Annotated in this window: 83 protein-coding genes; 58 read left to right on the forward strand and 25 right to left on the reverse strand. The window is 49.3% G+C overall.

Annotation, left to right across the window (positions count from 1 at the left end):
* The coding region (locus tag KB559_RS20975; RefSeq protein ID WP_211020181.1) for an IS3 family transposase at positions 1 to 84 on the forward strand (84 nt) is incomplete at its 5' end.
* A gap of 85 nt (positions 85 to 169) precedes the next feature.
* Here the strand turns inward: KB559_RS20975 and KB559_RS20980 are convergent.
* Positions 170 to 1,114 carry a copper amine oxidase N-terminal domain-containing protein gene (locus KB559_RS20980; protein ID WP_211024760.1) on the reverse strand — a complete coding sequence of 315 codons (945 nt, stop codon included), beginning with the start codon at positions 1,112 to 1,114 and terminating at the stop codon, positions 170 to 172.
* Between the two features lie 142 nt (positions 1,115 to 1,256).
* Here KB559_RS20980 and KB559_RS20985 point away from each other — a divergent pair, with 142 nt between their 5' ends.
* The 7 genes from KB559_RS20985 (at position 1,257) to KB559_RS21015 (ending at position 7,069) form a co-directional block, all read left to right on the forward strand.
* Positions 1,257 to 2,018: a spermidine synthase gene (locus tag KB559_RS20985; RefSeq protein ID WP_211024762.1), complete on the forward strand. Its 762-nt coding sequence runs from the start codon at positions 1,257 to 1,259 to the stop codon at positions 2,016 to 2,018.
* A 70-nt stretch (positions 2,019 to 2,088) separates the two neighbouring features.
* Positions 2,089 to 2,745: a deoxynucleoside kinase gene (locus tag KB559_RS20990; protein WP_247682009.1), complete on the forward strand. Its 657-nt coding sequence runs from the start codon at positions 2,089 to 2,091 to the stop codon at positions 2,743 to 2,745.
* A gap of 115 nt (positions 2,746 to 2,860) precedes the next feature.
* Entirely contained in the window at positions 2,861 to 3,538 is a 678-nt protein-coding gene (gene pnuC, locus KB559_RS20995) for a nicotinamide riboside transporter PnuC (protein ID WP_211024764.1), read from the forward strand.
* Positions 3,535 to 4,545, forward strand: coding sequence for an AAA family ATPase (locus tag KB559_RS21000; RefSeq protein ID WP_211024766.1), 1,011 nt, complete (start codon positions 3,535 to 3,537; stop codon positions 4,543 to 4,545). The genes pnuC and KB559_RS21000 overlap by 4 nt, the downstream gene beginning before the upstream one ends.
* A gap of 214 nt (positions 4,546 to 4,759) precedes the next feature.
* On the forward strand, positions 4,760 to 5,653 hold the full coding sequence (locus KB559_RS21005; RefSeq protein ID WP_211024768.1) for an NUDIX hydrolase: 894 nt from the start codon (positions 4,760 to 4,762) through the stop codon (positions 5,651 to 5,653).
* The gene (locus KB559_RS21010; RefSeq protein WP_211024770.1) at positions 5,650 to 6,201 is read left to right on the forward strand and encodes an NADAR family protein; all 552 of its coding nucleotides are present in this window, start codon (positions 5,650 to 5,652) and stop codon (positions 6,199 to 6,201) included. The genes KB559_RS21005 and KB559_RS21010 overlap by 4 nt, the downstream gene beginning before the upstream one ends.
* A gap of 40 nt (positions 6,202 to 6,241) precedes the next feature.
* Complete coding sequence (locus KB559_RS21015) at positions 6,242 to 7,069, forward strand: TIGR02452 family protein (RefSeq protein WP_211024772.1); 828 nt, start codon at positions 6,242 to 6,244, stop codon at positions 7,067 to 7,069.
* An 84-nt stretch (positions 7,070 to 7,153) separates the two neighbouring features.
* On the opposite strand, the gene KB559_RS21020 is transcribed toward KB559_RS21015, so the two are convergent.
* On the reverse strand, positions 7,154 to 8,014 hold the full coding sequence (locus KB559_RS21020) for a hypothetical protein (RefSeq protein ID WP_211024774.1): 861 nt from the start codon (positions 8,012 to 8,014) through the stop codon (positions 7,154 to 7,156).
* 209 nt (positions 8,015 to 8,223) lie between these two features.
* Between KB559_RS21020 and KB559_RS21025 the strand changes: the two genes are divergently transcribed.
* The 6 genes from KB559_RS21025 (at position 8,224) to KB559_RS21050 (ending at position 18,362) form a co-directional block, all read left to right on the forward strand.
* The gene (locus KB559_RS21025; protein WP_211024776.1) at positions 8,224 to 11,130 is read left to right on the forward strand and encodes a glycoside hydrolase family 3 protein; all 2,907 of its coding nucleotides are present in this window, start codon (positions 8,224 to 8,226) and stop codon (positions 11,128 to 11,130) included.
* A gap of 183 nt (positions 11,131 to 11,313) precedes the next feature.
* Positions 11,314 to 12,858, forward strand: coding sequence for a DUF5050 domain-containing protein (locus tag KB559_RS21030; protein ID WP_211024778.1), 1,545 nt, complete (start codon positions 11,314 to 11,316; stop codon positions 12,856 to 12,858).
* Positions 12,859 to 12,988: 130 nt separating this feature from the next.
* Positions 12,989 to 13,642: a hypothetical protein gene (locus KB559_RS21035; RefSeq protein ID WP_211024780.1), complete on the forward strand. Its 654-nt coding sequence runs from the start codon at positions 12,989 to 12,991 to the stop codon at positions 13,640 to 13,642.
* A gap of 199 nt (positions 13,643 to 13,841) precedes the next feature.
* Complete coding sequence (mqo, locus tag KB559_RS21040) at positions 13,842 to 15,359, forward strand: malate dehydrogenase (quinone) (protein WP_282103192.1); 1,518 nt, start codon at positions 13,842 to 13,844, stop codon at positions 15,357 to 15,359.
* 15 nt (positions 15,360 to 15,374) lie between these two features.
* Complete coding sequence (locus tag KB559_RS21045; protein ID WP_211024784.1) at positions 15,375 to 15,851, forward strand: nucleoside deaminase; 477 nt, start codon at positions 15,375 to 15,377, stop codon at positions 15,849 to 15,851.
* 1,071 nt (positions 15,852 to 16,922) lie between these two features.
* Positions 16,923 to 18,362 carry a S1 family peptidase gene (locus KB559_RS21050; protein WP_211024786.1) on the forward strand — a complete coding sequence of 480 codons (1,440 nt, stop codon included), beginning with the start codon at positions 16,923 to 16,925 and terminating at the stop codon, positions 18,360 to 18,362.
* 74 nt (positions 18,363 to 18,436) lie between these two features.
* Here KB559_RS21050 and KB559_RS21055 read toward each other — a convergent pair whose 3' ends face one another.
* A complete protein-coding gene (locus tag KB559_RS21055; protein ID WP_211024788.1) occupies positions 18,437 to 18,823 on the reverse strand; it encodes a DUF3221 domain-containing protein in 387 nt (128 codons plus the stop codon).
* Between the two features lie 86 nt (positions 18,824 to 18,909).
* Positions 18,910 to 19,263, reverse strand: coding sequence for a helix-turn-helix domain-containing protein (locus KB559_RS21060; RefSeq protein ID WP_211024790.1), 354 nt, complete (start codon positions 19,261 to 19,263; stop codon positions 18,910 to 18,912).
* 185 nt (positions 19,264 to 19,448) lie between these two features.
* Between KB559_RS21060 and KB559_RS21065 the strand changes: the two genes are divergently transcribed.
* The 6 genes from KB559_RS21065 (at position 19,449) to KB559_RS21090 (ending at position 26,214) form a co-directional block, all read left to right on the forward strand.
* Positions 19,449 to 20,453, forward strand: coding sequence for an asparaginase (locus KB559_RS21065; protein ID WP_211024792.1), 1,005 nt, complete (start codon positions 19,449 to 19,451; stop codon positions 20,451 to 20,453).
* A gap of 2 nt (positions 20,454 to 20,455) precedes the next feature.
* A complete protein-coding gene (aspA, locus tag KB559_RS21070; protein ID WP_247682010.1) occupies positions 20,456 to 21,874 on the forward strand; it encodes an aspartate ammonia-lyase in 1,419 nt (472 codons plus the stop codon).
* A 231-nt stretch (positions 21,875 to 22,105) separates the two neighbouring features.
* On the forward strand, positions 22,106 to 22,672 hold the full coding sequence (locus tag KB559_RS21075) for a TetR/AcrR family transcriptional regulator (protein ID WP_211024794.1): 567 nt from the start codon (positions 22,106 to 22,108) through the stop codon (positions 22,670 to 22,672).
* A 124-nt stretch (positions 22,673 to 22,796) separates the two neighbouring features.
* Positions 22,797 to 23,918, forward strand: coding sequence for an ABC transporter permease (locus KB559_RS21080; RefSeq protein ID WP_211024796.1), 1,122 nt, complete (start codon positions 22,797 to 22,799; stop codon positions 23,916 to 23,918).
* Positions 23,918 to 24,634, forward strand: coding sequence for an ABC transporter ATP-binding protein (locus tag KB559_RS21085; protein WP_211024798.1), 717 nt, complete (start codon positions 23,918 to 23,920; stop codon positions 24,632 to 24,634). Before KB559_RS21080 ends, KB559_RS21085 begins: the two co-directional genes overlap by 1 nt.
* A gap of 176 nt (positions 24,635 to 24,810) precedes the next feature.
* Positions 24,811 to 26,214 carry an enhanced serine sensitivity protein SseB gene (locus tag KB559_RS21090; RefSeq protein WP_211024800.1) on the forward strand — a complete coding sequence of 468 codons (1,404 nt, stop codon included), beginning with the start codon at positions 24,811 to 24,813 and terminating at the stop codon, positions 26,212 to 26,214.
* A gap of 15 nt (positions 26,215 to 26,229) precedes the next feature.
* On the opposite strand, the gene KB559_RS21095 is transcribed toward KB559_RS21090, so the two are convergent.
* Positions 26,230 to 26,445, reverse strand: a complete 216-nt coding sequence (locus tag KB559_RS21095) for a hypothetical protein (RefSeq protein WP_211024802.1) — start codon at positions 26,443 to 26,445, stop codon at positions 26,230 to 26,232.
* Positions 26,446 to 26,618: 173 nt separating this feature from the next.
* Here KB559_RS21095 and KB559_RS21100 point away from each other — a divergent pair, with 173 nt between their 5' ends.
* Positions 26,619 to 27,518, forward strand: a complete 900-nt coding sequence (locus tag KB559_RS21100) for a 3-hydroxyacyl-CoA dehydrogenase (protein ID WP_211024804.1) — start codon at positions 26,619 to 26,621, stop codon at positions 27,516 to 27,518.
* Positions 27,519 to 27,609: 91 nt separating this feature from the next.
* Here the strand turns inward: KB559_RS21100 and nspC are convergent, their stop codons facing one another.
* Together nspC and KB559_RS21110 are read right to left on the reverse strand one after the other, a co-directional pair.
* On the reverse strand, positions 27,610 to 28,737 hold the full coding sequence (gene nspC, locus KB559_RS21105) for a carboxynorspermidine decarboxylase (protein ID WP_211024806.1): 1,128 nt from the start codon (positions 28,735 to 28,737) through the stop codon (positions 27,610 to 27,612).
* Between the two features lies 1 nt (position 28,738).
* Positions 28,739 to 29,977, reverse strand: a complete 1,239-nt coding sequence (locus KB559_RS21110) for a saccharopine dehydrogenase family protein (protein WP_211024808.1) — start codon at positions 29,975 to 29,977, stop codon at positions 28,739 to 28,741.
* 655 nt (positions 29,978 to 30,632) lie between these two features.
* Here KB559_RS21110 and KB559_RS21115 point away from each other — a divergent pair.
* The 3 genes from KB559_RS21115 (at position 30,633) to KB559_RS21125 (ending at position 33,001) form a co-directional block, all read left to right on the forward strand.
* Positions 30,633 to 31,400, forward strand: a complete 768-nt coding sequence (locus KB559_RS21115) for an SDR family oxidoreductase (protein ID WP_211024810.1) — start codon at positions 30,633 to 30,635, stop codon at positions 31,398 to 31,400.
* 161 nt (positions 31,401 to 31,561) lie between these two features.
* Positions 31,562 to 32,326, forward strand: a complete 765-nt coding sequence (locus tag KB559_RS21120; protein WP_211024812.1) for an SMI1/KNR4 family protein — start codon at positions 31,562 to 31,564, stop codon at positions 32,324 to 32,326.
* 63 nt (positions 32,327 to 32,389) lie between these two features.
* A complete protein-coding gene (locus KB559_RS21125) occupies positions 32,390 to 33,001 on the forward strand; it encodes a hypothetical protein (protein WP_247682011.1) in 612 nt (203 codons plus the stop codon).
* 70 nt (positions 33,002 to 33,071) lie between these two features.
* Here the strand turns inward: KB559_RS21125 and KB559_RS21130 are convergent, their stop codons facing one another.
* Complete coding sequence (locus KB559_RS21130; RefSeq protein ID WP_211024816.1) at positions 33,072 to 33,446, reverse strand: hypothetical protein; 375 nt, start codon at positions 33,444 to 33,446, stop codon at positions 33,072 to 33,074.
* 226 nt (positions 33,447 to 33,672) lie between these two features.
* On the opposite strand from KB559_RS21130, the gene KB559_RS21135 reads away from it, so the two are divergent.
* The 4 genes from KB559_RS21135 (at position 33,673) to KB559_RS21150 (ending at position 37,735) form a co-directional block, all read left to right on the forward strand.
* Positions 33,673 to 34,554 (forward strand): MerR family transcriptional regulator, encoded by an 882-nt coding sequence (locus tag KB559_RS21135; RefSeq protein WP_211024818.1) that lies wholly within the window; start codon positions 33,673 to 33,675, stop codon positions 34,552 to 34,554.
* 145 nt (positions 34,555 to 34,699) lie between these two features.
* On the forward strand, positions 34,700 to 35,803 hold the full coding sequence (locus tag KB559_RS21140) for an amidohydrolase family protein (RefSeq protein ID WP_211024820.1): 1,104 nt from the start codon (positions 34,700 to 34,702) through the stop codon (positions 35,801 to 35,803).
* 343 nt (positions 35,804 to 36,146) lie between these two features.
* Positions 36,147 to 37,151, forward strand: a complete 1,005-nt coding sequence (locus KB559_RS21145; RefSeq protein ID WP_211024822.1) for a DUF262 domain-containing protein — start codon at positions 36,147 to 36,149, stop codon at positions 37,149 to 37,151.
* Positions 37,148 to 37,735: a HEPN domain-containing protein gene (locus tag KB559_RS21150; RefSeq protein ID WP_211024824.1), complete on the forward strand. Its 588-nt coding sequence runs from the start codon at positions 37,148 to 37,150 to the stop codon at positions 37,733 to 37,735. The genes KB559_RS21145 and KB559_RS21150 overlap by 4 nt, the downstream gene beginning before the upstream one ends.
* Before the next feature lie 418 nt (positions 37,736 to 38,153).
* Here the strand turns inward: KB559_RS21150 and KB559_RS21155 are convergent, their stop codons facing one another.
* The 4 genes from KB559_RS21155 to KB559_RS21170 all read right to left on the reverse strand — a co-directional run bounded on the left by KB559_RS21155 (position 38,154) and on the right by KB559_RS21170 (position 42,704).
* Positions 38,154 to 39,005 (reverse strand): hypothetical protein, encoded by an 852-nt coding sequence (locus KB559_RS21155; protein ID WP_211024826.1) that lies wholly within the window; start codon positions 39,003 to 39,005, stop codon positions 38,154 to 38,156.
* 423 nt (positions 39,006 to 39,428) lie between these two features.
* The gene (locus KB559_RS21160) at positions 39,429 to 40,025 is read right to left on the reverse strand and encodes a hypothetical protein (protein WP_211024828.1); all 597 of its coding nucleotides are present in this window, start codon (positions 40,023 to 40,025) and stop codon (positions 39,429 to 39,431) included.
* 389 nt (positions 40,026 to 40,414) lie between these two features.
* The gene (locus tag KB559_RS21165) at positions 40,415 to 41,173 is read right to left on the reverse strand and encodes a carbohydrate deacetylase (RefSeq protein ID WP_211024831.1); all 759 of its coding nucleotides are present in this window, start codon (positions 41,171 to 41,173) and stop codon (positions 40,415 to 40,417) included.
* Between the two features lie 142 nt (positions 41,174 to 41,315).
* Positions 41,316 to 42,704 (reverse strand): glycine--tRNA ligase, encoded by a 1,389-nt coding sequence (locus KB559_RS21170; RefSeq protein WP_247682012.1) that lies wholly within the window; start codon positions 42,702 to 42,704, stop codon positions 41,316 to 41,318.
* 448 nt (positions 42,705 to 43,152) lie between these two features.
* Between KB559_RS21170 and KB559_RS25300 the strand changes: the two genes are divergently transcribed.
* The 10 genes from KB559_RS25300 to KB559_RS21220 all read left to right on the forward strand — a co-directional run bounded on the left by KB559_RS25300 (position 43,153) and on the right by KB559_RS21220 (position 50,589).
* A complete protein-coding gene (locus tag KB559_RS25300) occupies positions 43,153 to 43,638 on the forward strand; it encodes a hypothetical protein (protein WP_247682013.1) in 486 nt (161 codons plus the stop codon).
* Between the two features lie 109 nt (positions 43,639 to 43,747).
* Entirely contained in the window at positions 43,748 to 44,170 is a 423-nt protein-coding gene (locus KB559_RS21180; RefSeq protein WP_211024833.1) for a YugN family protein, read from the forward strand.
* Between the two features lie 128 nt (positions 44,171 to 44,298).
* Positions 44,299 to 45,429 (forward strand): SGNH/GDSL hydrolase family protein, encoded by a 1,131-nt coding sequence (locus tag KB559_RS21185; RefSeq protein ID WP_211024835.1) that lies wholly within the window; start codon positions 44,299 to 44,301, stop codon positions 45,427 to 45,429.
* Positions 45,430 to 45,534: 105 nt separating this feature from the next.
* Positions 45,535 to 46,302, forward strand: coding sequence for an AAC(3) family N-acetyltransferase (locus tag KB559_RS21190; protein ID WP_211024837.1), 768 nt, complete (start codon positions 45,535 to 45,537; stop codon positions 46,300 to 46,302).
* A 198-nt stretch (positions 46,303 to 46,500) separates the two neighbouring features.
* The gene (locus tag KB559_RS21195) at positions 46,501 to 46,929 is read left to right on the forward strand and encodes a MarR family winged helix-turn-helix transcriptional regulator (protein ID WP_211024839.1); all 429 of its coding nucleotides are present in this window, start codon (positions 46,501 to 46,503) and stop codon (positions 46,927 to 46,929) included.
* Positions 46,930 to 47,003: 74 nt separating this feature from the next.
* The gene (locus tag KB559_RS21200; RefSeq protein ID WP_211024841.1) at positions 47,004 to 48,035 is read left to right on the forward strand and encodes an NADH:flavin oxidoreductase/NADH oxidase; all 1,032 of its coding nucleotides are present in this window, start codon (positions 47,004 to 47,006) and stop codon (positions 48,033 to 48,035) included.
* Positions 48,036 to 48,215: 180 nt separating this feature from the next.
* Positions 48,216 to 48,782 (forward strand): matrixin family metalloprotease, encoded by a 567-nt coding sequence (locus tag KB559_RS21205; RefSeq protein WP_211024843.1) that lies wholly within the window; start codon positions 48,216 to 48,218, stop codon positions 48,780 to 48,782.
* A gap of 11 nt (positions 48,783 to 48,793) precedes the next feature.
* On the forward strand, positions 48,794 to 49,426 hold the full coding sequence (locus KB559_RS21210) for a hypothetical protein (RefSeq protein ID WP_211024845.1): 633 nt from the start codon (positions 48,794 to 48,796) through the stop codon (positions 49,424 to 49,426).
* Positions 49,427 to 49,618: 192 nt separating this feature from the next.
* Positions 49,619 to 50,014 carry a tetratricopeptide repeat protein gene (locus KB559_RS21215; protein ID WP_211024847.1) on the forward strand — a complete coding sequence of 132 codons (396 nt, stop codon included), beginning with the start codon at positions 49,619 to 49,621 and terminating at the stop codon, positions 50,012 to 50,014.
* A gap of 89 nt (positions 50,015 to 50,103) precedes the next feature.
* Entirely contained in the window at positions 50,104 to 50,589 is a 486-nt protein-coding gene (locus KB559_RS21220) for a pyridoxamine 5'-phosphate oxidase family protein (protein WP_211024849.1), read from the forward strand.
* Between the two features lie 363 nt (positions 50,590 to 50,952).
* Here the strand turns inward: KB559_RS21220 and KB559_RS21225 are convergent, their stop codons facing one another.
* Positions 50,953 to 52,818 carry a sialate O-acetylesterase gene (locus KB559_RS21225; protein ID WP_211024851.1) on the reverse strand — a complete coding sequence of 622 codons (1,866 nt, stop codon included), beginning with the start codon at positions 52,816 to 52,818 and terminating at the stop codon, positions 50,953 to 50,955.
* 105 nt (positions 52,819 to 52,923) lie between these two features.
* The gene (locus tag KB559_RS21230; protein WP_211024853.1) at positions 52,924 to 53,838 is read right to left on the reverse strand and encodes a phosphatidate cytidylyltransferase; all 915 of its coding nucleotides are present in this window, start codon (positions 53,836 to 53,838) and stop codon (positions 52,924 to 52,926) included.
* Between the two features lie 99 nt (positions 53,839 to 53,937).
* Here KB559_RS21230 and KB559_RS21235 point away from each other — a divergent pair, with 99 nt between their 5' ends.
* The 4 genes from KB559_RS21235 to KB559_RS21250 all read left to right on the forward strand — a co-directional run bounded on the left by KB559_RS21235 (position 53,938) and on the right by KB559_RS21250 (position 56,826).
* Positions 53,938 to 54,495: a hypothetical protein gene (locus KB559_RS21235; protein WP_211024854.1), complete on the forward strand. Its 558-nt coding sequence runs from the start codon at positions 53,938 to 53,940 to the stop codon at positions 54,493 to 54,495.
* A 329-nt stretch (positions 54,496 to 54,824) separates the two neighbouring features.
* Complete coding sequence (locus tag KB559_RS21240) at positions 54,825 to 55,601, forward strand: TerC family protein (RefSeq protein ID WP_211024856.1); 777 nt, start codon at positions 54,825 to 54,827, stop codon at positions 55,599 to 55,601.
* Between the two features lie 159 nt (positions 55,602 to 55,760).
* Positions 55,761 to 56,273 (forward strand): hypothetical protein, encoded by a 513-nt coding sequence (locus KB559_RS21245; protein ID WP_211024858.1) that lies wholly within the window; start codon positions 55,761 to 55,763, stop codon positions 56,271 to 56,273.
* Positions 56,254 to 56,826: a hypothetical protein gene (locus tag KB559_RS21250; RefSeq protein WP_211024860.1), complete on the forward strand. Its 573-nt coding sequence runs from the start codon at positions 56,254 to 56,256 to the stop codon at positions 56,824 to 56,826. Before KB559_RS21245 ends, KB559_RS21250 begins: the two co-directional genes overlap by 20 nt.
* Positions 56,827 to 56,912: 86 nt before the next feature.
* Here KB559_RS21250 and infC read toward each other — a convergent pair whose 3' ends face one another.
* From infC to KB559_RS21270, 4 genes are all read right to left on the reverse strand, one after another.
* Positions 56,913 to 57,428: a translation initiation factor IF-3 gene (gene infC / locus KB559_RS21255; RefSeq protein WP_211024862.1), complete on the reverse strand. Its 516-nt coding sequence runs from the start codon at positions 57,426 to 57,428 to the stop codon at positions 56,913 to 56,915.
* Positions 57,429 to 57,479: 51 nt separating this feature from the next.
* Positions 57,480 to 59,993 carry an S-layer homology domain-containing protein gene (locus tag KB559_RS21260; RefSeq protein WP_211024864.1) on the reverse strand — a complete coding sequence of 838 codons (2,514 nt, stop codon included), beginning with the start codon at positions 59,991 to 59,993 and terminating at the stop codon, positions 57,480 to 57,482.
* Positions 59,994 to 60,126: 133 nt separating this feature from the next.
* Positions 60,127 to 61,464 carry a sensor histidine kinase gene (locus KB559_RS21265; protein ID WP_211024866.1) on the reverse strand — a complete coding sequence of 446 codons (1,338 nt, stop codon included), beginning with the start codon at positions 61,462 to 61,464 and terminating at the stop codon, positions 60,127 to 60,129.
* The gene (locus KB559_RS21270; RefSeq protein WP_211024868.1) at positions 61,464 to 62,141 is read right to left on the reverse strand and encodes a response regulator transcription factor; all 678 of its coding nucleotides are present in this window, start codon (positions 62,139 to 62,141) and stop codon (positions 61,464 to 61,466) included. The genes KB559_RS21265 and KB559_RS21270 overlap by 1 nt, the downstream gene beginning before the upstream one ends.
* A gap of 296 nt (positions 62,142 to 62,437) precedes the next feature.
* On the opposite strand from KB559_RS21270, the gene KB559_RS21275 reads away from it, so the two are divergent.
* The 10 genes from KB559_RS21275 to KB559_RS21320 all read left to right on the forward strand — a co-directional run bounded on the left by KB559_RS21275 (position 62,438) and on the right by KB559_RS21320 (position 73,699).
* A complete protein-coding gene (locus tag KB559_RS21275) occupies positions 62,438 to 63,187 on the forward strand; it encodes a polyphosphate polymerase domain-containing protein (protein ID WP_211024870.1) in 750 nt (249 codons plus the stop codon).
* Positions 63,184 to 63,867: a DUF4956 domain-containing protein gene (locus KB559_RS21280; RefSeq protein ID WP_211024872.1), complete on the forward strand. Its 684-nt coding sequence runs from the start codon at positions 63,184 to 63,186 to the stop codon at positions 63,865 to 63,867. The genes KB559_RS21275 and KB559_RS21280 overlap by 4 nt, the downstream gene beginning before the upstream one ends.
* Positions 63,868 to 63,892: 25 nt before the next feature.
* Entirely contained in the window at positions 63,893 to 65,941 is a 2,049-nt protein-coding gene (locus KB559_RS21285) for a carbohydrate-binding domain-containing protein (protein ID WP_211024874.1), read from the forward strand.
* Between the two features lie 146 nt (positions 65,942 to 66,087).
* Positions 66,088 to 67,551, forward strand: a complete 1,464-nt coding sequence (locus KB559_RS21290) for a protein adenylyltransferase SelO (protein WP_211024876.1) — start codon at positions 66,088 to 66,090, stop codon at positions 67,549 to 67,551.
* Positions 67,552 to 67,722: 171 nt separating this feature from the next.
* Positions 67,723 to 70,107: a GH36-type glycosyl hydrolase domain-containing protein gene (locus KB559_RS21295; protein WP_211024878.1), complete on the forward strand. Its 2,385-nt coding sequence runs from the start codon at positions 67,723 to 67,725 to the stop codon at positions 70,105 to 70,107.
* A 74-nt stretch (positions 70,108 to 70,181) separates the two neighbouring features.
* Positions 70,182 to 70,913 carry a hypothetical protein gene (locus tag KB559_RS21300; protein ID WP_211024880.1) on the forward strand — a complete coding sequence of 244 codons (732 nt, stop codon included), beginning with the start codon at positions 70,182 to 70,184 and terminating at the stop codon, positions 70,911 to 70,913.
* 125 nt (positions 70,914 to 71,038) lie between these two features.
* Positions 71,039 to 71,467: a YciI family protein gene (locus tag KB559_RS21305; RefSeq protein ID WP_211024882.1), complete on the forward strand. Its 429-nt coding sequence runs from the start codon at positions 71,039 to 71,041 to the stop codon at positions 71,465 to 71,467.
* Positions 71,468 to 71,469: 2 nt separating this feature from the next.
* Positions 71,470 to 72,762, forward strand: coding sequence for an RNA polymerase sigma factor (locus tag KB559_RS21310; RefSeq protein ID WP_247682014.1), 1,293 nt, complete (start codon positions 71,470 to 71,472; stop codon positions 72,760 to 72,762).
* Positions 72,763 to 72,911: 149 nt separating this feature from the next.
* Positions 72,912 to 73,310, forward strand: coding sequence for a VOC family protein (locus tag KB559_RS21315; protein ID WP_211024887.1), 399 nt, complete (start codon positions 72,912 to 72,914; stop codon positions 73,308 to 73,310).
* Between the two features lie 47 nt (positions 73,311 to 73,357).
* Positions 73,358 to 73,699, forward strand: coding sequence for a DUF1801 domain-containing protein (locus KB559_RS21320; protein ID WP_211024889.1), 342 nt, complete (start codon positions 73,358 to 73,360; stop codon positions 73,697 to 73,699).
* Positions 73,700 to 73,753: 54 nt separating this feature from the next.
* Here the strand turns inward: KB559_RS21320 and KB559_RS21325 are convergent, their stop codons facing one another.
* The gene (locus tag KB559_RS21325; protein WP_211024891.1) at positions 73,754 to 77,701 is read right to left on the reverse strand and encodes a glycosyl hydrolase family 18 protein; all 3,948 of its coding nucleotides are present in this window, start codon (positions 77,699 to 77,701) and stop codon (positions 73,754 to 73,756) included.
* Between the two features lie 552 nt (positions 77,702 to 78,253).
* Here KB559_RS21325 and KB559_RS21330 point away from each other — a divergent pair.
* Positions 78,254 to 79,270: an SDR family oxidoreductase gene (locus KB559_RS21330; RefSeq protein WP_211024893.1), complete on the forward strand. Its 1,017-nt coding sequence runs from the start codon at positions 78,254 to 78,256 to the stop codon at positions 79,268 to 79,270.
* A 63-nt stretch (positions 79,271 to 79,333) separates the two neighbouring features.
* Here KB559_RS21330 and KB559_RS21335 read toward each other — a convergent pair whose 3' ends face one another.
* Positions 79,334 to 80,251 (reverse strand): aldo/keto reductase, encoded by a 918-nt coding sequence (locus KB559_RS21335; RefSeq protein ID WP_211024895.1) that lies wholly within the window; start codon positions 80,249 to 80,251, stop codon positions 79,334 to 79,336.
* A 196-nt stretch (positions 80,252 to 80,447) separates the two neighbouring features.
* On the opposite strand from KB559_RS21335, the gene KB559_RS21340 reads away from it, so the two are divergent.
* Both KB559_RS21340 and KB559_RS21345 read left to right on the forward strand, forming a co-directional pair.
* Positions 80,448 to 81,743, forward strand: coding sequence for a GntP family permease (locus KB559_RS21340; RefSeq protein ID WP_211024897.1), 1,296 nt, complete (start codon positions 80,448 to 80,450; stop codon positions 81,741 to 81,743).
* A gap of 39 nt (positions 81,744 to 81,782) precedes the next feature.
* Entirely contained in the window at positions 81,783 to 82,925 is a 1,143-nt protein-coding gene (locus tag KB559_RS21345) for a glycerate kinase (RefSeq protein ID WP_211024900.1), read from the forward strand.
* Positions 82,926 to 83,001: 76 nt separating this feature from the next.
* Here the strand turns inward: KB559_RS21345 and KB559_RS21350 are convergent, their stop codons facing one another.
* Positions 83,002 to 84,030 carry a CdaR family transcriptional regulator gene (locus KB559_RS21350; RefSeq protein ID WP_211024902.1) on the reverse strand — a complete coding sequence of 343 codons (1,029 nt, stop codon included), beginning with the start codon at positions 84,028 to 84,030 and terminating at the stop codon, positions 83,002 to 83,004.
* A gap of 119 nt (positions 84,031 to 84,149) precedes the next feature.
* Between KB559_RS21350 and KB559_RS21355 the strand changes: the two genes are divergently transcribed.
* Both KB559_RS21355 and KB559_RS21360 read left to right on the forward strand, forming a co-directional pair.
* On the forward strand, positions 84,150 to 84,326 hold the full coding sequence (locus KB559_RS21355; RefSeq protein ID WP_211024903.1) for a hypothetical protein: 177 nt from the start codon (positions 84,150 to 84,152) through the stop codon (positions 84,324 to 84,326).
* 373 nt (positions 84,327 to 84,699) lie between these two features.
* Positions 84,700 to 85,761, forward strand: coding sequence for an LLM class flavin-dependent oxidoreductase (locus tag KB559_RS21360; RefSeq protein WP_211024905.1), 1,062 nt, complete (start codon positions 84,700 to 84,702; stop codon positions 85,759 to 85,761).
* Between the two features lie 91 nt (positions 85,762 to 85,852).
* Here the strand turns inward: KB559_RS21360 and KB559_RS21365 are convergent, their stop codons facing one another.
* Positions 85,853 to 86,695: an aldo/keto reductase gene (locus tag KB559_RS21365; protein ID WP_211024907.1), complete on the reverse strand. Its 843-nt coding sequence runs from the start codon at positions 86,693 to 86,695 to the stop codon at positions 85,853 to 85,855.
* Between the two features lie 63 nt (positions 86,696 to 86,758).
* Positions 86,759 to 87,991, reverse strand: a complete 1,233-nt coding sequence (locus KB559_RS21370) for an MFS transporter (protein ID WP_211024909.1) — start codon at positions 87,989 to 87,991, stop codon at positions 86,759 to 86,761.
* A gap of 137 nt (positions 87,992 to 88,128) precedes the next feature.
* Here KB559_RS21370 and KB559_RS21375 point away from each other — a divergent pair, with 137 nt between their 5' ends.
* Positions 88,129 to 88,503: a winged helix-turn-helix transcriptional regulator gene (locus KB559_RS21375; protein WP_211024911.1), complete on the forward strand. Its 375-nt coding sequence runs from the start codon at positions 88,129 to 88,131 to the stop codon at positions 88,501 to 88,503.
* A gap of 109 nt (positions 88,504 to 88,612) precedes the next feature.
* On the opposite strand, the gene KB559_RS21380 is transcribed toward KB559_RS21375, so the two are convergent.
* Both KB559_RS21380 and KB559_RS21385 read right to left on the reverse strand, forming a co-directional pair.
* Positions 88,613 to 89,758: an acyltransferase domain-containing protein gene (locus tag KB559_RS21380; RefSeq protein WP_211024913.1), complete on the reverse strand. Its 1,146-nt coding sequence runs from the start codon at positions 89,756 to 89,758 to the stop codon at positions 88,613 to 88,615.
* Positions 89,759 to 89,966: 208 nt separating this feature from the next.
* Positions 89,967 to 90,050: IS3 family transposase (locus KB559_RS21385; RefSeq protein WP_211020181.1), on the reverse strand; the 84-nt coding region annotated here is incomplete at its 5' end.

Genomic DNA, 90,050 nt, shown 5'->3' on the forward strand with positions numbered 1-90,050 from the left:
TATTACAACCATCACAGGTATCAATGGGGATTAAAAAAGATGACCCCTGTTCAGTACAGGAATCATCTATTGTCTGTTGCCTAAGCCTTCTCTTTTTTAAGTGTCCTTGACAAGGGTACCAGTTTAGGAAACGCCGGCTCCTTTTTTTTAATTGTACGGACTAATTTAGTCAGATCGCATCTAAAGCGACTTTGACTTTGGATTCAACGGATGCATTCACGTACTTCATGCTCAGGGCGTATCCGCTGTCAGTAGGTTTTAATAAGATGATGATCTTAGTGTCTCCCATTTTCCAAGTACTTGATAAGGAACCCTCGTTGGCAAGAAGCTTAAGGTATTGATCAAGTTTTACCGCATCGATATCCTTGTCGATAACAAAGGAGCCTGCGACCGGCTTGCCGTAATCCCGAAGCGTACTATGGAACATGCCGGAATAAACGCCCAATATATAGGCTTCGTTTTGGTCGGAAATGTCCGGGAAGTAGGCCGATGCGGCCAGTTGGTCTTTGTAAAAGATATATAATTCTTCAAAGTCTTCCGGCGATTCTTGGTACAAAAGGAGGTAAATATCGCCCGTTCCGCCTTCATCGAGAAGCGACTTTTCTCCGGAAACCGACTTCATTTGGTCCGTGGTAATTCCCCATGGCGGAATAAAGGCGGTTGACGCCGGTTTTTCCCCGATCCAGGCGATTCCCATAGAAGCATCCGCCCCGATGGCTTTGCCGGTCAATTGCTTGACGGCCGATAAAGGAATGTAGGTAGTTCCGTTCAACGCCTTGGCGGGTACGGAAAGAAGAACTGCAGATCCGTTGATTTTTGCTTTTTTGCTTCCTGTGGTTACGATGATGTAAGAGCCTGCTGAATTTTTTGCCGTAATCGCCTTACTCTTGCTATCTACGGTCGTGGTATACTTTAGATCGGTTAGAACCGCCTTCATCGGAATTAACGTGGTACCTTTTTCTACGATAGTTGGCAATTTTGATGATGAAATGTTGCCGTCGACATAAAGAGTGTAAGATGCGGAAGCTGCAGCGGAAGCCGAGGGAGCGTAAGAGAATAGACCTGCGAAGATAGTCAGGCACCCTACGAGCGTCAAGTAAACTATTTTTTTCATAATGTCTCCTTTGCCATGTTTATGGCTTCGAAATAATAGGACTAATTTCTTAAATATAACATAGCCGGCGTTAAATACTATCCAATATTTCCCTGATAAACAACATTATTTTGATATAAAACACGGAGAGGAAGTAGGGCGGATGCAGGTGCTGTACGAGGAGGAAGATGAGGATTGGGGCAAGCTGATGGTTTATGAAACAGCCCAGTTGGATGGGGAGCCCGGAAGATACCGCGTTCTGGCATTTTCGGACGGAGCGGCTCAAGGGGTGTTGGATTTAGACGATCCGGAGCGCATCGTATTCGAATATCCCCGGGCCATTCTTCATCTTATGGATACCTATCTCCCGGACTACAGTGAAGCTTATGTCATCGGTCTTGGCATCGGAACAATACCTTCGAGACTTCAGGATAAACGGGTGAAGGTGGCGGAGATCGATCCCCGGGTGAAGGAGGTCAGCCGTCGTTACTTCGGGTATTCAACGACTAATATAGAGGTTGGCGACGGACGAAACATGCTGGAAAAAGAGCCGAATCTCGCCTATGATTATGTAGTTCTTGATGCTTTTACGGAGAAGGATACGCCGCTTCATTTGCTGTCGGAGCCCTTCTTCATGCTGTGCAGGGACAAGCTGAACGAGCGGGGCGCGCTCATCATGAATCTGTTTGGACGCGGGTCATCCGATAACCTGATCCGTGCCGTGCACACCACGTTAGAGTCTGTATTTTCTTATACCTGTTGCTTTGAACTGCCGCAGACGGGCGCGGCCGATAAAAGAAATATACTTCTTATGGGAGCGCAGCAGCCGATACGTTATCGCGAAAAGGAGATGGCCGGCTTTGTAGCCTTCAAACCGGAGGAGGGGTATATCATCCAGGATCGGATGGATGAATACCGATTGTGAAAATCGTGCAAGAACGATATAATTCAACACTTATGAGAGATATAAGGTAAGGGTAAAGGAGCCTAAAATAATGAACTACGGAATACCGGATAATGCAATGATAACCGTGGCGGGCACGGTCGGGGTGGGCAAATCGACATTGACTACCGCGCTGGCGAATCGGCTGGGGTTCAAGACCTCGCTGGAGAAGGTGGATCATAACCCTTATTTGGAGAAGTTTTATGCCGACTTCGAGCGTTGGAGCTTTCATTTGCAGATCTATTTTTTGGCTGAACGATTTAAGGAACAGAAAGTTATTTTTGCCGCGGGCGGAGGGGTTGTCCAGGACCGTTCCATTTACGAAGACACCGGAATCTTCGCAAAAATGCATGCCGATCAAGGCACGATGTCAGCGACGGACTACCAGACGTATACCAGTCTCTTCGAGGCCATGGTGATGACACCTTATTTTCCGCACCCGGATGTGCTGATTTACTTGGAGGGCAGTCTGCCGGCCATCTTGTCCCGCATTCAGGATCGCGGCCGCGAAATGGAGATTCGGACGGAAGTATCGTATTGGGAGCATATGCATACCCGGTATGCCGAATGGATTGAAGGGTTTACCGCATGCCCGGTGCTGCGGCTGAATATCGAGGAATACGACGTGAACGACCCGGCATCGCTGGATGATATAGTTCACCGGATTAGCGATACGATTCAGATGAAACAGATGGCCCAGTTGGGATAGTAAATTTGAGCCTGCGACGGAGAGGAAAAATATTCTTGCCATTCGCAGGCTATTCTGTTATTTTTGATAGTAACAAATTGTTATTATCATAAAGTTACGAAGTGAGGGGTGCATGATGAAGAAGATGGCGGGTAGTTGGAACCTGTTCGAAATAACCTGGTTGGTGTTGTTTACCTCAATCGCTGTCGGGTTTACCTTCATTTCCAAGGATTCGTTATTCGGGTTTACGGTGTTTATCACCGGGGTGCTGTGCGTAGTGCTTGCGGCGAAGGGCAATCTGATGAGTTATGTGTTCGGCATGTACAATACCTTCGGTTATGCCTACTTGGCTTATATTAACGGTCTTTTTGGAGAGGTCATGTTGAACCTGCTATTCTTTGTTCCTATGAACGTAATTGGCTTCTACATGTGGAAAAATAACCGCCAAGACGGCAAACTCGCTATGCGCCAGATGGAGCTTAAAGGTCTGCTGCTCGTTGGGGCGGTATGCGTATCGGGCTGTCTGCTGCTGGGATTCGGGCTTTCGTTCATCCCCGGGCAGAACTCGCCTTACATCGATGCCATTACGACGGTGTTGTCGGTGGTGGCTACCTTTTTAATGGTGCGGAGATTTAAGGAACAATGGCTGGTCTATATCGTGCTGAATTTGTTCACGGTGCTGCTGTGGGTGATTCGGATGGTGGAGGGCAGCGGTGAAGGCTTGTTGATGATCGTCATGTGGAGCGCCTATCTGGTGAACGCGGGATACGGCTACTACAATTGGAACAAAGGGGCCAAGGAGGCGACAGTATGAAGACGCTGGGATTAACGCTGGGAAAGTTCGCCCCGCTGCATAAAGGGCATCAGTTCATGATCGAAACGGCGCTGCAAGAGGTCGACGAATTGATCGTGGTGATTTACGAGACGACGGTCACCCCGATCCCGCTTCACATCCGGGCGAACTGGATTCGGGAGCTCTATCCGGCGGTTCGCGTGATTGAAGCTTGGGACGGACCGGACGGGTATTCGAACGACCGGGAGCATGAGATTCGGGAAGAACAGTATATTTTGGGCTTGCTGAATGGTGAGCAAGTAACACACTTCTACTCCAGCGAGTTTTACGGCGAGCATATGAGCCTAGCTTTGGGTGCGGTGGACCGGCGGGTGGATGAAGCCCGCGAAGTGGTTCCGGTTTCGGCGACGATGGTCCGTTCCGATCCATATAAGTACAGAGAGTTCGTAAGCGATGTCGTATATCGGGATTTAATCACGAAGGTGGTCTTTGTGGGAGCGATGTCGACGGGCAAGTCGACCCTTACCGAAGCGCTGGCGCAGCGGTATCAAACGACCTTTGCGAGCGAATACGGGCGCGATTATTGGACCGAGCATCAGGTGGACCGCAGAATCGGCCTCGAGGCATTCGATGAAATCGCGGTGGGACATATCGAACGCGAGGAGCAGGCATTGCTTGCGGCAAACCGGGTTCTATTCGTCGATACGAATGCGATTACGACGTACATGTTCGCCCTGGATTACCACGGCCGGGCGCCGGAGCTCTTGACCCGAATCGCTCTGGAGAACGCACGGCGGTACGATCTGTTCTTTTTATGCGATGACGACATTCCTTACGACGATACGTGGGACCGCAGCGGGGATCAGAAGCGGCATGTTTTTCATAAACAGATTATCGCGGACTTGAAAGCTCGGCGGATTCCCTACATTACTCTGCGGGGAAGCCTGGAGGAACGCATGCGCAAGGTAGACGAGGTGCTGGCGAAGTTCGAGCCCTACCGGAACTACTTCGGGGAGCTGCACGGTTAGAATAAGTGGACTAAAGAATATGATGCAGGCAAGGGAGTAAAATGATTCTGAAGAAGCGGAGCGTTCGCCTTTGTGATCGGATTTCTACCTCATTAGATCTTATATAATCATGAAATCCGGGAACAACAGCGATCGTAAGAACATTTTACGTACTTGCCCCACATCCATTTCAATAATTCAACTTATATAGAATCAAAACAAGGAGGCGAACCCGATGGATATGCTGGATCGCGATGGACTCACAGAATGCGAATTTTTGGAGCAGTACCGGGCAGGGGATTTCGAGCGGCCTTCGGTGGCGGCGGATATGGTCATTTTCACCGTTACGGATTCGGAGGCGGACAGCTATCGCAAACTGCCGGAAAAAGAGCTGCGCATTTTGCTCATTCGTCGGGGGGGTCACCCCTTTCTGGGCAAATGGGCGCTGCCCGGCGGCTTCGTCCGTCCGAATGAGACGACGGAACAGGCCGCGGCAAGGGAATTGAGAGAAGAAACTGGCGTAGACAACGTTTATTTGGAGCAGTTATATACGTTCAGCGATATCGGGCGGGACCCGCGAACTTGGGTGATGAGCTGCAGCTATATGGCCCTGATCAACAGCGACCAATTGGAGCTTAAGGCCGGAGACGACGCGGCCGAAGCTGCCTGGTTTAAGTTATCCTACCGGCTGTTGCGGGAGCGGAAGGAACTGGTCGAAGACGGATACGTCAAGACGCTGGAATATGAGCTCAAGCTCAGCAGTGAAGGAGAAGAGCTCTCAGCGGTCGTGGCGAGGACGGTAACAGCAAGGGCTACATCGACGGGAACGGATTATTCGATCGTATCGAATGACGGACTGGCTTTTGATCATGCCAAGATCATAGCGTGCGCGATCGAGCGGCTGCGGGGCAAAGTGAATTATACCGATATTGCGCTGCACTTGATGCCAAAGCTGTTTACTTTGACGGAATTACAGCAGGTTTACGAGGTCATTATGGACAAAGAGCTGCTGAAGGCGGCCTTCCGGCGCAAGGTGGCGGACCTCGTGACGGAGACCGATCATTACACCGAAAACGCGGGGCACCGCCCATCCCGCTTGTATCGGAGAAATTTGGAGGATTCACGATGATATACAATCTCGAAGAGTTAAGAAAAGCATATAACGCGGGAAAAACATTCAAGTATGTGTTCTTTTGGGGCCATACGCCGCCTAAAGACGGAGGCGTCGACAAAAGCTGCTTCAGTCAATGGTGGATGTGCCCGTTCACGGTAGAGGGGACGGAGTATTCCTGCGCGGAGCAGTTTATGATGGCCGAGAAGGCAAGGCTGTTCGGTGATGAGGAAATGCTGGAGTCGATCCTGAAGGCCAAGCATCCCAAGGAGATGAAAGCCTACGGGCGCGCGGTCCGAAACTTCGACAAGGAGATTTGGGACAAGGAATGCTACGGCATCGTCAAAAGAGCGAGCTTGGCCAAATTTTCGCAGAATCCGAAGCTTGGCGAATATCTCAAATCAACGAAAAACCGCATTCTCGTCGAGGCCAGTCCGCGGGACCGCATCTGGGGAATCGGCATGGGCCAGTCCAATCCGGACGCGGAGAATCCCGTGAAATGGCGGGGCAGAAACCTGCTCGGCTTCGCGCTGACCGAGGCGCGGGACGAGTTGCTGCGGAGTTAGTTTTTGCAGAAACAGTTGATGAAGAAAGAAGGGAAGATAAATGAATCGAAAAGAAATTGCCGAGGAAACTTTGGTAATCCAACGGCAAGGCTTTTATGAAGCTGATGGACGCCGAATAGACTTCGCCTCGGCGCAGAAGCATTCGGAGGACCGCAGCGAGTTGATCTCGCCGGAGCGGGGGGAAGAGCTGGTACGTGAAAGTGCCGGGCTGCCCCGGCTGTCGCAGGCCGCCGTTTGTTCCGTCGCCAATGAGGCAACGGTAAAGGCCATTCTAGATTTTGCGGAGGCTGGGAAAGAAAATGTGGGCGTGCTGAACTTTGCCAGCGCCAAAAATCCGGGCGGCGGATTTCTGAACGGAGCGATGGCTCAGGAAGAAAGCCTCGCGGCATCCAGCGGGCTGTACGAAACGCAGCTGCGAAATGAAGGCTACTATAAAGCGAATCGGGCTTGTAAATCAATGATGTACACCGATCATGCCATCTATTCGCCGGACGTGGTGTTCTTCCGAGACCCGCGATTTGGACTTCTGGAAGAGCCGGTGACCGCTTCGGTATTGACGCTTCCCGCCGTGAACTACGGGCAGGTTCTGCTTAAGGGTGAGGATCCGCTTGAGGCGGAACGCGTCATGAAAGACCGAATGCGCTTAGCGTTAGCGATCTTCGCCCACAAAGGCGATAAGCAGCTTATCCTGGGAGCCTACGGTTGCGGCGTATTCCGGAACGACCCGGTGAAGGTGGCGAGATGGTGGCGCGAGCTTTTGGAGGAGGAAGGCATCGGATCCCTGTTTAAGGAAATCCGGTTTGCGGTCTTGGACACTTCGAAAGACGGCAAGTGCATGAAGGCTTTTGAAGAGGAGTTCGGTAGCTGACCGGAATATAGTGTGTGCCTGATAAATTAAAAGAAACCTGGCCGGGTCAATTTCACCCACGACCAGGTTTCTTTTTTTGCGCATCTACTTTGCTCCTAATCTTCGAAGAAAAGCCCCTAAACTGTCCTCAAGAAACTCCTTATTTCGAAGTCCTTCATTGGCTATGATATCCTTGATCCCTTTGGCAAACTCAGTCAAGCCGGCCGTGGAAGCATTGCCGAACCTGCTTTCGCCGATGCCTTGCTTCATCTCCTCAAGCAATTTGGCCGACCCCTCTCTGTACTCCTTCACCCAATCCTCACGCCCCGCCACTTTTTTGGCGAAAGACTGGAGGATATCGTTCCAATCTTCTTTTCCGTTCGCAATCGCTTCCTGCAGCTTGCTCAACGTTTCCGGTTCGAACTTCCGCATCATATCGGTCAAGTCTATGTAATCGTCAGGTGCCCCAACGGGTCTTTGCGGGGGTGTTATGTAATGAACTTCATTCGTTTCAGGATCAACGCTTCTCGTTTTGGAGATCGCTCCGATTAACGTCATCGTATCCATAAATTCAGCGGCTTCGTCCTCATTCATGTAACTTTTCGCAATATACTCCGCTTGAGTGAGTCCCAGTTCCAACAAAGCAGTTCTTGTCTCTTCCCCGGTTATGTCATTAATGAAATTGGATTGAATGATGCCGTACACGGCTTCCTTCACTTCGGACGGCTGATTTTGCAGCACGCGATTCAAAGAATCATTGATCTGAGCGGTTCCAAAATATTTTAACGGATGATCCACGATATCGGACTCGGCTAACTGCCGGGCTGCCGGACTGATTTCCAAGGTATCGGTGTCATGGGACAGCCCCTGAATATAGCCTTCGACCAAGGCCGCCGGTTGATCGGAGCGCTGTTTCAAATGTTCATATAAATTTAAGCCGTAATGCGTCGAGCTATTAATTTTCATAGAATCCTCCACCTTTTCGTTTCTAGCGAATTTGGATTACTTCCTATACCTGATGTATCGGAATATTATTCCAATTCCTTAATGCTCGTCAATTTTGAATGTCCCCCATCCCTAAATGTCTATGAAAACGCCTCTAATTTGTCGGGTAGCCTGAGGGGTCAATCTTAGGTAGAATGACGCGTAAGGGACTGACACTAAGGAGGTTCAATATGTCTACAACTAACAATTATCCATTTCAGAACACTTCCCTTCCGCTGGAGGAACGGGTAAACGACCTGGTTTCCCGCTTCACGCTGGAAGAAAAAGTGGGGCTCATGATTCAATATCAAACCGCTGTAGAACGCCTTGGCGTGAAAGCGTATAAGCATGGCACGGAAGCGGCTCATGGCATGGCCTGGCTTGGCGAAGCCACGGGATATCCGCAGCCGATCGGCCTTGGATGTACCTGGGACACCGATTTGATGCAGCGAATTGGCAGCGCGATCGGTGATGAGGCCAGAGGTTTTTATAAAAGAAATCCGGAGATTAACGGCCTGACACTTTGGGCGCCAACCGTGGATATGGAACGCGACCCACGCTGGGGCCGGACCGAAGAAGCTTACGGCGAAGATCCGGTGCTGGCGGGCAAGCTGGCAGCAGCGCTCGTTAAGGGAATTCAGGGCGATCATCCGAAATATTTGAAAGCGGTTGCTACGCTGAAGCATTTCATTGCGAACAATAACGAGGTGGGCCGCGGCGACCAATCGGTCAGCATCGACCCACGGAATATGCGCGAGTATTATTTAAAAGCGTTCGAAATTCCGTTCAAGGAAGGCGGCGCCCAGTCCATGATGACGGCGTACAATGCCGTGAATGGCGTGCCTGCTAACCTGTTGCCTGAAGTGGGCGAGATCGTTAAGAAAGAATGGGGCATGGACGGCTTTGTCGTCAGCGACGCTTTCGACGTATCCGGTACGGTGCGTGACCACGGTTACCTGGAGACGCACAAGGAGGCGGTTGCCCGTTCGGTGAAGGAAGGCGGCATCGACAGCATCACTGACGATGGCGAACTGATCAAGCAGGCGTTGCGCGAAGCGCTGGAGGAAGGGCTGCTTGCGGAGAGCGACTTGGATGTTGCGCTGCGCAACACGTTCCGCGTCCGTTTCCGCCTCGGCGAGTTCGATCCGGAGGAAGACAATCCGTATGCGGCGATTGACGAGTCGGCGATTCTGCAGCCGGAGCATGCGAAGCTGGCGCGCGAAGCGGCGGGCAAGGCGGCCGTGCTCCTGAAGAATGAAGGCGGCATGCTGCCGCTGCAGGCCGACAAGCTGAAGAAGGTCGCAGTGATCGGGCCGCTTGGCGGAACGGTATACCGCGATTGGTACAGTGGTTCACTTCCTTACGCAATCACGCCGCTGCAAGGCATTCAGGAGAAGCTGGATTCGCATGGCGGCAAAACGGCCTTCTCCGGCGGCACGGATCGCGTCAAACTGAAGGCAAAACGCAATGGACGTTACGTGCAGGTGCAGGACGGCGAGGCGGCTGGTCTGGCTGCAACCGGCGAGGCTTCCGAACAGGCGGCGGTCTTTGAAGTGACCGATTGGGGCTGGAACAGCCATACGATCATCGCAGAATCGAACAGCCGTTACCTGACAACGGATGACCGGATCGTGAAGGCTTCAGCCGATCAAATCTGGGAGTGGTTCACGAAAGAGGTATTCCTCGTTCGTTCTGCGCAAGAGGGAGCAGGCAATGTAACCTTCTCGACCTGGAACGATACGCCGGTAACGGTGAAGGGCGACAGCGGCGAACTGCTCGTCGGAAGCGGCAGCGCGGAGGAAACGGCAAACGAGATCAACGTGGCGGGCGCTGCGTCCGTGGCAGGCGGGGAAGAAGAACGGATTACCGCCGATGTCTTTGAAGTGGAGACGGTGACGGACAAATTCCAGGCCGCGAAGGATGTTGCGGCCGATGCGGATCTGGCCGTCGTATTCGTCGGCAACCATCCGCTGATTAACGGTAAGGAAACGGTCGACCGTCCGGATATTACATTGCCGGCATCCCAAGAACAACTGATCAAAGAGGTTCTCTCCGTGAACCCGAACACGGTTGTGGTCGTGGTGGGCAGTTACCCGTATGCTTTGAACTGGGCGGATGAGCATGTACCGGCCATCGTATATACCACGCATGCCGGCCAGGAGCTGGGACATGCCGTAGCCGACGTCCTCTTTGGGGACGTGAACCCGGCTGGACGCCTGAATATGACCTGGTACAAATCGGTCGATCAGTTGCCGGAGTTTATGGACTACGACGTCATTAAGGGCGGAAGAACCTACCGGTATTTTGAAGGCGAAGCGCTGTATCCGTTCGGATACGGGCTGTCCTATAGCTCTTTCCGCTATGACGGTCTAAGCCTGGATAAGAAGAAGGTTTCCGCAGAGCAAGATCGCGAAATCGGCCTTACGATTACCGTGACCAATACCGGAGACCGTCCGGGCGAAGAAGTGGTTCAGCTCTACGGGCATGCGGAGCAGTCCCGCGTGAAGCGTCCGCTGAAGCAGCTGCTTGCGTTCCGCCGGGTGCTACTGCAACCGGGAGAGTCGGCAGACGTGAGCTTTACTTTGCCGCTGTCCGAGATAGCTATGTGGGACGTTACCCGCGAACGCTTCTGTATCGAGAACGGCACGTATACCTTCATGGCAGGGGCCTCGTCGGCGAACTTGCCGGTGAGTGCGGATCTTGAGGTGCAAGGAGAGACCATCCCGCCGCGTGACCTGACGCAGCCGGTGAAGGCGATCAACTATGACGCCTACGAAGGCGTCCTGATCGGCGAATGCCGGGAAGGCGGCAGCGCCGCCGAGGTGTCGGGGCAATCCGGCTGGATTGCCTTTGAAGACGCCGAGTTTGGCGCAGGCGCGAACACGGTGAAGCTGCGCGCTGCCAGTCAGACGGCGGGCTCCATTGAGATTCGGCTGCAGAGTCCGGACGGTCCGCTTGCGGGCCGGGCCGAGCTGAAAGCCGGCGGAGCGCAGGAATGGCGGGATTACACCGCTGAAGTGAGCGGTGTAAACGGACGCCAGGACGTATACCTCGTTCTGAATGGCAAAGCATCGCTAAGCACAGTTCAATTTTCATAGACAATATTCGAAAAAGAGTCCCTTTAAGGGGCTCTTTTTTTGTTTTGGGCCAAGAAGAGGATGGAATCGTATTACAAGCTGTTGTATCCTAAAGTTTGGAAGTAATAACAAGACTGGGAAGGGGATTGGATAATGTTTCAGAGAGGAAAGAAATATAGGATGTTCAAAAAAGTGTTAATTACAGTGAGTTTACTGGTTGGCGTCATGGGGAACAGTCTCGTTGCCGCACAGGAATCTACCGTCACGAACAGCCCGTCAGTGGAACATTCAGACGCCGGTTCCGAGACAGCTTTGAATCAAGCTATTCTTTTGTACGTCGACAGTTCCAAAGCCTATGTTAAGGGAAAGTTGACCAAGATCGACATGGCTAATCCGGAGATAACGCCCTTTGTTGATCAAGGCAATACTTTTGTACCTCTGCGTTTTTTATCGGACAAGCTGGGTGCACAGTTGTCTTTTAATTCGAAAACGGGGGAAATCACGATTACGGTAAATGGCCGGACCGGTAAAACGCGGGTTGGCGATACAGCTCTCTACATAAATAATCAAAAGATCGTAATGAGCACTACAGCCAAAGTAGTGAACGGCACGACGTACCTGCCTTTGCGGAACGTGGTCGAGGATCTGTTTCAAAAGAAGCTGACATTTAACAACGGAATGATCATTATCAGCGATGGGGATCATCAAATCACGGAAGAGAAGCTGGCTTCACTGGAACAAGAGTTGAGGCCAAAAATTATCTACGCCTCCGATCTTTCTTTTATGTATTTGTATGGTGACGGGAGCTTTCACAAGTTTGAGGTTGGAGATCAGTCTGCACTGCGTCTCGTCAATACGGATGGACGTTTCTATTACATAGGACATATTTATGGGTCAACGAATGAATATTATCGAACCACCGTTCAGGGCGAGGTTGAGAAATTTGAAATTTCGGATTCAGAGAGGTACTATTTGGCGATAGGTCATGAAGGAGATATGTATTTTAATAGTGTGGACGGTAAAATCGCTAAAATCAATTACGGTGAGAGTTCGCAGCGTGTGATTGGCAAGGGCAACTTATTTAAGGAAGCAGCTTATATCGATAATGACGTCATCTGGTTCACCGATTATTCCAATGAAGGCAATTATGCTATTTTCAAGCTTCAGAATGGGAAGAAAACGAAACTGTCACAGGCGGATTGCTTCTTGAAGTATGTTCATAACAATTGGATTTACTACAATTATTATGAAAACAACCGCTGGACACTGTACCGGATGAAGATGGACGGAAGCGGCAAAAAGAAGCTGACCGGTGATGCCGATGTAGTGGACTCTAGGATTTCCGACAACAAAATTTACTACATGGATGCTAAAACCAAGACGATGAGAGAGATGAATTTGGACGGTTCAGGAAAAAGGGCGGTTGGCAAGATGAGTGAATCCGCAGTAGAGATTTTTGATATTAGCGGAGGAACAATTTATTACACGGAAGATAATCAATCGAAAAAGTGGACGCAATCCTTGTGGAAGATGGACATCGCAACTGGAGTGAAAAAACGTCTGGTCTTCACGGACCTCAATTTTTACAACCACTGGGAGCGAATCGAAAACGTAAGTGCCTTGGGGGACTATGTGTATTACTGGTTGGAAGGCCGCGTCTATGCGGTCAAAAAAGATGGAACCGGGCGAAAAGAAATTGAATATTTCTCAAATGTGGGCGGAGCCCCTGTCATTTATAAGGATAAATAGAAGACATGTTGCCCATTTCGGCACCGGCTTATCGCCGGTGCCTTTCTGCATTACGACCGGAGACTCTTTTGCAACGAATAAGCTTCTAACTATTTAATTGGGGTTATTATCCACGTAAGGAGGGATCGTTTTGGATACGTTCATCTATGGAATAGTAACGGTGTTGTACATTCTATTGTTCGGGTATGGGGTTGTCCTATGCAGACAAGACGCCAAGCGTGGGCCTCGTTATTTATTATTTTTAGTGACGGCGGCGCTGGTATGGGATAATGGCGTAATGGCCGCCGGTAATTGGATTGGTGAGGGAGAACTGCTTAAGGGGTTGAATCTGGCGCGTTTTTGGCTGCATGCCTTTTGCACACCGTTACTCGTAGTCGTTGCGTTCGATTTGATACGAAGGGCTGGAAGCCCGTGGGCGAGGAGTACGGTTGTCCAATGGGGAGCCTGGATTGTGACGGCAGCACTTATCATTATGCAATTGGTGACAGAGACCATCGGACTAAAAATGAAACCGGTACAGGAATTCGGTGCCTTGCGTTATGTTCCGGCCGGTGAGCACTCGGGGCCCCCTATTATGATCATCATTATTACGGTCTTTTTATTTGTGGCAGGCATTATATTGTGGAAGCGCAAGATCACGTCCGTTTTGTTCTGGGGAACTTTGCTGATGGTAGCCGGAACGGCCATCCCAATTCCGATTGACAGTAAAGCGACGACGAATGTATTCGAGCTTGTGCTCATTGCCTCTTTGTGGATTTCAATGCGAAGATTGTTGCCTCGCTAAGAATAAACCATTTCTGAAAGCTCTTGCACGATGGCAAGAAGACGGGGGTTCCCTTTTGGGAGACCCCTTTTCCGCTTTAAGCTTCCAATCCCTCTCAATTTTCTCCGATAAGCTTCTAACTATTAAAATTTATGCTATAATTTTTTATAAAATCGTTAGGCGGCAATAACAAGTAGTGGTGCAAATTTTAAATAGAAGGATGTTAAAAATGAGCCACATGGAAAGTAAAAGGGAAAGTGATGTTATTCTAATTGGTGCCGGCATCATGAGCGCGACTTTGGGTACGATTCTGAAGGAATTGGCGCCGGATTGGAAAATGACCGTGTTTGAGAAGCTCGACAAAGCAGGCGAGGAAAGCTCGAACGAGTGGAACAATGCAGGAACCGGACATGCAGCTCTGTGCGAGTTGAATTACACCGTAGAAAAGCCGGATGGCTCAGTAGATATTAGCAAAGCGGTGCAAATTAATGAACAGTTTCAGGTGTCCAGACAGTTTTGGTCTTATCTTGTAAGCCAAGATTTGATCCGCAATCCGCAGGATTTTATTATGCCTTTACCCCACATGAGCTTAGTGCAAGGGGAGAATAATGTATCCTTTTTAAGAAGAAGATTTGAAGCGCTTACGAAGAGTCCTTTGTTTCAGGGCATGGAATTTTCGGACGATTCAAATAAGCTGAAGGAATGGATTCCGCTCATTATGCAGGACCGTGCAGCGAATGTACCGATTGCGGCCACGAAGATCGACTCCGGCACGGACGTCAACTTTGGCGCTTTAACGCGTATGCTATTTGACCACTTGAACAATAAAAATGTCGACATTAGATACAAACATATGGTGAGTGATATTAAGCGGACCAAAGACGGCTTATGGAGACTGAAAGTGCGTAATGATCAAGGTCAGCTTGAATACCATACTGCAAAATTCGTCTTTATCGGCGGCGGCGGGGGAAGTCTGTCGTTGCTGCAAAAAACGGGCATTCCCGAAAGCAAGAATATCGGGGGCTTCCCGGTAAGCGGTCTTTTCCTTGTATGCAACAATCCGGAGGTCGTAGCGCAGCATCATGCCAAAGTATACGGCAAAGCGGCGGTCGGTGCCCCGCCTATGTCTGTTCCGCATCTGGATACCCGATATATCGATAACAAAAAATCGTTACTGTTCGGGCCTTTTGCCGGATTTTCGCCAAAATTTCTGAAAACGGGATCCAATTTGGACTTGGTTAGTTCCGTGAAATTGAATAATGTTCTTACGATGTTAGCGGCAGGCGTAAAAAGTGTTGCGCTAACCAGATACTTGATTCAACAAGTGATGTTATCGAAGGAAAAGCGGATCGCAGAGTTAAGGGAGTTCGTTCCGAACGCCAAGAGCGAGGATTGGGATATCGTGGTTGCGGGCCAACGCGTGCAGGTTATCAAAGATACGATTACCGGAGGCAAAGGGACGCTTCAATTCGGTACGGAGGTGGTCAGTGCCGCGGACGGCTCGGTTGCTGCATTGCTCGGCGCTTCTCCGGGTGCGTCCACTGCCGTTCACGTCATGCTGGAAGTCATCCGGAAATGCTTCCCGCAGCATCTCAAAGCCTGGGAGCCGAAGATCAAGGAAATGATCCCTTCGTATGGCGTATCCCTGGCGGAAAACCCGAAACTGTTCCACGAGCTTCAAGCTTCTACGGCACTTACGCTTGGTTTGGCGGATAAGAGCCGCGTCAACGTTAATTAATCGGGAGGGTTATCCATGATCAATGAGATCGATATGAAATATCTGCGCCGGTGCGTAGAACTTGCCAAGACTGCACTGGAGGCAGGGGATGAGCCCTTCGGTTCGATCCTGGTCTCTGCGGACGGAGATGTCCTGATGGAAGATCACAACCATGTAGCCGGTGGCGATCATACTCAGCATCCGGAATTTGCATTGGCCCGTTGGGCGGCCAACAACATGACGGTGGAAGAGCGGGCACAGGCGACGGTATATACCTCGGGAGAGCATTGTCCGATGTGCGCGGCGGCCCACGGCTGGGTTGGTTTAGGACGGATTGTTTATGCAAGCTCGTCCGAACAGCTGGCGCAATGGTTGAGTGAAATGGGGGTTCCCGCGTCGCGCGTTCGGAATCTTCCGATTCAGGATGTCATTCGCGATGCTGACCTTGCCGGCCCGGTTCCCGAACTGGCAGAGCAGGTACGGGAGCTTCACCGTCAGTTACATGCAAAGTAACGGCGAAACCGCCGCTCTTTTTTATGGCCTGAAATGAGGAGGGGAGGTTGGGGAATACTTAGAAACATAGCGGTGATTACCCCGGGCAGGCTTTGGTAGTCTTCCGAAACAGTACTATTCGGATGGCCTGCATTAACCAAACCGTTCAGCAAGTGGCAGGGGTGATCGGGATCGTGGTTATATTCTCCATATTTTCAACAAAACAGGGCAGCAAACTTAGCCGTTTTGCAAACGAGTCAACACAAGCAGTAGCTTTGGGATCTACTTTAGTTTTAAAATCGGATTAGTGTTGTCTGTTGCTAACTTAATCTTGTCCTTATTCATCAAAAAGCCGAGTCACCAATAAATGCTGGTTTGAATAAAGCGTTCGGAACTATCACGTTCTGAGCGCTTGTTTTGTTTTCAATTTATTCGGAAGTGCAAAACTCTATCCGGTGAAAGTCCAATCTTAGGAAAAAGCAAGTCCCATACATGAAAACTATATCGTGTATCCGACTAGCCAATACCTGTCTAAGCCAACATTTTGTAAGTGATTACTTTATAGGCCAAAGAGATAAAGTGAGCGTTCTGCAGGAAGGGAGTTATGACTTCATCTATGTATGTACTACTTACGGTGATTAACCAGGGGATCTATTTTGCTTATAAATACAAAAATACTTCTAAATGACTGTTTCTTGCTTGGTGAACAAGGTTAATTCCATTTTAAGGAACTTTTAAATAATACTGGTTATCTTGGGCGGGCTTTTTATAGACATAGAGTTACACACTTGTACCAATTGACTTGCCATATTTTCATTAAGTTATAAGTTTTCCCGTGCTTCTAACCTCTACTTAAGTTATCTACCACCTTTTGCTCTGAGCGGTGGCTTTGAAGGAACGTTTCCTAGTCCATCCATTACCCTAAGGTAAAGTCCTGAACAAAAGGAAGTAATTAAGATTTTACTCAATTATATTGAAAGTACAAAATTTTTATTTTAAAGGGGGTGGTAATTCTTGAAAAGTACTAAGGAATAAGTTCACCATGGGCAATTATACTTCATTTCTACTATATAAAAAGGGAGAGGGTAAACATTGATTAAAAAGGGTTGGAAATCGGCAGGTGTACTTTTTGTGTCTGTACTTTTTCTTTCAATAACTATTTTCTTTGCTACTGGGTCAGCTTATGGTAATAGCGACAAGCAAGTCACACTACCAGATTTCTACAACGCTAATATTCTTTCTGAGGAAGAGATCAATCGTCAACTTGAATTTAGCGAGGAGGTTATTCGAAAGCATAAGAGATATCGTGAAGCTAACAACTTGGATTCTTCTGATGAGGCTATAAAGAATGCTCTAACCTCTACGAATGCGCGGGAGACTATAACTAAATACAGTATTGCCCTTACAGAGGAAGAAGAAAAGTACATTCAAGAGAGAGATGGGCTTATGGAGAAGTATGGGAAACTAATTTCAAGTATGATGAAAGAAAATGGTGTTACTGTTTTCAAAGGTCCAAATAATGAGATTACTGAAAGATACAGCAATGTTGGGACCTTCTATCAAGAGAAAGCTAATGGTTTGAAATTTGTAGTGAGTTTTTCCATACAAAGTGAACAGACAGATCAAATTAGAAAAGCTATTGAGGAAATAGTACCCCCAGAATATTTGGAGTTCAGAGATGTAGACTTCTCAGAAGCAGAGTTGGTGAAGGCATATGAAGACATCACAACAGAAAGTAAAGAGCTAAGTATCACCTTAGAGAATGTAATAGTGGACATTAAGAATAATATCGTAGAGGTTCAGGTTGAAGATAAGATGAATGCAAACCGGATTTCGATAAACTCACTAAAGTTTTCCTCCCCAGGAATTTATAAATTTGAAATTGGTAAGTCTAATGAGCAGCCTGAAGCGAGAACAACTAAACTGGATACCATGGTTGGAGGTTTGTTAATTGCTGACAGTGCAAGTAATTCTACTAATAGCTTAGGTTATTGTTCTATAGGTACATCAGCAAAGAAGAATGGTGATAGGTTCATTATTACGGCAGGCCATTGTTTGGAGTCATGGTCAAGTAATATATATCAAGGTGGGGAGAAGGTTGGAACAGAGCATTATCAGTATGACGGTGATTACGCCGATGTAGGAGTAATTAAAGTAACTGCAAATAAGAAAATTTCAAATTACGTATATAAATATTCTTGGACTGATGGAAAGGTGACATCCTATCAGTCTAATGTAAGCTCGCTTGATATAGGAGACAATGTTTGTTTATCAGGGGCAACCACAGGTTTTAGTTGTGGGGAAATTACAGCGCTGAATGCCAACTCATCTGGTAATATTGGGTTTATACAGACTGATATAGATTCTGCTGGAGGAGATAGTGGGGGGACTTATTGGTATAATAATGTACTAATAGGTATTCATACTGCAGGAGAAGTAAGTGGAACACCTTTTACGAGATTTACTCATATTGCAAATGCAATAGCATATGGTGGCGCTTGGACACCATTTACATCCAATACAGCAGAGTAATATTTTCAGTAGCTCCAATGTAAAATAAAGCGGCAAATTCAATGTTAGAATTTGCCGCTTTATTTATGATGTCATTATGAGATTAGCTCGATTTTCTTGGCAATGCGAGTAGGAGGCATAGTGTCTAATTGTTCATTTTCGCTGCTATAGCGAATTTTAGAGCCAATTTTCAACTCATCTCTTTGAAGTTGTTCTTCAGGAATTTTGCTTATGTCCAGCCAAATCAAGCTTGCATCGTTAGTGCGCAAGATATCCTCAATTGAATGTTGGGTAAGTTCATTTAAGTTGCTTTTTTGTACGTCCGTAGTAAGTAGTAATTTTTGTCGTCCTTCGTGTATTCCTAATATAATTGCTTCGAGGGTAACTTCTTCCGGAGCATGCTCAATTTTATTTATAGTAGTATTACTACCGCATCCAGTAATCAATAAAATGGAAATTAAAGTTAATACAATATACTTCAATCTTCACACCTCCTTAGCAATCAAGACGAATATGTTGGTCAAAAGGTTGCAACTCAACACAGATCGCCTTTCAGGTATAAGGAGGGTTACACCCCTTGATGACCGCTTTCCATCTGAAGCATTCTCTTCATCCTCACAAAAGCCACGAACTCTATCATTTCATCGGCGGATAAAGGTTCCCCGTCAACCGAGATCATTGGCTCCGGGCGGGTGAGGAGTTCCGTTAATTCCGCGGCGGCTTGTTCCTCTTCCGTTCTTCCGAGAATATAATCTACTGTAGTCTCAAATAAATCGGCCATTTGCAGCAGCGATTGAAGCGAAGGCTCACGGTACCCGGTTTCGTATCCGGCGTAAGTACTTTTTGCAATTCCGAGTTGGTCGGCGGTCTCTTGCAAGGACCATTTTCTCTTTTTTCTTAACTCCGATAAATGTTCTAGCATGCTCTCAAACCCCATGATTTAAAATTTTGGCATCATTATCATAGCATAAGCTTGATACGCTAGACCAGAAAAAGTGCGCGAAACGAGTACATTATCTTGATTTCTACAAAATTAAATCTATAATTACTAGTATAAATACGCGTTTTGCGGAAGTTGATCATTATCCCGTAATGGAGAGGTTGCGAATGAAAAATATATTATTACTGGCTACGGGTGGAACCATTGCATCGGTGGAAGGAAACGAAGGACTTGTGCCGGGGCTGTCGGTCGAGGAGTTGCTTGACTACTTACCCGAGCTGTCCAGCGGCCTCCATATTGACGGAAAAATCTTAATGAACCAGGATAGTACCAATCTTCAGCCCGAAGATTGGGTAACTATTGCTGAGGCGGTTTATAAATATTATGACGACTACGACGGATTTGTTATCACCCATGGGACGGATACGCTTGCTTATACCTCGTCGGCGCTATCTTATATGCTCCAGGGATTGGATAAGCCGGTCGTCCTTACCGGATCGCAGGTTCCGATCAGCTTCCAGAAAACCGATGCACGGAAAAATGTCTCCGACGCTCTCCGCTTCGCTTCCGAAGAGATCGGCGGGGTGTATATCGTATTTGACGGAAGGGTGATTCTCGGGACCCGGGCAGTCAAAATGCGGACCAAAAGCTATGATGCATTTGAGAGCATTAATCATCCTTATGTCGCCTATATAAATAAGAATGAGGTTAAATACCAATGGAAGCCTGCGAAGGCTGAAGCGCCTTTCTCCCTGAATACGAACCTGTGCAGCGATGTGTTTCTGATGAAGCTGTACCCGGGCATGAAGCCGGAGATATTCGATTGTCTGAAAGGGTTGTATAAAGGAGTTATCATCGAGAGCTTTGGAAACGGCGGCTTGCCTTTTGCAGGGAGAAATCTGCTCCCGAAGGTTCAGGAACTGACGGAAATGGGAATGGCTGTCGTCATCACGACACAGTGCCTGGAAGAAGGAGAAGACTTGCTTCTGTATGAGGTGGGGCACAAGGTAGCGCAATACGACGTGATTCTATCCGGCGATATGAATACGGAGGCGCTTGTTGCCAAATTGATGTGGGCGCTTGGACAAAGCGAGAGCTTGGAAGAGGTCAAGGGAATCGTTGAAACACCGATTGCGGGAGATTTAACAATTCATTCGGAAAAAGAGGACTAATCATGAATAAGATGAGAATCGAGCATGATTTCTTGGGTTCAAAAGAAGTTCCCGCGGACGCCTATTACGGCGTGCAGACGCTTCGCGCGGTGGAGAACTTCCCGATCACGGGATACCGTATCCATGAGGAACTGATCCGGGCGATGGCGATGGTCAAGAAGGCTGCGGCGCTTGCGAATGTCGAAGTGCAGCGGCTGGATGCTTCCCTTGGAGACAAGATCGTTGAAGCTGCGGAGGAAATGATAGCCGGCCAGTGGCATGATCAGATTATCGTGGACCCGATTCAGGGCGGAGCCGGAACCTCGATTAACATGAATGTGAATGAAGTCATCGCTAACCGTGCCATTGAATTGCTGGGTGGAGAAAAAGGGGATTATGTACTTTGCAGCCCCAATTCCCACGTTAATATGTCTCAATCCACGAACGACGCTTTTCCGACGGCGATTCATATCGCTTCTTTGAAGCTGCTCGATAAACTGTTGACCTCGATGGAACAAATGCATATTGGCTTTCAGCAAAAAGCCCAGGAATTCTGCTCGGTAATCAAGATGGGACGCACCCATCTGCAGGATGCCGTGCCGATTCGGCTTGGCCAGGAATTCGAGGCCTACAGCCGGGTCATCGAACGGGATATCCGGCGAATCCAGCAATCTCGGGGGCAGCTATATGAGCTGAATATGGGGGCCACTGCCGTTGGAACCGGCCTGAATGCCGAGCCGAAATATATCGAATCTGTCCTGCTGCATCTCAAAGAAATCAGCGGCTTACCGCTGAAGGGGACAGATCACCTTGTCGATGCCACCCAAAACACGGATGCCTACACCGAAGTATCCGGGGCCTTAAAGATTTGCATGGTCAACATGTCGAAGATTGCCAATGACTTGCGTTTAATGGCCTCGGGTCCAAGAGCCGGACTGGGCGAGATTACGCTGCCGGCCCGCCAGCCGGGATCGTCGATCATGCCCGGCAAGGTGAATCCCGTGATGCCTGAGCTTATTAATCAGGTCGCATTCCAGGTTATCGGCAACGATCATACGATTTGTCTGGCCTCGGAAGCCGGGCAGCTCGAATTGAACGTGATGGAGCCGGTACTGGTGTTTAATTTGCTGCAGTCGATCAACATGATGAATCATGCGTTCCGCGTATTTACCAACTATTGCTTGAACGGGATCCAGGCCAACGAAGCCAGATTGAAAGAGTACGTAGAAAAAAGCGTCGGAATCATTACCGCGGTGAATCCCCATATCGGGTATGAGGTAGCGGCTCAAATTGCCAAGGAAGCCATCGCCAGCGGGGCGTCGATCCGGGAACTCTGCTTGAAATATAAGGTGCTGACCGAAGAGCAGCTGAGTTTGATCCTGGACCCTTATGAGATGACCCATCCGGGGGTCGCGGGCTCGGGATTACCGAAGATAAAGTAGTCCGTGGCAACTGGCCCAGGGGCCGGAAGAAGGGCTATATGAGTTTTTGTCTATGCATGAACCCGATTCAGGATCTTCTGAAGCGGGTTCTTCGGCATTGTATCGAGTCTGGCTGAGTAATTTGTATAGAGCAAGTACTCGATAAGGTAGATTATATGCTAAACTGTGGACATGATACTAAGCGTCGGCGAGTTATCTAGGGCATGGAATACTTGGAAAGGAGGCGATACCATGGGAAGAAAACAATCTTTTACAGCAACTGAGCTGCTTGATACGACAAAGAGATTAGTTCTTGAACATGGCTATGACGGTTTTCACCTCAAGTTGTTGTCGGAGCATCTGCCTGGCGCACGAAGCACGATTTACCAATACTATTCCAATAAAGAAGAGATCGTTGCCGCATGCATGAAGCACGTAATAGTCACTGTATTAGAACAAGCGTCAGCCGTTGATGAAACCGATGCGATGAGCGCCCTCCAACAGCTGCTTCTTATCTACGTAGGAGAATCACAGCTTCATCAGCTTCTTGGAGATGCCTATAAAATCAATACGGCGAACTCCCCAGCAGCTGCAAATGACCTGGAATTTGTGGAGCAAGCGCACCTAACCCTTAAATCGCAATTGACCCGATTATTTGAACGAGCGCAACAGGACAAAAAGCTAAGGAATGATATTCCGCTTCCGGTACTTGTTGGCGTCTTCTTTAACCTGATAAATACTCCTAATATGCTGAATATCCCTACTCCCCAGTGGAGTGAGCTCTTATTCCAAATGTGGATTGGAGGGGCCCGCAGTTAGTGTGGAACCCCGAGTTTAATTTGACACATGTGTCAAAAATGTTGTTTAATAAGAGTGACAAATGTATCTGCATATTAAATCTGACACATGTGTCAGATATAAAAATGGGGGAGTGGAACAGATCATGTTTTTAGCCATGAAGGAATTAATGCATAGTAAAATGCGATTTTTAATGATCGTCATTATTTTCGTGCTCCTGGCTTGGTTGGTATTCATCCTATCGGGTTTGGGCAATGGATTATCGACGCTCGCTGCGTCAACATTCAAGAACATGAAGGCCGATTATGTCTTGTTTGAACAAGGATCGCAGAATGCAATGGGTAAATCTCTGTTGTCCGATCAATTAGTTGAGCAGGTGGAGCAGTTGCCTCAGGTGAATGCGGCATCTCCTATGGGAAGTACGATGGCGACGGCACTTAAAGGACAGAGCACGAAGAATGAGGATAAGGTTGATATCGCGATCATAGGAATTAACCCCGGCAGCATCCTGGAGCCAGCCATTGTAGAAGGGAGCGGGTTATCTGCAGAGAATCCGAATCATGTTATCGTGAATGTGACGATGAAGGATGACGGTTTCAAACTTGGGGATACGTTCCAATTGGATGGCTCGACGGAGTCACTAACGATTGTCGGTTTTGTGGAAAATCAGACGTATAACCACGTTACCGCGGTATTTACTCCGATGGAAGAATGGCGAAAGATCACCTTTGCTGCGCCGGGCTCGGATAAAGGCATAGCGGGTCCCGTTAATGCAATAATGCTGCAGGGGAAAGATATCGATTCAAGTGCCATAAATGATAAGCTCCCTGGTACGGACACGGTTACTCGTGCAGAAGCAGTGCAAGGAATGCCGGGTTACAAAGAAGAGAACGGGTCGATTATGATGATGCTCGGCTTTTTGCTGGTCATTTCTGCATTTGTTTTGGGTGTGTTCTTCTATGTAATTACAATGCAGAAGACTAACCAGTTCGGCATCATGAAAGCGATCGGCGCAAGAAACGGATTCTTAAGTAAGGCAATTGTATCCCAAGTGTTCGTGCTATCGTTAATTAGTATCGTAGTTGGTATCTTGCTCACCTACGGGACGGCGGCGATTATGCCCAAGGGGATGCCATTCAAACTCGAAACGAACCTCGTTATTATATATTCCGTTATCTTGCTGATTATCGCTGTATTAAGTTCGTTGGTATCAGTTCGCAAAATTACGAAGATTGATCCGCTAAAGGCGCTTGGGAGGGTCGAATAATGACAAAGGGATTGCAGATTAGTGGGGTCACTAAGTATTATGCTGAAGGAAGCGGCCGTATAGCCGCACTCGATCATGTATCCTTAAAGGTGGAACCAGGTGAGTTCGTGGCTGTAGTCGGACCGTCCGGTTCGGGCAAGAGCACTTTTTTATCTATCGCTGGAGCGCTGCTCCGGCCCTCCGAGGGAGAAGTAACGGTGAATGGTCAACTTATCTCCAAACTATCGGATCGGGAACTGTCAAAAATCCGGTTGCAAGAAATCGGATTCATTATGCAATCATCCAATTTGGTTCCCTATTTAAACGTCCTGGATCAAGTACTGATCGTGAAGAGAATGTCCGGACGTGTAAGTAAGGAGGATAAGGCCTTCGCCATTCAGTTGCTGGAGGAACTGGGGCTTGGATCGAAGCTGAAGAGCTATCCGGAAGAACTATCCGGCGGTGAGAAACAGCGAACGGCAATCGCACGTGCCTTAAGCAATAACCCCAACGTCATCTTGGCGGATGAGCCGACAGCCAGTTTGGACACCAAGCGGGCCCATGAAGTCGTCGAGCTTATCGCGAATGAAGTAAAATCACGCCATAAGGCGGCAATCATGGTTACCCATGATGAGCGTATGCTTGAATACTGCGACAAGATATACCGGATGGAAGATGGCACATTGTCTTTGTTCCAAACGAATGGAAGAGAAACAAGTACTTTGGTTAAAGTTTAGCTTATAGCTTTAAAGCGCCTACCGCGAGGTGGCGCTTTTTGTTTAGCTGGGGAAATCATGCACTTATAACAAGGATTATGTTTACTGCTTGAAGAAGTGGTTTATACATGGGAAGATTGAATTGCAACAAGGCCCGTATTCGATTAATCATCAGTAAATAGGAAGGGACGTTTTCGATGAACGAAGCAAGAAAAGACGATATTGGGAAGAAGTTTCTGTTAAGTCCTTATATATTACTGGAGGAGTGCGGCGAGTTAGAGATTCAAGAGCTGATCTTCTTAATTCATTCCGCAAAATATTTCAAAGAGAAGGGTGCCCTTCCCGGCGATCAAGTGGATGAAAGAATCAAGCTATTCCTCGGTGTGCTGAAAGATAAGATTAAAGACGCCGAATCGCTATTTATCGCCTACGAAAAGAGAACGGGCTATCCCTACCTGGATCCCGAGGGCCGGGTTTGGATGTTTTCGAAGGAGGAGTATGCCGCTAATGCGGAGGATTATTTCAGACAGCAGCTCCTGATGCTCGAAATGAAGAAGCTCGAAAAAGAAGAAATCATGAAGACGCTCGGAGAGTTACATATCTTAGGGATCCGTAGAATTATTATGGATAATGGACAGTACATGATCGAATTGGACAGGGACGAGCTTTTACCGCCCCCGGATTTTAGCGATACACCTGAGATCAGCATTCCCGTAACGAACCCGGGCTTGCAGCATGCGCTGATTTCCTTTTTTCAGACGATGAGTTCCGGACAATCCTTTGAGGGCAAACAGCAGCTTCTTCAACACCTGGAGGGCCGAATGCTCGACGAGGTCATTCAGGCGAAGTATTTGCTGCCTATGCAATTGAAGGAACAATCTCCATCGACCCCTAACGAGCAAGGCATGACCACATTGAAGGAAGGGACCATCCTTCATTTTGCGGTCCTGGGAGGAAAAGAGGATTCATCTTGGCTGCCGGTATTTACGGACTGGCTTGAATTCGAAAAGGCATACGACAAGACGGTATGGAGCAGCAATATCGTGACTTACGAAGATATGATCGCCTTATCCGAGAGCATGGACGGCATCGTGGTCAATTACCGGGGCATTCCGCTTCAGATCGATGACAAGAATAAGCAGCGAATTGAAGCATATAAAGAGGAGCGACGCGAGGCCCAAAGCGCGGCTCCAAGTGAGGCTCCAAATACAGTACCAAGCGAGACTTCAAGCGAGGCTGAAGATGAGACGCCGAGCGAAACGATTCAAGAGATCACCGTGCTGAAAGATACCGAGGTATTGCTTGGGGAACCTAAGGCGTACCCCATGGAAATGATCGACGCGGTGAAGGCTTATATGAAAACTCAGAAAGCTATAAAAAAGGCTTATTTAAGGTGGATGGTCAAGGGTATCGAACAAGGCTATCTCCTGATCGTGGACTTTGAGGGAAATAAAGAAGAAGTATTTGGCGGGATTGCCGCCGCAGCCTCCCCGCATCTGAAGGGACACCTTCTGGATTTGGTCGAACTGAACGACTGGGCCAACAATGAGGTGAAGGATCTCACCCCATTTTATAAGAAGAAACGGTTCGGCCTGCTGTAAAAGGTCCGCCTGCTATTAGCCCGCTTTGCGGGCTTTTTTGCTATATTGCGTTAAGAAATAAGCGGAAGCTGCGATAGACGCAACGAAGGCGAGAAGCATTACAAATAACAAATCTGTGTAGGCATCAAATAACATTTTCATAATGAGATTGCCAAGAACATAGGCTCCGGAGAGAAACGCAACGATGATGAATAAGATCCCGGCGATAAGGTTTAACAAAGGCTTCTTCACAGTCATCCTCCTGACCCGATGGAATGATCTAAATATAATTTATTTAACCAGTTTGTCAATAGATGGAAGGTCCCACGCGCTTATAAAAAAGGATGAGGAATATTCGCAGCCTCTAACGAGGAAACTAGGGGGGATTCACGCGAATTTTAGAATAACGAACAGGAGAATCCGTCATGAATTATAAAAATATTACGGTTGCCGGAAGCGGCGTACTGGGCAGTCAAATCGCTTATCAAACCGCCTTTAAAGGCTTCAATGTAACGGTATACGATATCAATGACCCGGCCCTGGAACGTGCGAAAGAAAGAATTTCGGACTTGAAGTCTCATTATCGGCAGGACTTGAACGCGACCGGGCAAGAAGTGGACGAGGCATATAATCGTATTTCATTCAGCAGTGACCTGTCCAAGGCCGTTTCCGAGGCGGACCTCGTCATTGAGGCGGTTCCCGAAGTGGTGCAGATAAAGACCGATTTTTATACGAACCTGGGAAAAGTAGCTCCGGAGAAGACGGTGTTTGCAACGAACTCCTCTACGTTATTACCGAGCCAATTTGCGGAGGCGACAGGTCGGCCGCAGAAATTCCTCGCTTTGCACTTCGCCAACGAGATTTGGAAGAATAACACGGCGGAAATTATGAAGCATCCGGGAACGGATATGGCGGTGTTTCAGGATGTCGTCGCTTTTGCCAAGGCGATCGGCATGGTAGCATTGCCGCTGCATAAGGAACAACCTGGCTATATTCTGAATTCTTTGCTGGTTCCTTTGCTGGAAGCGGCCCAGCAGCTCTTAATCCGGGAGGTAGCGGACGTCGAAACGATCGATAAAACGTGGATGGTAGCGACGGGCGCCCCGCAGGGGCCATTTGCGATTTTGGATGTGGTAGGGATTAACACGGCATATAATATCGGTTTGGCCAAAGCGGAGGCCTCCGGGGATCCCGAGTTCAAGAAAATTGCAGAAATGCTCAAATCGGAGTACGTCGATAAGGGAAAACTCGGAGCAGCAGCAGGGGAAGGATTCTATAAATATCCGAATCCGAGTTTCTTGAAGCCCGATTTCTTAAAAGCATAACCGCAGCCTGCATGTACCTACTTCTAATTCAAAAAACTCCCGCTATGTTAGTTCCATAGCGGGAGTTTTTCAATGTGGATATGCAACGGCATTACGCCAGTCTTACTTTGAAATCTTCATAGCCGAATTGGCGAACGACGCGGCAATTGCCGTCTTTCTCCTGCACGGCGATGGCCGGCAGCGGCATACCGTTGAAGGTGTTGGTTTTGACCATGGAGTAGATCGCCATGTCTCCAAACACTAACCGGTCGCCGTTCTTTAGGGGCTGATCGAAGGAATAATCCCCGATCACATCGCCCGTAAGGCAGGTTGGGCCACCGAGCCGATAGGTGTATGGCTTCTCGCCGGCTTCGCCCGAGCCGAACAGCGGCGGACGATACGGCATCTCCAGAACATCCGGCATATGGCATGTGGCCGAAGTGTCCACGATGGCAATCTCGATGCCGTTCTTATGGATATCCAGTACCGAAGTAACCATGTAGCCCGCATTGAGCGCGATGGCTTCACCGGGTTCAAGGTAGACTTCCAGACCGTATTTGTCCTGCATGCGCTTAATGCAAGCTTCCAGTCTAGGAATATCATAGTCTTCTCTCGTGATATGGTGACCGCCGCCAAAATTGATCCATTCCATCTGCGGCAGCCATTCCCCGAATTTTTCCTCCACCGCATTCAGCGTGGTCTCCAAATCGTCCGAGTTTTGCTGGCAAAGCGTATGGAAGTGCAGCCCCGAGACGCCCTCGAGCAGTTCCGGCCGGAAATCATCCCGCTTTACGCCGAATCTGGATCCCGGCGAACAAGGGTCATAAATTTCATGACCCTCTTGCGTGGAGCATTCCGGGTTGATGCGCACTCCCACTTTTCTGCCGGCAGCCAACGCTTTGGATTTATACCTCTCCAGCTGGGAGAAGGAATTGAAGATGATATGATCGCAAATGGATACAATTTCATCGATTTCATCTTCCCGATAGGCCGGGGCAAAGACGTGGGTTTCTTTGCCCATTTCCTCGTGACCCAGACGTGCTTCGAACAAACCGCTTGCGGTCGTGCCGCTCAGGTATTGTCCGATGAGGGGGTACATGGCGGTCATGGAGAAAGCCTTTTGTGCCAGTACGATCTTGGCTCCGGTACGCTGCATAACCCCGTTCAGGATTTTCAGGTTTTTCTCGATGAGCGCCTCATCGACTACAAAGCAGGGTGTCGGTAATTCTTCGAACCGCATCTTAGCGAACGAGCTCCGGCTTTCTAGCTTCTTCAGGCAAGGCGTCGACAAGCACCGGATTGAAGTCTTCTACCCAAGGAAGTCCCCATTTGTTCAGCTCTTCCATGAATGGATCCGGATCGAACTCTTCGATATTGAATACGCCCGGTTTGTTCCATTTGCCGGTCATGACCATGGCCGCACCGATCATGGCAGGAACGCCTGTCGTATAAGAGATAGCCTGAGAGCCTACTTCTCTATAGCACTCTTGGTGGTCGCAAACATTGTAGACATAGTAAGTCTTGTCTTGGCCGTCTTTTTTGCCTTTGAAAATGCAGCCGATGTTCGTTTTGCCCACGGTACGAGGTCCAAGGGATGCCGGATCCGGAAGCACGGCCTTCAGGAATTGAAGCGGAATAATTTGCTTTCCTTCGTATTCGATCGGCTCGATGGAAGTCATGCCTACGTTCTCAAGCGCCTTCAGGTGCATGAGGTAGCTTTGGCCGAAAGTCATGAAGAAGCGGATGCGCTTCAGTCCAGGGATATTTTGTGCAAGGGATTCGAGTTCTTCATGGTACAGCAGGTACATATCTTTTTGGCCGACTTCGGCGAAGTTGTACTCGCGCTTGATTTCCATCGGCTTTGTTTCGATCCATTGCCCGTTTTCCCAGTAGCGTCCGTTGGCGGACACTTCACGGATGTTGATTTCCGGGTTGAAGTTGGTTGCGAACGGATAGCCGTGATCGCCGCCGTTGCAATCCAGAATGTCGATATATTCGATTTCGTCAAAATAGTGCTTCAGCGCATAAGCGGAGAATACGCCGGTAACGCCCGGGTCGAACCCGCTGCCCAAAAGTGCCGTGATGCCGGCTTTTTCAAAGCGCTCGCGGTATTCCCATTGCCATTTATATTCGAATTTTGCCGTATCTTCCGGCTCGTAGTTAGCTGTATCCATGTAATGTGTTTTGGTTGCAAGGCATGCATCCATGATCGTCAAATCCTGGTAAGGGAGAGCCAAATTCATGACGATGTCCGGTTTGAATTCGTTAATCAGAGCAATCAGCTCATCCACGTTGTCTGCATCGACCTGGGCAGTCGTGATTTTCGTTTTGCCGCCGTCGAGCTTCGCCTTCAAGTCGTCGCATTTGGACTTTGTACGGCTCGCAATACAGATCTCTTCGAATACCTCGCTGTTTTGAACGCATTTATGAACTGCTACAGATGCTACGCCGCCGGCGCCAATGATAAGTGCTTTTCCCATTTCTCGATCTCCTAACTCAATTGGATTTTTTTCTGGATTTGGTTTCATGTAAAAACGGCAACAAAAAAAGCAAGCGAAATACGCATTCCATGCGCATCACACTTGCTTTGATATAGTCAGATATTAAGACAGTCCCAATAAGCATTTAAGCATGACTGGACAAACTACTTGTGCGCTCGTCAGTCAGCCATAAAACTTATAGTTTCATGGAAAGGACTTAATATTCAGATATATCATGTTAGGATCAGAGTCTATATAGCAAATAATCACTTTTACCACTCTTATTGACCGTTTCACAAGTTGATGTGCATATGCACTGGTTGTAAAGTAACCAACTTATAAAATTTGAGCTTTTAACTCAATCAATAAGGCAACGAAAGTTGCCAATCGGCATTTGACCCGGCTGTCCGTATGGCCTTAACTTCTTTGGGAAGTGGTCAAAATTATCTGCTTGGAAAGATCCTACATACCTTGAATATTAGCTTTCCAAAATTAATGCTCCTTCATAATAGCAGGATAGGGATTAATGAGCAAGAATTTTTTTTAAGCAAATGCATATTTTTTTTGCGGGCATTCTTAACGGAATTAGACAGCAACATTTCAAATCTTACCCCGTGGTATACCTATATTCAAATCCAGCAAAGGAGTTGAATCAATGAGTATTTTGAAGGGTAAAATCGCTCTGGTCACCGGAGCAAGCCGGGGAATTGGCCGCAGCATCGCATTGCGTCTGGCCGCGGAGGGCGCCTTTGTCGCCGTTCACTATGGAACAAGAATACACGAAGCAGAGGACGTCGTTCGTCAGATTGAGTCAAACGGAGGGCAGGCGTGCGCAATCGGTGCTGATCTGAGTACGCTGGAAGGCGTACATGAGCTGTTTGCAGCATTCGATCATGCCGTCAAGGAACATAGGGGCCAAGATCACCGGTTCGACATTCTTGTCAACAATGCCGGAATCGGCCAAATCATGGGCCTGGAGGAGGCGACGGAACAATCTTTCGACGAGGTTATGAAGATTAACGTCAAAGCCCCGCTTTTCGTTACGCAGCAAGCTTTACCGCGATTAAATGACGGAGGACGCATTATTAATATTTCCTCTTTCGTGACAAGGGCGGCATCTCCAAGCGTATTCACCTACAGTATGTCAAAAGGGGCGATCGATACGTTTACGCTTCTTCTGGCCAAACAGTTGGGAAGCCGCCATATTACGGTCAATGCCATTCAGCCCGGGATCATTAACACGGAAATGAATGCAGGTACGCTGCAAGATCCTCAGGGACAACAGTTTGCGGCCGGTCTTTCCGTCTTTAATCGATGGGGAGAACCCGAAGATGTCGCGGACATTGCTGCATTCCTTGCCTCACCGGACAGCCGCTGGGTAACCGGCCAATGCATAGATGCCAGCGGCGGATCTCATCTCTGATTTGTGATTTTGTATTCCGGTCCATAGAGTCGATAGGCAGTTGTAAAAGATTGCTAAATCGATGTATCCTAGGTATGAGAATAACGACAATTATGGACCGGAATATGAATGATTCAACTGCGGAATAGTGCAAATGAATCTGCCGAAAAGGAGGATGAGTTTTGGAGAAGAAATACCAGGAAATCGATGACATCATCGAGAAGATGCGGACAACTTTAGAAGCTATGCGCAAGCAGGATCCCGAATTTTATGCGAAGTACCCCATGCAGCTTGGAACGGAAGCCGAAGCGGAAGACCTGCGCACCGTTTTCGACACATGGCGCTTGCCTGAGGAATATGCCTACTTCTTACGAAATTATATTCCCGAATCGGTAGGCTGGAGCACGGACGAATATATTAATTTGGATATTTATGGGGCAAAGGAACTGCCAGGGGGGCAATGGGGGTACAACTATAATCCCGTTACGAAGGAACCCATTTCGGATTGGCCTGAGCATTATCTTGTCATTGCTTCGGATGAGGGCGACCCCTACTGTCTCGATTTGTCCAGAGGCGATACCGTCGTTTATACGGCGATGCACGGTACGGGCCGATGGGACTTTGAAATTGCATATGACAGTTTGGCGGAGTTTCTTCGCAGCACCTTATTACCGAGAGCTTTCGATGGCGAGCTTGATGAGGACGTATCATACAATTACTGCAAAGTATTCATTACAGGGGAAGGCAAGGACAAGCTTAAAACCTTGTTGTTCATCAAAAAAGCGTTCTCCTGCGACATTCCGCAAGCGAGATCCTATTTATCGGACGTGCCTTTGTTAGTGTATAAAGGGATTGAACAGGGTGCCGCAAACGTGGAGGCCCAATTGAAAAACATTGGTGCGGAATATGAGAAGCGCGAAATCGATTTGGCCGAGTTTTTAGCGTAACATTTCACGGTTACGGACACTCATTGACTTGGGAAGGGGAAGGTTATGGACTACTTCACGGACATGTTTGCAAAGAGAACAGCGTGTATGCTGTATCAAGCGATTCCGGGTCCGGGATCGGAAAATAGTGCAAGCTGGGTCGGCGGAAATGCGCCTGCCTATTTTGATGATCAAGACATTCATGAAGGGGACCAAACCTATTACTTTTACCTAAGTTTATTGAATCCCTTCAAGCCTGGCAGCATGATTTCCATCTTTATTCCCGCTGAATATGAGGATTATTTGGACAACAATATGTATCCCCATTGTTCGATCAAGGTGTTCGAGCATCCGGCTTCAGCAGAGAGCGCCAAAGACCGCTTTACTCACCCCGGGCTGGTCAGACATGCCATTTCAGATGGGGTATTGAACGATGATAAGACAGCTAGGGATCAGTCCTTTTTCATCAAGCTGGGCGGGAACCCGAGACTGATTCAAGAAGAGGACTATTACTTCAAGGATTTGAATGAAGAATCGTTGTCTTTCTTCTTTCAGGTAGACGAAGACGGTTATCCCGATACGCTGCTTCAGGAGGACTGGAGTTATCCTTTCGGGTTTGGAGCCTTATATATTTTCGCGAACTTTGGTACGGAGGAAATTCAAACACCTGTAGCCGGCTTTTGGCAGTTTTCATGAGCCCGTGCGCGGAGGTTTAAGATAAATAAGAGTGGCCCGGCGTTAAGAAATAACGCTCGGGCTATTTTTTTTAAGGTAAATAGGCGTCTACGACCTCGAACTTTTGCTCGTTGCCTATCGTCTTGTACTTAACTTCAACTACCTTGCCTTTTTGAAACGCGGGGATGTTCACGATCTGAATGACAGTCTTTAAGACAGTATGAACGACTTCGCCATCCGGCTTTGTGACGGTCAGGTCAAGCAGGACCTCCGGCTGATCGCCAACCGTCCGATTCGTTTGCCGGATTGAGTTAATCACGGCTTGCGCGGTGGTGCCTTCCGCGAGAATTTCTTTGCGTTCGGAGAAACGCTTCCTCTGGGTACCGAGCGTCTTTGTGACCAGAATAATGGTTACTACCATCGTAATAAAAGAGAAAATGCCGATGATCCAAATTATTTTATTCAATGATAAACACCTCGCTGTCCGTCCCTGACGGGGATGGTAAAATGTTCCTGTACTTATCTCGAATTTTAAATTAGCGGTTAAGAGAAGTCTATGTTTTTATTGAAAATTAGAGGTTATGGCGGCCGCATCAGGATTTGTAAAGAAGATTAGCAGCTTAAGAAAACGCTTGAAGTTGTCGCGGCGTCAACTGCTACAATAAACCTAGAGCTCGGAAAGGAGACCGAAAATGAACAGATCTGTTGTTGCAATCCATAGATTGGCGGAGCAAATGGGGCTGACGAGCCGCACCTTGCGCCACTGGGAATCTGAGGGACTATTTAAGAGTGAACGGGATACGTCCTCCGGATGGAGAGTATATGATGAGCATGCGCTGTCATGTATCCGAATTACTGCGATATTGCGAAAAATCGATATCCCGATCAAGGATATTAAGTCCGTGATTGCAAACCCTTCTTTGGCGCAATTACGCAAGGTTATTGAGAATAAAATCGCGGAAGTGAAGCAGCGGAATGCTGAAGTTGTCTCTTTTCAACAGCAGCTGGATCAGGTCCTAAAGTTCTTTAAACAGCAACCCGAAGATGGTTTTTTAAATTTAGATAGGATCCTTAACGAAATGGAGGATATATGGATGAGCAGTTTGCAAGAAAGCAGTGTAATCAAAATAATTACCCTTCCTCCTATGAGGGTAGCTTATAGTATCGCTGTAGGGACATCCCCGGAAGATGAGGCGATGGGCCCCGTGCTGGAATGGATCAAGTCGTCCAATTTGCTCAGTACGGCTCGATTCTTTGGAGGAAACGTAAAACCGATGCCAACCAGTGTCGGAACTCCATACGGTTATGGGATGTGCGCCACCATCCCTGATGGAATTTCTGTTCCCGGGCATCTAAAGGAAATGGTGCTGCCCGGAGGCCTTTTTGCACTGCTTGAGAGCAGTGAGGATGTGAGTCTATCTTGGAAAACGCTGATGAATGAGTTGGCAAAGGACAGAAAGTACAAATCAGATCGGTCAAGATTATGTCTGGAAGAACACATTCGGAATGACAGACCGGATGGATGCGGGAACGAATATTACTTGAATCTGTTAGAACCCGTGAAGGCAGTATAAATGTGCAAGCTTCGTTTTGTATTCATTCTGAGGGCGTTTAACCTATTTAGGTTGGCGCTCTTTTATCATTTTCTAATGTATCTTTTTTCCATACTGTTATATATTCAAAATAGCTATAAGAAATATAAGGATGGAGGAACCGCCTATGCCCGCCAAGCTGCGGTATTTGGGAATTTGCGCGCTGGCTCTCGCAGCAGTCACATTATCAGGATGTGCGCCGAAGCAAACGGAAGTGATCGTCAACCCTTTGACCGAGTACACCCCTAAAGATGAAGTTGCCCTCATCGAGAAGCTCCGCAAAGACAAAGATCCTAGCAAAGAGCTGCAGGAGGTTTACAGCGATCTTACAGTGATCGATATACATAACCATGATGCGCCCAATCCGGTTGCCATTGAGAACTGGGGAAAAGCCGGCATCGACCGCCTCGTTTTGTTCGGAAGTATTTCGGAACCAAGCGCCAAGTACACGGATCAATTAGCCTGGGAGGAATATCAAAAGGCACCCGGGAACGTATATCCCTCCTTTGCGGGATTTCCGATTTACGAGGAGGAGGGCTTAGAAATCGTCCAGAACAATCTGGAGAAGGGCTATTTAAACATCGGGGAAGTGGCTGCCGCTTCTATGTACTCTGAAGTCGTGTCCAGATTGCCTTGGAAGGCCGAGCATCCGAATGACGGTAACCTTCCTGAAATTTATGAGCTTGCGGCCCAGTATCAAGTGCCCATCCTTCTGCATATCGACCCTCCTAACGGCGAGCCCATCGCGAAGCTGGAGGAAGCCCTGGAGGCACATCCGGATGCGACTATCATTTTCGGACATGCCAACGCCTATAATTCTCCGGAGAATATCGAACCGCTCTTAAGCAAACATCCTAACTTATACATCGATTTTTTTGCCGGATTCACAGCCTACAACCCAGGCAGCACCAACAAATTAGAAGATTACGTGCCCCTAATGGAAAAGTACCCGGACAAATTCATGCTGTCCACCGATGCGGGATTCGACCTGTCGAGGGATCAGGCATCGAATGGCATCTATGAAATGATCGACCTGCTCTCCCCGGAAACCGCTCTGAAGGTCGCTTATCAGAACTACGAGGGACTGATCGAGCGCCAGCCTCCGACCGAAACGCAGATCGAGACCATTAAGAAGCTGTCTGCCGAAGCCGGGAAGTTCAAGACATATGAACTGAATAAACGGATGGCGAATGAGTTGATTTTTGAGTTGGAGGGGAAAAAGGAAGAGTAAGCATTTGAATGGGGCGCGTCATGGAGAGTGGCGCGCCTTTTTGGCATGCGGTTGGTGTGGAACTGATTGATTGGCGGTGATGTTTAAACGGGGGGAAGCGTATCACAAGAAGGGCGAATTTATTTGGTACCAGTGGTGAGCTTGGATAGGGTTCTTTAGCACTTAGTTTTGGAAGGTAAACAATGGGCGGTGAACTTATAACAAACGAGTTAAGGCTAGCTTGTTAGTCGAGAACAACTCCCAAGTATAATTTTTATAGAGACTACGTTGAAAGTATCAGTTATAGATGTTGCATGAAACAATTGGTATAATTGTAATAATAAACAGTGGATTGGGGATTTGTATGAGCCAAAATGTTCTTAATTTGTTTCCCATTGATTACCCTTTTGAAACCCTTGTAGATCGTGTCAATAAAGGTTCATTGAAACTTAATCCAGACTTTCAGAGAAAGTATAAATGGAATCTAGAGAATGAGGAAAAGACATCTCGTTTTATTGAATCGTGTTTAATGAGAATTCCTCTTCCAGCTTGTTATTTTGCAGAAAACGAGGAAAAGAAACATATCGTTATAGATGGCGTCCAACGTATCACTACTATTAAGCGGTTCCTTAATGATGAGTTTGTCTTAGAAGGCTTAACAGCTTTTAAAGAACTAGAAGGTAAAAGGTTTAGTGAGCTCGGAGACTTGATGGAAGACTTAAACTCATACACAATAAGATGTATTGTTTTGAGAAATGATAATTCTAAAGAACTCGTCCAAGATATATTTGCGAGATTAAATCAAGGTGCTGTAGAACTGACAGACCAAGAAATTAGACATGCAATTTACCCTGGACCACTAGATGACTTATTAAATGAATTGTCGACAACAAGCATATTTGATGAGTTTGGAAAAAAGGAAAAAAACGGATTGGAGAACCAAGAACAAGTTTTGAGGTTCTTTGGAATGCAGGGAGACCTTGAAGATTATGAAAGTAGATTATCTAAGTATTTAGATAAGTACATGAGGGAAAACCAAAATTTAAGCGAAGAAAAAGTTTATGAATTGAAGAAGCTGTTTTTAGAAACCTTAGATAAGTGCATCACAATTTTCGAAGAGGATGTCTTTATGGATATTTCAAAAGATAGACCTCGGCGAAGCGTTGTATATTATGATTTGCTTATGTGGTCATTCTCCAAATATGATAAAGACTTCTTAGTGAGAAATAAAGAAACACTAAATAAGAAGTTTGAAGAGATGTGTAGTTTAGATGAGTTCCAGAGAACCTTATCTGGTGGTTTACAAAGAAAGACGTCAATAATTAAAAGAAGGGAATTGTGGGAAGCACGTATGGGTGAGCTTGAATGAGCTGTACAACGGCCTACCAGAAGTATGTTGCTCTTTACGACGAGTTAACCCAACTTGTTAACGAAGCGAATCAACGTACCGTTGCAGAAGAGCCCGATTTATATATTTATAATAATATTAATTTTTTTATTAAATCTTTTTTAGTTGTGGCGTGTACATATTTGGAAGCATATTTAAAGGAAGTAAGTGAACTTGTAATAGATAAGTATGAAGCACAGCTTCTTCAATACCCCATTCCTCACAACCTTATAAAGTGGGGTGTGGATAATAACAAGGACAAACAGTTTAAGTTCGAGAATTTTAAACTAGGAATAAGTAAAAAGGATGTTGATGACATTATTTCTGGTAACGTTTATAAAACTATAAGTTTATTTGCAAAACTCGGAATCGATATTTCCTCAGACGAAAAATTTAGTGATAATAAAGACATCGTTGGCACTATCGTAACGAAGCGAAATAATATTGTTCATCATAATGATGATGCAAGTGATGTATCACTTCCTGATATTAAGAGCTATATTATTCAATTTAAAGAATATATAGAAGCTATAGACGATAAAATTGTGACCGAAGTACTAACTTAAGGAGAGTGAATAGTAGAAAAAATACTTTCTACTTTCCCAAGACTATCATTAGTGGTGCTATAATTTATTTTCCATATAACTCTAAACCTGGGTGAATTTAACACAGGTTTATTTTTCGCCGTTAGAGTAATACGCTGAACCGTATCACAAGAAGGGCTAGGTTTATTTGTTTGGTCACTCCGAAACGTGAATTTCAGTATATACCAGTCTGTAACGATCGTAATTTCTTGGGCAACTGCCCAAGCGGCCTTTCCGCTTATTAACATTAACTTTAATGCTCTCTAATTAATTGATTAATACAGTTGCTTCGGTACATTTACTCTTTCCTAATTTGAAATACGGGAGACAAGCTAACTAGCCCGCCCCCCAACATTTGGAAACTATTCCAAAACACTTGGCAACCCGGTTAATTTACCAACTACTTGGAAACAATATAATAACCGCCCCAAGTGCTATAATTAGCATAAGAATAGTTCCGGTCACACGTCTGTGGATCAGAGATAAAATTGCCAGATGCATCTCGATAGTCAATATTAGTTAATCCGGGTTTATGTGACCAACCGCCATCAGAATCCTGTCTATACCAGTGATAATCAGTGCCTGGCGCTATAACAAGTGCAACTTTGTATTCATTAGAACCTGGCGTTTCGCTATAACTTGAACTCCTAATTGTTCTCCCTAAGTCTTTCATATCGGATTTTACCGCAGTAATTATTGCACTTGCAGTAAGCGAAGTGTAATAATTTCCAGTTCTGTACCCTGGTTGAAACATATAACCAGCTAACGGATCACTTGTGTCATTTGCAATTCTATTCAAAATATACCCATAACAGTTTGCTCTAAAGACATTAGCTGAATCATTCCAATAGGTAGGGTTATAAGGATATTCACCACCGCCTGTTGGCATCGAAGCAAGCAGAGATTTATACTTAGTAGTTTTAGTGTCTGCCGCAGTGGCTTGACCAACAGCTTGATCAGCAGCTTTATCTAAGCCCATGCTTTTACGAGCTTGATAATTATCTGGTGCTACATTTCTTCTAATATCAAATTCTTTGCCGTTAATTTTGTGAATAAATTCACTATTTGCGGTAACCTCAGGTTCTACCACTGCAGCTCCATCCGAAGTTATACTTCTGCTGTAGCTAAAATTATCCGGAGCTACGTTTTTTCTAATATCAATTTCCGCACCATCAGTTCCAGCGGCAAATGCTGTTACTCCCAAACTCAGCATCAAAACAATCGCTAATATCCAGCTTGAAAATTTTTTCATTACAATTCCTCCTATGATCAGCTTTTTGAACATACTCATCATATTGCATTTCAAGTTGTATAATCGAGACGTAACAATCCACATTCTAACCTATGACGATTCCTTATTAGTAGTCAGCATCCCCTCCTTTAGATAATCCTGCATCTTTAAACAAAATGCATCATTCTGTGGAGACGCCGCTCTCACATTCCAAAATACCAAAACTGCTATAGTATTTTGGATACTTTGAGGGTTTCTCCTATTTATGATTTCAATCTCCATCTTTATCCAATTACATAATAACAAAAGAAATAATGTAAGTAAATTACAAAATAGAGTATAAATTCAATTTAATCAAATAAAAAATAGCAGGCTCAAGTTCTTGCTGAGCCTGCTAACAGGTATTTTTTAGTAATTCATAATTGTATGTGAACCATAAATTAATTACTTTGAAATAAACTCCTCTACATTATTTTCTCTGATGTCTATATAATCTTCTGAATTATCTGCCTTTACCAATCTAATATATGCTGGTTTTTTCCTTGGATTGTTTCCTCCAATAAGAAGGTAATAGCTTTCATCTATCTCATACCGCAAGATATAGAGTCCACTGCCTATTTCCGTACTATCATAACTTTTAAAATCATTCCATGAAAGTTCTTGTCCTTTACGAGATAATTCTAGCAGTTTTTCTAGAGTTAATTTTTCTTTACGAAATAATCTCCATTCATTATCGATCATAACCACGATTCCCCTCTCATGAGAAGCATATTGAGCCCCAACATGCCCAAAATTACTCTGATTATTTTTTGCTGGAATTTCAGAATTAGATACTTCTGATGTGATTGTGCCAATTAAAGAGGTATCATCTATATCAATGGACAACTGCTCACCGGAATCAAGATAAAGGTGATTTTCAATCATTACCATCGGTATCCGATCCGATTGTATACTACTTTCTAGTTGTTTATTACTACAAGATATCATTGTAATCATTAAAATAAGTATACAGAACCAAAGTAATTTCTTATTTATAGACATCTCAAAATTCCCCCAGCTCTAAAATATACTTCTAAGTCTAAAATATGCTTCCTAACAAATTTAAATGTTCCATAGAGGGACTGTGCCGGATAATGTCAAAATCAAGATCGGGCATGGGGACCGACAGGGCGTTCGAGTTTGGCTTGTAGATGATTCTGTTTGGGGTTGAGCAGGTTTACATTTGGGAACTTTCTCCAAAAAATAGTTAAGAATATTGTACAAGACTTTTGGAGTTATTAGTAAAATAATAATTGTGGGTTTTATAAAAAAATTCGCCGATAGACCCGTTACGCTGAACCGTACCACAAATGACGTGAATTGCTTTAGCAGGCCCCAAAGTATATAATCCAATGAATTCCTCGCTCCCACTGTGCGAGATGGGGTCCGTTCTAGACGGACCGGAGCACCCCATAATGGATCAACCGAATGCCGAGGGCTCGGATGGTTTCACGGACTACCGGGTTGCGAAACACGGCCAACTCGGACACTCGTTCCTTGGTCAGATTGGAGATTCCCCGTAAAGTCTCGTCGACATATCCGGGGTGACACATGATCTCGGTCGATCCAACCGGTAGATTGTGGAGATAGGAGAGGAGCTTCTGTAACCCATTATCCGCATCGTACGTATCCAGGAGAACTTGATTCACAGTAAGCGGCAGCGGAGCGGTATTTTCGTTCTCCCAATGTGATATCTGAGGCCGGCGCATAGGGACATTCTCTTTAGCTGCCAACCGTGCCATTGCTTCGTATGCGTTACGAAAATCCTGCTGCAGATGGTGATGCCCATCCAGATGAGTCGGACGCAAGCCCGAGGCCGTGAGCCGATCCCATTGGGCCGATAATTCGATCTCGATATCGCGCAACTCTCTGTTACAATTTCCGCCGATAGAATGAAATCGGCCGTCGGCTTGAACGAGTGATGGAATCCGCCTCGGATCGGATACGGGACGGCCGTAGGTCAGGTTAAAATGCAGGCCCACCCCGAGCCCCGGATGCAGGCCTGCAAGCCGAACCGCATCCGTAAAGCCGGGCATGTTCACCATTAACGTCGTGCTGCTGATCCCTCCGGCTTGATAAGCCTCGACAATTCCCCGGTTTACGCCCGGAGACAGGCCGAAATCGTCGGCATTGATGATCAAATGTTTCATAAGGCATTCGCTCCGTTCTCTTATCCATTTACAATATTGAATGCAGTGGATCGGTCGACGGGTTGAGGCGTACGCCTTTCTTTTTTTATTTGTTTTGCGAAAAAAATCCCCCTCCGCCATTTCGGCGGGAGGGGGATTGCTTTTAGAACTTGATCATATCGCTTAAGAATTGCTTCAAATCCGCGATTGGCATCCGCACCTGCGTCATGGAGTCACGTTCGCGAACGGTGACTTGGCCGTCGGTTTCGGATTCGAAGTCGTAGGTGATGCAGTACGGCGTGCCGATCTCGTCATGGCGGCGGTACCGTTTACCGATGGAGCCGGTATCGTCATAGTCGACCATGAAGTCGGAGGTCAATTCCGCAAATACGCGCTGAGCCCCGTCGTTGAGCTTCTTCGACAGCGGGAAGATGGCCGCTTTGAACGGCGCGAGCGCAGGATGAAGGCGGAGCACGGTCCGGCTGTCGTCGCCTTCCAGCTGCTGCTCTTCATAGGCATCGACGAGGAAGGCCAACGTTACGCGGTCGGCTCCGAGCGATGGCTCGATGCAGTATGGAACATAGCGCTCGTTCGACTCTTGATCGATGTAGTTGAAGTCTTCGCCGGAATGCTCCGCATGCTGCTTCAGATCATAATCGGTCCGGTCGGCGATGCCCCACAGCTCGCCCCAGCCGAACGGGAAGCGGTACTCAATGTCGGTCGTAGCGTTGCTGTAGTGGGACAGCTCATCTTCCGAGTGATCGCGCAGGCGCATGTTTTCTTCGTTCATGCCGAGCGACAAAAGCCAATCGCGGCAGAAGCCGCGCCAGAATTCGAACCATTTGAGATCCTCGCCAGGCTTGCAGAAGAACTCCAGCTCCATTTGCTCGAACTCCCGCGTACGGAACGTAAAGTTCCCCGGGGTAATCTCATTCCGGAAGCTCTTGCCGATTTGCCCGATGCCGAACGGCATTTTCTTCCGCATGGTGCGCTGCACGTTTTTAAAGTTGACGAAGATGCCCTGCGCCGTTTCCGGACGAAGATAGATCTCGTTGGTGCTGGACTCCGTAACCCCTTGGAACGTCTTGAACATCAGGTTGAATTGGCGGATATCCGTGAAGTCGCGGCTTCCGCAATCCGGGCAGACGATTTGGTGCTCGTCGATCAGAGCTTTCATCTGGTCGAACGAGAGGCCGTCAACGATCAGCTCAATGCCCTTCGCGTCGAGGGCGTTCTCGATAATTTTATCCGCGCGATGACGCGCTTTACACTGCTTGCAGTCGATCATCGGATCATTAAAGTTGCCGACGTGGCCCGAGGCCACCCAAGCCCGCGGGTTCATCAAAATCGCTGCGTCCAGGCCAACGTTGTAAGGGGACTCTTGGATGAATTTTTTCCACCAGGCGCGCTTGATGTTGTTCTTCAGCTCGACGCCGAGCGGGCCGTAATCCCAAGTGTTCGCCAGACCGCCGTAAATTTCCGACCCCGGAAAAATAAATCCGCGATGCTTCGCCAGCGCGACGACTTGATCCATGGTTTTGGTACTGCTCATAGTTGATCTCTCCTTCGATTATTTATGTTGCTTCAGATGCCCGCTCATCGGAAACGTTAAAAAAGCCCCCGTCACAAAGGCATCCTACGACCGATGCCTAGGGACGAGAGCTGTATGCACCCGCGGTTCCACCCTAGTTGACGACCCCTGCGGGATCGCCCTCTTTTTCCGAGACTCCAGCTCCGGACTGCCTTTTCCTTGATGCCGCCTCCGGGCTCTCACCGTCCCCGAATCGCTGAATGTGCATGACATTCAAGTACTATTGGTCCATCATAGCCAGTATCATGATTTGCAGTAATATTATATCAAAGTGAAGCAATACTCAAGCGGGAATATTTTTTGGCCTAAGCATATATGCCCAGAGCCAAAGTCTCAGTTACAGCCCGAAACCCCTATGATAAAATTATTAAAATTGTTAATGTTAAAATTTTCATAATGGGGTGTTTCTGTGAAACAAGGAATGAGGTTAGGGTTCGGCCTTCCTATTTTGCTGATTTTGTTGTTTACGCTTGCGGCATGCGGCTCCTCGGGCCCGTCCCAGGCTGAATATGACAGCTTGAACGAAAAGGTCGCCGGGTTGGAGCAACAGTTGGCCGAGCTGGAGAAGGACTTGGAAGGCATGAAGTCGAACGCGGCCACGGCGAGTGTCGATGTCCCGGAAGGTGAAGACACCGCTGCGCTCACTCCGGTAGTAGAGGTTCCGACCGGTAAAGGGGACGGTGTTCTGATTACCCTGGCGCAGTATGAAAAAACGGAAGTAGGCATGACCTACAAAGAAGTGGCCGAGATTCTCGGCGGAGACGGAGAGGCGGTCAGCGAGGCGGAGGATATGGTGATTCACTCTTACCAAGGCGCCGGAGATATTGGCGCGAACGCCGTGTTCTCGTTTCACAAGGGGAAGCTGTTGACCAAGGCCCAAGCGGGGCTTGAATAAGGGGAGTTAAGTCGAAAAGGCCGGAGCTGCTTCCGGCTTTTTGTGTTTTAAAGCGCGGCATCCTGGGAATGAATAGATGTTATAACATCTGATTCAGGAGGAAGCTGCCATGTTAAGTATCCCGTCCAGTATTGAAGGAAAACGCGCATTTTACGGTGACTTTTGTAGAAACGTAGAGAGGGAGGGCTTCCATATTTGCGGGAGCTGGGAGTATTATTCCGCCTTTTTCGATTCCATTCTCTATCAGAATGAAGGCATTACTATCTATTTGAGGCTGCCGACAAGGGTCATTGAAGGCCGGCTGGATCGGGAAGATGCCTTGCTGGAATTTGATCGTCCCTTCCTGATTAAGCATATCGTTCATACGGGGATCGATACCGAGACGGATTTTGGGGCGTTGGCCGCGGTCGGGTTAAACCAATTCCAAAAGCCGATCGACCCGGACGACCGGATTGAACAGGAAGCGAAATGGCGGCAGATCGGCGAGCAAGCCATCAACCGAATCAGCGGATATGTACATGAGAAGATATGAGGAGCCTCGGCTCCTCTTTTTTATTGGAAATAGAAATTGAAAGATCGGTTTAGTACAGCCCTTTTGCCGCTAATGCATTAAACTATATATAACTTAGTGAATAGCGCCGAAGGAGATGGAAAATAACCATGCAGCCTAATAAGAACTTAAAACAGCAGGGATTATCAGATATTGAGCATTTGAAGGTACACGGCAGAACCACGGGAAGTCTTTCGCCCTTAACCCTGTTCTGGACAGGGAGCGTCGTGGAGTTTAATGCCAGAGGATCGGAGCTTTGGATCGAATTCGAGGTTGACTATGAGGTGTACGAACCCTGGATCGGCATCGTAATCAACGGCGCGAAGGTAAGCCGGCAAATGCTTGTAGCGGGAAGGTACTGGGTTTGCGTATTCAGGGGTATGAATCCGGATGCAGTTAAGAACGTGCGCATTGTAAAAGAACTGCAGGCCATGAGCGGGGATCCCGGCTGCACGTTGCAAATCCATGCGGTGAAGTTTGACGGAGAATTCCTCCCGGTGGAGGACAAGCCCTACAAGCTGGAGTTCATTGGAGACAGCATCACCTCAGGCGAAGGAACCGTAGGGGGTAAAGCCGAAGAAGACTGGATTCCGATGTGGTTTAGCGCCTTGGACAATTATACGGCTATGACGGCTGACGCCTTGAATGCCGAGTACCGGGTCATTTCCCAAAGCGGTTGGGGCGTGCTTACCGGTTGGGATAACAATCCGAATTGTAATCTCCCCGATCATTATGAGCAGGTTTGCGGTCTTCTTAACGGACCGAAGAATGAAGCTCTCGGAGCGTTTCAAGCCAATGACTTTGACGCCTGGCAGCCGGATGTTGTAGTTATCAATCTTGGAACGAACGATGGGGGCGCCTTTCAATCCCCGGAATGGAGGGACGCTGTAACGGGAGAAACCCGCAAGCAGAGGTTATTGGAAGACGGAACCTATCATGAAGAGGATTTAAAATCTTTTGAACAGGCCGTCTCCGGATTTCTTGCGAAGCTCAGAACTCATAATAAAAAGGCGCACTTGGTCTGGGCTTATGGCATGTTGGGGATCCCGATGCTGCCGGCGATCTACCGTGGCGTGGATGCTTATGTCCGCGAAACGGGAGACAAGCGGGTATCCATGTTTCAGCTCCCCAACATGACGGAGGAAACCGTCGGTTCCCGGAGCCATCCGGGCGTAGAGGCTCACCACAAGGCAGCCAAGGAGCTGTCCGGGTATCTTCAGGAGATTTTGCGGCAGGTTTGACATATCATCGAAGGAAATCTTGTAGTCGGACATTCCCCTTCCGGAACATGATAGAATGGAAGCAGCACCATCAAAAATAAAAATACGTACAGCCGGAGGTTTGTCATGCACACGAAGTTATCCTTGATGAAGCAACTGGAGGATGCGGGTATCCGTCGTCAAGGCACCTTGCTTATGCATTCGTCAATGAAGAAGATCGGGGAAGTGGATGGAGGAGCAGACACTGTATTGGATGCGCTTTCGGAGTATATGAAAGACGGATTACTGGTATTACCCACCCATACCTGGTCTACGATTAATGCCGATAATCCCAAATTTTACGTCGAGACGTCCGAAGTCTGCGTCGGTATTCTTCCGGAGCTGTTCCGCAAGCGTCCGGGCGTGATTCGCTCGCTTCACCCGACCCACTCGGTAGCTGCGCTCGGCAAGGACGCGGCTGAGTTTACGACCGGGGATGAACGCTGGGATACGCCTTGTCACCGTCAGTCCGCTTGGGGAAGACTGCTCGACAGGCAGGCTACAATTATACTCGTAGGTGTCGACCTGCGCAGAAATACGTTCATCCACGGCATCGAGGAATGGGTGGACATCCCGGGAAGAATGACGGATGAGCATGAGCAGCTATATACCTTGCTCGGAGACGGCACTGAAATTTCCGTGCCTTCGCGGCGCCACTCTGGACTGCCCTGGTCGGAGCATTTTTGGAAAGTCGAGAGCGTGCTAGAAGAGCAAGGCGCGCTAAGCCGTGCTCGTTTGGGAGATGCGGAAGTGCTGGTATGCGATACGGTCAAGACTACGGAAATCCTTAGCGATATGCTGCGGGCCAATCCGGATTTATTCTCGGATAATGAACCGTTGGAGAGTTTGGCATAATAAAACACTTTAATTAATCAAAGGGGCGTCCCGGTCTTCTCCGCATGACCTTTTGGGGCCCCCCTTTTTCATATATAAATATTGTTAGGGAGCTACAGCAGTTCTTGTATATAGTTATTGCTTTGGATACAATGTTACAATAATAACGACAATAAGCGCGTATGGCCGCTAGATAACCGGAAAATGGGTGATTGTTATATGGATAGAGAACCGATGAATAGTCTTCTCGGGAATTGGCTATCTTTAACTCAGATGCAAATGGGCATTACCAGCAAGCTGGAGGCTACCTTGCAAGAGAAGCACCAGTTACCGCTCAACGAATTTTATTTGTTATTGTTTCTTTCGGAGGCCCCGGAGAAAAAGCTGAAGCTGCAACAATTGGAGGATATGGTGGGCTTGAGCCAAAGTGCGGTATCCAGGCTGGTGAGCCGCTTTGAAGCCAAAGGCTGCGGAGCTTTGCAAAGAACGATTTGCGAAGAGGACCGCAGAGCCGTGTACACTTCGATAACACCTATAGGGGAAGCTAAACTGGAGAAGGCGCTGCCTACCTTTCAGGCGGTACTTACCGAAGAGTTGTCCGGGGTGAAGTTTCAAAACTTGCTGCAGCAATTCATGATTAAACCTTGATGCTTGACGTTGAGACTCAGGCATGCTAATTTATATGCATGCGCATGCATTTTAATATTGGAGGAGATAATACGATGAACCAGCTGTTTAGCCCCTACAGTTTGAAGGGATTAGAATTAAAGAATCGCGTCGTTATGCCCCCGATGTGTCAATACTCCGTAACCGAAAAAGACGGAATCGCCAACGACTGGCACTATAATCATTATGTGAGCCGGGCCATTGGCGGCACGGGTCTGATCATCATAGAAATGACGGACGTGGAGCCCGACGGGCGCATTTCCGACTACGACCTGGGCTTGTGGTCCGACGAGCAAGTTCCGGCCTTAGCCCGCATTGTGAATGCTGTTCATCAGCACGGGGCAAAAATAGGTATTCAAATCGCCCATGCCGGACGTAAAGCGGAGGATGCCGCCGTTCCGGTTGCGCCTTCGGCCATTCCTTTTGACGAGAAATCGAAGACGCCTAGAGCCCTTTCCACGGATGAAGTGAAGGAAATGGTGGAGAAATTCCGCCTTGCCGTAAGACGTGCCGTTCAAGCCGGGTTTGATACGATTGAGCTTCATGGCGCTCACGGCTACCTGATTCATCAGTTCCATTCGCCGCTGACGAACCAAAGAACCGATGAATACGGGAAAGATTTGACCTTGTTCGGAAGAGAAGTCATTCAGGCCGCGAAGAGCGAGATGCCTGCCGATATGCCGCTCATTATGCGGATTTCCGCGCAAGAATACGTGGAAGGCGGATATGGCATTCAAGAGAGCATCGCCATTTCGAAGGCCTACCAAGAGGCTGGTGTAGACATGTTCCACATCAGCGCAGGGGGAGAAGGCCCGATCGCCGCTTGGGGCAGACCGGGTACCCATGCTGCGTACCAGGTTCCGCTGGCTAGAGACATCAAGCAGGCGCTGGATGTGCCGGTGATCGCCGTCGGCAGACTGGATGAGCCGGTACTGGCCAATGCCGTCATCGGGAACGAAGATGCCGATTTGGTTGCCGTGGGAAGAGGCATGCTGAGAAATCCGTTCTGGACACTGGAGGCTTCCGTGAAGCTCGGACAGGGCAACGTGATTCCTCAACAACTTATTACCGGATTCCCTAGATCGTAAAAAGAAACGAAGACCCTTTATATAGAAACCGCTCCTGATTCGGGGGCGTTTTTTTTACATTTACGTGACCCTTGTCCACGGGAGAAGGTTGAATTTTTGGAATTATTTCCTAACCATAACGAAACTTTTTTGGTAAAATATGCGTTTTAATATATAAAAATAGAAGGAGGTAAATAAAAAATGCAGTTATCAAAGAAACCGTTTTATAAAATTTGGAAGCCTCTAAGTTTATTACTTCCGTTATTAAGTACTACTTTATTAATTAGCCAGGTAGATGCTTATCACTTAAATGGTTCAAGAGTGGATAGGCCAAACCAAATTAAGTATTGGTTCGATAGTTCAATTTCACAAATTGGATACACCTCTGCGGCTACTCATGGTAGCACAGCATGGAATGGAGTCCCTGGTGTGAACTTAAAGATTAATGCGACTGCTACAACATCAGCATCTTCTGCTGATGTTAAATGGTATGCAGCTAGTGCAAATAATGACCTTGGACAGTTTTACGCGCATTGTGAGTGGTCGGGCGGGCTGGCTTCAAGATCAGTAATTAGTATCAACACTGCAAGATTTAAGAATATAGATACTGACCAACAAAAGGAAACTACCGCTCATGAAATGGGGCATGCTCTAGGCTTAGACCACGAAGACGATGTTCCTGCGATAATGGTATCATCCGGATGGGAAAATAGTGTCTATCCTGTACAAGATGATAAAGATGGTATTTATCATATATATATTGATTAAGGAGGTAAACTATGAAACGGCGCAATATATTTCTTGCTATAAGCTTAATCACCATAATAGCTATTTCATCAATTGGACTTTTAAATAATAAGGATGAGAAAGCCCATGATAGGGTGAAATATATTAACTCTTCAGCTAAAATCATCAGTTACAGCGATTTTAATAATTTAGATACTACTGCAGAGCTAATTATCAAAGGAGCCAAGGATCGTGTGATAGAAACAATCCTTGATAAGGACTCAATGGGAGATGTTATAAGTTACGGAACTAAATCAGCTATAAAAGTAAATAAAGTTTTTAAAACTAATAATGAAAATATTACTGAGGGTTCAGAAGTCGTTATTCAAGAAAATGGAGCAACTGAAAAAACAGAAGACGGTATAGCTATCTATGGTGTAGAGGGATACCAAATGATGAATGAAAACGAGGAATATTTACTCTTTTTAGACAAGAGTCTAACTGACCCCAATATTTACTTTGTTAAAGGTGTTTACTATGGGAAGGTACCTCTTGAAGAGCCAAACAAGAGTAAGATACAAAACATCAAAGAAGCTAATTCATTTGATTTACAGTATAAAGGTGAACCTACTGATAAACTAAAGCAAATCTTCAAAGATGCACTAAACAAATATGGAGATAAATAGCAAATAGACAATGAGTCCGTACCCAAACCGCTCCTATTTCCGGGGCGGTTTTTTTTACATTTACGTGACCCTTGTCCTCAAGAACCGGTTAATTTGGATGAATCGCCTCAGCGCCATTGGGAAACCTGTCCTGAAAATGGTAAAGTAATGGTTAGAGAACAGTTAGGATGTTATCCGGGAGGCGTTAGAGTAATGACAAGAGAAGAACTGATCGCGCAATTGAATAAGTGGCATGAGAACGACGAATACCAAAAAATCGTGGATGAAATTATAACGATTCCAACCCCATTGGTCGATGACGAGTTGGCCGTTCATTTGGGGCGTGCTCTGAATAACCTGGGACGTTATAAAGATGCGCTCAAATGGTTCAACAAGATAGACGAAGAGGGGCGGAATAACCCGCTCTGGCATTTCCGTGTCGGGTATGCCCATTATTATCTGGATCAGAATGAGGAAGCGGTCAAAGCATTCGAAATCGCGCACCAAATGGATCCGGAAGATGAGGATACCCTCGAGTTTCTGGAATGGAGCCGGAAAGAAGCGGCTCAGGCTAATGAAGAAGAGGAAACGGAAGAGTCCGAATCGTAAATCCGAGACGCTTATGGTTAGTCCTGCGGCATTCTGTTTATGATAACAGTGAAGCATGTGATGGATAAAACCTAGAGAGGTGATAAACCATGTCGAATATACCGACAGCTAACCAGGAAGCAATCGAAACGGTCCGGGATTTGATTAAAGGGATCGATACCGCCATGCTGACAACGGTCACGGAAGAAGGGCTGGTATCGCGTCCGCTGAAAACTCAGGAGGTTGAATTTGACGGCGACCTGTGGTTCCTGACGATGGCTGACACAGACAAATACGAGGAAATCCAGCACAACCCGAACGTAAATGTGGCTTACGTGGGTAAATCTTACGTGTCCATACGCGGGACGGCGGAGCTGGTGAGGGATCGTGCCAAGATCAAGGAATTCTGGAATATGGCGTACGAGAAACTGCTGGAAACCACCAGCGACGACCCGAACCTGGTATTGATCAAGGTCAAAGCCGATACGGCGGAGTACTGGGAAACAGGCAGCAAAACCAAAATGGTGAAGCGTCTGTTCTCCAAATTGACGGGAAAACATTCCGATACGGAGATTAACAAAACCGTCGATCTTTAAAATAAGATGAAAAGGGCCGTCCGGGAGAAACATCTCCGGGACGGCCTTTATTTTTTGCTTAACCTTACCCTGGAGCTCCTGGAGCTTCCGTGCTGATCTGCCATTTGACACCGAACTTGTTCTCCAGGCGGCCAAGTTCTTTTAACGGACACCAGGAACGCTATTTCCTCAAATTTGGCTCTTTATATATTCTAACGGACGCCACAGCCCTTAACGGGGCTTGGTCATTAGATTTCGGGCGAATTTCTACATTTTAGCGGCTCCTATGTCCGTTAAAATTCCAAACTTACATTTTTGCGCGGTTTAACGGCTTCTGTGTCCGTTAGAAGTTGGCCCTATCACTGCCTGTGGCGGGGCCTCTAGTTATACCGGAGTTTCCGTAGTGAACGGCGAGGCCGGCAAACCCTCCCGATTATATAAATTGGCTTTGGCCGGATTATTCGACCAGGCATACCGGACATGGGACGGCTGGTCGATCTTGTCGTGCGTAACGATAACGGTATTGCCGGAGATCGCGGCCTTCGCAGGGACGAAGGTTCCATCCGGACCACACACCTCGAATCCCCGAAGTTCGCTGTCTCCATTACGAACAGTAAGCCCGGTCCCGGTCTGATCGAAATGAAGAATCAGGGAATTCCCGCTGCGTTCCATCGAATGAAACAACGGGCCGCTGTACACCAGGCTTTCCTCGCCATAAGCGACTTTTCTGGCCCCAAGCGCAAGCCGCTGTCCCACTGATTTCTTATCCTGGGGATGCAGATCGTTATATTCCCCGATATCGTAAGTCACTGCCATCGCGGTGCCCGGAATTCGCAATCCCTTTCTTTGCTCCTCCCGAAGCTCGGCCCAGTCGGTTGCGGGACCGTCCGCCTCGCCTAAATTGGCGAGCTGCGTGAAGATAAACGGGAATTCGCCGATATCCCAGTTGCGGCGCCAATCGCCAACCATGGCGGCAAACTTCTCGCTGTACCCGGCAGGCTGCCCGGCATTGGATTCTCCCTGATACCACAAGGCTCCTTTGATCCGGTAGTTTCTCAAAGGAGAAATCATGCTGTTGTAAACGCCGGAAGGCATATATTGAAAGAAGGTTTGGGGCTGCATCGCCTCGGTCACCGTGCCGATCCGGTACTTCCAGACGCCCTCCAAGTCCAACTCCTGTCCGCCAGCCACCAGCTTGTAAGGCATGTCTTTGATGAAGGCCCCGGTGCTCTGGGTGCTGATCACGCGAACGGCAATAGAATTAACGCCCGGCTTCAGCAACCCTTCAGGAACAGGGTAGCGTCTCGGCGGGTACATGTATCCCGTATTGCCGATACAAACCCCGTTAATATACGTATCGTCCGCGTCCACAATCGTCCCCAGCTTCAGCAGTACTTCGCTTTCCGCCAGCGAGGCAGGGACTTCGAATTCCTTTCGGAACCAGACGGTGCCGCGCAGCGATTCCAGCTCACTGCCTGACCAGGAACCGGGCACTGTAAAGTCTCCCCAATCCGAAGTATCCCATGCGTCGCGGAACCAGCCTTCTTGTAAGCCTAGATCTGTTTCATTAAGTCGGCTGTACCAGGATTGATTGCGTTCCTCGTCTTTCATTTTGGTACCGGTTACATAGTTATCGTCCTTACATTGCTCCAATATGTCTTCATAGCCTCCGATGCTCCGCAGCGTAGGCTCGCTGATCCAGGCTTCGACCGGCGTTCCGCCTACGGCGGCATGAATCAATCCCACCGGCACGCCATAACGTTCCTGGATCTCCCGCGCAAAGAAGAAGCCGGCCGCGCTGAAATTCAGAATTTGCTCCTGGGTTGCCGCGATCCATTGCCCACCCGATAACTCCTGCTGCGGAGCATGGAAATTATAAGTCTGAGGCACCGCGAATTGGCGAATCAGTGGCAGGTTGACCTGCTTTACTTCATCCGCCAGCAAATCGAGCGTTCTGCGGACCGGCAGCTCCATGTTGGACTGTCCGCCCAGCACCCACACATCGCCTATCAGAATATCCCGAATGACGACCTCCAGATCACCGGATAAGAGTCTCATTTCATACGGGCCGCCCGCTTCCATCTCTTCCAGGGTCGTCCGCCATACGCCGCCCGAATCACTCTGAGTGCTGTATTCTTTTTCGTTAAAAAAGATCTGCACGGTCTGGTCGGCACCGGTCATTCCCCATAGGGGTATGGCTGAATTTCTTTGCAGTACCATGCCGTCGCTTAAAATGCTGGATAGTCTCATGGTCCACCTCTTAAAGTATGATTTCATTAATCTTATATTCCATTCGTTGGGCGCAGCCGATTTCCTTCCTGCCGATTCATCCAGAGTCGATGGATAATCCGATGGCTACATAAAATCAAAGAAATAACGGATCACATGGAAAAGTACGGGCGACGTATAAGTTAAAGTATCGACCAGGCTTAAGTAGCCTTTACCCAGCGTCTGGGATTTATCATCATCACCGATCAGCAAATCCCGTTTCAGCACGGAAACGGTGAGACTGCCGAAGAAGCCGCTCAAGCTGATCAGCATGCCGGAAAACAGCCCGAACGCCGGGTCCAGCGGAGTCAGGTAAGGGTAGATCAGATACGATACCGCTGTCGTTACAGGGAAAGCGAAAGCAAACCCTTCCCAGGTCAGGGACGGATTGGCGGTCGGGACTATTTTGTGCTTACCGAAGTAGAGGGAGGCCACATAGTGTACGATATCATTCAGCGTCGTCAACACGACCAAAAAGAGCACCAGCCCCGCCCCGTACTTCGGAGTTGCGAAAGGGTAGTAGGCGAGGTGGCTAAGACCGAACACCATCAGCATGAGCCCCCACTGGACTCTGCTGACGCTGCGCAGAAAGCCCACCGTTCCTTTGTTAATCATGCGCGGGAGTGGCAGGAGCAGGAAGACATAAACCGGGATGAAGATAATAAACATGCCGTACCATTCGATATAGATCCAGTAAAATTGCACGGGAATCGTCAGATAGGCCCAAAGGAACAGCCGGCGGTCGGCCTTTCTGGACCGGATCATGGCGAAATACTCTTTTAGAGCGAAGAAAGAAAGGATCATAATAGCCAGAAGGGACACGACCGGATTGAACAGGGTCGCCAGACACAAGATCAGGAACATGCCCCACCAAGTCCTAAGTCGGACGCCAAAGGCGGAGTAGTCCTTATCCGGCTGATTCCGGCGCAGTCCGTAGTAAATCGAGTGGATGGCCGTTAAGCTAATAAAAATCACGACCAGCGTTATCAGCAAGCTGCTCATGCGCAATTCATCACTCCTTGTTGCCAGGTAGGATTCCTTGAGAGGCATCCTATGTTATTATGAAGGAATAGTCTAATCTTGATAAGGGGAAATTTCGTAATGGCAGCTGATCGGTCGGTGTTTATTTTGCTTACGAATACGGGGACGCTCTTTACGAAGATGATTCAAGGCTACACCAGAGCGCCCTATAATCACGCCTCGATCTCCTTTAACCGGGAGCTATCCGAGCTCTACAGCTTCGGTAGAAAGAATCCGAACAATCCATTGAACGGCGGGTTCGTGAAGGAGGACCTCAAAACGGGTACATTCAGCAAATATCCGAATACGACGTGCGTGATTTACGAGCTTCGTGTCACTGACCGCGAGGTTGAAAAGATGAAGCGGGTTCTTCAACTCTTTATCCGTAAGGATAAGAAGTATCTATACAATATTCTCGGCGTGATCGGGATTGCGCTCAAAGAACCGGTCGAATTCAGCAACTCCTACTTCTGCTCGCAATTCGTCGCGGAAATTTTGGAACGGTCAGGTATCAAACTGTGGAATAAGCTGCCCGCACTGGTTACACCGGATGATTTCAGGCAGAGCGAACGCCTCGATTTGATCTATGAAGGAAAGTTAAGCGAATATGACCCGGATCCTTTGACAAATCCCCAGTAGATAGCTTATATTTAAAATAAATTTAATAGTCTTCCTAAAGGGGAGTAGCTTTTACAACAAAGTCGTCATTTCGGAGGTATTCATCTCCCGGCTTTGTTGGCGACGAATTTCGTTGTTAGCAAGACCTTTGCCTGTTACTGGCGAAGGTCTTTTCTGTTTATAGAAACCTTTGCCGATTGTGTGCGGTGAAGGTTTTTTTGTTTCCCTGATTACATGTCCATGAAGGGAGGAAGCAACAAGTATCCAAAATTCAGACCTTGGAATTTGAAATTTAGAATTGTGGGGATTATAAACCAAAGACAGGCATTTAAAAGGAGAGAGGGAACTATATGGAGTTATCGATATTGTTCGAGTATGGATGGGTTCTGTTATTGTTAGTCGCGCTTGAAGGCTTGCTGGCAGCGGATAATGCCCTGGTCCTTGCGATCATGGTAAAACATCTTCCCGAAGCGGACCGGAAGAAGGCGCTGTTTTACGGACTTGTAGGAGCCTTTGTATTTCGTTTGGCCTCTTTGTTCATCATTTCATTCCTGGTTGACGTGTGGCAGATCCAAGCGATCGGCGCATTATACCTGTTGTTTATTTCGATCAACCATATTGTGAGAAAGTTGGCGTTCAAGAACAAAGATGCCGGTAAGAAAAAGAAAGAAAAGAAGCAGTCGGGATTCTGGGCCACCGTGCTTAAAGTGGAACTGGCGGACATCGCTTTTGCGGTAGACTCCATTCTTGCCGCCGTAGCGCTCGCCATGACACTTCCGAACACCACGCTTCCGGCGATCGGCGGCATGGACGGAGGGAAATTCATCGTCGTATTTCTCGGAGGGTTGATTGGACTCATTATTATGCGGTTTGCCGCCAATCTGTTCGTTAAGCTGCTTCATTCCAGACCGGGCCTTGAGATTGCCGCCTTCGCCATCGTGGGCTGGGTCGGCGTGAAGCTGGCCGTGTTGACTTTAGGGCATGAAGACGTAGGAATTATCCCTTATGAATTTGCCCATTCTACGCTGTGGAAACTGATCTTCTATATCGTTCTGATCGTGATCGGCGTAGCGGGATGGTTCTTGACGAAGGAGCAGGCTAAAGAGCACTCCCCGGCAGAGCAATAATGTAATGCAAAGGATTCCGGGCTCGGAAAGGCTATACGGAAAATAAAGTTGAAAAGGCACCCAAGGGGTGTCTTTTTTTTGGTAGAATAGATTAGCTCATGCACCCGAGGAGCCGGGTTTCATGTCTAACCATTTTAGCTTTGCTAGGGAGGAGTTTCATTGCTTTCGTCCGTATCGTTTGCCATATCCATGATTTCATTCTTTTTGACCGCGTTGACGGTGATTTTTACCTACCGCTTCAACCGGATTACTATCCGTAATACAGCGAAGCAGGAACATCAGAAGATGCTGCTGGAAGTAAACAAAATGATGATTGCCGATCCTCTGCTGTGGACGATTTACGATGATCATCCCTTGACGGATCAGATCGAGGAGACTCCGGAACTTAAGGCCAAGAAAGAAGCGCTGATCTACTATTACCTAAATTATTTCGACGTGGTGTGCGAATTTTACAACAAACATATCATCAAGAACAAGACCGATAAGCAGACTTGGGATGCTTGGAAGGAATACATAGAATATTTTATAGGGCGGTCGTCACAAGCACGGGAGATTATTAAGCGGTCGTATAATCTGTATGAAAATGATTTATCGAATTTCTATCGTTCCATCATTGAGAAGTACGAACCGGGCAAGGAGACGGAGGAGAGCCATGGAAAGCTCGTTGTATAAGGTCCGGAAAGCTGTGAGCTCCGATATTAACGGTATGCTGGCACTCAATTATGCAATATACCCGGAAGAGTGGCATGTGGATAAAGGCTATGTGGAGCGAAATATGCAGATAAACGATGAGGTCTATAACGTGCTGCCGGCATCGGGCGGAATCAAGGGGATTTTCAGCCTGTTTCCGCTGACCCGCGATGATTATGAATCCATGCTGTGCGGTACGCTGGAGGAAGAAGAATTGCCCCGGCACCTGTTACCGTATGATGCCCCCAGGCATGTTTGCCTTTATCTGATATCCTTCATCGTCGACATTCATGATCCGTTGCGAAAAGCATATGCCAAAGCGCTGATCCAAGCCATTCCCGACGAACTGCGGCGTCTGGAGAGCGAAGGTATCATCGTCGATGAGATTGGCGCTATTGCGATTACGGATGACGGACGAAGGGTTTTGAAGCGCATCGGTTTTACCGCCGCGGAGAAGGTCGACTTCTTCGGACAGAAGTTTCAAGTATACCGTGCCCGGCCGGAGGATCTGTATCAAGCGATTAAGCTTGGATAGAGAGATTCCGGCCGGGTCCGGCACTGTGTGGTGTTGCGCCTATATGACTAGCTGACTAGATGACTAGATGACTAGCTGCGCGTACCTTAGCGCGGATTCACCTTCACCTGCGAGCCTTTGCCGCTCGTTTGGATGCCGGTTTCCTTCACGCCGACTTCCTTCAGGTCGGCCAACAGCCGCTCCAGGACTGCTTTGGCTGCGGCGGATTCCTTCGCGCCGGAGGCCTTGACGACGCATTGGACCGGCTTGCCGGAGCGGAGAAGCTTGTCCGCCTGGCGCAGCTTCGTGTCGTAATCATGTTCCTCGATATGAGCGGTGAAGCGAAGCTCCTTCACTTTTTCCTTGCTGCCGCGACCGGCTGACCGGCCGGCATCACCCTTACGTGCGGCCGATTCCTTCTGGGCGGCCGCTTTTGCCTTGCCTTTCGCCATCAGGCTGCAGGGCGGCGGGCTGCTCATCAGGGAGGTGCAGACCAGGTCCGCTCCTGCGGAACGGGCCATGGCGAGCGCCTCTGATCTGGATACGATGCCGATATTTTCCCCCCGCAACCCGGTGAGAACCACTTCGGATGCTCTAATTTGTTCGTTGATTAGTACGGCCACTTTTACGAATCCTCCTATACTTTCTATACTGTCATCCTGCTAATTCCCGTTCTAAATGAGTCCGGATTTCTTCAGCAGGCGATCTATAATCAGCGCAACCTCGGCTTTGGATACATAGTCCTTCGGTGCAAGCTCATCATTGTTTCTGCCGGAAATTACGCCGGTCGACACGCTGGCGGCAACGCCGCTGTGCGCCCATGGCGATACTTCGTTCGCATCCTTGAATCGGCTCAGCGTTTGTTCGGACGCAGGCGGTTCCGAGGACAGGGAATCCAGGCCGGTAAGCTTCATCGCCTTAGCCGCTATGGTCATGGCCTGCTCGCGGGTAATCCGGTCGTCCGGCCGGAATGTACCGCCTTCAAATCCGGCGATCAGCCGGTAGGAGACGGCCGCGCCGATGTCGCTATTATACCAGCTGGCCGTCTGGATGTCCGTAAAGCCTGTCGAGTGACCGGCCGATTCAAGATTCAAAGCTCGGACGAGAAGGGCGGTAAATTCAGCGCGGGTGATATCGTCGTTTGGACCGAACTGTCCGGAATCTTTGCCCTCCAGGATGAGCTTGGCGCCTAAACGGTTAATGGCGTCTTCGGCCCAATGATTGGCCGCGTCGGCAAATTGGACCGAATTCGAGATCAAGAAAAATGATCCGGTATTCATGCTGTTCAATCTGGCGTACTTTTTGCCGTCGTTCTGAATGAAGGTGGTTGGAACATGCCGGACTGTACCGTCAGAGCCGATGGATACACCGGTCGTAATTCCGCTCGCAGCGGCATTGTCAGGAAGAGCAATGTCCCGCTCTACGTAAGCGCCAAGCTTCGCGATCTCGATGATCGTTTCTCCATGTACCCCTCTGACCGCAAAATCGACAGGTCGTGTGATTAGCTCGAAGGAATCGCGGGTTGCCGCCTGTTCCGCTAACCGGACTTTGCCGGCTTCGGTTGCCGACACTTCGATTTCCAGCTTGACGTCTTGCGGAGAAATGTTATTTCCCATCTGTTGCATTAAGAAATCGAGGTTCAAGTGACGTGCAGGCAAGGTGAACACGGCTTGTTTGGTATCAAGCACGAGCACCGACCGCTTTTCCTTCAAGAACGCAGCCAACGATTCGTTCATTTCGGTGATAACCGCATCCCGGTCGGAATTAAGGATGATCGATACTGTAGCTTCGTCAATGGCTGCCAGCTGGTCGCGAAGTTTATCGGCATCGAGCGATATTCTGGCAATTTTATGACCATTGGTTTCCGTAAAGGACACAGCGCCGATATCGGCTTCTTTTCCATTGATTTTAAAGAGGATACCCGCCGGATCTTCGGCCTGATTTTGAGGTTTTTGCGGGGGCTGCGGAGATGGGATAGCCGGTGTTGGATTATTGTTATTACTTGGCGGCTGCACAGCTTGAATCTTTACTTTTGCCCCGGCACTGGTCGCTGCGGCGGCTTTGTTGCCTGTAGCACCGTCGTTGGTGTTGGTTACGACAACGAAGTAGTACATCGTTCCTACAGTCGTGGTGGGTGGTAGAAAGGAAGTGCCGGTTGCTCCGTCGAGCACTGTCCCGCCGGTGGTCTCGTTTTTATCGTTCCGGTACCATTGGTAGCTCAGCGTTCCTCCGTCACTTACGGTTGCCGCGACACTTAAGGGCAAGGCTTTGCCTCCTGCATTCAACACTTGGTCCTTCGGCTGCAGGCCTATAACCGGAACCTCTGCATTAACAAGCTGAGCGTCGGTAGTGACGCTGACGATGTTGGAGATGCCTTCATTGGCTCCGCCGGTGACGACAAGCCGGAAATCATAGGACGTAGCTGCTGCGAGGCCCGTAACCGTAGCTGCCGTATCATTTACCGCAAAGGGCTCCGTTGCAGCCTGTACCCAGCTGTTCTCCCCGGCGGGGGATTGATCTATCCGGATCTGGGTTGCGCCGATAGCCTCCGGCCAGTTCAACGTGACGGATGTATCCGTTTTGCTTACGGCGGTTAAGCCGGCAATCGGTGTGGGGAGCGCACGATTTACGGTGATCGTATACGTAAAGCTGTTTGCGGTATTGGTAGATGAGATTACGCTAACCGTGATGATATTGTCTCCCGCAATTAAGGGTACGTCAGCTTGGGACCCGGTGAAATCGTTGATTGTTACGATTGAAGATGGGTCTGCAGCTTCTGCCAAAACCCGGATGGAGGTTATATCGCTAGTCACGCTAGCATGGTAATTTTGAATCGTGGGATCAAACTCGGGGGACAAGGCTCCGTGATTGATAGCCAGGCTATTCAAGATCGGGTGCAGTCTCAATACCAAATGCAGGGTTGACCCCGCTTGAATATTATAGTCGGCCAGTGTCCGCGCATCCTCCAACTGCTTTCCCGCAAATATAAGTCTTTGCTGGTCGATGGGAACGCCCTCTTTATCCATTATTTTCTGCTTTACCTGTTCTACGGTCTCTTGGGGATCCGCTTCCAGCGTAATGGTTTTGCCGGTTAAAGTTTTGACGAAAATGGACATCGCATACGCTTCTTGCTGAAAGAGCAGTGCGACAATCAGCATACAGATCAATGAAGTGCCGAGTTTTTTCACGGGAATTCCCCCTCTCGAATTAACAAAAAATAGAAATACACAGAACAATTATAATTACAACTTAAAATTAAATATAGTTTTTTATCAAAAATAAAAGAGAGGGCGTTCTTGTGCGCCCTCTCTTAAGGTAATCTCAGCCCAGCTGTACATAAAAACTCGTCTTTTCCCCCAGAACACTTTTCACGTAAATTTTCCCCTTATGCTGCTCCACGATCGACTTGGCGATCGCAAGTCCGAGCCCGTAGCCGCCGTGCTTGCGGGAGCGGGAGGTATCCGCCCGGTAGAAGCGGTCGAAGATTTTCCCCAGATGCTCGGGGGCGATGTCTTCGCCCGTGTTGCTCACCTTCAGCAGCAGATGATTATGCTGCTTTTTCAGCGACAGCTGGATGGAGCCTTGGGGATGGGTATATTTGATCGCATTATCCAGCAGGATCATGACTACCTGTTTGATCTGCTCGCTGTTGCCAGTCAACATCTGGCCGGGTTCGATTTCATAGGCAAGATCGATTTCCTTTTCAAAAATAACGGCTTCCATCGTAAGAATGATACTCTCGACGGCTTCGCTCAGGTTGAACGGGACATGAATCATTTGCTCACGGGCGTCATCCATTTGCGTAAGGTACAGCAGGTCGTTCGTCAGCGTCTTCATACGCTCGGTTTCCGATTTGATATGATGCAGCCACTTGGCCTGTTCCTCTATCGTATCCTCGCTGTTCGCCAGCAGAACGTCGGCGTTGGTGTTAATGACCGCAAGCGGCGTCTTCAACTCATGCGAGGCGTCGGCGATAAACCGCTTTTGTTTGTCGAAGGCTTCTTTGACGGGTGCGATGGAACGGTTGGCAAAATAACGGCTCGTCAAGTAGATGACCACCAGCATGATCAAAGCCACTGCCGAAAAGGTGTAGATCAGATTGGTAAGGATTTTGAGCTGGGCGGAGACATCCAAATAAACGATGGAGTACCCGTCCTTGCTCTGCTGCACGGTGTAGGCCCACTGCTTCCCGTCCAGGGTGAACCGGCCGTTTAGGACCGGATGGAGATCGGCCTTCTCCTTGGCGAGCTCGTAGAATTCTTCATCCATATCGAAGCGGGAATTGACCGATAACAGGTTCCAGTCCCGGTCCGTTTGCAGCGCAAACGAGACGGAGAGCTCGGGGGGAGGATTCTGTCCCCGCGACGAGCGGCGGGCCCGGTCTCCCGGCATTTGCTGCATGCTTTGGCCGGTCTCTTCCTTATCGGTGACGATGCCGCCCATTCCACCGGACATGCCGCTTCCCATGCCCATGCCGCCCTTGTCGAGATTTCCGCCGGGTTTCCGGTAGAACTCCGAAACCTGCTGAAGCTCTATCCCGATATCCCGGCGCACGTCTTGATACGTAATCGTGTAAATGGCCGTAAAGGCGACGAGCATGATAATCGAAATGATGACCATATTCATGAGCAGGAACCGATTGCGAAGTTTCTTGAACATCAGGAGATCACCTCCAGCACGTAGCCTACGCCCCGGATCGTATGGATTTTGACGGAGGCGTTTAGAAAGGTCAGCTTTTTCCGCAAAAACGAAATATACACTTCCACGTTGTTATACTCCGCTTCGGAATCGAACCCCCACAATTTTTCGATGATCTGCTCCTTGGACGTTACCGCCTGTTTTCTCGTCATCAGCAGCTCCAGCAGCTCGCTTTCCTTCAAAATCAGCTTCAGCTCTTTCCCGTTACAGCTAAGCTTCAAGGTTGAGGTATTCAATTCGATGTCTCCAAACTTGAGGCTGTCGTCGGGAACGACCTCACCTTTACGTCTTAAGGCTGCCCGGATGCGGGCCAGCAGCTCGCCGGTCGAGAACGGCTTGGCGACGTAGTCGTCGGCGCCGTAATCCAGGCCGGAGATTTTGTCCGAAATTTCGCCCTTCGCGGTGAGCATGATGACGGGCGTGGCGATTCCCTCGGAGCGGATCGTCTTCAACAAAGTGATTCCGTCCATCTCGGGGAGCATGATGTCCAGCAGCAGCAAATCATAGATTCCGCTGAGGGCATTGTCCAATCCGGACCGGCCGTCATGGACGGTATCGACGGAGTAATTGTTCTTCTTCAATATTTGAGTCAGTGCCTCGGCAAGATGCACTTCATCTTCGACGATTAAGATGCGCATGGGATGTTGTTCTCCTTCGTTCCTTCAATTTATGTGGCTATGTACGTTCATTATAGGAAGGAAACCTTTAATCAATCTTAATGAAGTTGTCCAGAAGTCACTCCAAAAGTGACCTTTTGAACATGTACTTAATGATAGCATCAACCGGCCGGGGCCCGGCAATTTTTTTGCATGAACTGCTTCGTCGTGGAAAGATGACTTTTTGAACAACCTTTTTAAGTTTCGTTAAAGGTTAGGGTTGTAAGATACAGACATGAAGCAAGCGAGAGCCCAAGCGAAGGAAAGGAGCATGAAGAATGGCGATTGAAGTATTTAACCGTTATGAGAACAAATATCTGATGGATACCAAGGCATTCTACAACATCTACAATGATCTGATGGAATATATGGAACCGGATGAAAACAACAAGGACGACAAGTTCTACACGATCAGCAATTTATATTATGACTCGGAGCATCACTCCCTCATCCGCACCAGCCTGGCCAAGCCCAAATACCGGGAAAAGCTGCGGATCCGTTCTTACGGAGTGCCGGGGAGCGAGGACAAGGTCTATCTGGAGCTGAAGAAAAAGGTGTTCGGCCTGGTCAACAAAAGAAGAACGGCGCTCAAGCTGAATGAGGCTTACGAATTTGTCCGGAGTGGCCAGGCGCCCGCTTACCGGAAAGGCATGAACCGGCAGGTCATGCAGGAGATCGAGTATTTCCTGAGCCGGTATGAGCTGCAGCCGATGGTATACCTAGCTTATGACCGGATCGCACTCTTTTGCAAGGGAAATCGGGATTTGCGGATTACGTTTGATACGAACATCCGGTCACGTCGTCATGATCTGAAGCTGGAAGCCGGGGATTACGGCGAGCAGCTGCTGGAACGGGGCCAATGGCTAATGGAGGTCAAAGCCGAGAAGACCATACCGGTGTGGCTGTCCAGGATGCTGTCTGAGCACCAGATGTACCGTACAAGCTTCTCGAAATATGGCAATGAGTACAAAAAATCGATACGCAATAATAATGCACCTGTTACGGAAAGGGAGAGAATTGTTTTATGATCGAGTCCATTTTTGGTTCAACCGCTGCTACGGATACAACTTTATCTTTATCGCATGCCCTGATTACCCTGGCGATTGCCATCGTGCTGGGCGCCATCATCAGCTTTACTTATATGAAAACCCAACCGGCCTACTCCCAAAGCTTCACGCTGACCATGATGATTCTTCCCGCAATCGTGGCGATCATCATCCTGCTGATCGGCAGCAACATCGCAAGGGCCTTTAGCTTGGCAGGGGCGTTCTCCATCATCCGGTTCCGCAGTGCGCCGGGCGATTCCAAGGATATATCCTACGTCCTGTTCTCCATGGCGGCCGGATTGTCCGCCGGCGTTGGCGCTTTTGGTTATGCCGTGCTGTTCACAATTGTACTCTGCGTGCTGATGTATGTTCTGAAGGTGATTAAATTCGGCATAAGAAAAGACTCGCAAAAAACCTTGAAAGTAACCATCCCGGAGAATCTGGGGTACGAGGAAGCCTTCGACGAGGTATTCCGCCAGCATAGCGTCGCTTATGAACTGAAGAAAGTCAAAACCACCGAGTTGGGCAGTCTGTATGAACTCGTATACGCCGTCAACCTGGGTCCGGCCACGAATCAGAAAGATTTTTTGGACGCGATCCGGACTCGCAACGGCAATCTGGATATCACGCTTACGATGAATCCTGCCATGCAGGAATATTAATGAGAAGAGAAAAGAGGTTAAAACCATGAAAAATTCCTATAACGTTAAAGCCGCCGCATTTTTGCTCCTGTCCGCCCTGCTGGCGTCGGGATGCAGCACGACCACGCTTGCAGGTTCTACGAACGATGCAAACGAATCTTCCATCGATGTAAATTCAACGACGACAGGTACAGGCAACACGGCAAACGTACAATTGGCCAGCCTGAAGCTGGACGATCTGGTGAAATACGATAAGAACGATACGAATGCCGATTGGAGCGCGGATAAGGCGACATCCATTAACATGAACGGTTCATCCGCTACGGTAAGCGGTTCGGGGGCCAAAGCGCAAGGCGGGACCGTCACCATCTCCGCAGCCGGTACCTACGTGCTGAGCGGCAAGCTGGATGAGGGCAGCGTTGTGGTCGATGCCGGAGACGACGATGTCGTGCATCTGGTGTTGAACGGGGCGCAAGTCCACAATTCCGCCAGCTCGGCGATCGTGGTGAAGAGTGCGGACAAGACGATTTTGACGCTGGCCGACGGAACGGAAAATGAAGTTTCCGATGGCAAGACGTATGCTGCTTCGGAAGAAGAGCTGACGGCGGCCATTTACAGCAAAGACGATTTAACAATCAATGGTACGGGCAAGCTAAGCGTTCAAGGCAATTACAAAGATGGCATCACCAGTAAGGATGATTTGAAAATCGTTAGCGGCACGCTCAAGGTTACGGCTGCCGATGACGGCCTCCTTGGCCGCGATGTGGCTGCCTTCAAGGAAGGTGACATCACCATTCAAGCCGGCGGGGACGGGATCAAAACGACCAATGACAGTGAGGATGGCAAGGGTAATCTCGTCATTGAAGGCGGTACGTTCCATATCGAATCCGGCAATGACGGGCTCCAATCGGCAGCCTCGATGCTGATCGAGGGCGGCACCTTTAGCCTGGTGACGGGCGGAGGAAGCGCCAAAGCCGAACCGCATCAGGAAGAGCGGATGCAGCGCCCTGGCTTCGGAGCCCAAGATCAAGCGCAAGCGCAGGCCGGTTCTTCTAAGCCTGAGACTGCAACCACGGACACGGCCCAAACGGAAACCGATGCTGCTTCAACAACTGAAGAAAGCGAATCGACTAGCGCTAAGGGAATTAAAGGGGCGACAGCTATTGCCATTAATAACGGCACGATAACGATCGACTCTGCGGATGACGCGATCCACAGCAACGGAAGTCTCGCCATCGCCGGCGGAGAATTGAACCTGGCGACCGGCGATGACGCACTGCACGCCGAAACTTCGATTGCGATTTCCGGCGGCACGGTGGACATCACGAAGAGCTATGAAGGGATTGAAAGCGCGGAGATCACCATTTCCGGCGGCGAGGTTCATGTCGTGGCCAGTGATGATGGCGTGAATGCTACCGAGGGCAGCGACGCGACGACCACAACGGAAGCGGGAGGCCGAGGTCCAGGGGCTGCAGGTAATGCGAAGCTGGCCATCAGCGGCGGATATCTCACCGTGAACGCGGCTGGCGACGGACTGGATTCCAACGGTTCCATCACCATGTCCGGCGGGACCGCAATCGTGAACGGACCGACGAACGGCGGCAACGGCAGTCTCGACTATGACGGCACGTTTGAACAAACCGGAGGCTTACTTGTAGCCGCAGGCAGCTCGGGCATGGCGCAAGCGCCGTCGGAGTCTTCCTCCCAGCGTTCCGTACTGATGACGTTCCCGGGCACCCTGGAGGCAGGCACTTTGGTTACGCTGGCAGATAGCAAAGGCACGCCCTTGCTGAGCTTTACTCCGGAGAAATCGATCCAGAGCATCGTGATTTCTGCGCCGGAACTGAAGTCCGGCGAGACCTATACGATTTACACGGGCGGAACGTCAACGGGACAAGTCAAAAATGGGCTGGTCCAAGGCGGCAAGCTGGAGAGTGGAACGGAAATTGTCAGCTTTACGCTGGGTGACGCCGTCACTTACGTCAACGAGTCGGGCGTTACCACCGGCGGAGGCGGGTTTGGCGGAGGACCGCGAGGCGGCCAAGGGATGAAGGCGCCGTCCGGTACCGAGACGACGGACCAGAGCCAAAGCTGACCGAGACGCTGTTGAAACACAAGGAGAGGGTCCTGATCAGGCCCTCTCCTTCTTTGTTTTTTCTGCCTTGGATATTGCATTTTGTTTTATGCCTTGGAAGAAACTAAAATATAAGATAATGATGGACACGAGAAGGAGAATCTAGGATGCAAAAAACAACGGATGCAGGCTGGAAATTCGATAACAGTTACGCTACTTTGCCGGAATCTTTTTTTGCCAAGCTTTCTCCAACCCCGGTGCGGTCACCGAAAATGGCGATGTTAAATCGCCCATTGGCCGAATCGCTCGGCCTGGATGCAGAGGCGCTGCAAGGCGAAGACGGCGTGGCGGCGCTGGCGGGCAATAAGGTGCCGGAGGGAGCGTTGCCGCTGGCCCAGGCCTATGCCGGGCACCAATACGGCTACTTCACGATGCTGGGCGACGGCCGGGCCATACTGCTGGGTGAGCAGATCACACCCTCAGGCGAGCGGGTCGATATTCAGTTAAAGGGCGCGGGAAGAACGCCTTATTCCCGTTCGGGCGACGGCCGGGCAGCGCTTGGGCCGATGCTGCGCGAATATCTGATCAGCGAAGCGATGCACGCGCTGGGCATTCCCACAACGCGAAGCTTGGCGGTGGTATCGACCGGGCAGCCCGTGATCCGGGAGCAGGATCTGCCCGGCGCGATCTTGACCCGCGTGGCAGCCAGCCATATTCGGGTAGGAACGTTTCAGTATGCCCGGCAGCGGGGAATCGATGACCTCCGGGCCTTGGCGGATTATACGATTCAAAGGCATTATCCCGAGGCGGAGAAGGAAGATCACCGCTATCTTGCTTTACTCAAAATGGTGATCGAAAGGCAAGCCGGGTTAATCGCCCAATGGCAGCTCGTGGGATTCGTGCACGGCGTAATGAACACCGATAACATGACCCTGAGCGGGGAGACCATCGATTACGGTCCGTGCGCTTTCATGGATACTTATGATCCGGCAACGGTGTTCAGCTCCATTGATCGCCATGGCCGCTACGCCTATGGCAATCAGCCGAAGATCGCCGCGTGGAACCTGGCGAGATTGGCGGAAAGTCTTTTGCCGCTGCTGGACGAGGATGAGGAGAAGGCTGTTAAAACGGCCGAGGATGCCATGGAGGGATTTGCCGAGGCGTTTCACCGGAAATGGCTGGCGGGAATGAGATCGAAGCTGGGCCTGTTCCATGAAGAGCCGGAGGATGAGACGCTGATCACGGACCTCCTCCGCCTGATGCAGGAACACCAGGCAGACTACACCAACACATTTGTGGCGCTGACGCTTGGCAAAATGGAGGGAGAAGGCCTGTTTGGCACCGAGGACTTCACACGCTGGCGGGAGCGGTGGGAAGCGAGGCTCGGTCGCCAGCCGGAGGACGAAGCCGCCCGGAAGCAGCTAATGAGTACCAGCAATCCGGCGGTCATTCCCCGCAATCACCGGGTAGAAGAAGCGCTGGAGGCTGCTGAGAAGCAAGGAAATTACAGCCTGATGGAGCGGTTGCTCCAAGCGCTCTCCCACCCTTACGCGCATTCCCCGGAACAATCCGAGTACGCAGCATTGCCTCCGGAATCGAACTGTGCTTACCGTACCTTTTGCGGAACCTGATAAAGAATACGCCTCACGGCAAAAAGAGCACCCAGCTGGGTGCTCTTTCATTTATAATATATACCAAAAGTATCCAAGGCAGATTGATAGGTAACCTACCGTCACACTCTACTTCCAATCTGCAAGCTTCGTTTCGAAGACTATGAAGACTATATGGAAAAGAGGTATACAATGATCAGAGCGTCTGAGGATAATGAATTTTATGAACTGTCGAGCCCGACCCTTCTCCCGAAAGCTTCCGGGTTTCTATGGAACGAGAAGATGATGATTCATATGAACTGCCGTGGATATGCGGTGGCTCAGTTTATGCAGCCGGAACCGGCAAAATATTCGTATGCGCCGAATCTGGAAGCAAAGACGTTTATGCAGCCCGAGCAGCCTTACTACGCCCATCATCCCGGTCGTTTTGTGTATGTGAAGGACGAGGAGACTGGGGAGATTTTTTCAGCGCCTTATGAGCCTGTCCGGGTTCCGGTGGATCGTTATACGTTTGCCGTAGGGAAAAGCAGCATCGTATGGAAGGTGGAGTGCGGCGGCGTACTCGTCGAAATGAGCTTGAGCCTGCCTAAAGAGGAGGCCATGGAGCTGTGGCGCGTGAAGGTAACCAACCTTTCGCAAAAACAAAGAAAATTGAGCATCTATCCGTATTTTACGGTCGGTTATATGTCCTGGATGAATCAGTCCGGAGAATATCATGAAGAGCTGCAGGCGATTGTCTGCTCTTCGGTTACGCCTTATCAGAAATATCAGGATTACGCCAAGATCAAGGAATTCAGCGATAAAACCTTTTTGCTGGCGGACCGCAAACCGGTCGCCTGGGAAGTGAACCAGGAAGCCTTCGAGGGAGAAGGCGGCATTACGGGGCCGTCGGCTCTTCAAGAGGAGGAGCTGTCCAAAGGAGACGCTCGGTATGAAACGCCTGTCGGCGTTCTGCAGTACCGGATTAAGCTGGCTCCGGGCGAGGAGGAGGCCTACCGGTTTATTTTCGGCCCGGCCAAGAATGAGGAGCAAGTTGCTCAAATCCGCGAAGATTATTTTATAAAAATTGACGTGAACGGTGAGGACGGATTCGCAGCGGCTGAGCGGGAATACGACCAGTACATTAGAGAAGGCAGAGGCTGTATCGAAATCTCGACCCCGGATCCCGACCTTGATCAATTCGTGAATCATTGGCTGCCGCGGCAGGTGTACTATCACGGGCAAACGAACCGTTTGACGACCGATCCGCAAACCCGGAACTTTCTGCAGGATCATATGGGGATGAGCTATATCAAACCGCAGGTGGCCAGGGAGTCTTTTCTCCTTGCATTGAGCCAGCAAAAACCGGACGGGTCTATGCCGGACGGTATCATTCTCCATAAGGATGCCGAGCTGAAATATATCAATCAGGTTCCCCATACGGATCATTGCGTTTGGCTGCCTATATGCCTCAGCACTTATTTAGATGAGAGCAACGATTATTCGATTCTGGAGGAACAGGTTCCTTATGCCGACGGATCCGGGACGGAAACCGTATTGGAGCATATCCATAAGGCCATGAAATGGCTTGCGGGTGACCGGGATGAGCGCGGACTGAACTATATCAATCAGGGCGATTGGTGCGATCCGATGAATATGGTGGGTTACAAAGGCAAAGGAGTCTCCGGGTGGCTGACCATTGCGACAGCGTACGCCTTTAAGGTTTGGGCGGATATTTGCGAACACGGCGGGCAGGCGGAGATTGCCAAGGAATACCGGAGAGCGGCTGAAGAGACGAACGAGGTTATCAATCGATATCTATGGGATGGCGAATGGTATGCCCGGGGGATCACGGATGACAATGTGGTGTTCGGGATCAGCACGGATCAGGAAGGCCGGATATTCATCAATCCGCAAGGATGGTCGCTGCTCAGCGGGGCTGCCGATGAAGAGAAGCGGGAGAAGCTGATGCGTGCCGTAAGAGAGCAATTGGAGACGCCGTATGGGGTTGAAAAGCTTGCTCCGTCTTACACCTCCATGCGGGAGGATGTGGGCCGCGTTACCCAGAAGCATCCGGGCTCGGCGGAAAACGGCGCCGTCTACAATCATGCCGCGGCATTCTATATTTATGCGCTTTACTCCGTGGGAGAGCGGGAGGATGCGTACCGTTTGCTGCGAAAAATGCTGCCGGGACCGACGATGGAGGATATCGTTCAACGCGGCCAGCTGCCGGTCTTTATCCCGAATTATTACCGCGGCGCCTACCGTCAATTTCCGCGTACGGCGGGACGCTCCAGCCATTTGTTCAATACGGGGACGGTTCCTTGGGTGTATCGCTGTCTGATCGACGGCTTGTTCGGAGTGCAGGGAACTCCCGAGGGCATCGCCATTCGTCCGCAGCTTCCTTCCGAATGGAGTGAGGCTAAGGTCCGGCGTGAATTCAGAGGCGCTACGCTGCAGATTGAAATTAAGCGGGAGCCGGGTGTAACGGAAACAGAGGTTTACGCTAACGGCGTCTATTTAGAAAATGGTGTTCTTAGCGATTTAAAGCCGGGTGCGGAATATAAAGTGTCCGTAAAAATACCGGTATTGGAATAAAAACTCCATTAAATAGAAACTTTTACGTAACTATAATCGTCTGAAAAGGAGATGACAAAGAGAGGAGAGAGATCATGTACTCACCTAGAAGGATAGGATGGATGGTGATCGGTGCCCTAATGGTGGTTATGCTTGCAGCTTGCAGCGGAAATTCCAATAAGGCGCCGGAACCAAAGGGACCGGTACAAGACCAGCCACAAAATCAAATGCAAAATCAACCTCAAAACGAGGCGGAAGGGAATACTCCGGACAATTCCGCACCGAACCAGGAACCAAGCGAGATTCCGGAGGAGGGGACTCCGCCGACTGCGCTTGAAGCGGCATCAACGGTGATCAGAGCCCTTAAATCTGGCAATATGAACACCGTATCAAACTGGGCGGATGCGGAGGAAGGGGTTCGATTCTCCCCCTACGGAAATGTTGACCAGGAGAAGGACCTCGTGTTCTCGCGCGACGAACTGAAGGGGTTAATGAAGGATACAACGAAGCGTATTTGGCGGGAGTTCCCCGGCACCGGAGACAAAATCGAGTTGACTTACGCGGAGTATCATGAGCGGTTTGTCTACGATGCGGACTTTATCAAAGAAGCCAAGATCTCGGAAAACGAGGGCAACGGTCCAGAAAAGATAAGCAATTTATATGATGTCTATCCCAAAGACCAATATGATTTTGTTGAATATTATATCGGGGCTAGCGATCCGGACGACGCTGAAAGCAAGGATTGGCGCACACTGCGTTTGGTATTCAAGGCGATCGGGCAAGACCATTCGCTTGTGGGCATTATCCACGATCAATGGACTCCGTAAAGAAATGCGAAATACAAAAGCGGCTGTAGAATCTTGGGTTCTGCAGCCGCTTCTCCCATATGCCTGTCGATTTTGCCGTAGTTTGTTCGTCGTATACATATATGAGCAAGAAAGGGGAATGAGCGATGAGATTTATGATGATCGTCAAGGCAACGCAGGATTCGGAGGAGGGAATCATGCCCAGCCAGGAGCTCGTCGACGCTATGATGAAATATAACGAGGAACTGGTGAAAGCCGGCGTTATGCTGGCCGCGGAGGGGCTTCATGCAAGCTCGGGCGGAATCCGCATCTCGTACCCGGAACCCGGAGGTAAGCCGCAAATTATGGACGGGCCCTTTACGGAATCGAAGGAGCTGATTGCGGGCTTTACGCTCATCGAGGTGAACTCCAGGGAAGAGGCGATCGAGTGGGCTATGCGTATGCCGGATCCGCATGGCAGAGGAGAGGGTGTCATTGAGCTTCGTGAAGTGATTGAAACGCCCGAGTTGACCTCAAACCCCGATTCTCTGGCATTGCATGCCCAGCTTCGAGATCTGGGACGGCCGAAGAGTTAGTGATGGCGTCCTCCATCCATCGCACGGTCGACGCCATCTGGAGAATGGAAGCGGCAAAAATCATCGCCGTACTTACCCGGATGGTTCGAGATGTCGGAATCGCTGAGGATCTGGCGCAGGATACGCTTATCGTGGCTCTGGAGAAGTGGCCGGAGACGGGGATTCCGGACAACCCGGGCGCATGGCTCATGACGGCCGCAAAACGCCGGGCGCTGGACTATCTCCGGCGAGACCGGGTACTTGGGCACAAGTACGAGGAAATTGGCCGGGAGATGGATATGCGGCAGCAGGATCAGGAATATGACGCCGTGGTTGAAGAGGATATCGGTGATGATCTGCTGCGCTTGATCTTCATGACCTGTCATCCGCTTCTGTCCTCCCAGGCGCGCGTCGCGCTTACCCTGCGGCTGCTCGGCGGGCTGACCACCGTGGAAATCGCGCATGCGTACCTTGTGCCAGAGCCTACCGTTGCCCAGCGGATCGTCCGGGCCAAGCGGACGCTGGCGGAGGCCCGGGTTCCCTTCGAGGTTCCTCAGGCACCGGAGTTAAAGGGTCGCCTCTCGTCGGTGTACGAGGTCATTTACCTCATGTTTAATGAGGGATATTCCGCAACCTCGGGCGAGAACTGGACGCGCCCCCTGCTTTGCAAGGAGGCTCTTCGTCTCGGGCGCATTCTCGCTGAAATCGTCCCGTCCGAATCGGAGGTCCACGGCTTGGTCGCGCTGATGGAATTTCAATCTTCGCGGCTAAGAACGCGGGTAGATTCCTCCGGCGAGCCGATCCTTCTTATGGATCAGAATCGGGCGCAATGGGATCAACTGCTCATTCGCCGCGGCTTTGCAGCCCTGGAACGTGCGGGGCGAATTCCCGGCGCGCTGGGCCCGTATTCGCTGCAGGCCTCGATATCGGCTTGCCATGCCCGGGCCCGAACTCCGTCGGAAACGAACTGGATTCGTATCGCGGCGCTCTATGAGGCATTGGCGCAAGCTGCTCCTTCGCCCGTCGTGGAGCTGAATCGCGCCGTTTCGCTCGCGATGGCGTTCGGCCCGGAGGTAGGCTTGGAGATTGTCGATGCGCTAGCCTTGGAACCGGCCTTGAAGGAGTATCATCTCCTGCCGAGCGTGCGCGGCGATTTTTTGATGAAGCTGGGGCGAGTCCAAGAGGCGTGCGAAGAGTTTAAACGTGCCGCCTCGCTTACAAGCAACGCCCGCGAACGGGCCATGCTGCTTAAACGGGCTTCTGATTGCGTTACCGATTCGGGTCCCGAATCGGAGTCGGAAGTGGGAACGGAGTAAGGGTTTAATTCGTGCAAAAAAACTTTTTTGATTTTTTTTGAGAACATGTCGATTTGGCATTTCGGTGTTCGTCGTATTTATATAAGCCGCAATTCCGGGTCCCGGAAATTCGGTAAAAACAACCATTTGGAAGGATGTTGAATATGAATATGACAGCCAAACTGACCCCTTACATTTCCTCGAAGGATGCGAGAGCGCAAGCGGAGTTTTATATCCAGGCGCTTGGCGGTGAGATCGTATCGATCATGACACACGGTCAACTTCCGGGTGCACCGGAAGCAATCAAGGATAAAGTAATGCATATGACTCTGTCGGTAGCGGGCGGGAATCTTTTGTTTTTGAGCGATGCCTTCGAATCCTTGAGCTCGAACCGCAGTATTGCCCTTGGGCTTTCATTCGGGGATGAAACGCAGGCAAGAGAAGCGTATGCCCAATTGGGTCAAGGCGGGACTAACAAGTATCCTTTTGAATTGCAGCCTTGGGGAGCCTACTACGGAGAAATCGAGGACCGGTTCGGCATTACCTGGCAAATCGTTTCGCAACCGTAGTTGGTTATGCATAGAGCCTATACAGACTAAAAATCGGAGGTTAGACGATGAGCGAAGTTAAGGATTTTATTAGCGAGGTAAAAGTACCCTGGCAGGCCGAGGTGTGCACCCGGCTGTATGAGATGGTTCACCGGTCTGTACCGGAGGTACAGGAGCGCATACAGTATAAGAAGCCTCACTTTTTAAAAAACGGAAAATATGCAGCCGTGATCTCCACCTCCAAGGACGCAGTCAGCTTTACGATCTTTAATGCAAGCGAGCTTACATTGCCGGAGGGAATGGTGTTCGAGGGTCCGCCCGAAAGAAAAACGATCAAAATTCGCGAAGGCCAACCGGTTGATTACGAGGTACTATCGTCGCTGGTTAGTCAGGCGGCAGAAGCTATATAAATTCATAACGGAAGTAAAAACAGCAAGCCCCGACCGGGGCTTGCTGTTTCTGTATTAATTGGATAGTTCCAGTGCGCGGAGCATTCTCATCACGGTAACGATGATTTGCTCGCGAGTCACATTTCCTTGCGGTGCCAGCTCGTTGCCCGACATGCCGCGAAGGATCTTTTGATCCACCATCCAAGCTACGGCATCCTTAGCGAAGGAAGCTACGGCAGACTGGTCTTCGAATGAATTCAGCACGGAACTGGCTGCCTCATTCTTCTGTCCGGCATATTCCATGGCATGGGCCAGCATCACGGCCAGTTCCTGGCGGGTGACGAATCCATTAGGATCGAATGTACCGTCCGTTCTGCCATTGATAAGACCCAGAGCGGAAGCGGCGTTAATGTCAGAGGCGAATTTCGACCCTGGATCCACATCCGAGAATGCGGAAGGATGTTCCGGATCCGGAAGGATGCCTAAGCCTCTCACGATCATGGAAATGATCTCGGCACGAGTCGTGTTCAGCTTGCCTCCGTTATCTCCGCTGATGATTCCTTTGGCTGCAGCCAGAGCCGCATCTTCTTTAGCCCAAGCAGACCAGGCGTCAGATAAGGCCGGAGCCGGGGATTCGATCAGGGCGTAGATTCCGCTGCCTGTTTTCTTGATTTCCACGGTGATCGTCCCGTCGGAATTCACCCGAGTCAGCACAGGGACAGGGCGGATTTCATTTGTACCCGGGATATAGACGATGGCGGCCAGATTTTTCGCATTGACCTTACCAGCGTCAAAGGTAATAAATTCACTTACCGGAGAAGCTCCGAATGACCCAAGGACTTCTGCCGGTTGATCCGGTTTTGAAATTTCGACTTTAAATACGGTCGGTTCAGCCAATACGTTTTTGCTTCCCAGCAATTTCGAGAAGGCTGCCTGATCGGCTTCAGCCGGAGCAAGGATCGATATTTTGACTTTGCCTCCGGTAATCAATGCCGCCGGGATCCGGTATTCTTTCCCGCCGACAAGGATGGATAAGCTGGCCTCCGCGCCTTTTTTGGCAATAGCCGCTATGATTTCCTGCGGAACTTCTACCTCTGCTTGCTGCGCTTGGTCTCCGGCAGAGATTTGGAAGTTCAACGTAGTTGAATTGTTGATTGCCTGGATGGCAGCCGGGCCGGCAGGCAAGGTGACGACGGCTTTATTTCCGCCCAGCGTCACTTTCGCCTCTAACTGGCCTTCGGGCTTAGGAGGCTGCGGAGTTGGAGCAGGCGTACTTGAACCGCCAGACCCTCCGGAACCGCCCGATCCACCCGATCCGCCACCGTTTCCGCCCGGACTCGGAGCGGCCGAGGTTTGAACGCTCAGTTTACTCGATGCCGGGGATACCTGTACGATTTCGTCTTCCGCTTTATCGATCGCCAGCAGATGGATTTTGTACGTCGTACTAGGAGCGAGTGAAGTAATTGTGTACTTGGTATCGGTTGTAACTCCCGCCATAGCGTCATTTACATAGACTTCATATTCTTCCGCCTCTGCAACCGCATCCCACCCGATTTGAATGGAGTTCGCGGTTTTGGAACCGGAAGTAAGGTTACCAGGCGCGTCTAGTGCCAATGGGTTTATGCTCCCGTCGGTCGGCAGGTCCTGCGCCAACTGGGTGGTCAACGTCCGATTTCGGTCGCCGCTAATATCCCAGCTCATTACGCCTGCGATGTCCAGTGATTTCACCAAGGAAGCGGTATACATCATCGTAGTTTTGTCATTGTAGGTGATGAAGTCCTGAGTTTCTTCGTTATACAGATAAGCAACTTTGGCCGCTTCGTTCCAGTAACGGACATAGCCTTCTTTATTCAGAAGATTATCCTCAATATCCGTGTAATCAAATATGCCGGTCTCCCAAGTTCCCGGGATGGCGCGGGCACAGGTTTGATACTCGCCATTCGGCGGGCATCCGCCCCAGGCTTTACCGTAGAACGGTACGCCTACAACCAGTTTTTGCTGAGGGACTCCGCCGTTCAAATGACCCAGCAAGCCGCCGAGCACATTGTTTCTTGGTGCTGTTGTGGAAGCTCTAGGGTGGTCTTTATCAAAGAATAAAGGCGAATTGTGATGACCCAGGGTTTCCCAGCTTCCGCTGTAATCGTAAGTCATGATGTTGATGAAATCGATATATCTCACGGAGTTTCCGAGATCCGCATTTTTGACAAAGTTGTCTCCTTGGCCCGATGCGATCGTCAGCAAATAGTACTTGCCGTCCTCGGATCCTGCCGCATCCAGCGCTTCGCGGACAGTCTTCATCAGCAGCGGGAAGTTCTCCGTATCTTCCGGTCCTCTTGCGTTATCGTCTTCTCCGCCCTCAACCGGGTATTCCCAGTCGATATCGAGGCCATCCAACTGATGCTCCCGCAGGAATTCCACTGCGGAGTCGGCAAAGGTGCGCCGGGTTTCTTCCGTCTTCGCTATATTGGAGAAATTGTTGGACCAGGACCAGCCGCCCACGGAGATGAGCAGTTTGAGATGCGGGTTCTGTTCCCGGATGGATACCAGGGATGCGAAATTTGTAAAGTCAAATTCCGGGTCGCCAATAATCATTTCACCGTCATAAACGTAACGGTCTTGGGAAGGGATTTCGGGATCTTGGCACTCTCTTGCGGCACTTCCGGATTTCTTCCAGCAAATATCCGCGAACGCATAATTGATGTGCGTGATTTGGGATACGTCGATATCCGACGGATGGAAATTCCGTGCGGTCGTGCTGGCGGACCAGGAAGTGTAATAGGTAATGTTATTATAATTACTGCCTGGGACTACGGTGATTTCTCCGCTTTCCGGAGACGACCATAAGCTGTTGTTGGCTACGATGGTATAACGGTAGGATGTGCCCTCCGTAAGTCCTGTGGCCACATAGCGGTTTTCATTACTGGTTCCGATTTTAACGCCGTCTTGGTAAATGTCATAGCTCGTGGCGCCAGGGACCGGTGCCCACCCTAAAGCGGCGGATGATCGGGTTGACGTCACAATTTGGAGGCCCTCAGGCTGTGCAAGCTCTCCCCATTTAATCGTAACGGAATTGCTGTTTTTGGAGACATCCTCCACTCCCGGATTTTGTGCTCCAACTTCGAAAGTATAGGTTTCGCCCGTTTCCAGTGGACCATAGGTTTTGGTAGTATCGGTATTGCTCCAAGTGCCGCCTTTCCAGGCTCCGTTTACATAAATATCGTATCCGGTCGCACGAGGGCTGGATCCCCAGTTCAGGGTCACCGTATCTTCCGTAACCTCCGTTATTTTGAGATAGCTTGGAGGTGCCAGCGGAGCATCTTTGTATTCGGTCAAATCGGCGGTAGTTTTAAATTCGAGAATATTGCTCTTAAGTTCTTTGGAAGGTCTGTGATCATCCCAGGTAATATAAATTCTGTAGGTGGTTTCCGGCTGCAGACCGGTGACTACACGAGTGGTCAAATTTCCCCATGTAATCCAGGCGTCTGTATCTGCATTCCAGATGTCGATATTATTTTTATCACCGGGGAGATAATCCCATTCTATCGTTGCTTTGTTATGTGTGGCTTCAACAAGCCGGAGATTGGCAGGCCCTGTAGTTTTCACGGGTGCTTCCGGTCCATCGAGAGTCGTAAACTCTATAACATTGCTTTTATGTCTTAATTCAGCTTCCGGAGCAGGTCTTTCCAGCCACGTAATATAAAGTTGGTAGGTAGTGTTGGGGGTCAATTTATCCAGGGTCCGGCTGCCGCTGTTTCCCCAAGTATAATAGGCGTCGTTATTGGCGTACCAAACATCGATATCAAGCTTGTGATTCGGATTTTCGGGATCGTAATCCCATTCTATTGTGGCTTCAGTCGATGTAATCGAAGATGGCACTACCCTTAAGTTTTGCGGAGCTAAAGGGTCTTGGTTTTCATAAGTTGAAGCGGTTACAGTTGCAGGGAGATCTATGGAGGTTGAATGAGGAGGCGTGGCATCCTCTGCCGCATTGGCGGATGAAGAAAACAGCGGTGTAATAATCATTGCAAATATAAGAAAATAAAGTATCCATTTCGGACATTTCCTGGGGATCCATGGATTCAACGTTTTCACCTCTGTATAATTATAAATTTCGATAGCTCTTCAAAATGCCGTTGAATAGGGGTCATCGGGTTATGAAATGATGTGTTGACCGTAACGACTCTGCTTACGTCAATCGCAATCTTTCAAAAACGGTATGGATGACTTGCAGCAACCAGCTTACTCGAAATCAAAGTTATCAGGGATGCGTTTCTTTAGTGGCGTAGAGTATCAATCCCCCCGCATTTATTCTTTAAAGCTTCGAATCGAAGTATCATCATCCTCCTTTTCTACGGACTGGTGAATATTCACATAAAGTTCACCAATTTAATCATGGAAGTAATATAGTTAATTGAGAAGGGGAAAATTTAACTAAAATAGGGATAATATTTTACAATTCTTACAATTTGGAATGAAAAGAAGCTGCATTTGTCTTATCCGAACTCCCGTATTATCATTAGCATGACGGCCTATATCAGGATTACTTAGAGTTCTAACGACTAGGAGGCGGATAAAATGAAAGCGCTATTTATCGGGGGAACGGGAATTATCAGTTCAGCCATAACAAGACAGCTGGCGGAGAGTGGCTGCGAGCTTTATCTACTGAACCGGGGGAACCGGAACAAAAGCTTGCCGGCCGGGGTTCAAACGATTCAAGCGGATATTAATGACGAGGCGAAAGTAGCCAAGCTTCTTGAGAACCATACGTTCGATGTGGTTGCCGACTTCATCGCTTTTGAACCGGCGCAGCTGGAACGGGATTACCGGTTGTTTAACGGAAAAACGAAGCAGTTCATGTTCATCAGCTCGGCGTCGGCTTATCAGACTCCTTTGACCGATTATAGAATTACAGAGGGAACTCCTCTCTCAAATCCATACTGGGGATATTCCCGGAATAAAATCGCCTGTGAAGAATATTTGATGAAACAGTATCGGGAGCACGGTTTTCCGGTTACGATCATCAGACCGAGCCATACGTATGACGAGCGGTCCATTCCACTGGGCGTTCACGGGAGCAAGGGATCCTGGCAGGTGGCCAAACGAATGCTGGAGAATAAACCGGTCATTATTCATGGTGATGGAACCTCCTTGTGGACCCTGACGCACAACAGCGACTTTGCCAAGGGCTTCATCGGATTAATGGGCAATATTCACGCCATCGGCGAATCGATTCATATCACGTCGGATGAGAGTGTAACCTGGAACCAGATCTATGAAGTGATTGCGGACGCCCTCGGCGTGAAGCTAAACGCGGTTCATGTTTCATCCGAATTCCTGGCGGCTTGCAGCAAGGACGATCTGGAGGGAGGATTGCTGGGGGATAAATCCAACACCGTTGTATTCGACAATTCAAAGCTGAAGCGTCTGGTGCCGGATTTTGTCGCAACTACACGGGTAGATCAAGGGATCAAGCAAACGATTCAGTACATTCTCGCCCACAAGGAGCATCAAGTAGAGGATCCGGAGTTCGACGCCTGGTGCGATAAAGTGATCTCCGCACTGGAGACGGCGAAGAAATCTATACTGGAATAGGATAGTAATAAAGAAGGGGCCTGAATAATCAGGCCCCTTCTTCTGTACATTATATATAGCAATTTACGGCAGTACATTTCCCGCGGCACGATAAATGCCGTACCACTCTTCCCGGGTGAGTGAAATCTCTCCGGCGCGAATGCAGTCCTTGAGCCGATCGATATTCATTGTGCCGATGATCGGCTGCATATGCGCAGGGTGTCTCAAGAGCCAGGCGATGGCAATGGTCGTGTTGCTGACGCCGTAGGCGGCTGCAATCTCGTCGATAACCTGGTTCAGCTCAGGGAATTTCTCGCTGCCGAGGAAGACGCCTTCGAAGAAGCCGTATTGGAAAGGCGACCATGGCTGAATCGTGATGTCGTGCAGGCGGCAGAAATCGAGGATGCTTCCATCGCGGTTCACGGCGGCTTCATTCTCCATGTTGACGTTGATGCCTGCGGAAATCATGTTGGCGTTGGTGATGCTCAATTGCAGTTGGTTCGCAACGAGCGGCTGCTTCACGTATTTTTGCAGCAATTGAATTTGCATCGGGTTTTGGTTGGATACGCCGAAGTGGCGGACTTTCCCCGAAGCCTCAAGCTGATCGAACGCTTCCGCGACTTCCTCCGGTTCGACGAGGGCATCCGGGCGGTGCAGCAAGAGGACATCCAGGTATTCCGTGTTCAGGCGCTTCAAAATTCCGTCGACCGAATTCAGGATATGCTCCTTGGAGAAATCAAACATGCCTTGGCGAATACCGCATTTGGATTGAAGCATGATCTTTTCGCGGATCGAGCTGTTCATATGAATCGCTTCGGCAAAGATCTCCTCGCAAGAGCCTCCGCCATAGATATCCGCATGATCGAAGAAGTTGGCACCTTCCTCAAGTGCAGTTTGAACGAAGCGCTCGGCCTCCGTTGTATCCAATGAGTTCAGCCGCATGCAGCCGACTGCGACTACAGGCACTTCCAGATTGCTGGTTCCGAGTTTCTGGGTCTTCATCGTATGTAAACCTCCCAATAGTGAGAATCAAGTGCGTTCCGCCCTTATTGTCCCACATTTATGTATCCGATTTCAACGGCACCCCACGAGGCTTTGTGCAAGTGCACAATACATTTCGTCCCTCTATCAATATTTTTTTAACGGGACGGATTATATAATGAAAGCGTATTCAACATTAGCTTGGGGGGTAAGACAGATGGAAGGATTAACGATTAGTTGGATTGGCGCGTTGGCGGGTCTGGCGATTGCAATCATTCTGATATTAAGAAAATTAAATCCTGTATACGCTTTATTTCTTGGAGCAATTGTAGGCGCTTTAATTGGCGGCGCCAATTTGGAACAAACTGTTAGCGTACTGGTCAGCGGGACGCAAAGCGTGATGGGGACGGTTCTGCGGGTTCTGGCAGCGGGTGTGCTGGCCGGGGTGATGATGGAATCGGGGGCGGCTGAGACGATTGCCCAGGCCATCGTTAAAAAATTCGGCGGCAGCAAAGCGATTCTCGCGCTGGCCTTGGCAACCATGATCATTACTGCGGTGGGCGTGTTCATTCCAGTCGCCGTGTTGATCGTAGCGCCGATTGCGCTCTCGGTAGGGAACAAGATGGGAATCTCCAAGGTTGCTCTGCTTCTGGCATTGTCCGGCGGCGGTAAGGCGGGGAATATTATATCTCCCAATCCGAATACGATTGCGGCGGCACGGGGATTTAATCTGGATTTGAGCAATGTCATGCTGGCCGGTGTCATTCCGGCAATTTGCGGACTTATCGTCACAGTGATCGTCGCTTCTCTCCTGAAAAATAAAGGAGTGAAGGTGACGGACGAAGAAGCAGTAGACCATGAGACCGACACTTCGAAATATCCGTCGCTCGGGAAAGCGATCGTCGCTCCGCTCGTAGCGGTTATTCTGCTCATGATCAACCCGATCGGTTCGATCTCAGGCATCGACGCTCTCGCTAGTTTCAAGGTAGATGCCATGTACATCCTGCCGATCGCGGGTATCGTAGGCATGCTGGCCATGGGTCAAAGCAAGAAAATCCTGGAGTATACCGCTTCCGGTTTGAATAAAATGACGGCAACCGTATTGATCCTGATCGGTGCAGGCGGGATTGCCGGGTTGATTTCCGCTTCCGACCTGTCCACGCAGGTGGTGGGTCTGATCGAAGCATCCGGGATTTCCGGCACATTCCTGGCACCGATTGCCGGTATCTTGATGGCAGCGGCCACAGCTTCAACCTCGACAGGCGTTATTTTGGCAACAGGCTCGTTTGGTCAGGCCATTCTGGACATGGGAACGGCTCCGCTGGCAGCGGCCGTCATGGTTCACACAGGTGCTACCGTGATTGACTCTCTGCCGCAAGGCAACTACTTCCACGTGACGGCGGGCGCTATGAAAATGAGCATCAAGCAGCGGATGGGCCTCATCCCTTATGAGGCTATAGTGGGCGGAACGATGGCGATTGTTGCGACGTTAATCTACGGATTTTTCTTCTAAATATATTAATAGATCATAGATTCTATATGGGGTGAGAACATGGGAGAGAAGACATTTGTGCTGGCACCGGATTCTTTTAAAGAGAGCATGACGGCCAAAGAAGTGTGCGTAGCTATGGAAAAGGGACTGCGCCGGGTATACCCGGCTGCAAACTATATTCATGTGCCGATGGCGGACGGTGGAGAGGGGACGGTACAATCGCTGGTGGATGCGTCCGGCGGACAGCTCTTCGAACAGGAGGTCATGGGCCCGCTGGGCCAGCCGGTCACGGCAAAGTACGGCATTCTCGGTGACGGGACGACCGCGGCGATCGAAATGGCTTCGGCCAGCGGCATTCATTACGTGACGAAGGAGACCAAAAATCCGCTCATTACAACGACCTACGGCACGGGGGAATTAATTCGGGCATGTATGGACAAGGGTATCAAGAAGATCATTATCGGTATCGGCGGAAGTGCTACGAATGATGGAGGCACAGGGATGGCCGAGGCACTTGGCGCTAAATTCCTCGATGCGGAGGGGAATACGCTTCCCCGCGGCGGAGGCAGCCTGGATCAACTGGCGCGGATCGACGTATCTTCCCTTGATCCACGGCTGCAGCAGGTTGATCTGGTTGTAGCCTGCGATGTGACGAACCCGCTTTGCGGTGAAACCGGAGCTTCCCATGTGTTCGGTCCGCAAAAAGGAGCCACGCCGGAAATGGTGTTGCATCTGGACGCGGCGCTCGGGCATTACGCCGATATCGTGAAGCGGCAGCTGGGCAAAGATGTGAGGGACGTCCCAGGTGCAGGGGCTGCCGGCGGTTTGGGCGCAGGGCTGCTGATCTTTACGCAGGCCGTGCTTCAGAAGGGCATCGAGATTGTCATCGAATACACCGGCTTGAAGCAAAAAGTGGCTGAGGCGGATCTGGTGTTCACCGGGGAAGGCGGCATCGACTTCCAGACGAAGTTCGGCAAAACCCCTTATGGAGTAGCCAAGGCGGCAAAAGAGGAAGGCAAGAGGGTCATAGCTGTAGCCGGTTATATCGGCGAGGGAATTGATACGCTTTATGCGGAAGGGATCGATGCGGTATTCGGCATAGTCCCCGGAGCGGCTGAGCTCGATAAGCTGTTGGCCGAAGGGCCGGAAAATGTAGAGCGCACCTGCGAGAATATTGCCAGAGTGCTTAAGTTTAACGAATAGAGTTAAGGTAAGCGGACCCGGGGGGCTTTTTCCCGGGTCCGCTTTGGTTTCTCTTTGGGCCCTCTTTGGAGCCCCTTTATTTGTACAGCGATAGCAAGCCGTGGGTGAGTTCGAAAAGCTGCAGCAGATTTCTTGGGTCTTTGCCGGTCAGCACTTGAATTCGTTTAAGGCGGTATTGCAGCGTATTGCGGTGGATATTCAATTCGTCGGCCGTAGTGGAGATGCTGCAGTTATTATGAATAAAGCTTCTTAGCGTTTCCATCAGGTCTAAGGCATCCTCCAATTTGCCGACAGCGTTCTGATTCGGAGCCAGATTGGCTTGACTCAGTCTGACCAGGAAGGCCGCCTCTTCGTATCGGATCACCTGTGAGGGCGGCTTCAAGGCGAGCATTACATTCATGGCGGATTTGGCTTGGCGGTAACTGTCCGAAATGCTCGCCTCCACGTTGCCGACGGAAATCAGCAGGCCTGGTTGGCTTTTGGTCAATTGCTTGATGATCTTGTCCACCTCTACCGGATTTTGGATTAGAAGCAGATCATAATCCTCTTCCATGCGAAAAGAAGGATATGGCAGCAGTAACCTTGAGGCTTCGTTGTTCAAATCAAGGTGCTTCAGGTAAAGCACAACGGTTTTTAGCAGTAAATCGATTTTGTAAGCCGCGGCTTCCTTTTTTAACTTTTGGGAATAGGCGCCGTGATGACCCAACAGCAGTTCCAGGAAGGCCTTTTTACGATTCGCCTCGTGAGCCAAATTCTCAAGGGCGGTCTTTTGCTCGATCAGAAGCGCCACCGTGGTTCTTACGATGTTGCAAAACGGGCGAACCTCGTCCGGGTTGCCGGAGATCCCGATCACGCCCACCCGCTCCTCGTCTATGACGATGGGCTCGTTGGTGCCCTTCTTTTCAAAGCGCCCGTCTTTCCACACCTCGACCATTTTCCCCGTGGACAAAGCCTTTACCGCTCCGGGATGAACTGTGCCGATTCTCTCTTTTTTACCGCTGCCGACGATGACGCCTTGATCATTCATAATATTGATACTATATGGGATGTCTTTCATCATTTTATCCACGATTTCCTGAGCCTGTTTCTCGGAAAGTTGAAACAACGGGAGGCCCTCCTTCTGTTTGAATTAGTCATGCTGGTTCGGAATGGATAACCTGCCATTTATATTGTTCATCTGAACTAAATTATAGCCGATTTAGGAGAAGTATATCAGATGGTGACTTGGGAGCGATTGGATTGTCCGAGTATTTGAAGGCGGTGCGGGCGAGTGCCGCATGCTTTATGGAGATGAGGGAAGGGGGCGTCATTGTGAACGGATGGCGGGAAGGCCTCCGCATCGGCCTCGCCGGGTTTTTATCTATTCTAACGGACACAGCGGCCGTTATTTGGGCGATTTAAGCCGGTTTTGATTTTTAACGGACACCACAGCTCTTATTAGGGTAATTATTGCCACGCGGAGTCTCTTTTTCTCCGAATAAGGTCTGCTGTGTCCGTTAGATTTTCAAAACAGCGAATTTGGAGGAGATAACGGCTCTGGTGTCCGTTAGAAGTTTCGATCTATGGTTGGCGAGCTTCCAAATGGACTAAATGTGACTCGTCAGCCAAAAGGCTGCCATAGTATCCATAAGTAAAGGCACAACAACTGCACCAGAATGAAGCGGGCGCGCGTAGTAGAACACAGTAAACTTGAAAAAACCGTCTCAAAAGTACAAAATAAAGACATTGGTTACGGAAAGTAAGCAGCCAAATGACAATTCGGGAGGAACAGCCCATGGAAATAGGAATAAGCACATTTGTTGAGACAACACCGGATGTTCAAACCGGTGAGGCGATTAGTCACGCGCAGCGGCTTCGCGAAGTCGTCGAGGAAATCGTTCTCGCCGACCGGGTAGGGTTGGACGTATTCGGCGTCGGGGAACATCACCGGAAGGATTATGCGGCTTCGTCGCCGACGCTCGTGCTGGCGGCCGCTGCCACCCAGACCAAGTGGATTCGCTTGACGAGCGCAGTGACCGTATTATCTTCCGACGATCCGGTGCGCGTGTTTCAGGATTTCGCGACCCTGGATGGGCTGTCGAACGGCCGGGCGGAAATTATGGCGGGGCGAGGGTCCTTCATTGAATCCTTCCCGCTGTTCGGCTACGATCTGAACGATTATGAAGAATTGTTTGAAGAGAAGCTGGATCTGCTGCTGAGACTACGCGAATCGGAAAAGGTGACCTGGAGCGGTAACCACCGTCCGGCCATCCGGGACCTCGGCGTCTACCCGCGTCCGGTGCAGGATCCATTGCCGGTGTGGATCGGCAGCGGAGGGAACACGGAATCCGTAATCCGCGCCGGATTGCTCGGCCTTCCGCTGGTGCTCGCCATTATCGGCGGCCGGCCGACGCAATTTGCTCCGCTGGTGCAGCTTTACAAGAAAGCTGCCGCCCAGGCCGGGCATGATGTGTCCAAGCTGCCGGTGGCCTCGCATTCGCATGGCTTTGTCGGCGAGGATACGGCGTCCGCAGCGGATAAGTTCTTCCCGTCGACCCAGGCTGCGATGAATGTGATCGGCCGGGAGCGGGGCTGGGGCCATTACAGCCGCGCTTCCTTTGATGCCGCACGAAGCCTGGAGGGGGCGCTGTACGTCGGCGACCCGGAGACGGTTGCGCAGAAGATTATCCACTTGCGCAAGAACGTCGGTATCACCCGCTTTATGCTCCATTGCCCGCTCGGTACGATGCCCCATGAGGATGTCATGCGGTCCATCGAGCTGCTCGGCACCGAGGTGGCGCCGCGGGTCCGGGAGGAAATCGCCCGCTGGGAAGCAGCCGGAGAGCCGCAGGAATAAGCCGGGAGAATCGGCGAAATATATACAAAAGAAGAACCTGGCCTTCACTCCACTGGGAGGGGCCAGGTTCTTCTTTATGCGCTCATTCGGGTTAAAAATCGAAGTTGTCCGGATCCGGACCGACCCGGCGGTCTTCGTTCAAACCGTCGATTTGGTTCATCTCGTCTTCCGTCAGCTCGAAGTCGAAGAGTGCCGCGTTCTCGATAATCCGCTGCTCTTTCGTAGACTTTGGAATCGTGACGACACCATGCTGCACATCCCACCGCAGGATGATTTGGGCTACGGATTTTCCGTGTTTTTCGGCGATGCCCTTCAATACCTCGTTATTCAAAAGCTCGCCCTGCATGAGCGGGGACCAAGCCTCCATTTGAATGCCATGCTCCTTGCAAAATGTGCGAACCTCTTTTTGCGTCAGGCGAGGGTGAAACTCCACTTGGTTGATCATAGGTTTGATTTCTGCGTCTTTCATTAGGTCCTCAAGATGATGAACCTGGAAGTTGCTTACGCCGATAGCTTTGACCCGACCGTCGCGGTACAAGGTTTCCAGCGCTCTCCAAGCGTCTTTATATTTGCCTTTTACCGGCCAATGGATGAGATACAGGTCGAGGTAGTCCAGGCCTAGCTTGTTCAAGCTTGTCTCATAGGCGGCCAAGGTGGACTCATAGCCCAGATCGGCATTCCATACTTTCGAGGTAACGAACAGATCTTCTCTAGCGACCGTAGACTCCTTGAACAATTCGGCAATAGCCTCTCCCACGCTGCCTTCATTTTGATAGACTGCCGCTGTATCGATACTGCGGTAGCCATGCTTCACTGCGGCTTTTACCGCTTGGATCAGTTCAGGGCCTTCTTCGACTTTAAAAACCCCTAGACCCAGTCCGGGCATTTTTACTCCGTTGTGCAAAGTAACCGTATCTTGTAAATGATTAATCATTCTTTATTCCAACTCCTATTCATTTAGTTAATTCAGTTCTCGAAACTACAATTCTTTTTATAGTTACCCATTTTGCGGGGCGGGATTCATGGAGCGGGTGGCCGCTGTGGTCCCGGCGACGTCCTTTTTCTCCAGGGTACGTGCCCAAGCCGTTAGGAACACGGCGCTGAGGACCATGACCGCTCCGACCCAGGTGGTATGAACAAGCCCGATACGGTCGGTCACGATTCCGCCCAGATAGGCGCCGATGGCAATACCCGCATTGAAAGCCGCGATATTGAGCGCGGAAGCCACGTCCTTCGCTTTTGGCGCAAAGCGCTCAGCCAGCAGGACGACGTAAACTTGCAGGCCGGGGACGTTCATGAAAGCAAACAATCCCATCAGGAAAATGGTGATCAGCCCGGCCGTTTTATACGGAATAGTAAAGGCCAGGATGAACAGCACGAGAGTCTGAATCGCGAACATATAGAACAAGGCTTTTACCGGCTTCCGGTTGGCGGCCTTGCCTCCGATAACATTGCCGATGGCAATGGCGATTCCGTATATAAGAAGGATGACGGCTGCCGTTTCTTCCTTGAATCCGGTTATCTCGTGAAGCAAAGGGGATAAATAGGTAAAGACGACAAAAGTGCCGCCGTACCCCAAGGCAGTAATGGCAAAAGCTAGCAGCAATCGTCCGTTGGTAACAAGGTTAAGCTGATCGCGAAGCCGGGTTGGCGTTCCTTTGCGAAGGTTCCCGGAGACGAGGGCCAAGTTGGCGATGAACGCCAGCACGCCGATCGCTACGATCGCGAGGAAGGCCATACGCCAGCCCCATTGTTGGCCGATCAGGGTTCCGAGCGGGACGCCGGTCACGGTCGCTACCGTTAGCCCGGAGAACATGATCGCGATCGCGCTGGCTCTCCGGTTCTCGGGGACGAGGTCGGCGGCAATCGTCGATCCGATGGACATAAACACGCCGTGCGCCAAGGCGGATACAATGCGTGCGACAAGCAGCACGCCGATGCTTCCCGCACCGGCAGCCAGGCTGTTACCGGCAATAAAAACGATCATGATCCCTAACAGCAGCGTTTTTCGGGAAACGCCGGAGGTCAGGGACGTTAAAATCGGGGCACCGAAGGTCACGCCCAGGGCGTACAATGTTACGGCCAAACCTGAGGTCGTAACGGATATATGAAAGTCTTCAGCGATCAGAGGGAGCAGTCCTACACTGATGAACTCGGTGGTGCCGATCGCAAAAGCACTGACGGCTAAAGCCAGAAGCGCAAGAGTACTGCGTCTTTTTTCTAGATTCAAGGTTCCACTCCTCCAAGTTGTATTCGCCGGCCGGCAAGTGTTATTATCATGTATTGAAACAACATTGAACAGTACGTACTTTAAAGTGATATAGGTACTAAAAAGTGCCTATTGGATAATCATAGGGAGGCAAAAACATGGCTGTAGCCAACAAGAATAAGAAGTACAACATCTCGGTAGAGGCTACTTTGGAAGTCATCGGGGGAAAATGGAAATGCGTCATCCTCTGCCATTTAACGCACGGTAAGAAAAGAACGAGCGACCTGAAGCGTCTCATGCCCGCCATTACCCAGAAAATGCTGACCCAGCAACTCCGGGAGCTGGAGAAGGACGGCATCGTCAACCGGATCAGTTACAACGAGGTACCGCCAAGGGTCGAGTACGAGCTTAGCGAGTACGGTTTGAGTCTGCGAGGAATACTCGATTCCCTGTGCGCTTGGGGCGAGCGGCATATTATCAAGGAATACGGAGACAAATCCGCGATGTTGGAAGAGAGTATTCTGAATCAATAAACTAATGAGCCGAGATTGCTGGAGAAGCTCAACGCCTGATGCCGAATAAAAGAACACCGAAGGGACCAATTAGCATTAGCTGGCTCCTCCGGTGTTTTTCTTTTTGTGCTTATTCCGTTTCGTAGGTTACGGTTCCAAAATCCCCGCATATATCAAGAAAAATCCCGTTCATATCAAATATCTCTTTACCTTCTTCCAGATAACGGAGAACTTGTTTCCTTAATGAGTTGTCGGGCTTGGCATCCTTTAACTCGGTCAAGTCATTAAATACAAAGTTCCATAAAAAGCGCACCGAACCCGCAGTCGGATAGAGGTAAAACTGCTTTTGGAATTTGACGATATTGCTGGTCGGCGGCAGCATCTCCCGAAGCTGGGGAGTAAATAACCAGGTGTGGCATACCATCCCTTTAGACTCGACTTCCGGAAAATGGGCGGCATGAAACTCTTTGGCTTGCATGTAGTTGGCCTGTACAGATTCCATATCGAAAGGGGTATTTCTCGGAATGTGGATCTCAAACACGGTATCCCCTTTATCCAGCACCTTGGTCCATTCCTTCTTTTTGAGCTTAACCTGCTTATTCAAGCCTTTGCCGAGAGGCGTGATGGGACTCCCGATAAAATAATCTTCGGTCTCCCGATATTCCGTAACGAAGCCATCGGTCGTCTTCTCTTTATTGCATACTCCCTGCATATCGCCGTTTGCTCTTAGCTCCATACCTTCCCCGCATAAGAACAAACATGATTTTTCATTCTCATTGTAAAAGCCTTTAACGACTCCGGAAAATTCCGTCGCCATAAATTGTATTCCGCCCAGCCGGAACATTCTGGCTTCAAGATGCCTCCAGATCCATCCGAAGTTTCTAATGGCGTAGTGCCCTAGTAAATTATAAGCGTTTTGTACCCATACTCCGATGTCGCTCAGGGTTTCTACCAATAATTGTTCACTCAGCCCTCGCTCGGCATACCTTTGTTCTGTAAGAGGCAGTCTTTGCAATGCGGCATGCAGATAGAACAGCGTGGCTTCCTTTCCGAAGATTTCTTCTACATAAGGATCCATAGGCGGTGAATCCCAAGTCGTCGTCCAGAGCCCGCTGTCGATATAATTCTTATAGAATTCCGTATAAATGTCATAAAGTTTCTGATCCTGGTTTATTTTGTTGGCGATGTCCGCCAAGATTTCAGTTGCCCCTTCAGGCATCAAAATTTTCCGGCAGTACTGTCGGGTTAATTCTTCCGATAATAACAAAAGTTCCATAGATGCACACCTCTCTTTATGATGGGAAAAGGATTTAACGGATACCAATATTTATTTTAATACACTTTATAAGCATATCACTGCCGATAAGCCGACTATATCATTGTATTTGAACGACTATTTAAGTCAGAATAATTTCGCTGATAGCAAAAAGAACCTGGTCTTCTAAACTGGTACCCTTGTCAAGGACACTTAAAAAAGAGAAGGCTTAGGCAACAGACAATAGATGATTCCTGTACTGAACAGGGGTCATCTTTTTTAATCCCCATTGATACCTGTGATGGTTGTAATA

Source organism: Paenibacillus sp. Marseille-P2973 (genome assembly GCF_018101095.1).
Lineage (GTDB): Bacteria > Bacillota > Bacilli > Paenibacillales > Paenibacillaceae > Fontibacillus > Fontibacillus vini.

Excerpts from the sequence above, each read along its gene's own strand:
- KB559_RS21110 (WP_211024808.1), bottom strand. The coding sequence starts at position 29,977 with ATGGGAAAAGCACTTATCATTGGCGCCGGCGGCGTAGCATCTGTAGCA.
- KB559_RS21090 (WP_211024800.1), top strand. The coding sequence starts at position 24,811 with ATGAACGAAGCAAGAAAAGACGATATTGGGAAGAAGTTTCTGTTAAGT.
- KB559_RS20990 (WP_247682009.1), top strand. The coding sequence starts at position 2,089 with ATGAACTACGGAATACCGGATAATGCAATGATAACCGTGGCGGGCACG.
- KB559_RS21305 (WP_211024882.1), top strand. The coding sequence starts at position 71,039 with ATGAGATTTATGATGATCGTCAAGGCAACGCAGGATTCGGAGGAGGGA.
- KB559_RS21010 (WP_211024770.1), top strand. The coding sequence starts at position 5,650 with ATGATATACAATCTCGAAGAGTTAAGAAAAGCATATAACGCGGGAAAA.
- KB559_RS21020 (WP_211024774.1), bottom strand. The coding sequence starts at position 8,014 with ATGAAAATTAATAGCTCGACGCATTACGGCTTAAATTTATATGAACAT.
- KB559_RS21145 (WP_211024822.1), top strand. The coding sequence starts at position 36,147 with ATGAGCCAAAATGTTCTTAATTTGTTTCCCATTGATTACCCTTTTGAA.
- KB559_RS21135 (WP_211024818.1), top strand. The coding sequence starts at position 33,673 with ATGAACAGATCTGTTGTTGCAATCCATAGATTGGCGGAGCAAATGGGG.
- KB559_RS21325 (WP_211024891.1), bottom strand. The coding sequence starts at position 77,701 with ATGATTATTACACCGCTGTTTTCTTCATCCGCCAATGCGGCAGAGGAT.
- KB559_RS21100 (WP_211024804.1), top strand. The coding sequence starts at position 26,619 with ATGAATTATAAAAATATTACGGTTGCCGGAAGCGGCGTACTGGGCAGT.
- KB559_RS21280 (WP_211024872.1), top strand. The coding sequence starts at position 63,184 with ATGATCGAGTCCATTTTTGGTTCAACCGCTGCTACGGATACAACTTTA.
- KB559_RS21340 (WP_211024897.1), top strand. The coding sequence starts at position 80,448 with ATGGAAGGATTAACGATTAGTTGGATTGGCGCGTTGGCGGGTCTGGCG.
- KB559_RS21165 (WP_211024831.1), bottom strand. The coding sequence starts at position 41,173 with ATGAAACATTTGATCATCAATGCCGACGATTTCGGCCTGTCTCCGGGC.
- KB559_RS21015 (WP_211024772.1), top strand. The coding sequence starts at position 6,242 with ATGAATCGAAAAGAAATTGCCGAGGAAACTTTGGTAATCCAACGGCAA.
- KB559_RS21160 (WP_211024828.1), bottom strand. The coding sequence starts at position 40,025 with ATGTCTATAAATAAGAAATTACTTTGGTTCTGTATACTTATTTTAATG.
- KB559_RS21285 (WP_211024874.1), top strand. The coding sequence starts at position 63,893 with ATGAAAAATTCCTATAACGTTAAAGCCGCCGCATTTTTGCTCCTGTCC.
- KB559_RS21335 (WP_211024895.1), bottom strand. The coding sequence starts at position 80,251 with ATGAAGACCCAGAAACTCGGAACCAGCAATCTGGAAGTGCCTGTAGTC.
- KB559_RS21270 (WP_211024868.1), bottom strand. The coding sequence starts at position 62,141 with ATGCGCATCTTAATCGTCGAAGATGAAGTGCATCTTGCCGAGGCACTG.
- KB559_RS21150 (WP_211024824.1), top strand. The coding sequence starts at position 37,148 with ATGAGCTGTACAACGGCCTACCAGAAGTATGTTGCTCTTTACGACGAG.
- KB559_RS20985 (WP_211024762.1), top strand. The coding sequence starts at position 1,257 with ATGCAGGTGCTGTACGAGGAGGAAGATGAGGATTGGGGCAAGCTGATG.
- KB559_RS21365 (WP_211024907.1), bottom strand. The coding sequence starts at position 86,695 with ATGATTAATCATTTACAAGATACGGTTACTTTGCACAACGGAGTAAAA.
- KB559_RS21170 (WP_247682012.1), bottom strand. The coding sequence starts at position 42,704 with ATGAGCAGTACCAAAACCATGGATCAAGTCGTCGCGCTGGCGAAGCAT.
- KB559_RS21265 (WP_211024866.1), bottom strand. The coding sequence starts at position 61,464 with ATGTTCAAGAAACTTCGCAATCGGTTCCTGCTCATGAATATGGTCATC.
- KB559_RS21205 (WP_211024843.1), top strand. The coding sequence starts at position 48,216 with ATGCAGTTATCAAAGAAACCGTTTTATAAAATTTGGAAGCCTCTAAGT.
- KB559_RS21300 (WP_211024880.1), top strand. The coding sequence starts at position 70,182 with ATGTACTCACCTAGAAGGATAGGATGGATGGTGATCGGTGCCCTAATG.
- KB559_RS21005 (WP_211024768.1), top strand. The coding sequence starts at position 4,760 with ATGGATATGCTGGATCGCGATGGACTCACAGAATGCGAATTTTTGGAG.
- KB559_RS21250 (WP_211024860.1), top strand. The coding sequence starts at position 56,254 with ATGGAAAGCTCGTTGTATAAGGTCCGGAAAGCTGTGAGCTCCGATATT.
- KB559_RS21380 (WP_211024913.1), bottom strand. The coding sequence starts at position 89,758 with ATGGAACTTTTGTTATTATCGGAAGAATTAACCCGACAGTACTGCCGG.
- mqo (WP_282103192.1), top strand. The coding sequence starts at position 13,842 with ATGTTAAAAATGAGCCACATGGAAAGTAAAAGGGAAAGTGATGTTATT.
- KB559_RS21085 (WP_211024798.1), top strand. The coding sequence starts at position 23,918 with ATGACAAAGGGATTGCAGATTAGTGGGGTCACTAAGTATTATGCTGAA.
- KB559_RS21295 (WP_211024878.1), top strand. The coding sequence starts at position 67,723 with ATGATCAGAGCGTCTGAGGATAATGAATTTTATGAACTGTCGAGCCCG.
- KB559_RS21275 (WP_211024870.1), top strand. The coding sequence starts at position 62,438 with ATGGCGATTGAAGTATTTAACCGTTATGAGAACAAATATCTGATGGAT.
- KB559_RS21235 (WP_211024854.1), top strand. The coding sequence starts at position 53,938 with ATGGCAGCTGATCGGTCGGTGTTTATTTTGCTTACGAATACGGGGACG.
- KB559_RS21115 (WP_211024810.1), top strand. The coding sequence starts at position 30,633 with ATGAGTATTTTGAAGGGTAAAATCGCTCTGGTCACCGGAGCAAGCCGG.
- KB559_RS21225 (WP_211024851.1), bottom strand. The coding sequence starts at position 52,818 with ATGAGACTATCCAGCATTTTAAGCGACGGCATGGTACTGCAAAGAAAT.
- nspC (WP_211024806.1), bottom strand. The coding sequence starts at position 28,737 with ATGCGGTTCGAAGAATTACCGACACCCTGCTTTGTAGTCGATGAGGCG.
- KB559_RS21315 (WP_211024887.1), top strand. The coding sequence starts at position 72,912 with ATGACAGCCAAACTGACCCCTTACATTTCCTCGAAGGATGCGAGAGCG.
- KB559_RS21360 (WP_211024905.1), top strand. The coding sequence starts at position 84,700 with ATGGAAATAGGAATAAGCACATTTGTTGAGACAACACCGGATGTTCAA.
- KB559_RS21220 (WP_211024849.1), top strand. The coding sequence starts at position 50,104 with ATGTCGAATATACCGACAGCTAACCAGGAAGCAATCGAAACGGTCCGG.
- KB559_RS21330 (WP_211024893.1), top strand. The coding sequence starts at position 78,254 with ATGAAAGCGCTATTTATCGGGGGAACGGGAATTATCAGTTCAGCCATA.
- KB559_RS21200 (WP_211024841.1), top strand. The coding sequence starts at position 47,004 with ATGAACCAGCTGTTTAGCCCCTACAGTTTGAAGGGATTAGAATTAAAG.
- KB559_RS21180 (WP_211024833.1), top strand. The coding sequence starts at position 43,748 with ATGTTAAGTATCCCGTCCAGTATTGAAGGAAAACGCGCATTTTACGGT.
- KB559_RS21000 (WP_211024766.1), top strand. The coding sequence starts at position 3,535 with ATGAAGACGCTGGGATTAACGCTGGGAAAGTTCGCCCCGCTGCATAAA.
- KB559_RS21215 (WP_211024847.1), top strand. The coding sequence starts at position 49,619 with ATGACAAGAGAAGAACTGATCGCGCAATTGAATAAGTGGCATGAGAAC.
- KB559_RS20980 (WP_211024760.1), bottom strand. The coding sequence starts at position 1,114 with ATGAAAAAAATAGTTTACTTGACGCTCGTAGGGTGCCTGACTATCTTC.
- KB559_RS21375 (WP_211024911.1), top strand. The coding sequence starts at position 88,129 with ATGGCTGTAGCCAACAAGAATAAGAAGTACAACATCTCGGTAGAGGCT.
- KB559_RS21155 (WP_211024826.1), bottom strand. The coding sequence starts at position 39,005 with ATGAAAAAATTTTCAAGCTGGATATTAGCGATTGTTTTGATGCTGAGT.
- KB559_RS21045 (WP_211024784.1), top strand. The coding sequence starts at position 15,375 with ATGATCAATGAGATCGATATGAAATATCTGCGCCGGTGCGTAGAACTT.
- KB559_RS21195 (WP_211024839.1), top strand. The coding sequence starts at position 46,501 with ATGGATAGAGAACCGATGAATAGTCTTCTCGGGAATTGGCTATCTTTA.
- KB559_RS21310 (WP_247682014.1), top strand. The coding sequence starts at position 71,470 with ATGGCGTCCTCCATCCATCGCACGGTCGACGCCATCTGGAGAATGGAA.
- KB559_RS21080 (WP_211024796.1), top strand. The coding sequence starts at position 22,797 with ATGTTTTTAGCCATGAAGGAATTAATGCATAGTAAAATGCGATTTTTA.
- KB559_RS21185 (WP_211024835.1), top strand. The coding sequence starts at position 44,299 with ATGCAGCCTAATAAGAACTTAAAACAGCAGGGATTATCAGATATTGAG.
- KB559_RS21290 (WP_211024876.1), top strand. The coding sequence starts at position 66,088 with ATGCAAAAAACAACGGATGCAGGCTGGAAATTCGATAACAGTTACGCT.
- KB559_RS21075 (WP_211024794.1), top strand. The coding sequence starts at position 22,106 with ATGGGAAGAAAACAATCTTTTACAGCAACTGAGCTGCTTGATACGACA.
- KB559_RS21125 (WP_247682011.1), top strand. The coding sequence starts at position 32,390 with ATGTTTGCAAAGAGAACAGCGTGTATGCTGTATCAAGCGATTCCGGGT.
- KB559_RS21320 (WP_211024889.1), top strand. The coding sequence starts at position 73,358 with ATGAGCGAAGTTAAGGATTTTATTAGCGAGGTAAAAGTACCCTGGCAG.
- KB559_RS21060 (WP_211024790.1), bottom strand. The coding sequence starts at position 19,263 with ATGCTAGAACATTTATCGGAGTTAAGAAAAAAGAGAAAATGGTCCTTG.
- pnuC (WP_211024764.1), top strand. The coding sequence starts at position 2,861 with ATGAAGAAGATGGCGGGTAGTTGGAACCTGTTCGAAATAACCTGGTTG.
- aspA (WP_247682010.1), top strand. The coding sequence starts at position 20,456 with ATGAATAAGATGAGAATCGAGCATGATTTCTTGGGTTCAAAAGAAGTT.
- KB559_RS21025 (WP_211024776.1), top strand. The coding sequence starts at position 8,224 with ATGTCTACAACTAACAATTATCCATTTCAGAACACTTCCCTTCCGCTG.
- KB559_RS21210 (WP_211024845.1), top strand. The coding sequence starts at position 48,794 with ATGAAACGGCGCAATATATTTCTTGCTATAAGCTTAATCACCATAATA.
- KB559_RS21065 (WP_211024792.1), top strand. The coding sequence starts at position 19,449 with ATGAAAAATATATTATTACTGGCTACGGGTGGAACCATTGCATCGGTG.
- KB559_RS21345 (WP_211024900.1), top strand. The coding sequence starts at position 81,783 with ATGGGAGAGAAGACATTTGTGCTGGCACCGGATTCTTTTAAAGAGAGC.
- KB559_RS21240 (WP_211024856.1), top strand. The coding sequence starts at position 54,825 with ATGGAGTTATCGATATTGTTCGAGTATGGATGGGTTCTGTTATTGTTA.
- KB559_RS21140 (WP_211024820.1), top strand. The coding sequence starts at position 34,700 with ATGCCCGCCAAGCTGCGGTATTTGGGAATTTGCGCGCTGGCTCTCGCA.
- KB559_RS21230 (WP_211024853.1), bottom strand. The coding sequence starts at position 53,838 with ATGAGCAGCTTGCTGATAACGCTGGTCGTGATTTTTATTAGCTTAACG.
- KB559_RS21190 (WP_211024837.1), top strand. The coding sequence starts at position 45,535 with ATGCACACGAAGTTATCCTTGATGAAGCAACTGGAGGATGCGGGTATC.